102 protein-coding genes and 3 pseudogenes (2 of these 105 running past the window's edge) are annotated in these 115,343 nt (G+C 66.5%); 38 read left to right on the forward strand and 67 right to left on the reverse strand.

The window, feature by feature from the left end:
* Window positions 1-548, reverse strand: partial view of a sigma-70 family RNA polymerase sigma factor gene (locus tag ACX9NE_RS04640; RefSeq protein WP_459360627.1) — the 5' portion only. Its footprint begins 97 nt before the window's first position; only the first 548 of its 645 coding nucleotides appear in the window; its start codon is at window positions 546-548; the stop codon falls past the left edge of the window.
* A gap of 255 nt (window positions 549-803) precedes the next feature.
* On the opposite strand from ACX9NE_RS04640, the gene ACX9NE_RS04645 reads away from it, so the two are divergent.
* Window positions 804-1,652 carry an SDR family oxidoreductase gene (locus ACX9NE_RS04645; RefSeq protein ID WP_459360517.1) on the forward strand — a complete coding sequence of 283 codons (849 nt, stop codon included), beginning with the start codon at window positions 804-806 and terminating at the stop codon, window positions 1,650-1,652.
* A gap of 1 nt (window position 1,653) precedes the next feature.
* Complete coding sequence (locus ACX9NE_RS04650) at window positions 1,654-2,115, forward strand: YbaK/EbsC family protein (protein WP_459360518.1); 462 nt, start codon at window positions 1,654-1,656, stop codon at window positions 2,113-2,115.
* Between the two features lie 112 nt (window positions 2,116-2,227).
* Here the strand turns inward: ACX9NE_RS04650 and ACX9NE_RS04655 are convergent, their stop codons facing one another.
* On the reverse strand, window positions 2,228-3,052 hold the full coding sequence (locus ACX9NE_RS04655; protein ID WP_459360519.1) for a PE domain-containing protein: 825 nt from the start codon (window positions 3,050-3,052) through the stop codon (window positions 2,228-2,230).
* Between the two features lie 1,229 nt (window positions 3,053-4,281).
* Between ACX9NE_RS04655 and ACX9NE_RS04660 the strand changes: the two genes are divergently transcribed.
* Window positions 4,282-5,484 carry a cytochrome P450 gene (locus tag ACX9NE_RS04660; protein WP_459360520.1) on the forward strand — a complete coding sequence of 401 codons (1,203 nt, stop codon included), beginning with the start codon at window positions 4,282-4,284 and terminating at the stop codon, window positions 5,482-5,484.
* Window positions 5,485-5,533: 49 nt separating this feature from the next.
* Here ACX9NE_RS04660 and ACX9NE_RS04665 read toward each other — a convergent pair whose 3' ends face one another.
* From ACX9NE_RS04665 to fdxA, 4 genes are all read right to left on the reverse strand, one after another.
* Window positions 5,534-6,733 (reverse strand): PPE family protein, encoded by a 1,200-nt coding sequence (locus tag ACX9NE_RS04665; RefSeq protein ID WP_459360521.1) that lies wholly within the window; start codon window positions 6,731-6,733, stop codon window positions 5,534-5,536.
* 71 nt (window positions 6,734-6,804) lie between these two features.
* Window positions 6,805-7,989, reverse strand: coding sequence for a PPE family protein (locus ACX9NE_RS04670; protein WP_459360522.1), 1,185 nt, complete (start codon window positions 7,987-7,989; stop codon window positions 6,805-6,807).
* 39 nt (window positions 7,990-8,028) lie between these two features.
* Window positions 8,029-9,057: a PPE family protein gene (locus tag ACX9NE_RS04675; protein WP_459360523.1), complete on the reverse strand. Its 1,029-nt coding sequence runs from the start codon at window positions 9,055-9,057 to the stop codon at window positions 8,029-8,031.
* A gap of 2 nt (window positions 9,058-9,059) precedes the next feature.
* Entirely contained in the window at window positions 9,060-9,389 is a 330-nt protein-coding gene (fdxA, locus tag ACX9NE_RS04680) for a ferredoxin (RefSeq protein ID WP_459360524.1), read from the reverse strand.
* 369 nt (window positions 9,390-9,758) lie between these two features.
* On the opposite strand from fdxA, the gene ACX9NE_RS04685 reads away from it, so the two are divergent.
* Window positions 9,759-10,736 carry a LysR family transcriptional regulator gene (locus ACX9NE_RS04685; protein WP_459360628.1) on the forward strand — a complete coding sequence of 326 codons (978 nt, stop codon included), beginning with the start codon at window positions 9,759-9,761 and terminating at the stop codon, window positions 10,734-10,736.
* Between the two features lie 135 nt (window positions 10,737-10,871).
* Here the strand turns inward: ACX9NE_RS04685 and ACX9NE_RS04690 are convergent.
* Together ACX9NE_RS04690 and ACX9NE_RS04695 are read right to left on the reverse strand one after the other, a co-directional pair.
* Window positions 10,872-11,791: pseudogene (locus ACX9NE_RS04690) on the reverse strand (transposase); the annotation flags it as partial.
* A gap of 119 nt (window positions 11,792-11,910) precedes the next feature.
* Window positions 11,911-12,705, reverse strand: a complete 795-nt coding sequence (locus tag ACX9NE_RS04695) for a phosphoadenylyl-sulfate reductase (protein WP_459360629.1) — start codon at window positions 12,703-12,705, stop codon at window positions 11,911-11,913.
* Between the two features lie 455 nt (window positions 12,706-13,160).
* Between ACX9NE_RS04695 and ACX9NE_RS04700 the strand changes: the two genes are divergently transcribed.
* Entirely contained in the window at window positions 13,161-14,645 is a 1,485-nt protein-coding gene (locus ACX9NE_RS04700) for a nitrate/nitrite transporter (RefSeq protein ID WP_459360525.1), read from the forward strand.
* A 199-nt stretch (window positions 14,646-14,844) separates the two neighbouring features.
* Window positions 14,845-15,108, forward strand: a complete 264-nt coding sequence (locus ACX9NE_RS04705) for a hypothetical protein (protein ID WP_459360526.1) — start codon at window positions 14,845-14,847, stop codon at window positions 15,106-15,108.
* Window positions 15,109-15,115: 7 nt separating this feature from the next.
* Here the strand turns inward: ACX9NE_RS04705 and ACX9NE_RS04710 are convergent, their stop codons facing one another.
* A complete protein-coding gene (locus ACX9NE_RS04710; protein ID WP_459360527.1) occupies window positions 15,116-15,880 on the reverse strand; it encodes an SOS response-associated peptidase in 765 nt (254 codons plus the stop codon).
* A 54-nt stretch (window positions 15,881-15,934) separates the two neighbouring features.
* Here ACX9NE_RS04710 and aroA point away from each other — a divergent pair, with 54 nt between their 5' ends.
* From aroA to ACX9NE_RS04725, 3 genes are all read left to right on the forward strand, one after another.
* The gene (gene aroA / locus ACX9NE_RS04715) at window positions 15,935-17,221 is read left to right on the forward strand and encodes a 3-phosphoshikimate 1-carboxyvinyltransferase (protein ID WP_459360528.1); all 1,287 of its coding nucleotides are present in this window, start codon (window positions 15,935-15,937) and stop codon (window positions 17,219-17,221) included.
* Window positions 17,218-18,192: a ribosome small subunit-dependent GTPase A gene (rsgA, locus tag ACX9NE_RS04720; RefSeq protein ID WP_459360529.1), complete on the forward strand. Its 975-nt coding sequence runs from the start codon at window positions 17,218-17,220 to the stop codon at window positions 18,190-18,192. The genes aroA and rsgA overlap by 4 nt, the downstream gene beginning before the upstream one ends.
* Before the next feature lie 162 nt (window positions 18,193-18,354).
* On the forward strand, window positions 18,355-18,750 hold the full coding sequence (locus ACX9NE_RS04725) for a nuclear transport factor 2 family protein (RefSeq protein WP_459360530.1): 396 nt from the start codon (window positions 18,355-18,357) through the stop codon (window positions 18,748-18,750).
* Window positions 18,751-18,808: 58 nt separating this feature from the next.
* On the opposite strand, the gene ACX9NE_RS04730 is transcribed toward ACX9NE_RS04725, so the two are convergent.
* Entirely contained in the window at window positions 18,809-19,279 is a 471-nt protein-coding gene (locus tag ACX9NE_RS04730; protein WP_459360531.1) for a winged helix-turn-helix transcriptional regulator, read from the reverse strand.
* A gap of 97 nt (window positions 19,280-19,376) precedes the next feature.
* Here ACX9NE_RS04730 and ACX9NE_RS04735 point away from each other — a divergent pair, with 97 nt between their 5' ends.
* A complete protein-coding gene (locus tag ACX9NE_RS04735) occupies window positions 19,377-20,552 on the forward strand; it encodes a thiolase family protein (protein ID WP_459360532.1) in 1,176 nt (391 codons plus the stop codon).
* A gap of 14 nt (window positions 20,553-20,566) precedes the next feature.
* On the opposite strand, the gene ACX9NE_RS04740 is transcribed toward ACX9NE_RS04735, so the two are convergent.
* Window positions 20,567-21,448 carry an alpha/beta fold hydrolase gene (locus tag ACX9NE_RS04740; protein ID WP_459360533.1) on the reverse strand — a complete coding sequence of 294 codons (882 nt, stop codon included), beginning with the start codon at window positions 21,446-21,448 and terminating at the stop codon, window positions 20,567-20,569.
* A gap of 172 nt (window positions 21,449-21,620) precedes the next feature.
* Between ACX9NE_RS04740 and ACX9NE_RS04745 the strand changes: the two genes are divergently transcribed.
* Together ACX9NE_RS04745 and ACX9NE_RS04750 are read left to right on the forward strand one after the other, a co-directional pair.
* A complete protein-coding gene (locus ACX9NE_RS04745) occupies window positions 21,621-21,791 on the forward strand; it encodes a hypothetical protein (protein ID WP_459360534.1) in 171 nt (56 codons plus the stop codon).
* Complete coding sequence (locus ACX9NE_RS04750) at window positions 21,778-22,284, forward strand: DUF302 domain-containing protein (RefSeq protein WP_459360535.1); 507 nt, start codon at window positions 21,778-21,780, stop codon at window positions 22,282-22,284. Before ACX9NE_RS04745 ends, ACX9NE_RS04750 begins: the two co-directional genes overlap by 14 nt.
* Before the next feature lie 64 nt (window positions 22,285-22,348).
* On the opposite strand, the pseudogene ACX9NE_RS04755 reads toward ACX9NE_RS04750, so the two are convergent.
* The 11 genes and pseudogenes from ACX9NE_RS04755 to ACX9NE_RS04805 form a co-directional block, all read right to left on the reverse strand.
* Window positions 22,349-22,529 (reverse strand): annotated as a pseudogene (locus ACX9NE_RS04755) ((2Fe-2S)-binding protein); the annotation flags it as partial.
* Between the two features lie 23 nt (window positions 22,530-22,552).
* Window positions 22,553-23,437: a beta-keto acid cleavage family enzyme gene (locus ACX9NE_RS04760; protein WP_459360536.1), complete on the reverse strand. Its 885-nt coding sequence runs from the start codon at window positions 23,435-23,437 to the stop codon at window positions 22,553-22,555.
* Window positions 23,438-23,441: 4 nt separating this feature from the next.
* Entirely contained in the window at window positions 23,442-23,978 is a 537-nt protein-coding gene (locus tag ACX9NE_RS04765; protein ID WP_459360537.1) for a hypothetical protein, read from the reverse strand.
* A pseudogene (locus ACX9NE_RS04770) lies at window positions 23,979-25,711 on the reverse strand (GMC oxidoreductase).
* Window positions 25,708-27,189, reverse strand: a complete 1,482-nt coding sequence (locus tag ACX9NE_RS04775) for a flavin-containing monooxygenase (protein WP_459360538.1) — start codon at window positions 27,187-27,189, stop codon at window positions 25,708-25,710. The pseudogene ACX9NE_RS04770 and the gene ACX9NE_RS04775 overlap by 4 nt, the downstream one beginning before the upstream one ends.
* Window positions 27,190-27,223: 34 nt before the next feature.
* Entirely contained in the window at window positions 27,224-28,306 is a 1,083-nt protein-coding gene (locus ACX9NE_RS04780; protein ID WP_459360539.1) for an AraC family transcriptional regulator, read from the reverse strand.
* 114 nt (window positions 28,307-28,420) lie between these two features.
* Window positions 28,421-29,701, reverse strand: a complete 1,281-nt coding sequence (locus tag ACX9NE_RS04785) for a fatty acid desaturase family protein (protein WP_459360540.1) — start codon at window positions 29,699-29,701, stop codon at window positions 28,421-28,423.
* A gap of 56 nt (window positions 29,702-29,757) precedes the next feature.
* Window positions 29,758-30,891 carry a ferredoxin reductase gene (locus ACX9NE_RS04790; protein WP_459360541.1) on the reverse strand — a complete coding sequence of 378 codons (1,134 nt, stop codon included), beginning with the start codon at window positions 30,889-30,891 and terminating at the stop codon, window positions 29,758-29,760.
* Between the two features lie 43 nt (window positions 30,892-30,934).
* A complete protein-coding gene (locus ACX9NE_RS04795) occupies window positions 30,935-31,447 on the reverse strand; it encodes a DUF6912 family protein (protein ID WP_459360542.1) in 513 nt (170 codons plus the stop codon).
* The gene (ppk2, locus tag ACX9NE_RS04800) at window positions 31,444-32,310 is read right to left on the reverse strand and encodes a polyphosphate kinase 2 (RefSeq protein WP_459360543.1); all 867 of its coding nucleotides are present in this window, start codon (window positions 32,308-32,310) and stop codon (window positions 31,444-31,446) included. The genes ACX9NE_RS04795 and ppk2 overlap by 4 nt, the downstream gene beginning before the upstream one ends.
* A gap of 31 nt (window positions 32,311-32,341) precedes the next feature.
* Window positions 32,342-33,751, reverse strand: coding sequence for a WS/DGAT/MGAT family O-acyltransferase (locus ACX9NE_RS04805; RefSeq protein WP_459360544.1), 1,410 nt, complete (start codon window positions 33,749-33,751; stop codon window positions 32,342-32,344).
* A gap of 190 nt (window positions 33,752-33,941) precedes the next feature.
* On the opposite strand from ACX9NE_RS04805, the gene ACX9NE_RS04810 reads away from it, so the two are divergent.
* Window positions 33,942-34,397, forward strand: a complete 456-nt coding sequence (locus ACX9NE_RS04810) for an Rv3235 family protein (RefSeq protein ID WP_459360630.1) — start codon at window positions 33,942-33,944, stop codon at window positions 34,395-34,397.
* On the opposite strand, the gene ACX9NE_RS04815 is transcribed toward ACX9NE_RS04810, so the two are convergent.
* The 3 genes from ACX9NE_RS04815 to mddA form a co-directional block, all read right to left on the reverse strand.
* Window positions 34,394-35,551, reverse strand: a complete 1,158-nt coding sequence (locus ACX9NE_RS04815) for a cation:proton antiporter (protein ID WP_459360545.1) — start codon at window positions 35,549-35,551, stop codon at window positions 34,394-34,396. The genes ACX9NE_RS04810 and ACX9NE_RS04815 overlap by 4 nt on opposite strands.
* 4 nt (window positions 35,552-35,555) lie before the next feature.
* Entirely contained in the window at window positions 35,556-36,050 is a 495-nt protein-coding gene (locus ACX9NE_RS04820; RefSeq protein WP_459360546.1) for a cation:proton antiporter regulatory subunit, read from the reverse strand.
* Between the two features lie 123 nt (window positions 36,051-36,173).
* The gene (gene mddA, locus ACX9NE_RS04825; RefSeq protein ID WP_459360547.1) at window positions 36,174-36,929 is read right to left on the reverse strand and encodes a methanethiol S-methyltransferase; all 756 of its coding nucleotides are present in this window, start codon (window positions 36,927-36,929) and stop codon (window positions 36,174-36,176) included.
* A gap of 82 nt (window positions 36,930-37,011) precedes the next feature.
* Here mddA and ACX9NE_RS04830 point away from each other — a divergent pair, with 82 nt between their 5' ends.
* On the forward strand, window positions 37,012-38,652 hold the full coding sequence (locus ACX9NE_RS04830) for an alkaline phosphatase D family protein (protein WP_459360548.1): 1,641 nt from the start codon (window positions 37,012-37,014) through the stop codon (window positions 38,650-38,652).
* Here the strand turns inward: ACX9NE_RS04830 and ACX9NE_RS04835 are convergent.
* Both ACX9NE_RS04835 and ACX9NE_RS04840 read right to left on the reverse strand, forming a co-directional pair.
* Window positions 38,636-40,252 carry an ABC transporter ATP-binding protein/permease gene (locus ACX9NE_RS04835; protein ID WP_459360549.1) on the reverse strand — a complete coding sequence of 539 codons (1,617 nt, stop codon included), beginning with the start codon at window positions 40,250-40,252 and terminating at the stop codon, window positions 38,636-38,638. The genes ACX9NE_RS04830 and ACX9NE_RS04835 overlap by 17 nt on opposite strands.
* A 49-nt stretch (window positions 40,253-40,301) precedes the next feature.
* Window positions 40,302-41,762 carry an HD domain-containing phosphohydrolase gene (locus ACX9NE_RS04840; protein ID WP_459360631.1) on the reverse strand — a complete coding sequence of 487 codons (1,461 nt, stop codon included), beginning with the start codon at window positions 41,760-41,762 and terminating at the stop codon, window positions 40,302-40,304.
* A 133-nt stretch (window positions 41,763-41,895) separates the two neighbouring features.
* Between ACX9NE_RS04840 and ACX9NE_RS04845 the strand changes: the two genes are divergently transcribed.
* Window positions 41,896-42,657: an adenylate/guanylate cyclase domain-containing protein gene (locus tag ACX9NE_RS04845; RefSeq protein WP_459360550.1), complete on the forward strand. Its 762-nt coding sequence runs from the start codon at window positions 41,896-41,898 to the stop codon at window positions 42,655-42,657.
* 87 nt (window positions 42,658-42,744) lie between these two features.
* Here ACX9NE_RS04845 and secA read toward each other — a convergent pair whose 3' ends face one another.
* From secA to ACX9NE_RS04860, 3 genes are all read right to left on the reverse strand, one after another.
* Complete coding sequence (gene secA, locus ACX9NE_RS04850; RefSeq protein ID WP_459360632.1) at window positions 42,745-45,588, reverse strand: preprotein translocase subunit SecA; 2,844 nt, start codon at window positions 45,586-45,588, stop codon at window positions 42,745-42,747.
* A gap of 105 nt (window positions 45,589-45,693) precedes the next feature.
* Window positions 45,694-46,377 carry a ribosome hibernation-promoting factor, HPF/YfiA family gene (hpf, locus tag ACX9NE_RS04855; RefSeq protein ID WP_459360551.1) on the reverse strand — a complete coding sequence of 228 codons (684 nt, stop codon included), beginning with the start codon at window positions 46,375-46,377 and terminating at the stop codon, window positions 45,694-45,696.
* Between the two features lie 260 nt (window positions 46,378-46,637).
* The gene (locus tag ACX9NE_RS04860; RefSeq protein WP_459360552.1) at window positions 46,638-47,270 is read right to left on the reverse strand and encodes a ComF family protein; all 633 of its coding nucleotides are present in this window, start codon (window positions 47,268-47,270) and stop codon (window positions 46,638-46,640) included.
* Window positions 47,271-47,437: 167 nt separating this feature from the next.
* Between ACX9NE_RS04860 and ACX9NE_RS04865 the strand changes: the two genes are divergently transcribed.
* The gene (locus tag ACX9NE_RS04865; protein ID WP_459360633.1) at window positions 47,438-48,334 is read left to right on the forward strand and encodes a L,D-transpeptidase; all 897 of its coding nucleotides are present in this window, start codon (window positions 47,438-47,440) and stop codon (window positions 48,332-48,334) included.
* Here the strand turns inward: ACX9NE_RS04865 and ACX9NE_RS04870 are convergent.
* The 14 genes from ACX9NE_RS04870 to ACX9NE_RS04935 all read right to left on the reverse strand — a co-directional run bounded on the left by ACX9NE_RS04870 (window position 48,309) and on the right by ACX9NE_RS04935 (window position 61,474).
* Window positions 48,309-48,698, reverse strand: a complete 390-nt coding sequence (locus tag ACX9NE_RS04870; protein ID WP_459360553.1) for a hypothetical protein — start codon at window positions 48,696-48,698, stop codon at window positions 48,309-48,311. The two genes, ACX9NE_RS04865 and ACX9NE_RS04870, sit on opposite strands and share 26 nt — an antisense overlap.
* A 204-nt stretch (window positions 48,699-48,902) precedes the next feature.
* A complete protein-coding gene (locus ACX9NE_RS04875; protein WP_459360554.1) occupies window positions 48,903-49,325 on the reverse strand; it encodes an ester cyclase in 423 nt (140 codons plus the stop codon).
* 11 nt (window positions 49,326-49,336) lie between these two features.
* The gene (locus ACX9NE_RS04880) at window positions 49,337-49,906 is read right to left on the reverse strand and encodes a hypothetical protein (RefSeq protein ID WP_459370688.1); all 570 of its coding nucleotides are present in this window, start codon (window positions 49,904-49,906) and stop codon (window positions 49,337-49,339) included.
* Between the two features lie 330 nt (window positions 49,907-50,236).
* On the reverse strand, window positions 50,237-51,058 hold the full coding sequence (locus ACX9NE_RS04885) for an LmeA family phospholipid-binding protein (RefSeq protein ID WP_459360556.1): 822 nt from the start codon (window positions 51,056-51,058) through the stop codon (window positions 50,237-50,239).
* Between the two features lie 55 nt (window positions 51,059-51,113).
* Window positions 51,114-52,874, reverse strand: coding sequence for an MtrAB system accessory lipoprotein LpqB (gene lpqB / locus ACX9NE_RS04890; protein ID WP_459360557.1), 1,761 nt, complete (start codon window positions 52,872-52,874; stop codon window positions 51,114-51,116).
* Window positions 52,871-54,538 carry an MtrAB system histidine kinase MtrB gene (gene mtrB / locus ACX9NE_RS04895; RefSeq protein WP_459360558.1) on the reverse strand — a complete coding sequence of 556 codons (1,668 nt, stop codon included), beginning with the start codon at window positions 54,536-54,538 and terminating at the stop codon, window positions 52,871-52,873. The genes lpqB and mtrB overlap by 4 nt, the downstream gene beginning before the upstream one ends.
* Window positions 54,539-54,562: 24 nt before the next feature.
* Window positions 54,563-55,249 (reverse strand): two-component system response regulator MtrA, encoded by a 687-nt coding sequence (mtrA, locus tag ACX9NE_RS04900; RefSeq protein WP_015354856.1) that lies wholly within the window; start codon window positions 55,247-55,249, stop codon window positions 54,563-54,565.
* Between the two features lie 80 nt (window positions 55,250-55,329).
* Window positions 55,330-55,962: a dTMP kinase gene (locus ACX9NE_RS04905; protein ID WP_459360559.1), complete on the reverse strand. Its 633-nt coding sequence runs from the start codon at window positions 55,960-55,962 to the stop codon at window positions 55,330-55,332.
* An 81-nt stretch (window positions 55,963-56,043) separates the two neighbouring features.
* Entirely contained in the window at window positions 56,044-57,522 is a 1,479-nt protein-coding gene (ahcY, locus tag ACX9NE_RS04910) for an adenosylhomocysteinase (protein ID WP_459360560.1), read from the reverse strand.
* Between the two features lie 102 nt (window positions 57,523-57,624).
* The gene (gene alkX, locus ACX9NE_RS04915) at window positions 57,625-58,242 is read right to left on the reverse strand and encodes a TetR family transcriptional regulator AlkX (protein WP_459360561.1); all 618 of its coding nucleotides are present in this window, start codon (window positions 58,240-58,242) and stop codon (window positions 57,625-57,627) included.
* A gap of 29 nt (window positions 58,243-58,271) precedes the next feature.
* Window positions 58,272-58,454 (reverse strand): rubredoxin, encoded by a 183-nt coding sequence (locus tag ACX9NE_RS04920; protein WP_459360562.1) that lies wholly within the window; start codon window positions 58,452-58,454, stop codon window positions 58,272-58,274.
* Between the two features lie 5 nt (window positions 58,455-58,459).
* Complete coding sequence (locus tag ACX9NE_RS04925) at window positions 58,460-58,633, reverse strand: rubredoxin (RefSeq protein ID WP_459360563.1); 174 nt, start codon at window positions 58,631-58,633, stop codon at window positions 58,460-58,462.
* Complete coding sequence (locus ACX9NE_RS04930) at window positions 58,630-59,877, reverse strand: alkane 1-monooxygenase (protein ID WP_459360564.1); 1,248 nt, start codon at window positions 59,875-59,877, stop codon at window positions 58,630-58,632. The genes ACX9NE_RS04925 and ACX9NE_RS04930 overlap by 4 nt, the downstream gene beginning before the upstream one ends.
* A 112-nt stretch (window positions 59,878-59,989) precedes the next feature.
* Entirely contained in the window at window positions 59,990-61,474 is a 1,485-nt protein-coding gene (locus ACX9NE_RS04935; protein WP_459360565.1) for an APC family permease, read from the reverse strand.
* Between the two features lie 92 nt (window positions 61,475-61,566).
* Here ACX9NE_RS04935 and ACX9NE_RS04940 point away from each other — a divergent pair, with 92 nt between their 5' ends.
* Entirely contained in the window at window positions 61,567-62,958 is a 1,392-nt protein-coding gene (locus ACX9NE_RS04940; RefSeq protein WP_459360634.1) for an FAD-dependent oxidoreductase, read from the forward strand.
* Between the two features lie 90 nt (window positions 62,959-63,048).
* Here ACX9NE_RS04940 and ACX9NE_RS04945 read toward each other — a convergent pair whose 3' ends face one another.
* Complete coding sequence (locus ACX9NE_RS04945) at window positions 63,049-63,648, reverse strand: TetR/AcrR family transcriptional regulator (protein WP_459360566.1); 600 nt, start codon at window positions 63,646-63,648, stop codon at window positions 63,049-63,051.
* 563 nt (window positions 63,649-64,211) lie between these two features.
* Here ACX9NE_RS04945 and ACX9NE_RS04950 point away from each other — a divergent pair.
* From ACX9NE_RS04950 to ACX9NE_RS04965, 4 genes are all read left to right on the forward strand, one after another.
* On the forward strand, window positions 64,212-64,655 hold the full coding sequence (locus tag ACX9NE_RS04950; protein ID WP_459360567.1) for a hypothetical protein: 444 nt from the start codon (window positions 64,212-64,214) through the stop codon (window positions 64,653-64,655).
* Window positions 64,656-65,191: 536 nt separating this feature from the next.
* Entirely contained in the window at window positions 65,192-65,806 is a 615-nt protein-coding gene (locus ACX9NE_RS04955) for a carbonic anhydrase (RefSeq protein WP_459360568.1), read from the forward strand.
* A gap of 715 nt (window positions 65,807-66,521) precedes the next feature.
* Window positions 66,522-68,666 (forward strand): SpoIIE family protein phosphatase, encoded by a 2,145-nt coding sequence (locus ACX9NE_RS04960; protein ID WP_459360569.1) that lies wholly within the window; start codon window positions 66,522-66,524, stop codon window positions 68,664-68,666.
* A 254-nt stretch (window positions 68,667-68,920) separates the two neighbouring features.
* Window positions 68,921-69,703, forward strand: a complete 783-nt coding sequence (locus tag ACX9NE_RS04965; protein ID WP_459360570.1) for a SigB/SigF/SigG family RNA polymerase sigma factor — start codon at window positions 68,921-68,923, stop codon at window positions 69,701-69,703.
* A 272-nt stretch (window positions 69,704-69,975) separates the two neighbouring features.
* On the opposite strand, the gene ACX9NE_RS04970 is transcribed toward ACX9NE_RS04965, so the two are convergent.
* Window positions 69,976-70,443: a hypothetical protein gene (locus tag ACX9NE_RS04970; RefSeq protein ID WP_459360571.1), complete on the reverse strand. Its 468-nt coding sequence runs from the start codon at window positions 70,441-70,443 to the stop codon at window positions 69,976-69,978.
* A 458-nt stretch (window positions 70,444-70,901) separates the two neighbouring features.
* Between ACX9NE_RS04970 and ACX9NE_RS04975 the strand changes: the two genes are divergently transcribed.
* Window positions 70,902-71,357 carry an RICIN domain-containing protein gene (locus ACX9NE_RS04975; protein WP_459360572.1) on the forward strand — a complete coding sequence of 152 codons (456 nt, stop codon included), beginning with the start codon at window positions 70,902-70,904 and terminating at the stop codon, window positions 71,355-71,357.
* A gap of 276 nt (window positions 71,358-71,633) precedes the next feature.
* Here the strand turns inward: ACX9NE_RS04975 and ACX9NE_RS04980 are convergent, their stop codons facing one another.
* The 3 genes from ACX9NE_RS04980 to ACX9NE_RS04990 all read right to left on the reverse strand — a co-directional run bounded on the left by ACX9NE_RS04980 (window position 71,634) and on the right by ACX9NE_RS04990 (window position 75,376).
* Window positions 71,634-73,259, reverse strand: a complete 1,626-nt coding sequence (locus ACX9NE_RS04980; RefSeq protein ID WP_459360573.1) for a PE family protein — start codon at window positions 73,257-73,259, stop codon at window positions 71,634-71,636.
* A 535-nt stretch (window positions 73,260-73,794) separates the two neighbouring features.
* Window positions 73,795-74,682, reverse strand: a complete 888-nt coding sequence (locus ACX9NE_RS04985; protein ID WP_459360574.1) for an NAD(P)H-binding protein — start codon at window positions 74,680-74,682, stop codon at window positions 73,795-73,797.
* Between the two features lie 100 nt (window positions 74,683-74,782).
* Window positions 74,783-75,376: a class I SAM-dependent methyltransferase gene (locus ACX9NE_RS04990; RefSeq protein ID WP_459360575.1), complete on the reverse strand. Its 594-nt coding sequence runs from the start codon at window positions 75,374-75,376 to the stop codon at window positions 74,783-74,785.
* A 415-nt stretch (window positions 75,377-75,791) separates the two neighbouring features.
* Between ACX9NE_RS04990 and ACX9NE_RS04995 the strand changes: the two genes are divergently transcribed.
* A complete protein-coding gene (locus ACX9NE_RS04995; protein WP_459360576.1) occupies window positions 75,792-76,232 on the forward strand; it encodes a YqhA family protein in 441 nt (146 codons plus the stop codon).
* Between the two features lie 269 nt (window positions 76,233-76,501).
* Complete coding sequence (locus tag ACX9NE_RS05000) at window positions 76,502-76,819, forward strand: helix-turn-helix transcriptional regulator (RefSeq protein WP_459360577.1); 318 nt, start codon at window positions 76,502-76,504, stop codon at window positions 76,817-76,819.
* A gap of 114 nt (window positions 76,820-76,933) precedes the next feature.
* Here the strand turns inward: ACX9NE_RS05000 and ACX9NE_RS05005 are convergent, their stop codons facing one another.
* Genes ACX9NE_RS05005 through ACX9NE_RS05020 form a run of 4 tightly spaced genes read right to left on the reverse strand, consistent with a single transcriptional unit; the run spans window position 76,934 to window position 82,061 of the window.
* Window positions 76,934-77,548, reverse strand: coding sequence for a carbonic anhydrase (locus ACX9NE_RS05005; RefSeq protein ID WP_459360578.1), 615 nt, complete (start codon window positions 77,546-77,548; stop codon window positions 76,934-76,936).
* 15 nt (window positions 77,549-77,563) lie between these two features.
* Window positions 77,564-77,899, reverse strand: coding sequence for a P-II family nitrogen regulator (locus tag ACX9NE_RS05010; RefSeq protein WP_459360579.1), 336 nt, complete (start codon window positions 77,897-77,899; stop codon window positions 77,564-77,566).
* A complete protein-coding gene (locus ACX9NE_RS05015; RefSeq protein WP_459360580.1) occupies window positions 77,890-80,481 on the reverse strand; it encodes a DUF2309 domain-containing protein in 2,592 nt (863 codons plus the stop codon). Before ACX9NE_RS05015 ends, ACX9NE_RS05010 begins: the two co-directional genes overlap by 10 nt.
* Window positions 80,478-82,061 (reverse strand): proton-conducting transporter transmembrane domain-containing protein, encoded by a 1,584-nt coding sequence (locus tag ACX9NE_RS05020; RefSeq protein WP_459360581.1) that lies wholly within the window; start codon window positions 82,059-82,061, stop codon window positions 80,478-80,480. Before ACX9NE_RS05020 ends, ACX9NE_RS05015 begins: the two co-directional genes overlap by 4 nt.
* A 420-nt stretch (window positions 82,062-82,481) precedes the next feature.
* Here ACX9NE_RS05020 and ACX9NE_RS05025 point away from each other — a divergent pair, with 420 nt between their 5' ends.
* The gene (locus ACX9NE_RS05025) at window positions 82,482-83,192 is read left to right on the forward strand and encodes a hypothetical protein (RefSeq protein ID WP_459360582.1); all 711 of its coding nucleotides are present in this window, start codon (window positions 82,482-82,484) and stop codon (window positions 83,190-83,192) included.
* Window positions 83,193-83,375: 183 nt separating this feature from the next.
* Here ACX9NE_RS05025 and manA read toward each other — a convergent pair whose 3' ends face one another.
* The 4 genes from manA to ACX9NE_RS05045 form a co-directional block, all read right to left on the reverse strand.
* Complete coding sequence (gene manA, locus ACX9NE_RS05030) at window positions 83,376-84,602, reverse strand: mannose-6-phosphate isomerase, class I (protein ID WP_459360583.1); 1,227 nt, start codon at window positions 84,600-84,602, stop codon at window positions 83,376-83,378.
* Window positions 84,603-84,609: 7 nt separating this feature from the next.
* Window positions 84,610-85,680 carry a TobH protein gene (locus ACX9NE_RS05035; protein WP_459360584.1) on the reverse strand — a complete coding sequence of 357 codons (1,071 nt, stop codon included), beginning with the start codon at window positions 85,678-85,680 and terminating at the stop codon, window positions 84,610-84,612.
* Window positions 85,677-87,068: a phosphomannomutase/phosphoglucomutase gene (locus ACX9NE_RS05040; RefSeq protein ID WP_459360585.1), complete on the reverse strand. Its 1,392-nt coding sequence runs from the start codon at window positions 87,066-87,068 to the stop codon at window positions 85,677-85,679. Before ACX9NE_RS05040 ends, ACX9NE_RS05035 begins: the two co-directional genes overlap by 4 nt.
* 101 nt (window positions 87,069-87,169) lie before the next feature.
* Complete coding sequence (locus ACX9NE_RS05045; RefSeq protein ID WP_459360586.1) at window positions 87,170-87,619, reverse strand: DUF3499 domain-containing protein; 450 nt, start codon at window positions 87,617-87,619, stop codon at window positions 87,170-87,172.
* 62 nt (window positions 87,620-87,681) lie between these two features.
* Here ACX9NE_RS05045 and ACX9NE_RS05050 point away from each other — a divergent pair, with 62 nt between their 5' ends.
* Window positions 87,682-88,194: a metallopeptidase family protein gene (locus ACX9NE_RS05050; protein WP_459360587.1), complete on the forward strand. Its 513-nt coding sequence runs from the start codon at window positions 87,682-87,684 to the stop codon at window positions 88,192-88,194.
* 16 nt (window positions 88,195-88,210) lie between these two features.
* Here ACX9NE_RS05050 and ACX9NE_RS05055 read toward each other — a convergent pair whose 3' ends face one another.
* On the reverse strand, window positions 88,211-88,555 hold the full coding sequence (locus tag ACX9NE_RS05055; RefSeq protein ID WP_084250636.1) for a WhiB family transcriptional regulator: 345 nt from the start codon (window positions 88,553-88,555) through the stop codon (window positions 88,211-88,213).
* Window positions 88,556-88,913: 358 nt separating this feature from the next.
* Between ACX9NE_RS05055 and cofD the strand changes: the two genes are divergently transcribed.
* From cofD to ACX9NE_RS05075, 4 genes are read left to right on the forward strand one after another with little or no spacing between them, the layout of a single operon-like run.
* Complete coding sequence (gene cofD, locus ACX9NE_RS05060) at window positions 88,914-89,900, forward strand: 2-phospho-L-lactate transferase (RefSeq protein WP_459360588.1); 987 nt, start codon at window positions 88,914-88,916, stop codon at window positions 89,898-89,900.
* Between the two features lie 5 nt (window positions 89,901-89,905).
* Window positions 89,906-91,255: a coenzyme F420-0:L-glutamate ligase gene (locus ACX9NE_RS05065; RefSeq protein WP_459360635.1), complete on the forward strand. Its 1,350-nt coding sequence runs from the start codon at window positions 89,906-89,908 to the stop codon at window positions 91,253-91,255.
* Window positions 91,252-92,838, forward strand: a complete 1,587-nt coding sequence (locus tag ACX9NE_RS05070; RefSeq protein WP_459360589.1) for an Eco57I restriction-modification methylase domain-containing protein — start codon at window positions 91,252-91,254, stop codon at window positions 92,836-92,838. The genes ACX9NE_RS05065 and ACX9NE_RS05070 overlap by 4 nt, the downstream gene beginning before the upstream one ends.
* On the forward strand, window positions 92,835-93,374 hold the full coding sequence (locus ACX9NE_RS05075) for an NUDIX hydrolase (RefSeq protein ID WP_459360590.1): 540 nt from the start codon (window positions 92,835-92,837) through the stop codon (window positions 93,372-93,374). The genes ACX9NE_RS05070 and ACX9NE_RS05075 overlap by 4 nt, the downstream gene beginning before the upstream one ends.
* Before the next feature lie 59 nt (window positions 93,375-93,433).
* Here the strand turns inward: ACX9NE_RS05075 and manB are convergent, their stop codons facing one another.
* The 3 genes from manB to rfbD are packed head-to-tail and all read right to left on the reverse strand — an operon-like array spanning window position 93,434 to window position 96,309.
* Window positions 93,434-94,513: a mannose-1-phosphate guanylyltransferase gene (gene manB, locus ACX9NE_RS05080; RefSeq protein WP_459360591.1), complete on the reverse strand. Its 1,080-nt coding sequence runs from the start codon at window positions 94,511-94,513 to the stop codon at window positions 93,434-93,436.
* 1 nt (window position 94,514) lies between these two features.
* Window positions 94,515-95,423 carry a glycosyltransferase family 2 protein gene (locus ACX9NE_RS05085; protein WP_459360592.1) on the reverse strand — a complete coding sequence of 303 codons (909 nt, stop codon included), beginning with the start codon at window positions 95,421-95,423 and terminating at the stop codon, window positions 94,515-94,517.
* On the reverse strand, window positions 95,416-96,309 hold the full coding sequence (gene rfbD / locus ACX9NE_RS05090; protein WP_459360593.1) for a dTDP-4-dehydrorhamnose reductase: 894 nt from the start codon (window positions 96,307-96,309) through the stop codon (window positions 95,416-95,418). Before rfbD ends, ACX9NE_RS05085 begins: the two co-directional genes overlap by 8 nt.
* Before the next feature lie 64 nt (window positions 96,310-96,373).
* Here rfbD and ACX9NE_RS05095 point away from each other — a divergent pair, with 64 nt between their 5' ends.
* The 4 genes from ACX9NE_RS05095 to ctpC all read left to right on the forward strand — a co-directional run bounded on the left by ACX9NE_RS05095 (window position 96,374) and on the right by ctpC (window position 101,216).
* Window positions 96,374-97,849: an LCP family protein gene (locus ACX9NE_RS05095; RefSeq protein WP_459360594.1), complete on the forward strand. Its 1,476-nt coding sequence runs from the start codon at window positions 96,374-96,376 to the stop codon at window positions 97,847-97,849.
* Entirely contained in the window at window positions 97,837-98,556 is a 720-nt protein-coding gene (locus tag ACX9NE_RS05100) for a TIGR03089 family protein (RefSeq protein WP_459360595.1), read from the forward strand. The genes ACX9NE_RS05095 and ACX9NE_RS05100 overlap by 13 nt, the downstream gene beginning before the upstream one ends.
* A gap of 148 nt (window positions 98,557-98,704) precedes the next feature.
* Entirely contained in the window at window positions 98,705-98,986 is a 282-nt protein-coding gene (locus ACX9NE_RS05105; RefSeq protein WP_459360596.1) for a DUF1490 family protein, read from the forward strand.
* 82 nt (window positions 98,987-99,068) lie between these two features.
* On the forward strand, window positions 99,069-101,216 hold the full coding sequence (gene ctpC / locus ACX9NE_RS05110; protein WP_459360636.1) for a manganese-exporting P-type ATPase CtpC: 2,148 nt from the start codon (window positions 99,069-99,071) through the stop codon (window positions 101,214-101,216).
* Here the strand turns inward: ctpC and ACX9NE_RS05115 are convergent.
* Window positions 101,213-101,890, reverse strand: coding sequence for a cation diffusion facilitator family transporter (locus tag ACX9NE_RS05115; protein ID WP_459360597.1), 678 nt, complete (start codon window positions 101,888-101,890; stop codon window positions 101,213-101,215). The genes ctpC and ACX9NE_RS05115 overlap by 4 nt on opposite strands.
* A gap of 355 nt (window positions 101,891-102,245) precedes the next feature.
* Between ACX9NE_RS05115 and ACX9NE_RS05120 the strand changes: the two genes are divergently transcribed.
* The 4 genes from ACX9NE_RS05120 (at window position 102,246) to ACX9NE_RS05135 (ending at window position 110,611) form a co-directional block, all read left to right on the forward strand.
* On the forward strand, window positions 102,246-104,801 hold the full coding sequence (locus ACX9NE_RS05120; protein WP_459360598.1) for a PE family protein: 2,556 nt from the start codon (window positions 102,246-102,248) through the stop codon (window positions 104,799-104,801).
* Between the two features lie 754 nt (window positions 104,802-105,555).
* Entirely contained in the window at window positions 105,556-106,485 is a 930-nt protein-coding gene (locus tag ACX9NE_RS05125; protein ID WP_459360599.1) for an SAM-dependent methyltransferase, read from the forward strand.
* On the forward strand, window positions 106,485-107,645 hold the full coding sequence (locus ACX9NE_RS05130) for a CoA transferase (protein WP_459360600.1): 1,161 nt from the start codon (window positions 106,485-106,487) through the stop codon (window positions 107,643-107,645). The genes ACX9NE_RS05125 and ACX9NE_RS05130 overlap by 1 nt, the downstream gene beginning before the upstream one ends.
* Window positions 107,646-108,337: 692 nt before the next feature.
* Window positions 108,338-110,611 (forward strand): SulP family inorganic anion transporter, encoded by a 2,274-nt coding sequence (locus tag ACX9NE_RS05135; RefSeq protein ID WP_459360601.1) that lies wholly within the window; start codon window positions 108,338-108,340, stop codon window positions 110,609-110,611.
* Here ACX9NE_RS05135 and ACX9NE_RS05140 read toward each other — a convergent pair.
* The 5 genes from ACX9NE_RS05140 to purE form a co-directional block, all read right to left on the reverse strand.
* Window positions 110,597-111,037, reverse strand: coding sequence for a response regulator (locus ACX9NE_RS05140; protein ID WP_459360602.1), 441 nt, complete (start codon window positions 111,035-111,037; stop codon window positions 110,597-110,599). The two genes, ACX9NE_RS05135 and ACX9NE_RS05140, sit on opposite strands and share 15 nt — an antisense overlap.
* Window positions 111,034-112,554: a sensor histidine kinase gene (locus ACX9NE_RS05145; protein ID WP_459360637.1), complete on the reverse strand. Its 1,521-nt coding sequence runs from the start codon at window positions 112,552-112,554 to the stop codon at window positions 111,034-111,036. Before ACX9NE_RS05145 ends, ACX9NE_RS05140 begins: the two co-directional genes overlap by 4 nt.
* A gap of 82 nt (window positions 112,555-112,636) precedes the next feature.
* A complete protein-coding gene (locus tag ACX9NE_RS05150) occupies window positions 112,637-113,821 on the reverse strand; it encodes a PP2C family protein-serine/threonine phosphatase (RefSeq protein WP_459360603.1) in 1,185 nt (394 codons plus the stop codon).
* 247 nt (window positions 113,822-114,068) lie between these two features.
* Entirely contained in the window at window positions 114,069-115,238 is a 1,170-nt protein-coding gene (locus tag ACX9NE_RS05155; RefSeq protein WP_459360604.1) for an acyl-CoA dehydrogenase, read from the reverse strand.
* A 15-nt stretch (window positions 115,239-115,253) separates the two neighbouring features.
* A protein-coding gene (gene purE / locus ACX9NE_RS05160; RefSeq protein ID WP_459360605.1) for a 5-(carboxyamino)imidazole ribonucleotide mutase crosses the window boundary here: on the reverse strand, window positions 115,254-115,343 show its end. The gene runs 426 nt beyond the window's last position; 90 of the gene's 516 nt are visible here — the last part of the coding sequence; its start codon lies beyond the right edge, outside the window; it ends in the stop codon at window positions 115,254-115,256.

Raw genomic sequence — 115,343 nt, forward strand, 5'->3', positions numbered from 1 at the left:
TGCAGCCGGGACATCACGGTGCCGATCGGCGTACCCATGATCTCGGCGATCTCTTTATACGGAAAACCTTCGACGTCCGCGTAGTAAACGGCCATCCGGAATTCTTCCGGCAGCGCTTGCAAAGCTTCCTTGATCTCGGTGTCCGGCAGCACTTCGAGAGCCTCCACCTCCGCCGAACGCAGTCCGGTCGAGGAGTGCTCGGCGTTGGCCGCCAACTGCCAGTCGGTGATTTCTTCGGTCGGATACTCCGACGGTTGCCGCTGCTTCTTGCGGTAACTGTTGATGTAGGTGTTGGTCAGGATGCGGTACAGCCACGCCTTGAGGTTGGTGCCCTCGCGGAATGAACGGAACCCCGCATAGGCCTTGACCATCGTCTCCTGCAGCAGGTCCTCGGCATCCGCCGGATTGCGCGTCATGCGCAGCGCACCGCCGTAAAGCTGGTCAAGCAGTGGAATCGCGTCGCGCTCGAAGCGCGCCGTCAGCTCGGCGTCGCTCTCCTCCGCCGGTACGGCGCCGTCAGGCCCGGTCGCGCCATCGATGTCGGCCATCTTGATTAACACGGTCCCTTCGGTTGCGGCGTCACCGGAGCGCGCAAACCACGCCGCCGGACTCGCAAGGAAGCGTGCCAACCGCTCCGGACCCAAGAGGCTCGTCGCAGTTGTCACCGAACTCCCTCCTTCAATCTAAAGGCCGCCACCGACTCGTGCCGTCACCGCCTCAGACAACGGCATTTTCCGGCCCGCTATTTCCGCGCCGTGATCCCGCGGTCCAGCTACGCCGAACGTGGCGTTAATGTGACGGCCATGTCCCTTAACGGCAAGACCATGTTCATCTCTGGCGCCAGCCGCGGAATCGGCCTGGCGATCGCCAAACGCGCCGCTCGAGACGGCGCCAACATCGCTCTGATCGCCAAGACCGCCGAGCCGCACCCCAAACTCCCGGGCACGGTCTACACGGCCGCCAAGGAGCTGGAGGAAGCGGGCGGACAGGCCCTGCCGATCGTCGGGGACGTCCGGGACCCGGAGTCGGTGGAGTCCGCCGTGGCCAAGACCGTCGAGCAGTTCGGCGGCATCGACATCTGCGTCAACAACGCCTCGGCCATCAACCTGGGATCGATCCTCGAGGTCCCGATGAAGCGCTTCGACCTGATGAACGGCATCCAGGTGCGCGGCACCTACGCCGTGTCGCAGGCGTGTATCCCGCACCTCAAGGGCCGGGAGAACCCGCACATTCTGACGCTCTCGCCCCCGGTGCTGCTGGGCAAGGAGTGGCTCAAGCCGACCGCGTACATGATGGCCAAGTTCGGTATGACGTTGTGCGCGTTGGGAATCGCCGAGGAGATGCGCGAAGAGGGCATCGCCTCCAATACCCTGTGGCCGCGCACCCTGGTGGCCACCGCCGCCGTGCAGAACCTGCTCGGCGGTGATGAGGCGATGGCGCGCGCCCGCAAGCCCGAGGTGTACTCCGACGCCGCCTACGTCATCCTCAACAAGCCGTCGCGGGAGTACACCGGCAACATGGCGCTGTGCGAGGACGTGTTGCTGGAATCCGGTGTCACCGACCTCTCGGTCTATGACTGCGTGCCCGGCGGCCAGCTCGGCGTCGACTTCTGGGTGGACGGCGTCAACCCGCCGGGCTACTCCGGGCCCTGACGTGGCCGGCGCCGCGACGCCGGCTTTGGCGGAATTGGTCAAAGCCGTTGTGCCGCACGAGCTTCAGAACTTCGAGGCGGTCACTGCCCTGTCCGACGGCACCGGCATCGCAGCAGTGCAGGTCTTCAAGACGCTGATCATCGCGCTACCCCGGGAGTTGGCGGTGGCGGTCGTTCCGGTGCCCGCGAAGCTGTCCCTGAAAGCGGCCGCGGCCGCTTTCGGTGTGCCGAAAGCCGGCATGGCCGAACCCGCGGCGGCCGAGCGCTCCACCGGCTATGTGGTGGGCGGGATTTCCCCTTTCGGCCAGCGAAAGCGGTTGCGGACGGTGGTGGACAGTTCCGCTCTGATCTGGGACCGGGTGCTGTGCAGCGTGGGCAAGCGGCACTGGGACGTGGAGCTGGCCCCCCAGGATCTGATCCGGTTAACGGATGCGATCACGTGGGACCTGGTGGCGCGGACGTAGGCACGCGCCGATGACCGGCGCCAACTCGGGCGCGTTGTGCACCGGGTCGATGTGCCCGCCGTCGAGTAAATGCAGACACGAAGGGCATCGCCGCCGCCTTACGCGGAACGGGTCAGGAGGCGTACTGGCGGGTCGGCGTGATCGGTCCCCAAACCCCGAGGGAGACCAGATCTCCCGCGAGTTGCTGGTACTGCTGGGGCGGAATGAACTGGTCGCGCGTCAGGACGTAGCCGCTGAACCCCGTCGGATCGCTGACCAGCACCCAACTGTAGTCGGGCGCGCGCGCGACGATGATGTAGTTGCCCGTCGGTGCGCCGAGGCTGAACGGCAGTTTGAACGGCAGGAAGCTGACGTCCAGCGCCGTGTTGGTGGCGTTGAGCGGCACCGCGGACCCGGTGATCGACGACAGCGGGCCGCGGTCGAAGAAATAGTTCCCCGAATTCTGGACGCGGATCGTGCCGTCAGGGTTGAGGCTGTAGGTCGCCTTGGTGTTCACCAGGCCGAGCGAGAAGAACTGTTTGACGCTGCCCTGCTCGTAGTAGGTGCCGGCGAACTGGGCAGGATCGACGGGCACCGATGAGGGCACCGGCCGCGGGCCGAAGATCGGCGGGAGGTGCAGCGCGGCGGTGCCCGCCTGTAGCTGGCGGACGATCGCGGTCTCGGCGGCCGCGTACTGCCGGCCGGCGTTGTTCAGCGCCTGCACGAACAGGTTCTGGAACGACGCAGCCTTCGCGCCGAACGCCGCGAAGTCCTGCCCGTGACCGGAGAAGAACTCGGCGATCGCGGTGGACACTTCGTCCCCGGCCGCGGCCAGCACCGATGTGGTCGCCGGTGCCACTGTCGCGTACGCCCGGTCGAGCGCAGCGCCCACACCCGCTACGTCCTGCGCCGCGGCCGCCACCACCTCGGGCGACACAATCACGGACGGATTCACCACAGACAATGACCTTCTCCCATACCCTCGATGAGCCCCGTGTGCCCGCCACAGGATAGCGGAGGCCGCCGGGGACTGTCCGCGGTTTCAGGAGGCGCAGCGCACGACGCGGGCGGCACCAGGGTCTCGAACTAGCGCGGGACGCACCCCGGGATAACGCGCATTCCGAATCACATTGAGCCACAACCAAAGTTGAGTTCTACGACCGATACCTTCAGTCCCTGTGTCCACCGAGCGGGGTCAAGCCCAAGTTTGACCCTGAAGGTCAGCAGCGAACAGACCCGGCAGCTTGGCATAGCCTTCGGATTGCGCGGGCAGGCTGGACTGACCGATCAATAGACCCACCAATGTGTTATCGCCGCCGGTAATTGCTTGATGCCAAGACGCGCTCGGTTTCGCCGACCGAGCCAGGACTTAGCAACATCGCCTTGTAGGGCCCGCTGCGGTTGCCTTGCTGTTGCGCGCTGGATGATCACGACGCGTTGCATAGACACACCGACTGTTGCATCGTGGGGCAAGTGGTCTGTTCGACAGCGAACATGTCGGCGGCAACCTCAACTGACACTCAACCACGCAGGCGGCGACATCATGACCGGGCCAAGGACAACCCGCAGCTGAGTTTCGGTCCACGAATCACGTTGTCGCCCTGCACCCGGAATGCACATCGACGGCGCCGACCCCCAGGGGGACCCCGGTGCGCGCGGGATGTGCGGCGCCAATGCACTGGCGCTCGACCCGTCGGTTGCCCGTAGCTGCAAGCCCTCGCCCGTCTTCTGGCCGAGCTTGGCGGGGTCGACTAGGACTGCAGCAGATCCCGGACATTCTGGGCAGGTGCGGAAATTCCGTGGGCAACCGTCGTGGCGGTGACGTCTTGGACCCGGACGATTTTCACAGCTCGCTGGGAGCTGTGTCCCAGTCTCGCCTCATACCATCGTGGGTCGATGGATCCTCGGAGCGTTCGTCCGACTCGACGATGGCGGTTGACCATCGCTCAGTTCGTATGCAGTCGCTTTGCTGAGCTGCCGCAGCCCGCACTGATCAGAGCCGGTGCTCTGAGCAGGCCGATGACGCGGTTGATAACGGCTTGTCGCGCCCGCCGACCTGACACTGTGAGCAGACGTAGCAGCGATTCGAGGCTCTCTCCCGATCGTGCCAACGGCCCGCAGCCGTGTCGGCTCAAGCCGTCCAACGGGATAAACGCCGCTACCGATCGTAAGCCAGGTGAGCTGACAATGGATTTCACAGCGCAACCGCCGGAAGTCGCACCGGGTCAAAGCGACTCGGCTCGCACTCGTGGAGAGAGCGAGCAAGGCGCGTTCCATCTACCCCGGCTGCAGCATTCGGCTTTACCGATGACCGCGGATCGAGGTGTCGGGTGGAAGACGTTGCGAGACGCCGGGCCGGTCGTCTTCATGAACGGCGCCTACTACCTGACCCGGCGCGAAGACGTGTTGGCAGCGTTAAGTGATGCCGAGCTCTTTTCAGCACAATTGGCGCTTCAGCCCCCCGGTTGCCCGGTGCCGGTGCTGCCTTCGGCATTCGACCCTCCCCAGCACACCCGCTACCGCAAAATCCTGCAACCGTATTTCAGCCCCCACGCCTTGGCGAAGTACCGCCCCGTGATGAAGCGCCACGCCGTCGAAATGATCACTGCACTTGCAGACCGGGGTGAGTGCGAAGCGATGGCTGATTTCGGGCGCCGCTACCCGTTCCAGGTTTTTCTGGACCTCTATGGGCTGCCGCTGAAGGACCGCGACCGCGTAATCGGCTGGAAAGACGCCGCCGTGGCCGGCAAGCCCGAAGGGCACGAGTTGCTGGCGTACTTCGCCGACGCCATCCAACAACGCAGGACGACTACGGGCCGTGACATGTTGTCGCAAATAATGGCCGGTCCGGGCGAACTCAGCGACCTTGAGCTACTGGGCATGAGCCACCTGTTGATCCTGTCCGGACTGGACACGGTGGCCGCGGCAATCGGCTTCTCGCTTTTCGAATTGGCCCGCAGACCACAGCTGCGCGCACAGCTCCGCGACAGGCCAGAGCAGACCGGGGTATTCGTTGAGGAGATCGTCCGACTCGAGCCGGCGGCGCCGCTGGCGGCTCGAGTGACCACCGACTTCGTCAACGTGGGCGGCATGACGCTTCCACCCGGCACACCGGTACGGCTGTGCACTGCCGCGATCAACCGCGACGGCAGCGACGCGATCTCCACCGATAACCTGATCATGGACGGTAAAGTGCACCGCCACTGGGGATTCGGCGGCGGACCGCATCGCTGCCTGGGTTCCCACCTGGCACGGATCGAGTTGACCGTGGTCATTGATGAATGGCTCCGCCAGATCCCCGACTTACAACTGCCGGAGGGCTACACTCCCCAGATCGAATACCCTTCGAATTCGTTTGCGCTCAAGGCGCTGCCGCTGGCTTGGAGCTGACAAGGGTCATCTCGACGGCGCGGGGCGACATGCGTCCCGAGACGGGTCGCTAGCCGGCGAACGGTGGGCGGGTCATGACCGTGGGACGTATGCCGTATTTGGGGCTTGCGCCGCCCTGGCCCAAACCCGGGCCAGCCAGCGGCATGCCGCCGAGCAGGTTGCCGGACCCCCCGGCGTCGGATGAGGCGGGAGCCAGGTCCTCCACCACGAGCGGCCCCGAATGCCCAGGTAACGGGCTGGCCTGCGCCCAGGCCGGCGGGACCGACAATCTGCCGATCGAGGCCGCGTTGCCCAGTCCGGCGGAGGTCGACCCGCCGCCGCCGCTGAGCATTCCGGCCAAACCCCCCAAACCCTTGGGAACAACGGCAGCCGCGGCATCCGGCGCCGCGCCGCCGATCGCCCCCGTGGTCTTGGCTATCTGCACCCCGAAGTTGGCCATACCGACGCTGAAGTACGGCAGGCCTTCGGTGTTGTACCAGAGGGCCGAGTAGCTGTTATAGCCGGTCACCAGGGTTCCGAGGTTGTTGGGCAACGTATTTTGCCCACTTAACAGAAACCAAATCTCGGTGAGCACCGAATTGGACGAGACCGACGAAAGGGGCGACGCGAGACTCTGCAGCTGATTCGGCAATCCGGTGATCAGCTGGGACAGCGTGGACTGCGTGCTACCTGCCGAGCCGGTTCCACTGGGGACGGCAGTGGCCTGTACAGCCTGTGCGGTCGGGTTGGCTATCTGAGGCGCCGTGGTGAACGGCGTCAGCCTGGTCGCTGCTGCAGACTGACCCGCATACCCATACATGGCGGTGGCGTCCTGCGCCCACATCTGGCCATATTGGGCCTCGTTGGCGGCAATCGCGGCAGCGTTCTGGCCCAATACGTTGGTGTTGAGCAACTGCGCCAGCTCAACGCGGTTGGCCGCCACGAGCGGCGACGGCACCGTCGCAGCTATCGCGTTCTCATAAGCCGCCGCAGCCAAGCGGGCTTGCGTGGCCGCTTGTTCAGCCTGCTCGGCGGTCGTACTGAGCCACGCCAAGTAGGGTATGGCGGCCCGCGCCATCAGCGCCGACGCCGGCCCCAGCCACTCTTCCCCGCTCAACGTTGCTAGCACCTTGTCGTAACCGGAGGCGGCCGAATTCAGATCTGCAGCAACCGCACTCCACGCTGCCGCGGCAGCCATCAGCGGTCCTGACCCCGGACCCGAGTACATCAGCGCGGAGTTGATCTCCGGCGGTATTGCTCCAAAATCCAACACGTTGACCCCTTACCTGGTCCCGGCCACCTTGGCCACTTCATTCACGGCTCGAACATCCGGTCGCCACGTCATCCGGCCGACGGCGGGCGGGTGACCACCTTGTAGCGCAGCCCGTACTTGTGGACGTAGCCCCCGGTTCGCCGTCCTGCCGCTCCGGAGGGCATCCCGCCCAGCACGGTGTTGCCCGTTCCGGTTGTCGAAGCGGTATGGAGAGAAGCATCTTTCGCGACGACGGCCGGATTGCCTGGCTGCGGTGGAGAGGCCCAACTCGGCGGAACCGACAGCGTCCCGATCCTTCCTGCCTGGCCCGCACTACCCGACGCCGCTCCGCCGGACCCCAGATGGGCGAACTGCGGCGTCGGGTACCAGGCACCGCCACCCCCGGCCGTTGTTCCACCGGGCCCGAACGTCAAAGTCTGATCGAGGTTGTAGCTGTGGTAGCCCGTACCGTACGCGTTGTATATCTGCAGCAGGTTGTGGAACCACGTGTAGTAGGTGGCTTGCGTAATGCCGGAGGTATTCCAGGCGTTGGGTATCTCGTTCAGCGGCCACGGCAACGCCGATGGGTTCGTCATGAATTCCGCGAGAATCTGCTGCAGCGCCTCGGGCGCGGTGGTCGCCGATCCCGACTGCGGCACGGTGACCGCGGCAATCTGTGCAGATTTCCCGGGCGATGTGGCGAGGGCTTGCGCAACGGCCACGTTTTGGCCGGCAATTGCATTGGGAGCCGTAGTATTCGGCGGTGACGTGAACGGAGTCAGGTTTCGGGCGGTCGCCGACGCGGATGCGTACCCGTACATGGCGTCGGCATCTTGGGCCCACATCTCCATGTACTGGGCCTCGGTGGCCGCGATCGCCGGGGTGTTCTGCCCGAAGAAGTTCGTCACGATCAGCGTCATCAGCAGAATTCTGTTGGCCGCCAACACAGATGGGGGCACCGTCATCGCGAACGCTGCCTCGAAGGCGCCGGCGGCCAACCGCGCCTGAGTGGCGGTCTGTTCGGCCAGCGTCGCCGCCGCGCCGAGCCAGCTGATGTATGGAGCGACCGAGGACATCATCGCGGCGGAGGCAGGTCCGACCCATAGGGCGCTGTTCAGCTCTGAGAGCTTGGAGCTGTAACCAGCGGCGGCGCTGTCCAATTCGGCAGCCAGTTCATCCCAAGCCGCAGCGGCAAGCACCATCGGCTCTGCTCCCGGGCCCGCATACATCCGACCGGAGTTGATTTCGGGCGGTAACGCACCGAAGTCGAACAACAGATCCCCCTCTTAGCACTATTCTTCGCGAAACCGTTCCTAGTCGGCATGTTCCGTAGTTATCGTGTGCCACCTGCCGGCTTGACGGGCAGGCTGCGGATCCGCAGCCTGGACCAGATGGATCGGCTCGCAGACCCAACCCCGCTGCAGCGGCTCGGCGGCCGGACTGGCGGTTTCCGTTATCCAGCGAAGAGGTACCGTCAAGCTCCCGAGCGGCTTTCCCCGACCGAGAGCGGCGGTGAAGTCCACCGCGCTGACCCGGGCCTTACCCGGTGACAGACACGCCAATGCCGCTGCCCTGTTGAGTCCACTCAAATAGAAGATCGCGAAGTCGGACGGAGCGCTCAGTGACGCCAGCCTGGAGAGAGACGGTGTGATCGACGAAAGGGAAACGTCGAACGAAGCCAGTGGCGATCGGGAAAGCGCATGCAGGGCATCGGGAATCGTTGAGATCACCTGATAACCAGTGGATATGATCTCCGGTCCCACTCGCAGGGTCCATCCGCGGGACGGCGGGCAGGTAGCGCCGGCTTGCGCCGTGGGTCCAGACGTCCCAGCCGGTGGCGAGGTGAACGGTGTCAAGGCCGCGGCATCGGCCGAGGCGCGCGCGTAGGCGTACATGGCGGCGGCGTTCCTGGTCCACATCTGTTCGTACTCGGTCTCGACATCGGCGATCGCCGGGCTCGATTGGCCCAAGCAGTTGTTGGTGGACAGAGACAGCCGGTGCGTACGGTTCGCACTGATGTCCTCGGGGGGCACCATCGCCGCGACGGCCGACTCATGGGCACCCGCCGCTGCGGCCGCTTGGGTACCTGCCTGCTCAGCGAGGGTAACCGTGCCGCTGAGCCACGCGAGGTACGGTTTGACGGCCTGGCGCATAGCGATCGCCGCTGTGCCGTTCCATTGCTCTGCCAGCTGTGCGGTTGCCTCACGGCAACGTGCCGCGGTCTCGGAAAGGTTCGCAGCCAGCCGGATCCAGGCATCGGCAGCCTGCAAGAGTGAATCCGGTCCGGGACCGGAATACATTCGGCCGGAATTAATTTCCGGCGGTAGCCGCCCGAAGTCCATCCCTAGGCCTCGTGGGCCGATCGAGGTTGCAAGCTTTTGATTGGGTCTGGGTCGTTCTCGGTCATTCCCACTTTCGACGCCCCACCGGGCGAACCGAGGTCTGCGAAAAACGCGGCATTGATCTGGCGGTACTGACTGAACTCAGCGGGCAGATCGTCTTCGTAACTGATCGACTCGACTGGGCATACCGGTTCGCAGGCACCGCAGTCGACACACTCGTCGGGGTGAATGTAGAGCATTCGAAGGCCCTCGTATATGCAGTCGACGGGGCATTCCTCTATGCAAGCCTTGTCTTTGATATCGACGCAGGGCTCAGCGATCACGTATGTCACTGACGTTCCTCCCCATCGGTTGTCAGGTGGCGGGATGTGCAGGTCGGCAGCGGTTCAACCCGTTTCATGGCCGCCGATGGCAGGTCGAAGAGAAATAACGCCACACCGCAACACAATTCGGCCTCCTGTATCCCACCGATGACGCCCGGTCCCACGGATCGCGACAGCTGATCACGACTCCAATTCTCGCGCTCGTAATGAAGCGGCAGTAGAGGGTGTGATGTTGTGAAGTCACACGGTTTAGTTGTGTCAGTTGGACTGTGCCGCATAACGAGTGGCCACCCAAGAGCACAGTTCATGGGATTGCGCTGCGATAAAGCGCAGCTTCTTGCCAGCTCATCACAAGCTAACTGTGATTTCTTTGGAAGCATGGCGTTAAGTTCTAATATGCCCGAACTCGCCTCGTTCGAAATTCTGTTAGCGATCGCGGAGACAGGCAGTCTTGGTGGCGCGGCGCGTGAACTCGGAATGACCCAGCAGGGGGTATCCAGACGGCTTGCCTCGATGGAAGCCCAAACCGGGGTGGCTTTAGCCGTTCGGACGACGCGTGGCTCGGACCTCACACCCGCAGGAATCATGGTCGCCGATTGGGCCGCCCGCCTGCTTGAAGTCGCCCGCGATATCGACGCCGGTCTTGGCTCCCTGCGGGAAGGGGCTCGCCAGCGGATCAGGGTGGTGGCCAGCCAGACGATAGCCGAGCACCTGATGCCGCATTGGCTGCTCTCCCTGCGGGCCCCGAACAGAAATGGCGACACCGCTCCGCAGGTGATTCCGACCGCCACCACCAGCGAGCAGGCCATTGCGTCGGTTCGGAACGGCACCGCCGATCTTGGGTTCGTTGAAAAGCCGGGTCCGCTAGAGGGATTGGGTAGCTGCGTGGTCGGACACGACGAACTGGTTGTTGTTGTGGCACCCAGCCACAAGTGGGCTCTACGGTCGCCGGTCATCAGCGCCCTCGAGCTGGCCCAGACACCCCTGGTTTGCCGTGAACCCCATTCCGGTATCCGCGATTCACTTACTGTGGCGCTGCTTCAGGTGCTCGGCGACAACGTGCAGCAGCCGCCGCCGGTGCTCGAATTGTCATCGGCGGCTGCGGTGCGCGCCGCGGTCCTCGCCGGCGCGGGACCGGCAGCCATGAGCCGGCTGGCAGTGGGCGATGACCTGGCCGTGGGCCGGTTGCGTGCCATCGCCGTCCCCGAGCTCGATTTGGGACGGCAACTTCGTGCTATCTGGGTGGGGGGACGGACTCCGCCCGCCGGCGCGATACGGACGCTACTGCGCCACATCAGCAGCCTCCGTTGGGCAGAACCGGCATCGGCTGTTGAGCTGACCCGGGGGAGGGCTTAGCCTGATTCCACCGATGTGCTGGGTTGAGTGGCGCTGAGGTCAATTGATCTTGTTGATTTGGCTGCGGGTATGACAGGTCCGCTGGTCTGCCCAGCTTTTCCTCTTGCGCTGCAGTCTTGCCTTTTGACGGGGTGGTCAGGATGCGGCGGGTAGCGGCGCTGAGTATCCGATTGTGTTGTGCCACAGCACTAGCCAATGTTTGAGCAGTGCCAGCGAGTGGGCAGATGCAGGATCGGTCGGCGTTGCGGGCGGGCTACGCGGGCCGGGATGGTGACCACCCTCGTTGAGCCGGCACACCACCGGTCGGGCGGTGATCGTATCGGGGGTGGAAGCGCAGGCGGTGTAGGGGATTTCGGCCACCTCGGCATCAGAAATCCACCCACCGGTGTCCAGGCGTCGGCGTCGATGGACGCGATCGCCCGCTCGATCGCCGCGTTGCGAGTCATCACCAACGAGAAGTGCGCCATGACGGACACACACGCGCACCACCGCGCGGTTGCCGTAGGCCGAATCACCACGGGCCAGAAATCTGGCCGCTGGCTCCGGCGGCGCGCGCGGTGCCGATCGCTTGGACGACCATGCGTCCAGCACCCTTACCCGGATTGGCACGCCCGGCCCGCAGCCGCACCCCGGCGATCACCGGAGCCGAACCCGCAGCGCTGATCGTGGTGGCCAGCGGGACAGTCCCTTGCGCAGGATCTGCTCGTCCGCGATCTTGGTGTGCCCGTAGGAGGCACCCTGTTGGGCGTCCCTGATAAACCGGGCGCAGCAGCGCATCGATGTCGATGAACACGCCCTGATCGGCTCACGGGAGCAGATCGGCTCGCCCGCACAACGCCAGCAGATGCTCGCGCAGCACCGATTCGAGTGGTCGGCCGTGACCGAAAGTGAACTCCCGCAACAACGTTCCCACCGTGGAGAGGGCATACACGCCATCGAACAGCGTCGTCATTCCGCCCCTACTGCACCACATCGACGTCATCAATAAAGTCCGCGCCCACGCACATGCCGGCCACCACAGTGGCCGGCTTCGGGGGCGGGTTGGCCGCCCCGGCTCAGGCAGCGGCCGGGTCGGCCAGTGCCCGCCCATACACAATCGACCGAGGTCTCCGCCGCCACCTGATGTGCCCAAAGCGACGCTCCCATAGGAATCCCGCCGGTGCGCGGAGGATGCTCATGAGAAATGTAAACCGCATTCGGTCTTGCTGCGTCCCTGCCACCGCCCACTGCGGGGATCGGCGCCCACTACCGGCTTGGCAGTGCACGGCTCGCAGCCGATGGACAAATAGCCCTTGTCCACCAAAGGGTTCACCCACACATTGTTCTCGGCAATGTAATCTCGAACATCCTGATCGGTCCATGCAGCCAACGGATTGACCTTCACCAGCTGAAACGTCTCGTCAAAGCAGATCAACGGGGCGTTGGCGCGGGATTGCGCCTCAACTCGGCGTAGCCCGCTCACCCACGCGGAGAATCCGCGCAGCGCCTTGGCCAAAGGGACAACCTTGCGCAGCCGACAGCATTCGTTAGGGTCGCGGGCGAACAGGTCGCTGCCCAACAACTCGTCTTGCTCGGCAGGGGTGTGCTCGGGGGTGATGTTCAGCAGCCCGATGTCGTAGCGGGAACTGATAGCATCACGACTCTCTATGGTTTCTGCGAAGTGATAACCGGTGTCGAGGAATATGACCGGAACGCCGGGACGAACTTTGGCGGCTTGATCGATCAGCACCGCGTCCTGCATGTTGGACGCGACCACATAGTCACAAGACGACGGCTTGCCGGGTCCGGTGATGCCGCCGAAGTTCTCGTCGGTCCAGCGCAACAGGTCGACAGCGTTGGCGCCGTCCAGCTCGGCCGCTCCACGATCGGCCAGCTCACGCAACCGGACCACATTGAGGTCGTTCACCGCTGACTCATTCCGTCGCCCCCATTGCTGAGTCCCTGCGATCGCACACCACGAAGTGTCCAGTCTTGTTTGCGACGAACCCATCTCTGCCGCAGACGTTTTAGACCAACCGCATACCGACACGGGTCGGTTATGGGACCAGCCACCGGACCATGACTTCCATCCTGCCCCGCCGGTCACGATTTGAGTAGAGATTCCCGGTTGTGGACCCACACGATTGTGTTGTGCCCGATTGCATTACCGGGAAGGGGAAATCGCCGCACCACCAAACGACTTCCTCGGTCCGGCCATGGGCAGACAGATACCCTGCCCGTACGAGCGCCGCATCAATCTATCTACTGCACAACGTATCTCAAGCCTTCGCCACGGACGCGCGATCTTCCCCGCGTGCTCTTCCTTCAGCAATTCTTCAGCTATTACCCAGCAGTTTGCAGCCTCGAAATCTGCGTCATGACGCTACAAGCCTGGCAACCTGTCTTCTCGATACCATTAGGCCAGCGAGGAATTCGAGGAGTGCGATGCAACGGCAGGTCCTCAGCCAAGGCGGCGAGTCACCATCGAACCTGGGCTGCCCGACGGCGAGCGCCGTCGGCTCGCAACCGCCCCCAGGAAGGGTCCGAACGCCGATGCGCCGCTCGCGTCACATTGCACATTGGGATCCCGAGGATCTGACCGCCTGGGAGGCGGGCAACAACGTCATTGCGCGGCGCAATCTGATCTGTTCAGTGATGACCGTTCACCTCGGCTACTCGATATGGTCCCTGTGGTCGGTAATGGCACTGTTCATGCCCGAGGACGTGTACGGCTTCTCCGCGGCCGACAAGCTCCTACTCAGTTCCACCGCCACCCTTGTCGGAGCGTGCTTGCGCATTCCCTATGCGCTGGGCACTCCGATCTTCGGAGCCCGCCTGTGGACGGTTTTCTCAGCATGGGTGTTGATCATTCCCACGATCGGCGCGATGGTCCTGTTGGCCCATCCAGGGCTGCCGTTATGGATCTACCTATTGTGCGCGGGGCTCAGCGGGTTGGGTGGCGGGAATTTCGCAGCCTCGATGTCCAATGCGAACGCGTTCTACCCGCATCGGCTCAAGGGGCGCGCGCTGGGGTTGACCGGCGGGCTCGGCAACCTCGGTGTCGCCGGGATCCAGATAGTCGGACTGCTGGTCATCGCCATTGCCGGCGACAGACAACCATACTGGGTCTGTGCGGTCTACCTCGTGCTACTTGGGATTACCGGAATCGCGGGGACCCTGTTCATGAATGACCTCGAGCAGCACCGAATTCAGGCGCCTCACCTTGCAAAAATCCTGCCGTCGATCCTATCCAACCGGAATACCTGGTTTCTCGCCCTGCTTTATCTCGGCACCTTCGGGTCGTTCATCGGCTTCGCATTTGCATTCGGTCAGATCATGCACATGGAGTTCCGGGCCGAAGGAGAAAGCGCCGGGCAAGCCTCGTTGCACGCCGCCGCGCTGAGCTTCATCGGACCGTTGGTGGCGGCGGCAGCCAGAATTTACGGGGGCCGGCTTGCGGACCGATGCGGCGGGAGCCGCGTCACCCTTGTGGTGTTCACCGCCATGGTGCCAGCCACCGGTTTGGTGCTTGCCATGACAATTCTCGACGACGGGCACCGCGGGGAGTCCGGATCCACGATGGTCGGCTACATCGGCGGCTTCATCGCCTTGTTTATTCTCTCCGGGCTGGGCAACGGGTCGGTTTATAAGATGATTCCGACGCTTTTCGAGGCCTGCAGCCACCCGGCCGACGTCGGTGATGCCGGAAATCCCTCTCAACGCGTTATCTCGGGGGTGGTGATCGGGTTTGTTGCAGGGCTCGGCTCACTAGGTGGAGTCGGTATCAACCTCGCTTTGCGACAGTCCTACTTGAGCACCGGCTCAGAAACCTGCGCGTTCTGGATCTTCATGTGCTACTACGCCGCTGCGGGGCTGCTGACCTGGAAAGTATACGTGCGCCGACCAGTCCTGACGCCAGTTGGACAGTGAATCAACGCTTCTGGGCCGCGTGCGACAACGCGGCGCAACGGCATTGCGGCACAGGAGATGAGACGACAGGACCAGTAGGCGTCTGCGCCGGCGAAGTGCTCAACCCAGAACGCGCTCATCGCGTTGTTCCGATGGATTCACCGTCATGGCGCAGTGAAAACACGATCGCCCGGCCCAGACGACGCCTACGATGCCGACCATGCCCACGCAAGAAGAGCTCAACAGCGTCATAGCAAACCTGAGTGCGCGCGTTGCGGCGGTGGAGAGGTCCCAGGCCGACTATCGCTCGATGATCGATGCGATCAAAGCATTCGGGGACACTCAGCAGTTGCTGGCCGATGTGCTCCGGTCGAATATCAGCGAGATGAGGTCGACAGCCGACGACTCCAATCAGCGCATCCGCACCCTGGAAGCGTCGGTCACCACAATCGTCGGGCTGCTCGGGCAGTCGCTGCAGCGGTAACCGGCCGCTACAACAGCGTCATCTGCCCCGGTTCCGGGTCTGCCGGTTCCAACAACTCCGGTCCGTTGTTACGCACGTTGTTGACCAGCGTCGTAATCTGGCGCCTCTCGATGCCCCGCACATCCGGCGGACGCGCCAGCAACTCCTCGTCCAACGGAGCGTCGGGATTCAGCCAGGTGTCCCAATCGGATTCGTTCAGCATCAGCGGCATCCGGTCATGAATGTTGGCGAGCTCACCCACGGCGTCGGTGGTGATGATTGTGCAACTCAGCAGCGGGTCGGCGTTCTTCTGCGCCTTCCACACCGACCACAGACCTGCCATGCACACCAGACCACCGTCCGCGCGATGCAGGAAAAACGGAGTCTTCGCGCTCTTGGCGCCCTTCGGGCCTTCCAGGCTGCCTCGCCACTCGTACCAGCCGTCCATCGGCACCAGACAGCGCTTGCTCTTGGCTGAGGCCCGGAAGGCCGGCGAGGTGGCGACCTTGTCAGCGCGCGCATTGATCAACAACGGGCCTTTGGTCTCCGGTGCGCCGTCAGGACCGGCCTTGACCCATGGCGGCAACAGACCCCACCGCATCAGCCGCACCCGGCGGGTGGGCTGGTCGTCGGGCTCGTCGTGGCGCATCACCACCGTCGCGATGGTGGTGGTGGGGGCGACGTTGTAGTTAGGTCCCGCCGTACGGTCCTCGGTGCCCGTGGCCTCGTCAATCGCCTTGATCTTCTCGGCCAGCAGGGCCGGATCGTTGGTGACTGCGAAACGTCCGCACATATCTCCATGGTGGCAGATGCCCGGGATGAGGCCGCGACACGCGATGATGGACCGGTGAGCGCATGGCAGGCCCCGTCCACACCGGCACCGGTGCACGCGACCGTGACCGTTCCAGGCTCGAAATCCCAGACCAACCGCACCCTGGTGTTGGCCGCGCTGGCGGCCGCGCAGGGCCTGGGCGCATCCACCATTACCGGCGCCTTGCGCAGCCGCGACACCGACCTGATGATCGGGGCGCTGCGGACACTGGGCCTGCGCGTCGAGGGCGCGGGGTCCGACCTGACGGTCAGCGGCCGCATCGCACCCGGACCCGACGCGCGGGTCGACTGTGGGCTGGCCGGTACCGTCCTGCGCTTCGTGCCGCCGCTGGCGGCGCTGAGTGCCGCCCCGGTCATCTTCGACGGCGACGAGCAGGCGCGCGCCCGGCCAATCGCTCTGCTGCTCGATGCGCTGCGCGGACTGGGCGTCCCGGTGGACGGGTCGGGTTTGCCGTTCCGGGTGCTGGGCAGCGGCATAGTTTCCGGCGGCACCGTGGCCATCGACGCGTCAGCGTCCTCGCAGTTCGTCTCGGGCCTGCTGCTCTCCGGCGCGTCGTTCACCGAGGGCCTGACGGTGCAACACACCGGGGCCTCGCTGCCGTCGGCGCCGCACATCGCGATGACGGTGCGGATGCTGCGGCAAGCCGGCGTTGTCGTCGACGACTCGGTCGCCAACCGCTGGCAGGTAAAGCCCGGCGCGGTCCAGGCCCGGCACTGGGAGGTCGAACCCGACCTGACGAACGCGGTCGCGTTCCTGGCGGCCGCGGTGGTGACCGGCGGGACGGTCCGGATCACCGGCTGGCCGCAGCACAGCGTGCAGCCGGCCGGACACATCCTGGACGTGCTGGGAAAGACGGGTGCCGTTGTCACACAGTCTGATTCGGCTCTCGAAGTGCGCGGTCCGGCGCAGTACTACGGGTTTGAGGTCGACCTGCGAGACGTGGGCGAGCTGACCCCGACGGTGGCGGCGTTGGCCGCGCTCGCCCGCACCGGGTCGGTGTCGCAGCTGACCGGCATCGCGCACCTGCGTGGACACGAGACCGACCGGCTGGCCGCGCTGAGCACCGAGATCAACCGCCTCGGCGGTGACTGCCGGGAGACCGATGACGGCCTGGTGATCACGGCGACTGAGCTGCATCCCGGGCTCTGGCACGCTTACGCCGACCACCGGATGGCCATGGCGGGCGCCATCGTCGGGTTGCGGGTTCCCGGCGTGGAGGTCGACGACATCGCCGCCACCACCAAGACACTGCCGGAGTTTCCGCAGCTGTGGTCCCAGATGGTCGAGGGGACCGCCGGTTGAGGGAATACGACGAGTCCGACGTCAAGGTCCGCTCCGGCGAGAGGACGCGGCCCCGGACGAAGACCCGTCCGCAACACGCCGACGCCGAGTCCGCCATGGTGGTGAGCGTCGACCGCGGCCGCTGGGGATGCGTGCTGGGCGGGGACCCCGGACGCCGAGTCGTCGCCATGCGCGCCCGTGAACTCGGCCGCACCCCGATCGTCGTCGGCGACGACGTCGACATCGTCGGTGACCTGTCCGGGCGAACCGACACCCTGGCCCGCATCGTCCGGCGAGCGCCCCGGCGAACGGTGTTGCGGCGCACCGCCGATGACACCGACCCGACCGAACGGGTGGTGGTCGCCAACGCCGACCAGCTGCTGATGGTGGTGGCCCTGGCCGACCCGCCGCCTCGCACCGGTCTGGTGGACCGTGCGCTGATCGCCGCGTACACCGGAGGCTTGCACCCGATCCTGTGCCTGACCAAGACCGACCTTGCCCCGCCCGAACCGTTCGCCGAGCAGTTCGTCGACCTGGACCTTACGGTGGTCGTCGCCGGTGTCGACGATCCGCTGCTGGCAGTGGCCGACCTGCTCGACCACAAGATCACCGTGCTGCTGGGACATTCCGGGGTGGGCAAGTCGACATTGGTGAATCGCCTTGTGCCACTGGCGGATCGGGCGGTCGGCGAAGTCACCGACATCGGCCGTGGCCGGCATACCTCCACACAGTCGGTGGCCCTGCCACTAGCCAATGGCGGCTGGGTGGTCGATACGCCCGGCATCCGCTCGTTCGGGCTCGCCCACATCAGACCCGACGACGTGCTGATGTCGTTCTCCGATCTTGCCGAGGCCATCGAGGACTGTCCGCGCGGCTGCGGGCACATGGGACCGCCGGCCGATCCCGAGTGCGCGCTGGATGCGCTCGCCGGGACGGCCCCGCGCCGCATCGCCGCCGCGCGACGGCTGCTGGCTGTGCTGCGCGAGAGTTGAACTCGCCAAGTATTTTTCCCTGACACTGGCATTAGGCCGGATAGAGGCGGATAATTTGCACGGCGGCAATGGGCTGACTGATCCGAGAGCCGACCATGGCTACTCCCTAGACCGGCCAAGACCTCGCGGCCGAAACATCCGGTACGCAAAACGGGAGTCAAAATGTCTGAGCAAGAACAGAACATCGAGGTCGTCAAGAGGGGCTACGACGCATTCAGCAGCGGTGACCTGGAAACGATGATGAGCCTGTTCGACGACAACATCGAGTGGGTCCAACCCGGCGATAGCGTGGTCAGCGGCACCTATCACGGCAAAGGTGAACTCGGCGAATACTTCAGGAAGCTGGGCGAGAAGACGACGACAATCAAGGCCCTTCGTTTCATCGCCGACGGCGACACGGTGGTTGTGCTCAGTGACGTCACCGTGGGCACCGAAGCAGGCCAAGGGGCAGAGGTATTCACCCTCCGTGACGGCAAGACGGTACGGGCACAGCTATTCGAAGACACCGCGTTGATGGAGCGGGTGTACGGCAAGAAGCAGACCGCGGCAGCAGGGTAGCGGGTCTGCACCGTCCCCTTTTCGTCCCCATTCCAGCGAGCACGCTGGTGCCAGGTGCTCAACGGACCTGACGCATGCCGAGTTCGTCGGACGTCACCAGATGCCCCTCCGCGCAACGCATTTCGACCTTGACATCGGCCCGGCAGCCCAGATGGGTGAGCCGCAGCTGCCGGTGCCGGCCCGGTAGGTGACGCTGACCCCACTGGAACATCGACCACACCACCGGCATGAACTCGATTCCGGATTCGGTGAGCACATACTCGTCGCGGCTGCGCTGCCCGGGTTCCCGGTAAGGCCGGCGCTCCAGCAGTCCGAGTTCGACGAGCTCGGCCAGCCGGGCCGACGTCGCGGCCTTGGTGATGCCCACCCGCCGGGCGAAGTCGTCGAACCGCGTGGTGCCGTAGTAGGCCTCGCGCATGATCAGCATTGCGGACTTGGTGCCGACCACGGCCATGGTCTTTTCGATGGCGCACTCCCCCACCGCCGACCAGGAATCCCGATCGGCCAGCCGCCCTTGCAGCATTGTCATGCACATCACCTCCGGTCTGGGTTGATTTCAGTATACCCAGCTGTTATAGCTGGGTATAGACAGCAATACTTAGCTGTCAAGGACTCGAGGAGGAGCCATGACCCGTGACGCCGTAATCGTCGGCGCTGTTCGCACCCCCGTCGGCAAAGGCAAGGCCAACGGCGCGCTGCACGACGTACTGCCGGCCGACCTGTTGGCGCACAGCCTGCGCGAGGTGGTGGCCCGCACCGGCGTCGATCCCGGACAGGTCGACGACGTCATTGCCGGCGCCGTTACCCAGGTGGGCGACCAGGCTGTGAACATTGCCCGTAATGCGTTGCTGGGTGCGGGCTTTCCGGAGTCGGTGCCCGGAACCACCGTCGACCGGCAGTGCGGCAGCAGCCAGCAGGCGATCAGTTTCGCGGCCCAGGGTGTCATCGCGGGTGCGTACGACATCGTCATCGCCGGTGGTGTGGAGTCGATGAGCCGGGTACCGATGGGCACCTCGGTGTTGCCGGGCAGCAACCCGTTCGGGCAGGACATGGCGCGGCGCTACCCCGACGGGCTGGTACCGCAGGGCATCAGCGCGGAGCTGATCGCGGCGAAGTGGGGCTTTTCCCGCGCCCAGCTCGACGAGTTCTCCGCGGCCAGCCATGAGAAAGCGGCCCGCGCCACCAAGGAGGGGCTGTTCGACAACGAGCTGATCCCGATCGCCGGGTTGTCCACCGACGAGATCATCCGGCCCGGGACCACGGTCGACTCGTTGGCCGGGCTCACGCCGGCGTTCTACAGTGAGGCCACGGCGGCGCGCTTCCCGCAGATCACCTGGCAGATCACTCCGGGCAACTCCTCGCCGCTGTCCGACGGCAGCGCGGCGGTGCTGATCACCAGCAGCGAGGTGGCTCGACAACGGGGTCTGCGGCCGCTGGCCCGCCTGCACACCGCGACGGCGGTCGGCTCCGACCCGCTCTACATGCTGACCGGGGTGATCCCGGCCACTGAAAAAGTCTTACGGCGGGCCGGATTGACGCTGGCCGACATCGACCTGTTCGAGGTGAACGAGGCGTTCGCGCCTGTCGTGCTGGCGTGGGCGCACGACACGAGGGCCGATCTGGCCAAGACGAACGTCAACGGCGGCGCCATCGCGATCGGACACCCCTTGGGCGCCAGCGGCGACCGCATCATGACAACTCTGGTCAACACGCTCGAGCAGCGCGGCGGGCGGTACGGGCTGCAGACGATGTGCGAGGGCGGCGGCATGGCCAACGCCACCATCATCGAACGGCTAGGGTAGCCGCGCGGCGGCGCCTACTTCTGCCGATGCTGGTCGTCAATGGTTCTCCGAGATGTATCCAAGATATCGAACCAACGATCTATGGTGTGCAAATGCCCTACGCCCGCAAGCAGATCCAGCTTGGCATGAGGAAGCAAGCCTGCGACGTATTCCGCGTGGTGAGCCGGAACGTTGCCGTCAACCTCGCCATGCCACAGGTGGATCGGACACTGAACTGCGGTGTAGTCGAGTCCCGACGGCGTACCGATGAGCCGGAAGTCCTCGACCCAACCGTGTGCTCCGCTCCTGGTGGTTTCGGCCAACGCGGCAAGGACCGCCTGACGAACGCCGGGATCGAGGTACAGGGTGCGATCCACCTGACACAGATCTCTTTCGAACTGACGCGAAAAGCGTTCCGCCGAGGTGCGTTTGAAGATCAAGCGAGCGACGGACGGAATCGTGCGGGAAAGTTTGATAGCGCTCACCGTCGTTCTCGGCACGCCCTCATGACGGCGGGGAGTCTCCCCCGGACCGATGCCGCTCACAATGCCGACGAAGGTCAGCCGTTCAGGAAACGCCAAAGCACAGGCGACTGCATAAGGACCGCCGGTGGAGTATGTAACGATGCCGAACTGGCCGATTCCCAGCGCGTCGGCAACAGCAAGAACATCGGCAGGCCAGTCCCGGTATCGGCGACCGGGCTGGTGCGTAGAGCCGCCATAGCCCGGGCGATCGATGCCGATGAGTTGTATGCCAGATTCGTCGAGTGCGGCGCGATAAGCCGGCTGATCGAAATCCAGCCTCGATCCGGGAACGCCGTGAAAGCAGAAGATCGGCGTTCCGTCCGGGCTGCCCATTTGCGCATATGCGACACGGCGACCAGCCTCATTCAGAACAGATCCCTCTAGAATGGGCATCTCTTGCCCCTTCACCGCTCGGATCAAATCCCGCGTTTCGGACTTTAATCCGCAATTGGCCGTCAGCTCAACGGTGAGAAGAGGCGAGGATGTGCCTGATGATCCCCCACGCGTCACGGCGCATCGTCAGCCCGCCTGGCGGCCCGAGAAAGGTGAACCAACAATGGCCGTAATGGGTTCTGCCGCAGACCAGCTCAGCCGGGTGCCGTGCGGGCGGGAAGGAGCGGTCGAGAAAGCGGCGAGATCAAACAGCGGCGTGCATTTCGCGACCCTTTCCGGCACGCCCACCGCGCATGTGCACGAGAGCGTCGACGTCGAGGGGGCCGAACATGCCAGCGTCTGAAAGGGGTTTCAGTGGTGTGCGGGTGCGCTACGACAGCGCGAAGGGTTACGACGATCTGGTGACAGCGTTGCTGGCAGACATCGGCCGACACCCGGTGCCCGTCGACGAGGTCGTACGCACGTCAGGTGACTGGGAGTCGTTTCAGCGCACGGTCGAATCCTACGAGGGCCCAAGCGGATTCATGCTGTTCGGGATGATCGACCATGGCGCCTGGATCGCCAACGCCGGCATCCAACGCCGGGCGCTGCGCGTCATCCTCGGTAATCCGTTGATCGCGATCACCATGTTGCGCCACGATGTGACCGCGGGTCTGTTCGCGCCGGTCGAGCTTCTGCTCCTCGATGAGCCGGGCGGCAGCAGCCTCACCTACGTCAAGCCGTCGTCGTTGGTGGTCGTCGAGCCGAATCCCGAATTACTGAGCGCCGCCGAGCAACTCGACGCCAAGCTGGCTGCGCTGGCGAGCAAGGTGACCAGCGAGGGCGTCAGCTTCTGAGCGGGAACTGCCCCGTGCAGCGCCTTGACGGGAATCGCTGCCACCGGGTCACCGCACCGGCCGGCTACGCCACTGCTACGCCGAGTTCCGCGGCGAAGACTTTGATCATGTGCTGAACGCCAATCTCGTTGCGCCCGATGATCATGTGGTCGTGCTGTCCGTGTCTGACACCCTCCCCCGCACTGCGGCAGCATCGCGAAGTCCTCGTCGCGGACGGCGGCGTGCACACTTTCGAAGACCGCGTCGTCCCCGCCGCCCTAGCCCAGCCCTAGCCCGCTGTCGACGCAGGCGGCAATCCCAGAATGTGCGCGGCGTCCTCGGGCGCGGCGACGGCACGGCCGGACTGTTCGCAGAGCCGGACGGCCTCGGCCACCAACTCGACATTGGTCGGGGTGCGCTCGCCGCGATAGAATTCGAGTCCCAGGTGCAGGTGTCCGCCGCGTTCGAGCGCGAGCTTGGCCACCGGGCTGGCGCAGAGGTCACCGCCGACAACCGAGACCGCCCACGGAATATCGCACCCCGCAAGCATTTCCAGATAAGCGTCCAGCGCGCGCTCGGTCGGGGGCAGCCCGAACGGCGCTCCCAGGTAGCCGAGTTCGGTGGAGAAGTAGAGCTTGATCATCGCCCCCTTCGGCAACCGCCCCGCTCGCCACCAGGCGAGGGTGGTCCGCAGGAAGCCGGGTTCATAGATGGCCAGACTGGGGCCCAGTCCGGCTTGGTGGCAGATCTCGAAAGCCCGGCTGATGCTGTCAAAGGAGTTGCTGTAAACCAGATTTCCGGTGGGTATTCCCGCGGCGTCGGTGCCGCCGAGGTTGACCGATCCGGGGTCGGCGAGCCCGACGCGCAGCCCGGCCGCGGCAAGTGGGATGAGGTGTTCATAGGAGATGGCGAAGCCCTCGCCGAAGTGGATGGTCGGGTAGAGCAGGGCGTCGGGCCGGGCCGCGAGGATCGGTCGCCATGCTTGCAGGTAGCGCTCGGCGGCCTGCTCCACGCTGAGGCCGTAGCGGTCGATGTGATTGTGGATTATCGCCGCGCCCGCCTCGATGCAGGCGAGCGCGTCGGCGGTGATCTCCGAGGGTTCCACCGGCACATGGGGATTGGCCGCCTTCGACGTTCCGCCGTTGATGGCGCATTCGATGATGACGGGGCCCACGAACTCAGAGCCAGCCGGTGCGGGCGGCGGCGACCGGTACGGGAGGTGACGGAGCCAACCGGCCGTCGCGCACGCCGTCGAGCATCCGTTTGACGGTGGCGACGATCTCCGGCGCCGACGCGGCCAGGCCGGTGAGGTCGGCCTCGGTGATGTCGGAGAGGTCGACGCCGGCCCGCCCCAGCACCGCGGCCGGGTCGGCCAGCTGACCTGCCAGCCACGACACCGGGTCGGCGGACAGCTCGGGGACGAAGTGCCGGCGACCGGGCTCCCACCCGTCGAACCGGGGGTGGTGGTGGGCGCGGTCCAGCGTCCCAGGTGGGCTCTCGGTGGATCCGAAGAGATCCACCCGCCATACCGGCCGGGTGAAGGTGATGGGTATGCCGGCGTAGATCGACCCTTGGGGATCGGCCCGGTCGACCAGGCGGAGTTCCAGCCGAACTCCCCGTTCCGGGGTTTCCTGACCGGTCATCGGGGACGGGTCGACGAAGTACATGTCACCGACGACCACACCCAAAGTTTCGAATCCAAACGCTGCGAGCATCTATCGAGCGTAGTCCCGGTCCAACCGCAGGGCGCCGGGCGCACTCGCCGGAACGGCCGGACTCACCGGGGGCACCGGATCGACGCGGACGTAGGACGACCCCAGGGGCGGGCGCGGGTCCGGCTCGCCCTTGTTCGGCCACAGCGACGCGGCACGCTCGGCCAGCGCGGTGATGGTCAGCGAAGGGTTCACGCCCAGATTCGCGGTGATCGTGGAGCCGTCGATGCGTGCAACCCGGGGTACCCGTGCATGCGGTGGTAGGGGTCCACGACGCCGTCGGCCGCGGTCTCGCCGATGACGCAGCCGCCGATGAAGTGCCCCGTCATCGGAATGTCGGCAAGATCAGCCCAGGCGCCGCCGGCGATCCCGTCGGTGTGCTCGGCCGCGCGCCGCGCGACCTCGTGGCCGACCGGGATCCATGTCGGGTTCGGCTCGCCCACACCCTGCCGCGTCACCATGCGTCGCCCGAACAGCCCGCCGCGGGTGAAGGTGGTGAGCGAGTTGTCGTGGGTCTGCATCACCAATAGTGGGATGGTCTGCTGCGACCAGCGTCTCGGGTTGAGCAGGCGGCGCAGGTCCCGCCGTTGGCGCACAAGCTCTTTCATGCCGGTGCGCCACCTACCCCTTTTTCCCCCTTTTTCGAGGCCCCCGTCGAGCCCGTCGACGAGGACCGTGCCCATCAACCCCATCAGGTTGGAGTCGTGGCCGTACCGGCACGGCTCCACGTGGGTGTGCTCGTCCGGGTGAATGGACGACGTGATCGCGACTCCCTCGGAGTAGTCCACGTCGTCGCGGCGCGCGCGCACCGCCAGGATCGCCTCGGAGTTGGTCCGCGACAACTCCCCCAATTTCGGCGAGATGTCCGGCAGGCTGCCACCGTCGCGCAGCCGGTGCAGCAGGCGCTGGGTGCCCAGCGCGGCCGCCGAGAACACCACCTGCTCGGCGGTGAACGTCCGGCGCCGGCGGCGGATCTTGCTCCCGGTACGGCGCGTGATCACGTCGTAGCCGCCGTCGCGGCGTGGGCGGACATCGACGACCGTGGTCAGCGGATGGATTGTCGCGCCAAGCTTTTCGGCCAGGTACAGGTAGTTCTTGACGAGCGTGTTCTTGGCATTATGCCGGCAGCCCGTCATGCATTCACCACAGTGCCGGCAGGCGTTGCGGTTGGGGCCGGCACCACCGAAATAGGGGTCGCCGACCGGGGCTCCCGGGGCGGCCTGCTTGCCGTCGGCGCCGGTGAAACACACCCCGACGCGGGTGGCGTGGAACGAGTCGGCGACGCCGAGGTCGGTGGCTATCTGCAGCATCACCTTGTCCGAAGGTGTTGTGCGCGGATAGGTTTCGACGCCGAGCATCCGGCTGGCCTGGTCATACCACGGGGCGAGCTCGTCCTTCCAGTCGGTGACGGCACTCCAGCGCGGATCGGCATAGAAACCGTCGCCGGGCTCATACAACGTGTTCGCGTAGACCAGCGAGCCGCCACCCACCCCCGCGCCACTGAGCACCACGGCGTCGGACAGCACGTCGATCCGCTGGATGCCGTAACAGCCGACCGACGGCTTGAACAGGTAATCCCGGACATGCCAGCTGTTCTTGGCGAAATCCTCGTCGCGGAAGCGGCGTCCCGCCTCGAGAACGCCGACACGGTAACCCTTTTCGCTCAGCCGCAGCGCGGTGACGCTGCCGCCGAAGCCGGACCCGATGACGAGCACGTCGTAGTCGAAGCCGGTCACGCGTTGAGCTCCACCGGTACCGGAAGAACTTCGTGATAGTCGTCGAGAGCCGCGAATCGGGTGCGGCGCTGATATTCGTGGACCAGCCCCGGCCAGTTGGTGGTGACCCGGCCCGATTCGGTGCGGTACCACGAATCGCAGGTCGTCCATACCCCGCGCTCCAGGCGGGACTGCACGCCCGCGTCGTAGGACTGCTCCACATCACGGCGCACCTCGAACGCGCGGGCCACCCCGCCGCGGGCCACCTCCTGCACGATCTGCCGGATATAGCGGGCCTGCTGTTCCATCATCAGGATGATCGAGCTACTGCCGAGATTGGTGTTGGGGCCATAGATCAGGAACATGTTCGGAAAGCCCGGAACGGCCATGCCGAGATGGGCCCGGGCGCCCTGCGCCCACTCGGTGTGCAGGTCGCGACCTTCGCGGCCGGTGATCGTCATCGGGGCGAGGAATTCGGTGGCCTTGAAGCCGGTGCCGTAGATGATCACGTCCACGTCGTGCACCCTGCCGTCAGCGGTCCGCACACCGCTCGCCGTCACCTCGGTGATGGTGTCGGTCTGGACGTCGACGTTGTCGCACGCCAGCGCCTGATACCACTCACTGCTGAACAGCACGCGCTTGCAGCCGATCGGGTAGTCGGGGGTGAGCTTGGCCCGCAGTGCCGGATCCTTGATGTGGCGCTTGAGGTTTGACGAAGCCAAGGCATGTAGCACCCGCGCCAGTGGGGCCGCCTTGGTCAGCGCGAAGCCCAGCAGTTCGGTGGTCTCCCAGATGGTCCCGCGCATGGCGGCGGCGAATCCCGGGACCTTCGCGAAGGCGGCGTGGTGCTTGTCGGTGTAGGCGCGATCCAGCTTGGGCACTACGTAGGGCGCGGAGCGCTGAAAGACGGTGACATGCGCCGCATGTCGGCGGATACGCGGGACGAACTGGATCGCCGATGCGCCGGTACCCAGGACTGCCACCCGCTTACCGGTCAAGTCGACGTCATGGCGCCACTGTGCGGAGTGGAACGAGGGGCCCGCGAACCTGTCGAGCCCCGGGATGTTCGGCAGCGCCGGCCGCGACAGCTGCCCGACCGCGGGCACCAGCACGTCGGCTTCGAAGATGTCGCCGGACGAGGTCGTCACCCGCCAGGTGGCGGTGCCGTCGTCGTAGTCGGCGGACGTGACCTCGACGCCGGTGCGCACCAGGCCGCGCAGGCCGAACCGGTCAGCGGTGTCGTGGATGTAGCCCAGGATGTCGGGCTGCTCGGCGTACCGGCGGCCCCAGTCGGTTTTCCGGGCGAAGGAGTACGAGTACAGATTCGACGGGACGTCACAGGCGGCGCCGGGGTAGGTGTTCTCCCGCCACACGCCACCGATGTCATCGGCCTTCTCCAGCACGGTCACGTCGGCCAGACCGTCTTTGGACAGCTCGTAGGCGGCGGCCAGGCCTCCGAAGCCGGCGCCGATCACCAGCACGCGGGGTGTTGAAGTCATACCTTCGACGTTAGGTGCCAGCGGTTCGTCGGCGTCAGCCGATTGCGGTCGACAAATCCATGATTCCGGCCAAACGCGGCGACGCTGAGCGCTGATACCGGGCGGGAGTGGTGCCCGTCCACCGCTTGAACGCGGCGATGAAGCTGGTGGCCTCGGCGTAGCCCAGCCGCAGCGCCACGTCGTCGACCGAGAGGGCACCCGTGGCCAGCAGCTCCTCCGCCAGCACCCGGTGAACCTCGTCGAGCAACTCGCGGAACGTCGTGTTCTCTTCGGCAAGCCGCCGCCGTAGCGTCCGTTCGCTCATCGCCAGATGCCGGGCAACGGCCGCGATGGTGTGTGGCTCGCCGTCGATCGACGCGAGACGGTCACGGACTCGGCGCGCGACACCTGTGCGTTGCCGCCGGCGTTCCAGCAGCGCGTGGCACTGTTGCTCGCACATGGCCTTGCTCATCTCGCTGGCCTGCGGTAGCCGGTTGTCCAGCAGCGCGGCCGGCCAGCGCGCCACTGTGACGGGGCAGTCATAGGCCGGCGTCACGCCGAACGCCTCCCGGGCCGCGGCGTCTCCCGACGAGGGCGCCGGTCCGGCAAAGTCGATCGCGGTGAACGGGATGGGGCTGCCCAGCAACTCGGACATCACCCGGGCTATCGCTGCCAGGTCACGCCGCGTCAGGAATTCGGCTACCGGACCGGTCAGGTCGGGCAGGTCTAGCCGCAACGCCGCCACCGGTCCCTCCACCGTGACGGTCGGCAGACAGAAGCCGTAGCTGAGTTCGTAATACCGGGCTGCGAACCGGACGGCGTCGCCCAGGGTGGAACTGGTCAGGCACGCGAAGCCGAAGATGCCGAAAGAACCCACGTGATAGCTGAGGCCCACCCGCACCCCCAAATCAGCCGGGTTCCCCAGCAGGTTCACCAGGTTGGTGACGACGGCCAGTTCCTGGCGCCCCACGATCATCCGGTCGTGATCGCGCAGGTCGGCTTCCGACAACCCCGAGCCATTGAGCACGTCTGTGACGGAAAGCCCGTTGGCGCAACCGAATTCGGCCATCAATGCGACGCTGGCCGGGGTCCGCGGAAAATCCCAGTGCGACACCTGGGACCCCACGAACACCTGCACTGTCCCAGTATGGCTGTCCGGGCCAACCAGCCTGGCGCCGAACGTGCGCTCAGGGTGGAAAAAGTAGCGAAATCCCGCCCTCAGTACACGCTCGGCGAAGGTGGCCGGGGAACGCTAAGCCGCCAGGTCGTTGTCGGTCACCGCGGCAGCCGTCCGCCGGTTGCGCCGCCAGCCGCGCACGGTGGCGATCGCGGTCTTGAGACCGCGCCGGCGTCCGGTCGTCGGGTCGGTGCCCGCGAAATCCGGTTCCAGGCCCGCGAACATCCGCTCGCTGCGGGTCTCGGGCGCGTCGTCGGCGCCGTCGCGCAGGTACCTGTCCGGCAATGACAGCTTGGCCAGCGTGCGCCACGTCTTGCCGTACTGCACCAGGAACGAACCGGTGGTGTAGGGCAGGTCGTACTTGTCGCAGATTTCCCGAACGCGCACCGAGATCTCATGCAGCCGGTTACTCGGCAGATCCGGGTAGAGGTGATGCTCGATCTGGTGGCAGAGGTTGCCGCTCATGAACCGCAGCAACCAACCGCCCTCGAAGTTGGCACTACCCAGCATCTGCCGCAGGTACCACTGCCCCTGCGTCTCACCGATCATGTCCGTCTTGGTGAATTTCTCTGCGCCGTCCGGGAAGTGGCCGCAGAAGATGACGGCGTTGGCCCAGACGTTACGAATCACGTTGGCCAGCGCGTTGGCCTTCAGCGTTGAGGAGTACGTCGCACCGGGCGACAACGAGGTGAGCGCGGGAAACGCAACGTAGTCCTTGACTACCTGGCGCCCGGCCTTAAGCAGGAAATCGTCGATCCGCTCCCGGGCCTCAGCGTGATCCATCCGCTTCTTGGCGATCTTGCCGATCTCGACGTGCTGCAAGCCAACGCCCCATTCGAACAGGAGCAACAGCAGCGTGTTCCACAGCAGATTGAAGATGTTGAAACGCTTCCACGGCTGGTCCCGGGTGACGCGCAGCAGGCCGTAGCCGACGTCGTCGTCGATGCCCAGGATGTTGGTGTACTTGTGATGCACGAAATTGTGGGTGTATCGCCAGTGCTTGGACGACCCGCTCATATCCCACTCCCACGTGGAGGAGTGGATCTCGGGGTCGTTCATCCAGTCCCACTGGCCGTGCATGACGTTGTGGCCGATCTCCATGTTCTCGATGATCTTGGCCACGCCCAGCGTCGCGGTGCCGGCCCACCACGCCGAGCGCCGCGAGCTGGCGGCCAGAATCACGCGGCCGGACAACTCCAGGGCACGCTGTACGGCGATGGTGCGGTGGATGTAGCGAGCGTCCCGCTCACCGCGCGAGTCTTCGATGTCGCGGCGAATCGCGTCCAGTTCGACAGCCAGATTCTCGATATCGGCGTCCGTGAGGTGCGCGAATACGTCTACGTCCGTGATCGCCATGTTCTCCTCGGGGATCGTGATAAACCTACGTACCCGTAGGTTACCTGTCAGTAACCCTAGATGTCGACCACGCAGTCGCCGGATGCGGCCGACACGCACGTCTGCACGCGAGTCCCTGGGTCGTGCTGCTCACCGGTGCGCAGGTCACGAACATGACCATCCACCAGGTCGACGACGCACGACTGACAGATACCCATCCGGCAACCGAACGGCATCTGCACACCAGCCCCCTCGCCGGCATCCATCACCGAGGTCGCGGCATCAGCTGCCACGCTCTTGCCGCTGCGCGCGAACGTCACCGTTCCGCCCGCTCCCACCGGCGCCGCTCTGGCCACCGCGAACCGCTCGAGGTGCAACCGCTCGCCGATGCCCGCAGCGCTCCACTGTTTGGCGGCCCGGTCGAGCATGCCCGAAGGCCCACACGCCCACGTCTCGCGTTCGCGCCAGTCCGGAACTTCCTGATCGAGCCGGGACAGATCGAGGCGGCCCCGAACCCGCGTCTCGCGTATTGACAGGCGGTAGCCAGGGTTGTTGTCAGCCAGAGCGGCCAGCTCGGCGGCAAACATCACGTCGGCTTCGGTCGGCGCCGAATGCAGATGGGCGATGTCCCCAATCTGGTTGCGCCGCAACAGTGTTCGTAACATGGACATCACCGGCGTGATCCCGGAACCGGCGGTGAGGAACAGGATCGCCGGCGGTGCCGGGTCCGGAAGCACGAAATTGCCCTGGGGGGCCGCCAGCCGGACGATGGTCCCCGGTTCGACACCGGCCACGAGGTGGGTGGACAGGAAGCCTTCGGGCATCGCCTTGACGGTGATGGTGATGGTGCCGGTGCTCACGGGGGTCGACGTGAGCGAGTAGGACCGCCATCGCCAGCGCCCGTCAATGAACAGGCCGATTCCGACGTACTGCCCCGCCTGGTAGTCGAAGCTGAATCCCCAGCCGGGTTTGATGACCAGCGTCGCGGAGTCCTCGGTTTCGCGACGGACGTCCACGATGCGCCCGCGCAACTCCCGGGCCGACCACAGCGGGTTGGCCAGGCGCAGATAATCGTCGGGTAGCAGAGGTGTGGTGATCCGCGCCGCGAGCTTGCGTAGCGCGTGCCAGGCGGGATGGCGGTCGGCGCCGGCCACGGTCGGACGCCGGGTGTTGACGACGTTGGCGGACAGTACCGCGTGCTTGATGCCCATAACTAAAGGCTACGGTACCGTAACTTACGGTTACGTAGCCAGCTCAGAGCAGCTCGAGCAGGAAAGGCAGTTCCTGGGTCGCGTACCACGCCAGGTCGTGATCCAACGCGTCGCCCACGATCAGGTCGGCATCCTCGTCACCCAGGTCCGCGGCGTCGATCGCATCGACGGCCGCCAACACCGCCTGCTCTGCGCCGGCGTTGTCCACATACGCGGCGATCACCCGATCCATGGGTACCGGACCGGCCACCCTGACCACCGCGTCGTCGAGATCCGGGCGGAAAACGAGCCCGTCCTTTTCCGGGTCGACCTCGGCGGCCAGCACCGCCCGTCGCGGCGGCAACCCGTCGCCCGGCTCCACCGCGAGCAACCGTAGCGACGCCAACGCGGCTTCTCGCAGCGCGACCTCGGCGAGTTCGTCGTCGTCGCCGTCGGCGTAGGACTCGCGCAGTTTCGGCGTCACCGCGAAGGCGGTGCCGTTGACCGGACGCAGCGATCCGTCGGCGACGAGTTGCCGCAGCATGGCCAGGGTGGCCGGGATGTAGACGGGGGTCATGCCGGGGTGATCAGGGTGGCCGCGTAGTCGTCGACATAGGTGGACAACTCACGCGGCGGCCTCTTGTAGTCGCCGCTCACAATCGGCCGTTTCGGGATCTTGACCTTCGGCCTTTTCACTTTCTGGTAGTCGATCGTGGACAGCAGATGATGCATCATGTTCAGCCGCGCGTGCTTCTTGATGTCCGATTCCACCACATACCAGGGGCTGACCGGGGTATCGGTGTGCACCATCATCTCGTCCTTGGCGCGCGAGTAGTCCTCCCACCGGTAAATGGCTTCCATGTCCATCGGGCTGAGTTTCCATTGCCGGACAGGGTCTTTGCGTCGCGCCCTGAATCGCCGCAGCTGTTCGGTCTCGGAGACCGAGAACCAGTATTTGCGCAGCAGGATCCCGTCGTCGATGAGCATCTGCTCGAAAATCGGGGTCTGCCGCAAAAACAGCACATACTCCTGCGGCGTACAGAATCCCATGACTTTCTCGACACCGGCGCGGTTGTACCAGGACCGGTCGAAAAGGACGATTTCTCCCCTGGCGGGCAGATGGGCGATATAGCGCTGGTAGTACCACTGGCTGCGTTCCCGATCGGTCGGCGCGGGCAAAGCCGCGATGGTGGCGACCCGTGGGTTGAGGTATTCGGTGATCCGCTTGATGGCGCCACCTTTGCCTGCACCGTCGCGCCCCTCGAAGATGACCACGATACGCGCATCGGCATACCGCGCCCACTCCTGCAGTTTCACGAATTCTGTTTGCAGCTTCAATAATTCGGCGTTATAGACATCCTCGGAGATCTTGCGTGCGACCGAACCAGTCGATTTCGGCTTCTTCACTTTCGGCGGGGCATCGTCGGTGGGGGTGCTCACGTCAATGGATGTTATCGGTACCCGCGCCGAACTACCTCGAAGATTCCAACAGCTCGTCCAGTGCCTGGCCCAGCAGTCCGGGCAGTAGCTCGACATCGCTCATCGCGTCGCGGTCGGCGTTGATGCCGAAGTACAGCGTCCCGTTGTAGGAGGTGACGCTGATCGCCAGTGCCTGATTGTGCAGCAGCGGCGGCACCGCATAGGTTTCCAGCAGCTTGGTACCGGCGATGTACATCTGTGATTGCGCGCCCGGCGCGTTGGTGATCAGCAGGTTGTAGGAGCGGGCCGAGAAACTGGTCGCCACTCGGATTCCCATCGCGTGCAACGTCGGTGGCGCAAAACCGGACAACGTGACAATCGTCCTGGCGTCGACGCGGCTGGACGCAGCCGGATTCGACTCGGTGGCGTGCGCGATCTGCGACAGGCGTACCACCGCGTTGCCCTCCCCCACCGGCAGGTCGACCAGAAACGGTGTCACCTCGCTCATCGCCTGGCCCGGGCCGGTGGAGTCGAGTTGTTCGTCGGCGTAGACCGACAGCGGGGCGAGCGCACGCACCGTCGCCGTCGACGAGACGGCCTCCCCGCGCGACATCAACCAGTTGCCCAGCGCCCCGGTCACCACGGCGAGCACCACGTCGTTGATGTCGCAGTCGTAGCGCGCACGCACCGCCCGATAATCGTCGAGTTTCCCGCGGGCCACGGTGAACCGCCGATTGCGCGAGACCGTGGCATTGAGCGGACTGCTGGGTGCGGTACCGCGGGCCACCGTGCGCGCCACGTCGAAGATCCGGCGACCGGCCTCGACGAGCTGAGTCGAGCTGGTCACCAACCCGGCCACGGCGGAACCCACGGCGCGCAGTTGGGCCCCGGGACCCACGATCCAGTCACCGACAGCGCCGATCACCAGCCGAGCGCTACCTGGATCGCGTTCGGGAATCCAGATGTCCTCGGGAAACGGCGGCGGGCGGCGCGTGCGATCGGCGATGACGTGGTTGATCTCCAGCGCACCCATGCCGTTGATCAGCGCCTGGTGTGACTTGGTGTACAGGGCGATGCGGTTCTTGGCCAGACCTTCGACGAGGTACATCTCCCACAGCGGTCGCGACTTGTCCAGCGGCCGGGCGGCCAGCCGGGCGATCAGCTCGTGCAGTTGCTCGTCGCTGCCCGGGGACGGCAGTGCCGAGCGGCGGACGTGATAGGTGACGTCGAAGTCGCGGTCGTCGATCCAGACCGGCCGGGCCAGGCCGAATTTGACCTCGCGTACCTTCTGGCGATATCGCGGGATCTGCGGTAGCCGCTGCTCGACGGTAGCCAGTAGCGTGTCGTAGCTCAGCCCCGACCGCGGGCGTCGCAGGATCGACAGGGAACCCACATACATCGGCGTAGCCGTGTTCTCCAGCCGGTAGAAGGACGCGTCCGCGGTCGACAACCGAGTCACCATTGCGGCCCTGTCCTCCTGGTCAAGTCGTCTTCTTTCGTCCGCGGGAGCTGTCGCCCACGGTAATCGCAAGCGCGGTTCCATAACGGCTCGGGTACGCGACGGCAGTTGTGGATGGAGGCGGATAACTGAATACCGCAGAGCGGGGTTCGTCTGACACTCTGCACCCGTGTCCGTCCCCCACGCCGCCGTCATTCCGGTGATCGACTACGAACCGCCGGCCCTGGCCCCGTCGCGCTGCCGGCCGTCATCGTTGCTGCAGACGGCGCGGCCGGCCCGTGTCCACAGCCAGCCTGCCAGTGCCGCGGCGGCGCCGCTCACCCCGCAGATGCGCGACGCCGCCGTCTTCGCCGACGCCGCGCTGCGCCGAGTGCTGGAGGTGATCGACCGGCGCCGCCCGGCCGCACAACTTCGGTCGGTGCTGGCGCCGGCTCTGGTGGACTCGGTGCTTGCGGTCAGCCGGGCGGCGGCCGGGGCGCCCGGCGCGGCGGTGCTACGCCGGATGCGGGTGCAGCCTGCCGGGGGCGGTAGGGCCGCCGAGGTTTTCGGAACGTACAGCCGCGGCGAGAGGGTCCATGCGGTCGCCTGCCGGGTAGAACAGCTGCCCACGCCGGACCGATGGCTGGTGGTAGCTCTGCATATCGGTTAGAGGGGCAGCTGAACGTTGGCCGGCGGGCGGCCCGCAATATAGCGCGACACCACGGGACCCATGATCGCCATGATGAAGACGTACGACGTCGCCAGCGCCGCCACCACGGGGATCGACGTGCCGACCAATCCAATGATGATCAGCGAGAACTCGCCCCTGGCGATGAGCGCCGTACCCGCACGCAGCTGCCCTCGCCGCGCCACTCCGTCGCGGCGGGCGGCCACCATCCCGGTGATCACCTTGGTCGCCGCGGTGACCAGGGCCAGGCCGACGGCGACCGGCAGCATCGGTAAGAGATCTTTCGGGTCAACCGAGAGCCCGATCGCCAGGAAGAAGACGGCGCCGAACAAATCACGAAGGGGACCCAGCACCTTTCGTGCCCGGTCGGCCGTCTGACCGGTCAAGGTGAGCCCGACCAGGAAGGCGCCCACCGCGGCCGATGCTTTCAATGTTTCCGCCGCCGCGGCAACGATGAGGGTGATTCCCAGGACCCTGAGCAACAACTGCTCGGAATCGGGATGTGCCACCAACCGGCCGACATGATGGCCCCAGCGGAAGGAGACGCCGAATGCGACGAGGAGCACCCCGATCGCGAGCAGCATGCCGCCGACCGCGTCTACCCAGCTGCCGCGTGAAGCCAGCACCGCGACGAGCGGCAGATAACCCGCCATCGCGAAGTCTTCGAGTACCAGCACCGACAGCACCGCCGGCGTTTCGCGGTTGCCCAGCCGACCCAGGTCTTCGAGGAGTCGCGCGATGACGCCCGAGGACGAGATGTAGGTGATACCGGCCAGCGCCAGGATGCCCACACCGTCCAACCCCAGTAACCACCCGGCAACGGCACCCGGCGTGGCGTTCAGGACGGCATCGACGGCCGCCGACGGCAGGTGGTGGCGCAGGCTGCTGGCGAATTCTGTCGCAGAGAACTCCAGGCCCAGCGTGAGCAGCAACAACACCACGCCGACGGGCGCACCCGTGATGATGAAATCGTCGGCGGCGGTTACCGGCAGCAACCCGCCCTTGCCCAGCGAGAGTCCAGCGATCAGATACACCGGGATCGGCGATAACCCGAATCGGCGTGCGAGCCCGCCCAAGACAGCGAGGGTGGTGAACAGGGCGCCCAACTGAAAAAGTAGCGCGCCCGAAACTTCCACCGGCTCAGCCCTTCTCGACGATCTGCTCGACGATCTGCTCGACCCCGGCGATGCCTTCCTGGGTACCGATCACGATCAGTACGTCTCGCGCCCGCAGGATTTCGGCGGGTCCTGGCGAGACGAGCACATCCTCGTCGCGCACGATCGCGACGATAGAAGCCCCGGTGCGCGTTCGGGCCCGGGTGTCGCCCAACGGCCGGTTGACGAACGGGCTGTTGAGCGTGATGTGGACCTGACCGGCTTCGAGTCCGGGAACCTCACGGGTCAGCTCGGCGAATCGCTGGGCAATCCTTGGCGCACCGAAGATCTGCGCGACGGCCTCCGCTTCGTCGCTGGTGAGGCGGACAACCGGCCGCGCCTCGTCCGGATCACCCGCGCTATACACCACGACGTCGAAATCGCCGGTGCGCCGTGCGACGATGGCGATCCGCTCACCCAGGTGGCTGGTGAACTCGTACCGCAGACCGACACCGGGCAGCAGCACCTCCTTGACATCCATGGGCACCCATCCTCGACCAAGTGCCCGCCGAACAGAAGTCCCACCGGCCAATCTCATGGTCGTCTCGCGTAGCTCGGGTTGAGCGGGGCACGCCCCCTAGACGCCGTTGATCACCATCGCAAGTCAGCGCCGGCTCAGACTTTCGGGCGCGCGCCGGGAGTGCACCGGATTCAGCATCGGAACGCGGCGGCGGTAGTCGCGATAGCGGTCGCCCAGGTGTGCGGTGAGGTCGCGCTCTTCCAACTGCAAGGCGATCATGATGTAGGCCGTGGTGCCGACGGAGAACAGCAGGTGCCCGGCAGTCATCGTGGGTGCGGCCCAGAACGCCACCAGGAAGCCGAGCATGAGGGGATGGCGCACCAGCCGGTAGAGCAGATGCGTGCGAAAACCTAACTCGCTGTATGGCTTTCCACGCCAGGCCAGATACGCCTGTCGCAACCCGAACAGGTCGAAGTGGTTGATCATGAAGGTTGAGGACAACACCATCGCCCACCCGAGCCAGAACAGCACCCACAGCGCCGCGCGCCCGACGGGTTGGCGCGCCTCCCAGACGTGGCCCGGCATGCTGCGCCATTGCCAGTAGAGCAGGAGCAGCGCCGAACTGGCCAGCAGCACATAGGTGCTGCGCTCGATCGTGGTCGGCACCCATCGAGTCCACCAGCGTTTGAAGGCCGGCCGGGCCATCACGCTGTGCTGCGCGCCGAACAGGCCGAGCAGGCCGAGGTTTATCGCCAGTGCCTGCCACAACGGTGCAGCGATCCCGTTGTCCACAGTGCGCGGCACCAGGATTGCACCGACGAAGCCGATGGCATAGACGAAGGCGACCAGGAAGATCAGGTAGCACAGCAGGCCGTAACCGATTGTCAGATAGCGTTTCATGGGCTGATTGTCTGCCGGAGAAGCGAATCGGATCATGGGGCGGATGCCTCAATCCCGGAGGGTCTGCCCGTAGGGTGGTTCAATGGCGCTCTTGCTTGGTCCAGCGTTGCGGCACGTATCCGACACGACCGCGTTGGTGTGGGTCCAAACCGACAGCGCGGCAACAGTGGAAGTGCTCGGTGGGTCCGCCCGGACGTTCGCCGTGCAGGGTCATCACTACGCTCTGGTGACGGTAACCGGGCTGACCCCGGACACCGTCACCGAATATGACGTCAAGTGCGACGGCGAGGTGGTCTGGCCGCTGCCGGACTCTCCCTTCCCGCCGAGCGTCATCCGCACCCGGGGGCCGGAATCCACCCGTCGGCTACAGGCCATCTTCGGATCGTGCCGATATCCCAAGACCGACGACCGCAGCGTCGAGTCGAAACTCGGGCTGGACGCGCTGGACGTATACGCCACCCGGATGGCAACCCGGCCGATCGACGACTGGCCCGAGGCACTCATCCTGCTCGGCGACCAGTTGTACGCCGACGAACTGACCCCGGAGGCCAGGCGCCGCCTGGCCGGCCGCCGCACCCGGACCACGCGTGCCAAGCGCCCGCCGGACGAAGTGGTCAGTTTTGCCGAATACGAACGGCTGTACCGTCATTCGTGGAGTGATCCAGAGATCAGATGGCTGATGTCCACAGTTCCCACCGCGATGATCTTCGACGACCACGACATCAGGGATGACTGGAACACATCCGCGTCGTGGCGGGCTGAGATGAAAGAGAAACCGTGGTGGCGCGACCGGATCAGAGCCGGGCTGGCCTCTTACTGGGTGTATCAGCACCTGGGGAATCTGACCCCGGCCGAGTTGGGCGAGGACGAGGACTACCAGCGCCTGCTGGCGGCCGACGTTGACTGCTGGCCGCATCTGGCCGAGCTGGCCGACCGCGCCGATGAAGAGGTCGACGGCAACAAGGGCGTCAGGTTCAGCTACCGCTGGGATCTGGGCCGGAGCCGGCTCATCATGATCGACTCACGCAACGGCCGGATCCTCGACTCCGGTCAACGCATGATGGTGGGCGAACACGAGTTCGGTTGGGTGCAAACACAGGTCGCCGACGGCCTCGGCGAATTGGACCACCTGATGCTGGCCTCGTCGGTGCCCTGGCTGATGCCGCCCGCTCTGGGAGATTTGGAGGCGGTCAATGAGCGCAACGCCGGCCGGTCCGGGCTGCGCGGCCGACTTGCCGAAAAGACACGCCAGGCTTTGGATTTCGAGCACTGGCCGGCGTTCTACTCATCGTTCTCCCGGCTAGCCGAGCTGATTCACTCGGTGGCCGGTCATCCCCGCGGGCCCGCCACCGTCAACGTGCTGTCGGGCGACGTGCACCACAGTTACGCGGCGCGCGTCGAGTGGGCCGGTGAGTCCGCACCGCCGGTGACGGTGCACCAGCTGGTGTGCTCGCCGGTGAACAACTATGTGCCGCTGTTCGTCAAACCGGTGTTCACGCTGGCGTGGACGCGTCCCGCCGCGAACCTGGCCCGATGGTGGGCCCGCCTGCACGGCGTCCCACCGGTTCCGTTGTCCTGGTCGAACACCTGCGGTCCGCTCTTCGGAAACACCATCGCCACCCTGCTGCTAGACGGCCGCAGCGCCGAGGTGCTGTTCGAACAGCCCCGCGGCACTGCTGCGCTGGTGGAGGTGGGCCGGGTGCGGCTCAGCCGGCCGACCTGAGCGTGGACCGCCGGTCCAGCACCCAGATCGTGGCCATGGTGAGAACCACGGCGAACGCACCCAGCGCAAGCAGACTCCCGCCGGTGCCCCCACTGAACGTCGCCCGGTAGGCGGACATGGCCGGCAACGTGGCGGTGAACCGGTCCAGATCCAGGTCGCGCCCCAACGCCTCGAATGCGTGACGGTTGGACAGGCCGAAGCTCACCCACCGTCCCGGGAAGGCCATCTTGTCGACGGGGACGATGGCGCCGCCGAACAGCACCTGCGGGAAACACAGCATCGGCAGCGCGAGTGCGGCCTGAGCGGCGTTGTGCACCGCGGCCGACGCGAGCAGACCCAGGGCCAGCGCGGAGGTCGCTTCGACGAGCATCGTCACGAACAGCAGGGCGTACACGTGCCATCCGACGGCCGGTAGCCGGCCGAGACCCCGCAGCACGACCAGCAGCACCGCACTCACCGCGGCGAGCACCGGAAGCAGGGCGGTGACCTTGGATGCCACGTAGGCGCCCACGCTGAGCCCGGCGAGGCGTTCCCGCCGGAACACGGCGATCTCCCCGACGATCTGCAGCAGTCCGTAGGTGAGGCCGAAGAAGAAGCCGTCGAACGCGATCCAGAAAACGATCTGGGCCGGGCCGACATCGGCCGCGCCACCTGCGTCGAACGCCCCGCGCCGGAACAGCGTCGCCATCATCGCCGTCACCAGCACCGGTGAACCGAGCAGCACCGCGAGGGTCAGCCGATTGCGGACAAGCACATCGACATTGCGCCGCGTCAGCAGCGACCACTGCCGAAAGACGTTCGGGCGCTTGATCTCCGGGGCGAGCGGCGGAACCGGGTCGGGTCGGCCGCAGATGGGCTGCGCCGCATTCGTCGCGGGGTACCGATCGACTAGGTCGTAAACATCGGCGAGGTTGTTCACCCCGAAATGCCGCCGCGCCTCCACCGGGCTGCCGCTGAACGCGAGGCGGCCGTCGCGGGCCAGGAAGATCACCCGGTCGCATCGATCGATGCTCGCCGGCTCGTGCGTCGTGAGCACGACCGTCACCCCGCGCTCACTCATGCCGCGCAGCAGCCGCATCACGTCGGCAGAAGTCGCGGGATCGAGCCCGGACGTGGGTTCGTCGAGGAAGAAAAGGCTTGGGCGGGTCAGCAGTTCGACGGCGATGCTGGCGCGCTTGCGCTGGCCGCCGGACAGCGAACGCACCGGCACCTCGGCTCGATCAGTGAGGTCGAGATCCTTCATGGTCTCCTCGACCGCGCGGTCCGCCTCGGCGGCCGCGGTGCCCGCCGGCAGCCGTAGCCGCGCCGCGTAACGCAGCGTACGGCGCAGCGGCATCTCGAGGTGGATGATGTCGTCCTGGGGTACGTAGCCGACACCGGCACCCCGAGCGGCGCTCGGCCCGGCCAGCTTGTGCACCACCTCCCCGCCGGACGGCGGCTGCAGTCCCGCAAGGGTTTTCAGCAGCGGGGCCTTCCCCGCTCCGCTGCCACCGGCGATGGCAACCAGCTCGCCCGGCTCGATGGACAGCGACAGCGTTTGCAGGATTTGTCGTGCGCCGACCCGTCGGCTCACATCGATGGCATCTACTCGTGTGGTCATGGCGCCGATCATCGGCCGGCGGCGGGATCGGTTGCATGGGGCGCTTGCCTCAAATCATTCCGCGATCGATCGCCGCGAGGCTGGCCTGCGTGCGGTTGTTGACGCCCAGCTTCGCGTAAATCCGCTCGACGTGATTGCGTGCGGTCTTCTCGGCGATGAACAGCGCGGTGGCGATTTCACGGTTCGACCGGCCCTGCGCGACGAGCCGCAGGACTTCCACCTCGCGGGCGGTGAGCCCCGCCGACCACGAGGCGCGCCGGGTGCTCCGATGCCCGGCCGCGGCCAGGACAGCTTCCACCGACTCGGCGTCGAGGCGACCGGCGCGCGCCTCCTGGCGCAGTTGAGCGGCGGCGGCGCCCGGATCGAGGGCCGACCGTTGCGGGCGTGGTTCGAGAAGTTGGTGATAGGCCGCCACCGCGGCCAGCAGCCGGTCGTGTGGCGTCAACTCGTTACCGGAAAGTCCTCGGGGAAAGCCGGACCCGTCGATGCGCTCCTCGTGTTTGGTGGCGACGGACACCACCGACTCCAAGCCGCCGATCCGGCTCAGTATTCGTCCCGTCAGGTAGGGGTACATGCGGACCCGATCCCATTCGGCGGTGCTCAGCGGCGCCTTCTTCTCCCAGATCTGGTTGGAGACCCCCAATCTGCCGAGACCCTGGACCAGGCCCGCGCGATACAGGCGGGTGACATCGGCCGGCGGCATCCGGCAGTGCCGGGCCGCGGCGGCCGCGAGGTCGGCGACACCGCGCGAGTAGCCCGGCGAACAGGGGCACTTCAGGTCGACGAAATCCGCCATCGCCCTGAGCAATTCGTCGATCTCCTCATCGCCGATGATGCCGTCCCGATCCGGTGCCTGCGCCAGAGCCGCAGTCCACACGTCTATTTCGAGCAGCCCGTCGACGATCGCGGCGGCATCGCCGATGAAGACATCGGCCACGGCCGGGCTGAACTGCGTGCCACGCCGGGACCGGGCGGTCTCTACCGCTTGTTCCAGACCGCCCGCCCGCAGGTGGACCTCGATGACATCGGACAGGTGCACGATGTGGATTTCGAGCGGAATCTCCTCTCCCCGAGCACCGTTCGGCATCCCCCGGCCGTCCCAGCGCTCGAAGATATAGGCCAGCGCCGCTCCGACCTGGCTGTCCAGCCCGATCCGGTCGGACAGCACCCCGGCCGAACTGCAGTGCGAACTGATCAGGTTGGCCACCTGGTTGCGTGCCGTCAGCAGGAAGGCCGCCGAGCGGACGCCGCGTTCCCACGCCGGCAATCCGCGCCCGACGTGACTGACCATGAGACGCAGGAACGGCAACCCGGCCATATCCACCCCGTAGGTGTCGGCCCGGAAGACGATGTCGTCACCGAACAGCGCCGAAAGTTCATGGGAATCGGCGTGACAACCGATCCATCCCACCAGGTTGGCGTAGTACACCGTCGCGCGCTGCCCCGCGTCCAGGCCCATCCGCTCGGCGATGCGAGTTGCGATCAGGGTGGACCGAAGCATGTGTTCCATCGGCTGACCCAGACCGAGGTCGATGGCCAGCGATATGGCCGCCAGCAACTCGGCTTTGCGCACGCCCTCATTCTGCACTTAGTGGGGCAGTTGCCCCATGTGACGCCCCGTTCGGCCGCCCTACCCTGTGTCCATGGTGACGGTGATCGAGCACAACCCCTGGGACAGCGTCCTGACCGACGGTCACGCTTCCTTGGTCAGGGCACGGCGCGTGTTTCGCTACCTTCCCTCAGCGCCGCGATGCAAGCTGTGCAACAACCCGTTCGGTGGCCCGGCCGGTCGAATTCTGGCCGTCGCCGGCTTCAGCCCGTCGCGCAAGAACCCGAACCTGTGCAGTCGGTGCTGCGATGCGCTTCCCGCCGGCGGTGCCGAGGTGGACGTCGCGGTCCTGTTCGCCGACGTCCGTGGCTCCACCGCGCTGGGTCAGCGCGGTGCGGCGACACACTTCGCCGCGCTGCTCAACCGCTTCTACGACGCTGCGACGCAGACGCTCCTGCGTCATGACGCGGTGATCGACAAGCTGATCGGGGACGAAGTGATGGCGTTCTTCGTTCGCGGCATCAGCGGTCCCCGGTACCGCAGCCATGCCGTCGCAGCCGGTTTAGGCCTGCTCAAAGCCGTCGGCTACGGCAGCGATGAGGGGCCCTGGCTGGAACTGGGCGTGGCGGTCAACGCAGGCGTCGCGTACGTGGGCAACGTCGGCGGCGCGATCGTCGACTTCACTGCGCTGGGTGATCCGGTCAACGTCGCGGCGCGTATGCAGCAACACGCCGCCGGCGGGGAGTTGCTCGTCGCGTCCGGAGTGGCCGACGATCTCATGGTCTCGTCGCGCCGACGTCAGCTCGAACTGCGTGGCTGTCGGCGGCCGGTGGAGGCCTTCGTCCTGGGCGTGTAGTTCTAGCGCTGGGCTCGAACGTGAAGCTGGCGGGACGTTCGGTGTCGAGCGTGCAGCCAGCTTCACGCTCGGCGCCGATCCCGCCGGCTAGCGCTTCTTTACCGACTTCGGCGGTTTGGCGCCGCGGCCTTGTTGGCGCGCCGCGGCACGACGCTCCCGACGGCTGCCGCCGGCGGCCGCCCCGGCCGCGGTCCTGGCCGCGCCGCCGCCGTTGCGCTGCACCTGCGCCGAGCCGTCCTCGGACGGGCCCGAGTAAGTCAACGCGGGCGCGTCGCTGTCGTCGATTCCCTTGGCGCGCAACGTACTTACCGGCTCTTTGGGAGCCGGCTCGCGGGCCGGCTTCTCCTGAGCGGCCGCGGCAAATTCCGCCAGGCCTTCGGGTTGTTCGACCGGGGCGACATCGACCTGGGGTGCCGGGACCGCCTCCACGCTGACGTTGAACAGGAAGCCGACCGACTCTTCCTTCATGCCGTCGAGCATGGCCGTGAACATGTCGTAGCCCTCGCGCTGGTACTCCACCAACGGATCGCGTTGGGCCATCGCCCGCAGCCCGATGCCCTCCTTGAGGTAGTCCATCTCGTAGAGGTGCTCACGCCACTTCCGGTCGATCACGTTGAGCAGCACGTTGCGCTCCAGCTGGCGCATCGCGCCCTCGCCGGCGATCTCTTCGAGCTCGGCTTCCCTTGCGGCATAAGCCTTGTCGGCGTCCTCGAGGAGCGCCTCGAGCAGTTCCTCGCGGGTCAGGTCGTCGCGGTCGGAGTCCGCGTCGGGGTGGGTCAGCGACTCGTGGCTGATCCCCACCGGGTACAGCGTCTTGAGCGCGGTCCACAACGCGTCCAGATCCCAGTCCTCGGCGTAGCCTTCGCTGGTCGCGCCGTTGACGTAGGCGGTGATCACATCGCGGAGCATGTCCAGGGCCTGCTCCTTGAGGTTCTCCCCCTCGAGGATGCGGCGGCGCTCGGCGTAGATGACCTTGCGCTGCTGGTTCATCACCTCGTCGTACTTCAGGACGTTCTTGCGCATCTCGAAGTTCTGCTGCTCGACCTGGGTCTGGGCGCTCTTGATGGCGCGGGTGACCATCTTGGCCTCGATCGGCACGTCGTCGGGCAGGTTCAGCCGGGTCAGCAGGCTCTCCAGCGCGGCCCCGTTGAACCTGCGCATGAGCTCGTCACCCAGCGACAGGTAGAACCGCGACTCCCCCGGGTCGCCCTGGCGGCCGGACCGCCCCCGCAGCTGGTTGTCGATACGGCGCGACTCGTGGCGCTCGGTGCCCAACACGTACAGGCCGCCGGCCTCGATGACCTCGGTGGCCTCCGCGGTCGCCTCTTTCTTGACCTTGGGCAGCTCCTGGTGCCAGGCCTCTTCGTATTCCTCGGGCGTCTCCACCGGATCCAGGCCGCGCTCGCGCAGCCGCTTGTCGGTGAGGAAGTCGACGTTGCCGCCCAGCACGATGTCGGTACCGCGGCCGGCCATGTTGGTGGCCACGGTGATGCCGCCACGCCGGCCCGCCTCGGCGATGATGCCCGCCTCCTGCTCGTGGTACTTGGCGTTGAGGACGTTGTGCGGGATACGCCTTTTCTGGAACTGCCGCGACAGGTACTCCGAGCGCTCCACGCTGGTGGTGCCGATCAGGACCGGCTGGCCCTTCTCGTAGCGCTCGGCGACGTCGTCGACCACCGCGATGTACTTGGCCTCTTCGGTCTTGTAGATGAGGTCGGACTGATCGGTGCGAACCATCGGCTTGTTGGTGGGGATGGGGACGACACCCAGTTTGTAGATCTCGTGCAGCTCTGCCGCCTCGGTCTGGGCGGTACCGGTCATGCCGGCCAGCTTGTCGTAAAGCCGGAAGTAGTTCTGCAGGGTGATGGTGGCCAGCGTCTGGTTCTCGGCCTTGATCTCGACGTGTTCTTTGGCCTCGATGGCCTGGTGCATGCCCTCGTTGTAGCGGCGTCCGATCAGCACGCGGCCGGTGAACTCGTCGACGATGAGCACCTCGCCGTTGCGGACGATGTAGTCCTTGTCGCGGTTGAACAGCTCTTTGGCCTTCAGCGCGTTGTTGAGGTAGCTGACCAGCGGGGAGTTGGCGGCCTCGTAGAGGTTGTCGATTCCCAGCTGGTCCTCGACGAACTCCACGCCCTTCTCGTGCACGCCAACGGTGCGCTTGCGCAGGTCCACCTCGTAATGGACGTCCTTCTGCATGAGCGGCGCGATCCGGGCGAACTCGGTGTACCAGTTGGACGCGCCGTCGGCGGGGCCGGAGATGATCAGCGGGGTACGGGCCTCGTCGATCAGGATGGAGTCGACCTCGTCGACGATGGCAAAGTTGTGCCCACGTTGCACCAGGTCGTCCAGCGAGTGGGCCATGTTGTCGCGCAGGTAGTCGAAGCCGAACTCGTTGTTGGTGCCGTAGGTGATGTCGGCGTTGTAGGCGACGCGGCGCTCATCGGGCGTCATCTGGGCCAGGATGACCCCGACGTCCAGGCCGAGGAAACGGTGCACACGCCCCATCCACTCGCTGTCGCGTTTGGCCAGATAGTCGTTAACGGTGACGACGTGCACGCCTTTGCCGGCCAGCGCGTTGAGGTAGGCCGGCAAGACGCAGGTCAGGGTCTTGCCTTCACCGGTCTTCATCTCGGCGACGTTGCCCAGGTGCAGGGCCGCCGCGCCCATCACCTGGACGTCGAAGGGGCGCTGGTCCAGCACCCGCCAGGCGGCTTCGCGAGCCACCGCGAAGGCCTCGGGCAGCAGGTCGTCGAGGTCCTCAGGGTTTTTCTCGTCGGCGAGACGCCTTCTGAACTCGTCGGTCTTGGCTCTCAGTTCGGCGTCGCTGAGCTTTTCGACATCGTCGGACAACGTGTTGACATAGTCGGCCACCTTCTTGAGCCGTTTGACCATGCGTCCTTCACCAAGGCGCAACAACTTCGACAGCACAGTGTTGTCCCCTTTTGGGATGTTCCCCTGCGGGTAGGAGTCTCGGGCGACCCCCATCCTAGGTGACGGCCGGGTAAAGGCCGCCGTTCCGCAGCTCAGCCGGGACTAGGCGAGGCGAATCAGGCCGTAGTCGTAGGCGTGCCGGCGGTAGACCACCGAAGGCCGTTCGGTCTCCTTGTCGAAGAAGAGGAAGAAGTCGTGCCCGACGAGCTCCATCTCGTAGAGCGCGTCGTCGACCGACATGGGCTTGGCCGGATGCTCCTTGACCCGGACCACCTGACCCGGCTCGTGGTCGACTTCGACGCCGTCGTGGTCGTGGGGTTCGGCCGGCTCGGCAGCGAACGCCTTCTCCGGCGGCGGCAGCACCGCGGTGGCCTCGGCCAGCGACACCGGAGTCTTGTCTCCGTAGTGCACCTTGCGGCGATCCTTGCCGCGGCGCAGCCGGTTCTCCAGCTTGCTGACGGCGCCCTCGAGCGCGGCATAGAAACTGTCGGCGCAGGCCTCGCCTCGCACAACAGGGCCGCGACCGCGGGCGGTGATCTCTATCCGTTGACAGGACTTGCGCTGGCGGCGGTTGCGTTCATGGTCGAGTTCTACGTCGAAGAGGTAGATGGTCTTGTCGAATCGCTCGCAGCGGGCGAGCTTCTGTGAAACGTAGATGCGGAAATGATCGGGGATCTCGACGTTGCGACCCTTGAACACGATCTCGGCGTGGGCCATCGGTTCGGCCTGGTCTTCGGCTCCGGCCGGTGCTGCGACCTGCTCGGAATCCGCGGTAATCCTTGACATTCGTGACAACTCGTTTCTCTTTTCACGTCACACGCGCCCTGCGTGCCCGGCATTCACGGATACGCGCCGACGGGGTTAGAGCGGTCTGGGAAAGCCACCGCCGCAGGCTGCCCGCCGGAGCAAGAAGTCGAATCTCACCTCCTACCGCGGGTGCTGCTCAACCTGGCAATTTCAGCGACCGTAAGTCGAGAATCTGGTGTCGACGTTAGACCCTGTTCGCCTCAACTTGCCACCCAATTCTCGGACCTGTTGCGAGTTCTTCACGTTGCGGCGATAGCCACAACCGCCGCCACCCGCATGCCGGCGGCCCGGAGCACCCGGACCGATTCGCGCGCCGTGGCCCCCGTGGTAACGATGTCGTCGACGAGCAGCACCTCGGTGCTCGCCGGCCGTCCGCGAAGCCGCACCCGGCCGGCGATGTTGCGCTCACGAGCCCCGGTGTCCAGTCCCACCGAGTCGCGGGCCAGGGCCCGCATACGCAGCGCGGCAGTGACAGCGATGTCCGGATGAGCGGCCACGGCCACCTGCGCTATCCGGGTGACGGGGTCCCCGCCGCGCCGGCGGGCGGCGGATTGCCGCGTCGGCGCGGGCACGATCGTCAGCGGGGTGTCCACCATGCCCCAGCACAGCAACCGGTGAATGCCGACCGCCAGCGCGTGCGCGAGCGGTGTGACGAGGTCGCCGCGACCGCGCTCCTTGAGCGACAGGATGGCCTGGCGCCTGGCCCCGGCGTAACGGCCGAGGGCGAACACGGCGACGCCGGGGTCGATGCGCGGAGTCATCACCAGCGGTTCGCCGGCTTCGACGGTGAGTTCATCGCGGCATGCCGGACACCACCGGGTGCCCGCGGCCCCGCAGCCGCCGCACTGCAGCGGCAGGATCAGATCGAGCATGCGACGAGTGTCACAGGCGGGGGCGACAAGTCCGGACGGAGACCGAGTTGTAACCAAACGCTGACCGACTTGCGCACGCGCGCTTTCATTTTCGCGCTGGTCGCGGTCCTACCATTCCAGCACGACGAGTTATTACCCATCCGACAAATTACTCTGGAGTGAAAGCAATGCGGGCGGCGTTCCGGTCTCTGTTGGTGTTGCTGGGCATCACTTCGACGGTGATCGCCGGGCACTCGGGTGTCACCCTGCTGGCGGCGAGCAAGTCCAGTGGTTACTCCGGCATCGCCGCGATCCGGCCCGTGCGCGGCTCCGTCGTGGGTGTTGCGCACCCCGTTGTAGTGACCTTCGGCCGTCCGGTCACCGATCGGGCGGCCGCGGAACGGGCCATCGAAGTGACGTCGGCACCGGCTATGAGCGGCAAGTTCGATTGGCTGGACAGCAACGTCGTGCAGTGGACTCCGGACCGGTTCTGGCCCGCGCACAGCACGGTGGCGCTCTCGGTGGGCGGGCTGCGTACCGATTTCAAGACGGGTCCCGCCGTCGTCGGTGTCGCCGATATCGCTAACCACACCTTCACCGTCAGCGTCGACGGCGTCGACGCTGACACACCGCCGCCGGCCCTGCCGGCGCCACATCACCGGTCGCACTTCGGCGAGGCGGGTGTGCTCCCGGCGTCGATGGGCAGACCTGAATACGCGACCCCGGTGGGCACGTACAGCGTGCTCGCGAAGGACCGCTCGGTGATGATGGATTCGAGCAGCGTCGGCATTCCCGTTGACAATCCGGACGGTTACCGGCTCCAGGTCGAATACGCCGTGCGGATCACCAATCACGGCCTGTACGTGCATTCGGCGCCATGGGCGATCAACGCCATGGGGGCGGAGAACGTCAGCCATGGCTGCATCAGCCTGAGCCCCACGGACGCGGAGTGGTATTACAACACCGTCCATGTCGGTGACCCGGTGATCGTCAAGGAAGGCGTCCCGGCCATCGACAGCGACAAGGAAGCCGACGCCAAACCCGTGCAACCGTCGACCCTCAACCCCGACCGGCCGGCCAGCTGAAGAGGGCCCCGGCTGGAAGGGTGGGGGTTCGTCGTGCGGGTTTGGCGGCGGCACGGGCGAAGTAGTCGTTGATGTTGGCGGGGTGGGTGATGCGGGCCCGGTGGTTGTGGCGCTCGGTGGCCACCCGGCAGGCGCGGTCCTGGGCGCGGGTGCGGCGGCGTTGCGGCATCATCGCGGTGCGCTCGGCGCAGTAATCGGGCGGTGGGTGGACTTCGGGGGTGGGCATGCCGCCCACCGCATGACACAGGCTGGGAAAGAGTAGGGCACTGCAAGGGTTGGTGACGTGGGTGTCCCCGGCCGGGGAAGTCAGAATCAGGGTGCCGTCGGCGAGTTGCTTTTCGGTCCAGCCCCAGAACGTCTTCAACAGATGATGGGTACGGCAGTAGCACCTCCCGGCAAAACACCACCTCCCGCAGATGGGCATCAAACCGCGCCCACTGCTCGGCAGACGCAGGCCTGCCTAACGAATCGGCTCCTGAAGCCTCATGCGATTGATCGAACATACATTCGATAGTAATGCCATCCACTGACACGGGCTTGCGGCCGGCAGCTGTCGACAGACGAGGACTTACTGCTGCGCGTCCGCCGGACCGAACAGCTGTGTCTGAAATGCCAGGTCATCCTCTTGAATCCAGGCCTCGGCCAATCGCCCGCCGGCGATCCGGTACATGGCGAACCCGTGCTTGGCATAGGTCCTGCCACTGGGCGGGAGTCCCATGAACTCACCAAGATGGGTGCCGCGGTCCACGTACCGCGCCACGACTCTGTCGTCCTCCGCCACCAGATCCAGGATTTCGATGGATACGTCGGGGAACGCCCGCCAGAGAACGTCGATGGCTCTTGCGTAGCCGACGCGTCCGGCTTCGACGAGCGGATGGTGGATGTCGAAGTCCTCGCTCATGATTTCGGCCCACAATCCGGGCTGCTTACGATTGATCGCCTCGAGCAAATGCCTGCGAACAAGCGCTTTGTTCGCACCACGGTCAGCCATCTTGACGACCCCTACTGCGCCGGAGCGCCCACCGCCCCGCACGCCGGCAGTGCCGTCGTCGTCCCCGCCAGTACGGCGGGGATCGGCGCCGACGGCACCTCGGCGGCAACGGACTGAGGCGTCGGTGTCGGTGGCCCGGGCAGCACGACCGGATCGGCGGCCTTCCCGGACGACGAAGTCATGGGCGCTCCCTTGCCCGTCCCCGCCTGCGTCGCTACCGGAGCGGCCACCGGCGCTGCCTCGGCCGCGCCGGCTCCGGCACCCGCGACCGGAACAACCGGTGCCACCGGAGGCACCACAGGGACTGGGGGCACGGGAGGTACGACAGGCCCCGGCGGCACCACGGGCACGACGGGCACGGCCGGCGCGATCGGCACCGGGCCTGGCAGCACCACCGGTGCCGCGGCAACCGGTCCCGCGGCGGCTACCGGCCCGGCAGCCAATCCCATCTGCTGCTCGATGCAACTCGCTCCGCCGGTCCGTAGTGGAGTGGCCAGCGCACCCGGACCCGATGCCAGCGCAGCTCCGCACAACCCCGCGCCGGCGGCAACCGCCACGCAGAATCGATGGACAATCCGCAACGCCAACTCCGTTCGCTCTCGCCAATTACCTCTGCGTTCAATAACAACGTCAATAACAATGGGAAACCGTATCCACGCGCCGAATTCTTGCCTAGAGCCCAGAATTGATGGTTGCCGAACCGATGCCGAGCGCCCGCCGCGCCGTGACTGTGTCGTCGCCAAATAGTTACGTGCGGAACAGTTTTCGACTCCGAGGCCGTGCTACGGACCCGCTGGCCACCCGCACCGCACTCGATCGGCAATCACACGAGAAATTGATTCACGGTCCGGCCAGCAAATTCTTCACCACAATTACAGCCATGTAGTTTATGCGAGTGTAATTCCCGCGGGTCAATCCGACCCCCACCACAGCGACGGCCAGCTGAAGCTCAGCGCCCCCTGACTCAACTGGGTGATCAGGTCTTCCAGCGCCCGCAGCGGCAACTCCATCCGCCACTCCGGCAACAGGCCGGACAGGTGCAGGGAGTCCGGCGTCAGCTCGACGCCGGTGATCATCAGTCCGTGCGGCAATTCCGGCAGCGGCACCTGGTAAGCCGGCGTCCGCAACGGCAGCTTCCACCGCCGCTGGCCGGCTACCACAGCGCGGGGCCGCAGCCACAGCGTCGAGCCCACCACGTCGGCGTCGACTTCCAGACCGCCCAGACCCGGTCGTCGTACCCAGCTCAGCCGTGCCGTCCCATCCTCGCCCGAGTCGCTGCGCAGGTGAGGTGCGGCCTGCTCGAGCACGTGGTCGAAGATGTCTTTGGGCAACTCGGTGGTCAACTCGGTGGGCGCCGCGATCACGATCGGCGGCACCCCCGGGCGAATATGCACATTGCGCAGCACCGCCACCGCACTCTGTAGCCGGTTGTCGGCCCAGCTGATGTCGCGGGCGGCCACCCGGACTTCGCCGAGCTGACCGACCGGCAATCCCTGCGGATCAAGCTCCGATTCCAGCTCGACGACGGTCAGCCTCACGTCGTGGTCGCCGATGCGAACGGTGACTTTTTTGCCGACCAGCAACTGTTGCAACGTGGCGAACAAGGTCCGATAGGGCATCGCCACCGCGTGGGCGCCGACCGACGGTATACCGGTCGACGACCACAGCGAAGCCAGCATCTCCAGGGCGCGGAACGGGTCCTCCCAACGCAGGAAAGGAACCTTGGGCGACATCGACTAGCGCCTCCTCACCAGCAGGGTAGCCGGTTGGGTCCAGCGTGAGACACCGTTACCCGGGCAGCACGGGCGCAGCTCCGCCGATCATCAGCCCAGCGACCTCTGACCAGCCCTGTTGCGTCTCGGCGGCCGATGCCGAGTACATCAGCACGCCCTGCGGACCGGCGACGTACACCGTGGACGGGCTGGCCGCGATCGCGAACAACGGGATCTGCAGGCCGCGTGCGGGCGCATCGGAATTCACCCCGTCCAGGTTGACGTAGGACACCGGGTGGGTGGCGTCGTTGCGGGTCACCACGATGTCGTCCCCGGTTCGCCAGTACAGCGACACCACCGACGTTCCGAGACCGAAGCCGAGCCGCCGCGGGTAGGTCAGCGCGAACTGACCGGCCTGGGTCTGCTCGACGCCGGCGAGGATCACCTGCCCCCCGATCACCATCGCCGCGCGGGTCCCGTCGCGGGACAGCTGCAGGTCGGTGATCGGTCCGGGGAAGCGGCTGGACACCGCGGTCGAATCGACCGGAATCCGGGCCGGTTGCCCGGTCGCGGGCTCCTGGATGGCACGCAACACGTTGTTGGCGTCGACCACCACCCACACCGCGTCGTCCAGCGACCAGCTGGGCCGCGACAAATTGTGCCCGTCGGCGGACTGGACCGCCTCGCCGCCGAGATCTCCGATCCACAGCGATGCCGCCATGTCCGGGGCGCCGCGGCGCAACGTCACCACCGAGGCCACCTGCCGCCCGCTGCGCGACAGCGCGGCTCCGGTCTGGTCGCCCATGTGACCGAAAGCCCCCGCCACGGTGCTGATGCGCTGCCCGTCCAGCTCGACCAGTGAGCCACCGACCAGCGCATGCAGTCCCGCGCCGGCGCCGTCGGCTACTCCGGGGTCGGTGGCGGCGACATCGGAGGTGTTCCAGCCCTGCGCGAACCGGTCGTCCAGAGGCGCCCCGTCGGCGTTGATCACGTATGGTCCCCGGATGTCGGCGCGCGCCAGGGTCCAGATGATCTGCGCGGCGAGCAGAGCCCTGCTGTGCGGGTCCGTGGTGGACAACTTCTCCAGCTCGACGCGGGCGCCGCCGTAGCCCTTGCCGACCCCACTCTTGCCGCCGTCGGCGCGGGTGACCGGCCCGCGTAGCCGCAGCGGCGGAGACAGCAGATTGCGCACCGTGTGCGCCATCTCCGGACGGGGCCCGGCCAGCAACTTGGACAGCAGCTCGGTGGCCAACTGGTCGTGGTCGGACACCGCGACGTAGCGCGGGTCAGGCACCACGGTCTTGCCGGTGGGGTCGGCGAAGTACAGCGTGTTGCGTTTGTAGGTCGCCTGGAATTGCTGCCAGTCCAGGAACACGCCGTTGGGCAGGCGGTCGATGCGCCACCCGCCCGAGGTCTTCACCAGCTCGATCGGTCCCGGGTCCGGCAGCTGACCATCGGCGGTCTCGAAGACCCCGACATCGGACAGCGAACCCAGGATGTCGGCCCGCATGGTCGCCGACACCCGTTCGGCACCACGGGTTTCGACGAACACCACGTGGTCGATCAACAGCGCGCTACCGGCGTCGTCCCAGGAATTGGACGCCGACTGGGTGAGGAATTGCCGAGCGGCCAGGTGCCGGTTGGCCGGGTCGGCGGTGGCCTTCAGGAATTCCCGCAGCAGTACGTCCGGATCCATGCCGGGGGTGGGTTTCGGCAGGTTCGACGGGGCCGGCCGCTCGACGGTTCCGATGGCCTGCGGCGCCGACGAACTCGGGACGCTCGCACAGCCGGCCAGCACGCCGACCGCCATCAGCAGGGCACCTATCGCGCGCATCATCCGGCATGCTCCCGAGGCCGCTGGTCGATGACGGACGCCGGGTTGGCTGCCGGTGGCGGCGCCGGAATCGGCTTCATGGGGAGCGGGCTGGTGGTGACCTTGTGTCCGCGAACCAGCGGCAGCGTCAGCCGGAAACACGCCCCTTGTCCGGGTTCGCCCCAGGCTTCCAGACGGCCCTGGTGCAGCCGGGCGTCCTCGATGCTGATCGCCAGACCCAGCCCGGTGCCCCCGGAGCGTCGCACCCGCGACGGGTCCGAGCGCCAGAACCGGCTGAACACCAGCTTCTCCTCGCCGGGTCGCAGGCCGACGCCGTAGTCGCGAACGGTAACGGCGACGGTATCCTCGTCGGCGGCCATCCGGATCCGTACCGGCTTGTGTTCGGCATGGTCGATGGCGTTGGCGATGAGGTTGCGCAGAATGCGTTCGACCCGCCGCGCGTCGACCTCGGCGATGACCTCGTCGGTCGGCAGGTCCACCAGCAACTCGATGCCGGCCTCCTCGGCCAGGTGGCCGACGTTGACGAGCGCGTTGTTCACGGTGGTACGCAGATCCACCGCCTCGACGGACAGTTCTGCGACACCGGCGTCGTGGCGGGAGATCTCCAGCAGGTCGTTGAGCAGCGTCTCGAAGCGGTCAAGCTCGTTGACCATCAGCTCGGTGGAGCGCCGCAGCGCGGGATCCAGGTCCGAGCTGTGGTCATAGATCAGGTCGGCGGCCATCCGCACGGTCGTCAGCGGGGTGCGCAGTTCGTGGCTGACGTCGGAGGTGAAGCGGCGTTGCAGGTTGCCGAACTCTTCGAGCTGGGTGATCTGACGGGACAGGCTTTCGGCCATGTCGTTGAACGACATCGCCAGCCGGGCCATGTCGTCCTCGCCGCGGACCGGCATGCGCTCGGACAGGTGCCCCTCGGCGAACCGCTCGGCTATCCGCGAAGCCGACCGCACCGGTACCACCACCTGCCGCGAAACCAGCAGAGCAATGCCGGCCAGCAGAACCAGCAGCACCAGGCCGCCGGTCGCCATCGTGCTGCGCACCAGGGTGATGGTGGCCTGCTCGTTGGCCAGCGGGAAGATCAGATACAGCTCCAGGTTGGCCACCCGCGAGGACGTCGGCGTGCCGACGATCAGGGCCGGTCCGGAGAAGCCCTCGGTATGCACGGTCGCGTACTGGTAGGCGGCCTGCCCAGCCTTGACGAAACCACGCAGCGCGGTCGGCACCTGGTCGACGGGTCCTGCCGTCGAGGCGGCCCGCGGCCCGTCGCCCGGCACCATCAGCACCGCATCGAAGGCACCGGCCAGGCCGGCGCCGGAGGCGGGATCGGTCTTGGAGGTCAGCGTGTTGCGCGCCAGTTGCAGGCTGCTGTCCAGCGAACGGGTTTCCTCACCGTTGACGATTCCGCTGACGGTGCCGCGAGCCCGCTCGATCTGATCGGTCGCAGCCTTGACCTTCACCTCGAGCACTCGGTTGGTGACCTGACTGGTCAACACGAAGCCCAGCGCCAGAATCACCGCCAGCGACAGACCGAGCGTCAATGCCACGACACGAAGCTGCAGCGATCGACGCCATACCACGGCGACAGCTCGGCTCAATGCGCTCAAGCCGCGCGGCAAGGGGCCAGAACGCCCCCAGCGACCTCGACTACGTCGTGGCGAGCGCCAGATCACCTACACCGCGCTTCCCCGGCCGGATCACGGGGGGCCGGCCTTGTATCCCACTCCTCGAACGGTCAGAACCACGGTGGGGTTCTCAGGGTCTTTCTCGACCTTCGCGCGCAGGCGCTGGACGTGCACGTTCACCAGGCGGGTGTCCGCCGGGTGCCGGTATCCCCAGACCTGTTCGAGCAGCACATCACGAGTAAACACCTGACGGGGTTTACGCGCCAATGCGACCAGCAGGTCGAATTCCAGCGGGGTCAGGGAGATCTGCTCGCCGTTGCGGGTGACCTTGTGCGCCGGGACGTCGATGTCGACGTCGGCGATCGACAGCATCTCGGCCGGCTCGTCGTCGTTACGGCGCAGCCGCGCGCGCACCCGCGCGACCAACTCCTTGGGCTTGAACGGCTTCATGATGTAGTCGTCGGCGCCGGACTCCAGGCCCAGCACCACGTCCACGGTGTCGGTCTTGGCCGTCAGCATGACGATCGGCACACCCGAATCCGCACGCAGCACCCGACACACGTCGATGCCGTTCATGCCGGGCAGCATCAAGTCCAGCAGCACCAGATCCGGGCGCAACTCGCGCACCGCGGTAAGGGCCTGAGTGCCGTCGCCGATAACCGCGGTGTCGAAACCCTCCCCACGTAACACGATGGTGAGCATCTCGGCCAGCGAAGCGTCGTCATCGACGACGAGAATCCTTTGCCTCATGGTGTCCATGGTGTCACCAGATCAGGACAAAACTCGGCTACCACACGCGTGTTTCTTGATTGATCGGCCCAAATGGCACCGAATTTGTGCTAACCGGCCGTCAACTGGGCCGCCAAAGCCCCCGGATCGACGTCTGCGTCCACCACGAGCCATCGCCCCGACCAGTCCGCGGCGGCCAGTTCGGCGTAGACCGCGCCGGTGCGGCGCTGCAATCCGTCGTCGCGTTCGTAGCTGTCCCGCGCCCGGCCCGGGTCGCTCTCGGCCCGGTCGCGGGCACGCTGCCCGGCGAGTTCGGCCGGCACCGCGAGCAGGATCTGCCAGTCCGGCACGGGCAGCGCGAGTCGCCCGTATTCCAGCGCGTGCACCCACGCCACCGCGTCGCCGGTCGCATCCTGGTGCAGCCGGGCCGCACTGTAGGCCGCGTTGGAGGCGACGTAACGGTCCAGGATGACCACGTCGTGCCCGCGTGTCAGCCGATCGATCTCCGCGACGGCCGCGGACCGGTCCAGCGCGAACAGGGTCGCCATCGCATACACCGAGTCGGCGAGGTCGCCGTGCTGACCGTGCAGCGCCTCGGCCGCGAGGTCGGCGGTGATCGACCGCCCGTACCGCGGGAAAGCCAGCGTCGCCACCGACTTGCCCGCAGCGCCGAGTGCCGCGCGCAGGCCGTCGGTCAACGTGCGCTTGCCCGAGCCGTCGACGCCTTCGATCGCGATCAGCACGGCGCGAGCCTAATAGCCGCCGACTGTGAAGCCAGCTTCACGCTGGGCGTCGAACGTGAAGCCAGCGTCACGCTCGGCGCGTCAGTAGCGGTAGTGGTCCGGCTTGTACGGGCCCTCGACGTCGACGCCGAGGTATTCGGCCTGGTCCTTGGTCAGCTTGGTGAGCTTGCCACCGAGCGCCTCGACGTGGATGCGGGCCACCTTCTCGTCGAGGTGCTTGGGCAGGCGGTACACCTCGTTGTCGTACTCGTCGTTCTTGGTCCACAGCTCGATCTGGGCGATCGTCTGGTTGGCGAAGCTGTTGCTCATCACGAACGACGGGTGGCCGGTGGCGTTACCCAGGTTCAGCAGCCGCCCCTCGGACAGCACGATGACCGAGCGGCCGGTGTCGCCGAAGGTCCACAGGTCGACCTGCGGCTTGATGTTGGTCCTCGTCGCGCCGGAGCGCTCGAGGCCGGCCATGTCGATTTCGTTGTCGAAGTGGCCGATGTTGCCCAGGATCGAGTGATCCTTCATCTGCTTGATGTGGTCGAGCATGATGATGTCTTTGTTGCCGGTCGAGGTCACGACGATGTCCGCGTCGCCGATGGCGTCCTCGACGGTGACGACGTCGAAGCCCTCCATCATCGCCTGTAGCGCGTTGATCGGGTCGATCTCGGTGACCTGGACCCGGGCGCCCTGGCCCTTCATGGCCTCCGCGCAGCCCTTGCCGACGTCGCCGTAGCCACAGATCAGCACCTTCTTGCCGCCGATCAGGGCATCGGTACCGCGGTTGATGCCGTCGATCAGCGAGTGCCGGGTGCCGTACTTGTTGTCGAACTTGGACTTGGTGACCGAGTCGTTGACGTTGATCGCCGGGAAGGCGAGGTCACCGGCCGCGGCGAACTGATAGAGGCGCAGCACACCGGTGGTGGTCTCCTCGGTGACGCCCTTGACCGACTCGGCGATCTTGGTCCACTTGCCCTTGTCGGTCTCGAAGCGGTTGCGCAGCACGCTCAGGAAGATTTTCCATTCCGCTGAGTCGTCTTCCTCCGCGGGCGGTACGACGCCGGCCTTCTCGTACTGCATGCCGCGCAGCACCATCATGGTGGCGTCGCCACCGTCATCCAGGATCATGTTGGCCGGCTTGTCCTCGTCCGGCCAGGTGAGCATCTGCTCGGCGGCCCACCAGTACTCCTCCAGCGTCTCGCCCTTCCAGGCGAAAACCGGGACACCTTTGGGCTCCTCGGGAGTGCCATGCGGGCCGACGACGACGGCGGCCGCCGCATGGTCCTGCGTCGAGAAGATGTTGCACGACGCCCACCGGACTTCGGCACCCAGCGCGGTGAGTGTTTCGATCAACACCGCGGTCTGGACGGTCATGTGGAGCGAACCCGAGATGCGGGCTCCCTTCAGCGGCTGCACCTCGGCGTATTCGCGGCGCAGGGACATCAGACCGGGCATCTCGTGCTCGGCGATCCGGAGTTCTTTGCGGCCGAAATCCGCCAGCGACAGATCGGCAACTTTGAAGTCGATGCCGTTCAGAACGTCGGGGGTAAGCGAAGTTTCGAGCGTCGTCATAGGGGGTTACATCCTTCTTTGGGGGGCTCAGGCGAATCGGGCAGGTGCGTCAGCCTCGTTGCTCTCGACTCACTGTAACCTCCGTTCCTGTGCCTTCCCTGGTCAGGGCACGTTGATGACGCCGTGACGCTCAGCGAACGGAGTCATCATCCTGGCCAGGTCCGCCGCCACGTCGTGGTCGGCCTCCGGCGGCATGGACACGTAGCTCAAGCACAACCGGACGATGGCCCGTGACAGCACATGGGCATCGTCGTCGCTGGTGGCCAGCCAGGTCTGGGTGAACGCGGTGGCCAGCCGCTCGGACGCCCGGGTGATGATGGGCGCGCTGTCGGTGGTGATGAGCTGCAACAGGTCCGGCTTGGCGACACCGCTCAACAGCGAGATCACCAGCGGGTCGGCCGCCGTCTCGGCGAAGAATGCTCGGAAACCCTGCAGGAACGACACGTAGATGTTGCCGATGTTGGCGTCCAGGGCAGCCTTGACGATGTCCACCAGCCGGTCGGCCAGGCGCAGGGCGTAACCCTGCGCCAGGCCCTGACGGGACCCGAACTCGTTGTAGATGGTCTGCCTGCTGATGCCGGCGGCCCGGGCGACGTCGGACAGGGTGATGGCCGACCAGTCGCGAGTCAGCAGCAGATCGCGCATCGCGTCGAGCACGGAGTCACGGAGTAAGGCCCTCGACGCCTCGGCGTAGGGAATCCGCTTCACAGGCGCGACCATATCTGTTTTCGCAGCGAGGTTGGCACCGATCACGACCGCGCCACCTCGACCATGACGAAGTCGGACTTGGCCGCACCGCAGTCCGGGCAGCTCCAGTCGTCGGGAATGTCGTCCCACCGGGTGCCGGGCGCGATGCCGTCTTCCGGCCAGCCCAGCTCCTCGTCGTACTCGAAACCGCACTGAACGCACTGGTAGAGCTTGTAGTCACCCATCGTGGTCATCCTTCCTGAACTAATTCGAAATCGGGCTTCTCGCGGACGGCGCAGTCCGGACAACACCAGTCATCGGGGATCAGGTCCCAGCCGGTGCCGGCCGGAAAACCTTCTCGGGCATCTCCTTTGGCCTCGTCGTAGCGGTAGTCGCAGACGGGACACTTGTAGGCCGCGCTCACGCCTGGGCCTCTTCGGCAGCTCCGTACTTCGCCAGGAGCTTCTCCCGCACGCGGGGCTGCAGGTTGACCTTGGTGATGTCGCCGTCGTAATGCTCGAGCACCCGGTGGTCCATTACCTTGCGCCACAACGGCGGAAAGTAGGTCAGCGAGATCATCGACGCGTAGCCACTGGGCAGGTTGGGTGCACCCTCCATGCTGCGCAGCGTCTGGTAGCGCCGCGTGGGGTTGGCGTGGTGGTCGCTGTGGCGCTGCAGGTGGTACAGGAACAAGTTGGTGACGATGTGGTCGGAGTTCCAGCTGTGCACCGGGGCGCAGCGCTCGTAGCGACCATTAGCGTTCTGCTGCCGTAGCAGGCCGTAGTGTTCGAGATAGTTGACGGCCTCGAGCAGGCTGAAGCCGAAGACGGCCTGGATGACCAGGAACGGGATCACGCTCACACCGAAGGCCGCGATCAACGCGCCGAACAGCACCACCGTCATAGCCCAGGCGTTCAGCACGTCGTTGCCCAGGTAGGTGCGGGGGTCCCAGGGGCTCTTGCCGAGCCGGCGGATACGTTGCGCCTCGAGGTGGACCGACGAGCGGGCGCTGCCGATCACGCTGCGGGGCAGGAATTCCCAGAAGGTCTCGCCGAAGCGGGCCGAGGCGGGGTCCTCGGGGGTGGAGACGCGGACGTGGTGGCCGCGGTTGTGCTCGATGTAGAAGTGCCCGTAGGCGGTCTGCGCCAGGGTGATCTTGGACAGCCAGCGCTCCAGCGAGTCCTTCTTATGCCCCATCTCGTGCGCGGTGTTGATGCCGACGCCGCCGAGCACGCCGACAGTGAGCGCTACGCCGATCTTGCCGAGCCAGCCCAATCCGCTCTCATATCCCAGCCACTGCAGGTTGGACGCGGTGAACAGATAGGCGCCCAGGATCACGCTGGCGTACTGGAACGGGATGTAGATGTAGGTGCAATAGCGGTAGTACTTGTCGTTTTCCAGCCGCTCCATCATTTCGTCGGGCGGGTTCTGCCCGTCGGGACCGAAGCGCAGGTCCAGCAGCGGCAACAGGATGTAGACCAGGAAGGGACCGATCCACAGCGGCACCTGGGCCGCGGTATGCCAGCCGAGCTTGTTGATGCCCCAGATCACCGGGAGCATCGCGAACAACGCCGTCGGTGCGATCAGTCCCATCAGCCACAGATAGCGCTTCTTGTCGCGCCACTCGGCTACCGGCGCCTCCGGAGCGCCGTCGATTTGTGTGGTCATACGCCATACCTCCTTGTGTGAGTCTCACCACCTGAAGTTGGACATTACAACCAGTTGCGTCTCGTGTCTAGACACCAGATATCATTTTGTAAAGGAAGTATCCATATGCTGCCTAAATGTCCAGGTCGGTGTCGTCTCTCTCCCGCCGGGCCTGCACCGAATGCCGGCGGCCGTAGCCCACGTAGATGGCGATCCCCGCCAGCAACCAGACGGCGAACCGAAGCCAGGTCAGCGCGGTCAGGTTGAGCATCAGCCACAGGCAGGCGCACACCGACGCGACCGGTAGTAGCGGCACCCAGGGCGCACGGAACCCACGGGGCAGGTCCGGACGGGTCTTGCGCAGCACGATGACGCCGGCGGAGACCAAGACGAAGGCGAACAACGTGCCGACATTGACCATCTCTTCGAGCTTGTTGATGGGAAACACCGACGCCGTCGCCGCGATCACCACCGCGACCAGCGCGGTGATCCGCACCGGGGTGCCCCGCGACCCGGTCTTGGCAAGGCCCCGGGGTAGCAGGCCGTCGCGCGCCATCGCGAACAGCACCCGGCACTGGCCGAGCATCAGCACCATCACCACAGTGGTCAGGCCGGCCAACGCGCCCACCGAGATGATCCCGCTGGCCCAGTAGATGCCGTTCGCCTTGAAGGCGGTGGCCAGATTGGCCTGACCGTGTCCGGGGACGGTGCGCAGCTGGGTGTAGGACACCATCCCGGACAACACGATCGCCACCGCCACGTAAAGCAGCGTCACCACCCCGAGTGAGGCCAGGATGCCGCGCGGGACGTCGCGCTGCGGGTTCTTGGTTTCCTCGGCCATGGTCGCCACGATGTCGAACCCGATGAACGCGAAGAACACGATCGAGGCGCCGGCCAGCACGCCGTACCAGCCGTAATGGCTGCCGCCGGCGCCGGTCAGCAACGACAGCACGGACTGGTCCACGCCCCGGCCTTGGTGTTCGGCCTCGGGTTTGGGGATGAACGGGCTGTAATTTGCGGCCTTGATATAGAAAGAGCCGACGATCACCACCAGGATGACGACCGCCACCTTGACGGCGGTGACCACCGCGGAGAACCGGGACGACAACTTGGTGCCCAACACCAGCAGAACGGCTACCAGCCCGACGATCAGCAACGCGCCCCAGTCGAAGTCGATCGGACCCACCGCGACGGTGCCACCGGCGAAACCGAATACCGTCCCCAGATAGCTGGACCAGCCCTTGGCGACCACCGCCGCGCCGATCGCCAACTCCAGCACCAGGTTCCAGCCGATGATCCAGGCCATGAACTCCCCGAAGGTGGCATAGGAGAAGGTGTAGGCGCTGCCGGCCACCGGCAGGGTGGAAGCGAACTCGGCGTAGCACAGCGCCGCCAGCGCGCAGGTGCCCGCGGCGATCAGGAACGAAATCCAGATGGCCGGGCCGGTGATATCGCCGGCGGTGGATGCGGTGACGGTGAAGATGCCGGCGCCGATGACCACCGAGACGCCGAAGACCACCAGGTCAAGCCAGGTCAGATCCTTGCGGAGCCGGGTGGTCGGCTCGTCGGTATCGGCTATCGACTGCTCGACCGATTTCGTGCGCCAGCGACCGGACATCTGCCCGCCCCTTCCGTCACCTTCAGTTGTGACCGCACAGTACTGGGTACTCTTCGGGAATGGTGGGGAGCGTAGAGAACAGAAATCATGCGGTGGTGGTCGGTGCGAGCATCGCCGGACTGTCTGCGGCGCGAGTGCTTTCCGACTTTTATGGGCGGGTGACGCTCTTCGAGCGGGACGACCTGCCGAGCACACCGGCCAACCGCGCCACCGTTCCCCAGGATCGTCACCTGCACATGCTGATGGCACGCGGGGCCAACGAGTTCGAGGGCCTCTTCCCCGGCCTGCTGGACGACATGGTGGCAGCGGGCGTGCCGATGTTGGAAAACCGCCCCGACTGCATCCACCTCGGTGCGGCAGGCCATGTCCTGGGCACCGGCCACACCCTGCGTGACGAGTTCACCGCTTACGTGCCCAGCCGCCCCCACCTGGAGTGGCAGATCCGGCGCCGTGTCCTGCAGCTCGACAACGTCGCGATCGTGCAGCGCCCGGTCGCCGAACCGCGCTTCGAGCCCGCGCTTCAGCGAGTAACCGGAGTGTTGCTGGACCCAGCGGTGCCTGGTACCGAACCCGATTTCGTAGCCGCGGATCTGGTGGTCGACGCAGCCGGCCGCGGCACTCGGCTGCCGGTGTGGTTGGAACAGTGGGGCTATCAGCGCGCCCCGGAGGCAACCGTCGACATCGGGATCAATTACGCCACACACCAGTTCCGCATGCCCGAAGGGTTGATCGCCGAGAAGGTGGTGGTGGCGGGCGCCTCGCACGACAAGTCGCTGGGGCTGGGCATGCTGCATTACGAGGACGGCACCTGGGTGCTGACCACATTCGGTGTGGCGCACGAGAAACCGCCGCGGACCTTTCCCGAAATGCTGGCGTTGGCAGAAGATCTGCTGCCGGAGCATTTCAACAAAGCGCTGGCGCACGCCCAGCCGCTCGGTGAGCCGGCGTATCACGCCTTCCCGGTGAGCAGATGGCGTCGCTATCACAAGTTGGAGCGCTTCCCGGCCGGGATCATCCCGTTCGGTGATGCGGTAGCCAGCTTCAACCCCACGTTCGGGCAGGGCATGACGATGACGTCGATTCAGGCCGGCAACCTGCGCCGGGCCCTGGAGTCACCGGACGGTGACCTGGCGGCAGCGCTCGCGCGACTGACCGCCAAGACGACCTTTCCGGTGTGGATGATGAACGCCATCGGCGATGTGGCTCTACACCATGCGACGGGCCACCCCGAGCCACGGTGGTGGCGTCCGGTCGGCGGGCTCTTCGATCAGTTCCTCGGCGCCGCCGAGACGGATCCCGTTCTGGCGGAATGGTTTTTGCGTCGGTTCTCGCTGCTGGACAGTCTCTACATGGTTCCGCCCGCTCGGTTGATCGGTAGGACGATGGCGCACAATATGCGGCTGTGGCTGAAGGAGCGTAGGGAGTTGCGCGCCCAGGGCCGGGTCGGCCGCCGGGCGAAGGTCTCAACGTCTTCGCCGTCATGAACCGTAGTTCGATCGCCGGCGATGACCGGAGGCCAACCCGTATCCCTGACGCCCGCGGGTCGACCGTCAATCTTGATCAACGATCGGTGATTACCGATCACCCCGAGCGCGATGCTGAGTAATCAGTGCGCCTGCCATTTTTCTGCTCCGCCGGGCTGCTTGTTCGTCGCCCTCGGCGGCGCTAGCGATACACCCCATAAATAATATGTCCCAGCACGCGACGAATTCGCCAATTTCGCTTAAGCCAGCCGACTCCGCACGCTCGCGAACAGCCTCGCGGAGGACATCCAAGGGATACGCCGCTGCTCCGGCCGCATGCAGGCCCGACATTCTTGATGGTCCGCTGATTCGCCTGGGGTCTTTGTCGTCCTTGAGTTGCTGAATCCCGTCGTGAAGAACGTCAAAGATCGCCAACAGCTGGTCCTCCGGCGATGTTGCGCGGAGTCGGGATTTCATTTCCAAAGCCGCGGATTCCCACAGCCGGTCGCGTCTTTGCAGGACAGCCGAAACGAGCGCGTCGGACGTTGGAAAGTGTTGGCGAACCGTCGCTTCATCAACATGAGCTCCGGCCGCGACCGCGTCGATCTCCACAGCGCGAGTCCCATGCGTAGCGAAGACAGCGAACGCAATGTCCACGATGTGCTCGCGACACACCGCGACCCGTGCCCGTTCACCGTTATTGAGGTGCATTACTTGGCCCTCCCGCACAGCCTGTGCTCAAGCTCCGCGTAGGCATCACCCGCACACCGATCACTTAGAAGCTGACCGCGGCTGAGACTGCCACGAAACTCCGTGTGGATCTGGTCATTCATCGTCGCCCCTCGCACTGGCCCACTTGATCCGCCCTTCCGGCACGACTCAGCTTACACGAATTATGACTCATGTAATCCACAACGCGTAATTGATTTCCTAAGTGGGCGTTGCGGAGGTCGAAGTCGTTTGGTGAAGGGCGCGAGTCCCGCTACCGCGGCCGACAATCGCGCTACGGACGGCCCGCAGGGTCGTCGGGGTGTTCCCAAACCCCGCAGTGCTCCGGCGCGCCGGCTCATTGACGCGCCACGAGGCGACCACTGGCCCCGGCGGCGTGCCAGGTTTATTGACGAACTTGACTTCGTGAGTTATAGTTCGTGCATTGGCGCACTGGGCGGCAGTCCGCGTCGCCTCGACTGGGCCTCGCAGTAGGCATGGCGAAGTGCCGGTGAAATGCACCCACTGTGCCCCACTCGAATCCAGTCACAAACGAAAGCGAACCAATGAAGATTCCCGCGTTAGCCGCCGCGATTGCGGTGTTTGGGTTAGGAATTTGCGCGGTAGCACCATCCGCCTGGGCTGAAGACGATCATGTGATGAACGGCGTGTACTCCTACCGAGACGACGACGGCGGCCTGGGCACGTGGACTGTCCGAACTTCGTGCAACCCGAATTGCGTCGCGCATGTCACGACGGCATCCGGCAGGACTTTCGAGGCCTCGCTGGTCAACGGACGATACGTCAACGTCCGGACCATTCCTGACGGCATCGATTGTCCGTTGATCCAGATCGGTGACACGTTGGCCGATCCTGGAAATCAGGCGGTTGAAGTACGTCAGTGGTGGGACCCGGTGACGCTAATTGGCGAGGTGGAATTCAATTACGACTCATCGCCATGTCACGTGGGAGACTACCACGACAGATTCACACTTACTGAGATCGGCTAATAAACCAAGCACGATACAGACTCGTGTGAACAACGTTGTTACCGAGTCTTCCGCACAGCCACGAGAGCGATCGCTGCTGAACACGTTGCCGTGTTCGAACGTTGCGCGCCAGTAGCCCCGAGGTGTCGGTGGCCGGCACGGCAGCCTCGGTGGCGATGTGACTGCGCGGGCCACCCCGGGGCAGAAGAACTTCCGCGAACGCGACCCGGTCACACGAGGCGTTCCGATCTCGGATGGGACTACGAGGTGGGCCGGGATGGGGCCGGGATGGGGCCGAGATGGGGCCGAGATGAGGCATTGCCAAGACGGACCCACGCTACTGATGCCTGCCGGTCCTGGTTCGCTGGCCGTCGCGGGAGCGCGACCACGTGCTGCACCAACGACTCAAGCAACGAAGATAACTTCGTGTGATTTGACATGCGTAATGTAAAGCATGTAATCTTCTTCGTATATTGATCCGGCGCCAGCTGCTCGAGGTTAGTTCCATGATGGCCAGCGACGGAACATCACCTCGAATGTCCACGAAAGGAAGCATTATGTTCGCTCCATCGACGGCCTGGCAGCTCCTGAAGTCGGGCAACCACGGGTACGCGACGGGCCTGCGCTCGCAGGCGACCAACCTCAACGCACACGGCGCGCCGGCGGCAGTGGTGTTCCGCTGCGCTGATGACACCATCCCCAGCGAGCAGTTATTCGACCAGCAACCGGGGTCACTGGTCACTGTGAGCACCTGGGGTCATGTCATCGACACCGGCGTCCTTGCGACCATGGAATACGCCGTCGGCACGCTGCACACGCCGCTGATCATCGTGCTGGGACACCACCGGTGCGCGGCGATGCACACCGCCCTGCAGTCCGCAAGCACCAACGCACTCCCAACCGGCGCAACACGACTCGTCATCGAACAGGCGATGTCAACGCTGCTGCAATCCGGTGCGGAGACGCCGACCGCCGACCAGCTGGCTGCCGCTCACGTCGCGCACGTCGGTGCCGCACTACTGGGCAAATCCCCGATGATCGCCCACGCCGTCGACACCCAGCAGTGCGCAATCGTCAGCCTGACCGTCGATCTCACCACCGGGCGACTGCACAACTGCGGCACGCTGGGAGCCCTTGACACCCGCGCTACCCCACTTCAAGAAGCCGTCTAGCCCTAGCGGTAGAACGTGGTGGGCAATGGGGTGTGTCTGCGCCTTTTCGCAGAGAAGCGTCGAGGTCGGCCGCGCCGAGACTCATCATGATCGCGAGGCCGCGTGAAAGCTTCGCGGCACCGTAGCCTGAAGCGTTGGTCGCTTCGTCCGGTCATTGTTGCTCCAGCTAATGCCCCAGGCTGAGCCCACTCGCCGGCTCAGCCACGGTGAACTCCTTACCCGAACGGGCATGACACACAGGCGAGCACCGCCATGCGTGTCACCCCTTGGCACCTACCCGCCAATACAAGGAGTTGCCGCACCACAACATCAAGGATTGACTACTACGACTTCGGCAGCGGGATCGACGAATGAGTTCGCGCGTCGATGCCAATCCAGTCTGGCGATGGCAAACTTTCGGAATCGCGTATGGCTCGTTGATCTCGACGCGCATGAACTGCGTCCGGAAGTCCATCGCTCCCCGGCACACTGCGAATGTGCGCACCGCCAGGATGTTCTCATTGCGCGATGCACTAGTAGGATCAAGATGTTTCGGGAAACGACTGTCCATAAAGCACAGCAATCCTTTCGCCGGTGTTGCCGAAGGAGCTGAGACCCAGTGAAACGGGGCACGAGCCGCTTGCGCGGTTCCCCCACAAGTCCTGCGGCCGACAACTTGCCATCGGCTGCGACTGGGTCCGCACGCCCCCGGATTCTGCGCGATGGTTGGTGGCCGTTGGCGGTTTTGTTTGGCGTCGTCGCAGCGCTCTACGGAGTCGGTGCGGAGCTGTCGTGGCATTCATCGGGTGTGGCCGCCGCGGCGTTTTCGACCAGCGCGGAGTTGTCGTGGCAAGCGTTCGCTCCCGCGGTGGGGTTCGCGTTCTTCGCGCCCGCGGGCGTGAGTGTGACCGCGATGGTGTTGACGCATCGGGCGCGCTGGCCGGTGATTGTTGCCGCAATCGTGGTAGCGCAACTAACGGTCGATGCGCGCCACGGAGTGGACCCGCTGGTCGCGCTCGGCCTGGCTGCGGCCAACGTGGTCGAGCCGTTGGTGGGGGCGTCACTGGTGCTGACATGGTGTAGGGGTGTGCCGGACCTGCTGCAACGCGCGCATCTGACCCGCTTTGTGGCTGGGGCATGTGTCCTCGCACCGCTGGTGGGCGGACTGCTCGGGGCGACGGTCGGTGTGGAGTATGCCGGGATCGGGTGGCCGGCCGGGGTGGCGCGCTGGTGGGCCGGCGACGGGCTGGGCGTGCTGGTGGTCGGCGCACCCGCCCTGGTATGGCCGCGTCAGCGCCAGCTCCTGGATTCTCGGCGGGTGGAAGCAGCGGCGGTGGTGGTCCTGGCCGCCGTGCTGTCGGTGGCGGCGTTTTGGATCAAGTCCCCGCCGGGGCTGTTGTTGTTGCCGGTGCTGGCATGGGCGGCCTTTCGGCTGGAAGTGATCGGCGCGGCGCTGACCAGCGCGGCATTAGCGATGGCGGCTAACTACATGACCGCCTCAGGCCGCGGCGTGTTTGCTGCGATGTCGGTGCCAGTCCCGGTCCGGCTCGGGGCGGCACAACTTTATATCGCCGTACTCATGCTGGTCGCGCTGATGATCGGCCAAGTGGCGGCCGGGCGCAGCGCGGCGGTCACGCAGCGGCAGGTGGAACAGCGTGAACGGATCCGCCAGGGATCTTTGGCGCGGCTGGGCGAGTCGCTGGCGGCGGCGCTGAGCCCCGAGGAGGTCGGTCAGGCAACTTACGCTCTAGTCCGTGACGATGCCGGCGCTCACGCGATGACGCTCGGCCTCGTCAGCGAGGACGGCGCCACCCTGCAATGGGTGCATATGGCCGGTTACCCGGAAGCGGTCACAACTCGTTTCGGCGTCGGGCTGGTGCTGACCGAACCCAGCGCGGCCGGTGAAGCGGTGCGTACCGGCGTTCCGGTCTTGATCCACACGCCAGCCGAATTTGAGCAGCGTTACCCGGCGACGGCTGGGTGGATGAACGAGTCAGGGGCCGCCTCGCTGGGTCTGTGGCCGCTGATGGCGGGTGAGCGCCGCATCGGGGTCCTGGGCTTGATGTGGACGAAGCCCCAGCCGCTGGACGACTACCAGTGCGCGTATGCCTCCGCGGTAGCCTCCATGGTCACCCAGGCACTGATCCGGGCCCGCGCTTACGCCGACGAACACGAACGTGCAGCGGTGTTGCAAGCGGCGGTGTTGCCGGTGCGTCCCGTGCAGATTTCAGGCCTGGATTGTGCGGTGTGTTACTACCCCGCCGACCGGGCCCATCAGCTGGGCGGGGACTGGTGGGATGCGATGTCGCTGCCGAAAAGTCGCACGTACCTGGCGGTGGGTGATGTGGTGGGCCACGGCCTGTCCGCGGTCGAAGACATGGCGCAGCTGCGTGCTGCCGGGCGTGCGCTAGCGGTACAGGGGCTCGCACCTGCCCAGCTGCTCGCCGAGCTCAACATTTTCACCGCCCACGCCACCCACGGGAAGTTCGCCACCATGATGGTGGCGATTTTCGACCCCAGCACTGGCGCACTGTCTTACGGTTCGGCTGGGCACCCGCCGGCGCTGCTACGCCGCTGTGGCAGCGGCGAGGTGCACCGTCTTGACGGCGGCCGTGGGCCGGTGCTGGCGCGTTTGCGCGAGGCCGCCTACGCCCAGGATGAGGTGCTCGTCGACCCTGGCGACATCCTGGTGATGTACACCGACGGCCTCATCGACCACCGCGGCCATGACCTCGAAAACGCCATCGCCGAAGCCCGACAACTCATCACCGGCTGGAAGACCGGCACATGTCTGCCGGAAGCGTGTCAACAGCTCACCACCGCCCTGGCCCCGCCGCCCCGCGACGACGACGTTTGCGTACTGGCCGTCACTTTCAGGTGAGAACTCCCCTGCCGCGATCGGAATGCGGTTGAGCCGCATCGCAATTAGCAATGCGCAGGACAAGTCACGACGACCACATCACGCCGCACGACGTGACTCGAATGCGGCACTTACCGCCCCCGCGCGCGCATCCATGAATTGACGCGCAAGTTGCGTAGCCCACTTCGCGTTTGCCTCGAGCGCAAGCGGGGTAAACGGGCGCGTCGAGTTCAGACCAGAGCCCGCTCGCACGTAAACAGCGACCGGAGGGTGCAGTGAGATCGACTAACGAGTATGCCGATGTACGTGAAATGTTTCAGGTCCTCAACGCCCTCGACCCGCACTCGCGCGCCCGCCAGCAGCAGCGTGACAAAATCGTTCAGCGCTGCCTCCCGCTCGCCGATCACCTTGCGCGTCGCTACCGAGGACGAGGCGAGTGCCTCGACGATCTCGTCCAGGTAGCCAGGATGGGATTAATTAATGCCGTTAACCGCTTCGAACTCAACGAAAATTCGGAATTCTTGTCATTCGCCGTCCCCACCATAGTAGGTGAAATTCGCCGCTATTTCCGCGATCACGGATGGGCGGTCAAGGTGCCGCGACGAATCAAAGATCTCTACCCGCAAATTTCTGCGGCTACCCAGGAACTTGCGCTGCATCTTCACCGATCTCCCAACGCTACAGAGATCGCCGAGCATCTAGGCATTGACCGAGAAATCGTTGTTGACGCAATGATAGCCGGAAGCAATTATTCGGTGTTATCGATCGACGTCCCTTGCGGAGACGGTGACAAGCACCAGTCGATACTGGACACCGTCGGTGCACCTGATCCGCGTCTGGAGAAAGTCCTCAACGTACAGACCGTGCGCCCCTTGATTGCTGCATTACCCGAGCGGGAGCGAACAGTGATCAGGCTACGATTCTTCGACGAAATGACACAAACCGAGATTGCTGACCGCATCGGATGCTCACAAATGCACGTCTCGCGTCTGCTCGCCCAAGCACTGCAGAAAATTCGCAGCGGCGCACACCAGTCAGACCTTGCCGCCGCGATCTGAAAGGCGGTCTCAGGCGGCGACGGGACGAGCTCAAGCAAGGGATGCCCGGGGTTTGCGTGGCGAGATCGCTTCGCGCGGACAGTGGCCCTGCAGACACGGTCCCGGTTTGTCTCCGGCCCCGGTCACGGCGTCGGAAAACATGTTGACACTTGAACCCCAGCAACTTCGCGACGCCTTGACAACGTCATGAGATTTCTCCACGTAACAGGCCTGCGCATGATCGAAAAGGCGTGGCGGCGAGGGTTGTCAGCCCATTTCTACTACCTGACTTCCTAAGGAGCCGTTTGGTTCGCCTGCCCGGCCCCGGGGCGCGCCTCATGGTGCGGCCGACCGTGGGTGCGACGGGATTCCTTCATCTCGCTTTCGAACAGGTGCCGCAGCCCGCTCTGCAGAACATCGCGGACCTTCCGCTCGTGGTCACGCAATACCGACCAATACGTGTCGTCGAATTCCTCGACGATCTGAAAGGTCCATCGTCCCGGTAGGACGTTACGTCCCACCATGTCGTCTTCCAGCCGTTGGGCAATGTCCTGGTGCCCGGCAGCCCGCAATTTCTCGCACGCCTCACCGAGGATGAGGTCCGCTCGTCCCATCAATTGGTGAAACGCGTACAACTGTCCGCGGGCACGTTCGACCCATTCCAGTGCTTCAGAGACACTCCCGACCGCTTCGACGGTGGCATCGCTCACCCCGTCCGGCCGGCGGCGCGGGTTCTCGGCATCATCGTGTCTGTCGCTCATGGGTCGCCCTTCGTCGTCCTGGTTCAAGGCCATTTGACGACGCCCGCCCGAAGACGTCGCTTGCCGCCGTCATCGACCCAAAGGGTCTGGACACCACGCTATATGGCGGCTGTTGTGTCCGGCACGTTCAACACCGCCGCGCCCGGACGAGGAGTTGTCGCTCGGTCTCGCGAAGACGCACCTGCAGGGTCACCGGGTTTGCGATACCGTGAGTTGGCTACGACGACGAAGTGACTGCCGGTCGTTTGCCGGGCGATGGAAACGGAGGTGCGCCATGTCTTTTCCGGTCTCCGCACCGCCGAAGGCACTGGTGATCGTGATATTTGCGTACGTGCCCGATTTTCGGGCAGCATTGTGAACCGGCAGCGGCTTTCGACAGGACGCGGTGCCGGGCTGACGATCACATGTCAACACTCTTCGGTCGACGCCTTGTGAAGATGTCGAGATCGGCGGTCGGCGTGCAACTGCCGCTCGCCCTGGTCGCCGCGGTGGTCGCCGGCACGATGCTGGGTGCTGCGGTGGCGACTGCCGACGGCCCGGTCCAGTTGAAGAATCGACTCGCGGACTTGTGTCTCGACGGCCCGAGCGGAGAGTTCAACGCTCCGACGGTTATCAACCCCTGCACGGAGTCTGACTCCCAGCGCTGGAACTTGAACTCGGACGGGGCCGTCGAGAGCGTGGCTTTTCCGGGCAACTGCCTGGCGCTTGGGGTCGTCAACCAGTGGCTGATCACCCTTGTCCCCTGCACCGGTTGGATTAGCCAGCGATGGAGTCTGCGACCGAACGGCCAGATCGCGAACGCCATTGGTCCATGCCTTAGCGCCGGCTTCGGGGAGCCTAGCCCGGGGACGCTGGTGAATCGCCTCAATTGCGCGCTCGACGGACCCGGCCAAGAGTGGGATGTCATCGCGTGAGCGCTCTCGTCAGCGACGGCGTGCCCAATACATCTTGCCCGTTGTTGGGTTGGCCCTGAGTTGGTTGTGAATCCTGGATTGGTCGTGCCGGTCCGGCGACGTCGAGTGCAGGCCGGGGGTCCCGCAGTCGGCGAACGCGCCCTGCACACGACGCGTGCTCAACTCGACGACAAGCGGTGCCGCACAGCTCATCTCACGAAGACGCCAACGTCAACGTCAAGCGCCACGACGAGTGCAAGAGAACTGGGCCTTTTCCGACGTTGAGGCGACGTCGCGTCACGGCGATCCGTTAGCCCCGCCACCTCCGCCGAACAGACCGCCGCTCCCACCAATACCGCCCTTCCCGCCATTCACGCCGTTGCCGCCATTGCCGCCGAAGCCGAACAGCGAGGGGGCAAAGGAGCCGTTGGCAATTATCCCGGCGTTACCTCCGTTGCCGCCCTTGGCGGGCCCGACGCCGTTTCCGGCATCGCCGCCGTCGCCGCCGACGCCGACGCTCAACAGCCCGCCGCCGTCGCCGCCGGCTCCGCCGTTGCCGCCGGGGCCGGCGAGACTGGCGCCCCCGCTGCCCCCGGTGCCGCCGGCGCCCACGCCTGCCAGCGCAGCGCCCTGACCACCCTGGCCGCCCACGCCGCCACCGCCGCTGCCGAACCCGCCGAGGCCACCGACACCGCCGGCACCGAGGCCGATCAGCGCAGCGCCCTGACCGCCCAGCCCACCCGCGCCGCCACCCGTGAAGGCGATGCCACCCAGGCCACCGAATCCACCGACGCCCGCGCCGAGCAGCGCAGCTCCCGTGCCGCCCTGCCCGCCGGTCCCGCCGGTTAAGCCGAAGCCACCCACACCGCCGGCACCCCCTTGGGCGTAGCCGATCGTGGCGCCACTCACGCCGCCTGCACCGCCTGCACCTCCGATGCTGGCAAGGCCGCCACCCGAGGTACCACCGGCGCCACCATCACCGCCCAGCCCGAACAGCAAACCCTGCGCAGCACCACCGGCGCCGCCGGCGCCACCGGTGTTGGTGCCCAGGCCTCCGGCGCCGCCGTCGCCGCCCAGGCCCGCAATCAGGCCCGCTCCGGCACCGCCAGCGCCGCCGGCGCCACCGGTGTTAGCGCCGAAACCACCGGGCCCACCGTCGGCTCCCAGCCCGAACAGGCGACCGCCGGCCCCACCGGCGCCGCCGGCCCCGCCTGTTCCGGACGCGGAGAAACCACCGGCCCCGCCGTGGCCACCCTGACCCACCAATAGGGCGTTCCCACCGGCCCCGCCCGCGCCGCCAAGAGCACCGGCCGTCGCACCCCCAGCGCCGCCGGCGCCCCCGTTACCGATCAGCCAACCGCCGGTGCCGCCCGCGCCGCCGGCAGCACCACCCCCGCCGGCACCACCATTGCCGCCATTGCCAATCAAGCCCGCAGCTCCGCCGGCACCGCCGGCCACCCCGGCCGCTGATGGCGAGAAGCCGTTTCCGCCATTGCCATACACGATGCCGCCGGCACCGCCATTGGGATTTGTCGCGGTCCCGTTGGCGCCGTTACCGATCAATGGGCGCCCTAACAGGGTCTGGGTGGGCGCGTTGATCACGCCCAGAAGATTCTGCTCCAATGCCTGCAACGGCGATGCACTAGCCGCCTCCGCACCCGCGTATGCCCCACCGGACGCTATCAACGTCTGCACGAAGCCGTGGTGAAACTCGGCAACCTGCGCGCTCAACGCTTGATACTGCCGGCCGTAGCCGCTGAACAGCGACGCAATCGCCTCCGACACCTCATCGGCACCGGCCACCAGCACGCCGGTGGTCGACGCCGCAACTGCGGAGTTTGCCGCACTCAACGACGTCCCGATGCTCGCCACATCCTGCGCAGCGGTGACCATTATCTGCGGAGCCGCGATCATAAACGACATCAAACCCTGCCTTCCGATTTAGTCATCCGGCACGAAGTGTGTCATACGCGGACTGGTCGTGAAGGATTTCCTGACGATAGCAACACTGAATTCACCCTTGATTCAGTACAACGCTTACGTAGGCGTAGGTAGATACGGCGGAGAAGGCAACGGTTACGTAAGTGGAAGCGGTCAATTCCACAGTTTGATCTGCGTACGCGCCCCTCGGAGATCCAGATAGCCGGTGCACGACTTGATACTGCCTTGGCGCGTAAATCTGGAAAGAAAATGAAAACGCGCGTTTTCTTTATACATCACATGAACACGCCTCATTGAATTGACATTGGCAGGAAGGGCCAAAGCGTGGCATCGCGGTGCCGATCGCGGCCTGCGGCTGCCGGTTGGAGACGCCGCGATCTGGGCATCGAGAGCTTTGATGCGCCTTGCGACAGCCAGGTTGCTGCCGGCTGTTTCCGGGTCAGACCCCGCTATGCCGACACCCCGCGCCTGCGGGGTGTGGACTGGGTGAGCGGGCCGGCACGGCCTGCAATCTCTCCTACGTCCACGCGCGCTCGCGCCACCGCCACGCGTTGTCATGCAGGAATTCGGCGAGGGTGCGAGGCGGCCGACCGAGCAGACGCTCCACCTCGTCCGTGAGGGGCTGGTTATGCCCGAGTCTGGTCAAGGTGTACACCGCCGACATGAACGCAATGCTGTCCCAACCGACCTTTCGACCCCGCAGACGGCGGGCGAAGGAGAGCAGGCCTGGATGGGTGTAGGTCACCGGGTAGCCCAGTTGTACGGTCAGCGCCGCGGCCACCTCGTTCATGCTCATCGCGGCGGGGCCGGTCAGGTGATGCACCACATTGCGATGGGCCTCGGGATGCAGCAGCGCCAACGCTGCCACCGCGGCGGCATCGCGGGCGTCGAGGAACGTGGTCAAACCGCGTCCGGCGGGAATGAACAGCTCACCGCGTTCGGCGATGTCATCGCCATGGGTGGAGATGGAGCGGTGCAGGTTCTGCATGAAGAAGCTGCACCGCAGGATCGTCCACGTCATCGAACACGATCGCAGCGCGGCCTCGACCTTGAAGTGCGGAATGAGCCGAACCCGATCGGCCCCGAATACCGAGATATACACGACGTGGCGGCACCCCTCGCCGTCAGCTGCTCGCAGGAAAGGAATGATCGCTTCGCGCGCAGCCCGGTTGCCGGGCAGCGGAAAAAGTAGGAACAGGGCGTTTACACCTGCAAGGGCGGCGCCCCAGGTCGAACGGTCGAAGAAGTCCAGCCGAACCTGACTCGGCGAGCCGCTGCCTGGACGGCGGTCCCGAGTGTCGGAATGGCGGCTGGCCACCCGCCACGACAGTTCACCCGGCTGCGCCTCGAGTAGGTCGACCAGTTCGGCACCCACGTTCCCGGTGGGGCCGGTGATCAACAGCATCGTGCACTCTCTTGCATACTCGCCCGCCGCTGTACGACGACGCGACTGCGCCGAGCGGCCAATCGGCGACCCGGTACCCATAGCGCGGCCCTGGCGGCGCTCATCGGCGGTGTTGCAAGAGGTAGTGCCGCGCCGGTTGGCTGTCCCCTGGCTCGTCTGCAGCCGACAACAGTTTCCAATCGGCAGCTAGGAGTTGTTCGATCTCGTCCTGATCGATACCGCGGACACCGAACGAACTGCCCCGTGGCATCGCGATTATCAGTAGCCGCGCATCCGGTGCCGCGACGGCCGTGAGTTCGCAGACGTAGGCGTCGCGCTCACTGTCGCTCATTCCATGCATGCAGCCGCTGTCCACGATCAACGTGAAGCCGCCGCCCACACCCGCACCCCTGAGCCGAGTCACGTCGGCTTGCACGAAGCGGACCGACACGTGCGCTGCGGCCGCCTTTGTCCGGGCCTTTCGCAACGCGGCCGAGACGAAGTCCACTCCGGTAACCTCCCAGCCATGACGGGCCAGATAGATGGCCGAATCCCCGGTACCGCAGCCGATGTCGAGCGCGGTTCCGGTTACCAGGCGTGACGATGTGTCATCGCCTTCGACGAGCTCCCGCAGACTTATCGCCAAGGGGTGGCCGTCCCACGGAGCCACACCCACCTGGTACATGAACCAGAACAGCTTGTAGCGCCAGCTCACGGTTGTCACGCTACCCGCGTGGGCCGGCAGCGATGAGACTGGCCGTTGAGCACTTCAATCCGACCAGCTGCCTGCCTTATCGAGCATGTCAGCACGTCGCGGCGCTCGTGCCGGCGAGCACCGACACGTGGGTCTTTGGCGATTTCTCCGGCGCACAATTGTCCCGGGCGGCCCGCAGTGCGGCACCCAGACCGGCCGGACCATTGGCAATATCGAAGTTTATATCACGTAATATGTATCATGAATTGGCATGCATTTCCGCGTCTGTCGGCGTTGCAGTCGACTACGGCACCAGCAGCGTCGATAGCCCGTTACAACACAGATCTCGCGGAGGGAGGTCTAGCCGCGTGCAGATGGGGACTTGTCCTGGTAGTCGTCCGGAAGATTTGGGAGTGTAACGATTTTGCGAGCAGTCTTGGAGCGCTTACGCCTGTTGATCGTCGTCGCAGTGGCCGGCTTGGCAGCTACCACGGTGGTGACCATGTTGTGGGCCTCGGCACGTGTGGTGCAGCTGGTTGGGGTGTTGATTTCAGGCGGGTGGCGCCTTGACGCCACGGTGATCACGTTATTGGAAGTGGTGGACCTGTTCCTGGTAGCGACCGTGCAACTGATCGTGGCCCTTGGCTTGTTTGAGCTCTTTGTGGCCGACCTGCGCCTGCCCGAATGGCTGACCGTACATAACCTCGGCGACCTCAAACGGCCGATTGTGCAAGTGCTGGTGGTCATCGTCGTCATCAAATTTTTCGAACGGATGCTCATTGCCAGCGCCCTCGAGACGCTGTATTACGGTGCGTCGGTCAGTGCGGTCACCTTGGCCATGGTGGCGTTCATCCGCTTTGGCGAGGGGCGCGCCTGATGCCGATTCGGCCGTATGACGTCGAACGGACCATGTCAAACACGGCGATGGACGTCGCCGCCGCTGCGCCGATCAAAGACCGCGACGTGGGACTTCGGCGTCGAGAACTACTTCGAGCCCGCCGGCGTCGAACAAGGTGACGACTGACGTTCGGTAGCGTTTCGCCCAGCTGCGGTCAATACCCGGCTTAGCAACGTTCCGCGAAAACTCGCACCGCGATCTTTACCGAATTCGTTTACGTGAATGATGCGCCACGTATGATGCCTCGTGTGAGTGCCCACGCCCCGCGGATTCTGGTACAGCCCGGGCACGAAGGCGACCGTACGTGGACGTTCTTGACCAACCATGCGCATGTGTTGTTATGCGTCGCCAGCGGGGAATCGTTGACCGCGCGAGAATTGGCAGTGCGCATTGGCATTACCGAGCGTTCGGTGCAAGCGATTTTGACCGATCTGACCGAGGAAGGTTACCTGGCCAAGTCCAAGGTGGGACGTCGTAACGTGTACACGCTGAATTTGGACGGAAAGCTGCGCCACCCGCTGGAGGCCAGCCATACCGTGGGTGAATTGATTACCGCTTTGTCTTGACACCTGCCGCGGCCTGCGCCGCGCACTGGTGAATACTTCGCGGGCAACATCGGGGCTCTGCTACTCGCGGTTACGGGGCTGGGTTTGTGGCCAGCGGGGCATCGGGAGTGGGGTCTAGACGCACTCCAGCAACGGCGCATCACCGAGTTCGTCGACGTCGCCGAACGTCGCACAGGGCCGCAGCCGGCCCGTGTTGTCCTTGCTGGTGAGGCAGATGATGGCGGTCTTTCTTTGGTCGACGGCCGTGGCGATCAACGACGATTTGTCCAGGAGCGATGCGGCCGTGTGCACGACATGGGCCGCAGATAGCTCGTCGGCATCGGTGATGGTGGCGTCGTGCCGTGCCAGCGAGGAAATCGCTTGCTCGATGACAGCCCGTGAGGCTCCTTCGGGAAAGACGGCGCTGTTCCAGGCTTGCAATGCCCTGTGCATCGCGGCGCAGTGTGCGTGTCCGAGGATCACGATCAAGGGCGTCTGCAGTGTGCCGACGGCGTACTCGACAGTGGCCAGTACACCGGTGTCGACAACGTGCCCCCAGTTACTGAGGTCCATCACCGAGCCCCCGGCTTGGCCGAAGACCACGTCGCTGCGGATCGGGGCGTCGGCGCAGCGGAATACCACCGCGACCGGGCTGCCATCTTTGGCAACGGCCACGTCCCGCGACCGCGGGGAGAAGAAGCGTTGATTCCCGGCTTGCAGACGCTGCCAGGCAAGTGAGGGGTTGGACACGATACGTTTCCTTTCTCAGGGGGTGTTCAAGCCGAAGTATTCGGGTCGGCTGACGTAGGTTTCGGTGACGAACATGACTCCGGGAGAGTCGTCGAGTAAGCGGCGCAATCCGGCGATCAGCGCCGCGGTTTTGGTTTCCGGGACCACCGTGATGAGGAGCTCCAACGCCGCTTGCTGATTGAAGAGCAGCCGACCTTGGTGATAGCCGTGGTGGCCCAGCCCGGAGACGCCCGAGACGCTGGTGAATCCCGTTACTCCGGCGCCCCGAAATTGCTCGCGCACCGCCGAGACGTGTTCTCCGGAAACAACGACTTCGATCTTGGTCATTTTCGTCAAGCCGTTCAGTGACATGGGTTTACCTCCTGGTCGTTTACGAATTCGGGACCGGTTTGTGCAGGGATGGCCCAGCTACGCCACCCGCCGCGGGTCCAACGTTGCCATTCTTGGCGGGGGTGCTCGCGGGCGGCCAGCGCGACCCAGTCATTTCCGAAGAGGTGTTGCAGAACGGGGTTGCGATCGATGACCATGTCAATGCGCTCCAGGGGGGCCTGGACGACGGTGAGCAACCGCAGCGGTTCATGCCCGAAAGCCTGGCCGTCGGTGATCGATTGGCGGGGCAGGCCCAGCTGCAAATCGCCGCCGTGTCCCGCCAGCACTCCCACGCCGCCGACCACATTGTGGATGGTCTTCGTTCCCGCTCCGAACAATTCGGGTGCCACGGTGGAGAAGTAATACTGGCAACTGATCCATTGGGCCACCACCATCGGCGCGGTGAGAATCGTTTCCAGTGCACTGCCGTCCGCGTCGACGGCGGCTTCGTAGGAGTGCAGAAAGGTCCGCCGCCGCAAGTCGATGCCGCGTGTGATTGCGCGCGGCGCGACGATGAAGGCCGCATTGGCGGCCAGTCCCCACTCGGGAAACACCTGCGCCCAGTCGACGGATCGGTTGGCGACATGGCGTGCAGCTCGCGCCGGGCGAGGTTGCGCGGGCCCGCCGGGGAGACCGGGGCAACGTTCAGCGGCGAGCTCCGCTCCGGCGAGAGCCAGGGCGGCGCTGAGTTGGTCCACATCGGGGTGATGGCTGGTCGGAATCAAATGGCGGTCGAGCACGGTGATCTGATCGGTGGCGGTGTCGTGCTGAGCTGCAACGAAGAGGGTGTCCTCGGGAATGAGGATGCCCCTGTCGACCAGATCGGCGCGGACATCGGCGTTGTTGAGGATGGCAGCGGCGGTGCGTGCGTTGGGGCCTCCGGCCTGCCCCCCGCACGCCCCGCAGTCCAGTGCTGCCTGGTAGGGGTTGTTTTCGGTGACGCTGCCGTGCCCGCACAACAGGACGAGGCGGGCGAAATTCTCGGTAAGGCCCATGGTGGTCAGTGCCACCTGCGCGTAGAGGGCGCGGTGGTCCAGGTCCATGGTGTCGTTGATGGACAACTCACTTGGGGCGGGCGGCGCCAGGCGGTCGCGCAGCCGCCTGCGCACGGTACCCGCGCCGAGCGGGCTCAGCGTCTTGGCCGCGGCCCAGGGCCCGGCGGCCCAGCCCGCAGCTTCCGCTAATGCAAACGGAGCGATCAACGCCTGCTTGGCGGCCTGGAAGGCCGCTTCAGCGCCGCCCATGATCGTGCTGCCCTGACGCAGACGTCGTGCCGCGTCCTCGGCGGACGGCACGGGCCGCTCGATGACGTCGTGGTCCGGACGAATAAGCACCGGACACAGGTCGTTGGGCGTCCCGCCCAGCAGGCTGTTGAACCGGATCGCGACAGCGAAAAAGCCGGCGAATCCCAACGTTTCGTACGCGCCTTTCGATTCGATGTGGCGACGCAAACCCTCAGATCGGGTGTCGATGCAGCACACCACCTGGGCATCCGGGCGCTGACCGCTGTGCTGCGGCGGCTCGCCGGCCAGACTGCGCAGCAGCGCGTCGCGGTAGTGCGCCTCATAGGCTTGCTGCCAGACCACTGGGCGGGCGGTAAGCGGCAACGCCGAGAGCACCCGGGCCGCGGCGGCGAGGTCGTCGTCGTTGACGTCGGTGAGCTCCCAGCGCTCAGCCAGGGCTGCGGCGCGCTCCCGTGCGGAAGGGATCGGCGGGCGAGCCGGTATCGGCCCCGGTTGGTTGGCACCGCCGTGCGAGAGCAATGCCGCTTCGTAACTCAGCCGCATGGCGAGGTAATCGAGCATGTCGGCGCCGCTGGCCCGGTCGGCGTACCAGCGAAGATGGGCTGCCCACCCCGGTAGTCTGGTCAGGTGCGCTTGCAGGTAGGTGATGCGTTGTTCATCGGTCACCTTCAGCTGGTCCAGGGCCTGCAACGCGGCGTCATCGGCCCGAACCGGCACCGCGCGCAACGCGGCACGTACCTTGCGGCTCAGCGTATGGTCCTCGGGGGCCAGTGACCGCCACGCATGATAAAGGCCCCTGTCGTGGTCGGGCATCGGCCACCCCGCGGCGGGTGCTCCGAAGTAGGCCGCGCACCATTTGGCGGCCTGGGCGTCGATTTGTTCGGCCACCTCGGGTGCTTCCTGCTCGCTGCGAGTGTGGTTGCGCCGCAGCGGGTCCGGAGCCGGAGTGCCATAAAGCAGATCAGCGCGCAACACTTCGGCCGGTGTCATCACCAATCTGCCGACCCGAACCGGTTCCCCGTCCAGTAGCGTCGGGTAGCGCAGCCGCAATGTCGACTCAAGGTCAGCATCGGTGATCCGTCCGGCGCGGTAGAGCTCGCGGAATGCCGTCTCGCTCAGCAAACCGGGAATGCCGTAAAGGTCTCCGGCGCGCCGGACCGCCTGCTCGAAGGGCATCGATTCCAATCCCGACAGCGGATTGACCGCGATGAAGGTCTCGAGCGGATAGTGGGTGGGCAGCACCCGGGAGGCCAGGTTGACCTCGCTGCGCAGTTGCGCGCGACGGGTGTCGACGTCGAGGTGGTCGGCCACGATGGTCACTGCATTGCTCCTGTCACGTGGTGAATTACCGGCCTGGTATCCAAGACGGGTTGAGGGCGGGCCGCCGGAACGTGGCCGGCGCTGAGAGCTCTGGCGTAAATGGTGCGCTGCAGGCGACCTAGCCAGCCGCTGGGCGGAGCTTGCCGCATCAGGGCCAGCGCGCCCAGAACGACGGCCACCGCAACGATGCCGAGGAACGAGGCGGAGGGCACCGTTACCGGGGGCAGGTCAGGAGTCAGGAATGCGGTCACCGCGCCGACCAGCGCCACATAGCCGATGGCGGCGACCATCAGTGCGACGACCCCGACGAATGCCGCGGGCGCACCCGGGCTGCGCGCCAGCCAGCCGCTCAACGCTGCGGCGGCCGTCGCCCAGGTGAAGACGATCAACGCCTGGGCGGAGCCGTGTTCGGCGTGTGGTAGGTGGACCACACTGCTGGCGGCCCACAGGGCGGCTGCAGGAATCAGCATGGCGGCCACCTGTACCCACGCCCACCGGACCGGGGTCAGGGTTGGCGCCGGTGGCCGAGCGGCCTTCTGGCGGCGCTTGGCGATCGCCGAGCCGGACGCCAGAAACAGGGTGGCCTTGTAAAACCCGTGGCCGACCAGGTGGAAGATGGCCGCCGCAGATAACCCCAGCCCGCAGGTCAGGATCATGAAGCCCATCTGGGCCATCGTGGAGTACACCAACGAGCCTTTGATGTCGGACTTGGTGAGCATCACGACGCCGCCGTACAGCACGCTCAGCGTGCCGGCGGTGAACGCGAGTGCCATCGCAACCGCCGATCCGCTCACTATCGGGCTGAGCCGAACCAGCAGGACACCACCGGCATTGACCACACCCGCGTGGAGTAACGCCGAGACCGGAGTCGGGGCAGCTAGGGTTGCCGGCAACCACCGGTGGAATGGGATCTGTGCCGAGCGCGACAAAGCGGCCACCACAATCAAGCCGGTCGCCACCACCACCACTGATGACCCGTGTGCGAAGCGCTCGGGACCCAGGTCGAACAGATTGATGTTGCCCCACCGCATCGTCACCGCGCCGACCGCCAACCACAGGGCGACATCGCCCACCGCGAAGGCGATCGCTGTGCGACGTACGCCATCGCGGGCAGCCGGCAACTCCCAATAGGTGGCCAGTAGCAGGCACAGCGCGACGCCGGCCAATGTCCAGCAAACGGCCAGCCCGATCAGGGTCCCCGAGGTCATCAGGCCGGCCGAGGCGGAAGTCAATAGGCCGGTACCGGCGGTGAACCACCCGCTACGCCGGTCGCAGGCCAGATAACGCAGGGCGAAAATCTGCACCACCATGCTGACCCCGTACACCAACACCAGCAGCAGCGCGCTGAGACGGTTGACTCCCACCGCTGCGATGAGCTGACCATCGGCTGCGCGGACAGTGGCCGACACCGAACGGTGTGCGACGACGTGCACGGTCACGACAGCCGCGAATAATAGACCCGCCCCGGCGGCCGCGGCACCCAGGTAGCCGACGAGACGAGGGTGACGCGATCCGATCGCGAGCGCGCTGAGCGACGCGAGCAGGGGCAGTACCAAGATGCCGACTAGTGCCGCACTCACAGGACACCGCCGACGGTGTTCGCTAGTCTCCGGGAAGTCATGCGAGCTAGATTACGCGATACCGATTACGTCCGTCAAATAACGTGAAATATTTTTCATAAATTACAGGTCCCGTGACGTGTTGTGAGCGACCGGCGCCCTGAGCCGCGACCGAGGGCCATCCCCGGGGGGTGCCCAGGCCCGGCGGGACGAGCCATAGCCGGCGTGGTCGCGGACCAGCGCATGCAACGCCCTGTAGATCCTTCTCGGAAAGCTTCCTCAGGATTCGGCCGGGACGGAGGAGTGTTAGCCGATGGGCTGCACCTGCGGACCCCTATCTGCTGATGCGGCTTCGTGCCCTTGGCCTCAGCGGCAGAATCAAGGACCCCGGACGCGGGATTGCCGGGCAGCTGAACTGCTCGCCTATCGAGGAGGACGAACGTGACAGAGCTCAAGATCCGGCGCATCGCGGGCTGGGGTGCCGTGGCGATGGTCCTGCTGTGGATGGCCCAGTTCCCGCTGTACAGGAAAGGCGATCCCTCGGTTTCGTTCTACGATGGCCCCGCGATGGCTCAGGAGGCGTCTCGGCTGCACAACGTAATTTTGACCAGGGTGCTACTGGATCTGGGGCTGTACGTGGCCGCTATGGTCTTCGCGGCCGCTCTGAGCCATCTGATCCGCCGGGCCGATCCGGCCTACGAGTGGGCCGCCACGTTGGTGTTCGGGTCCATGGCGGTCTGGGTGGGGGTGACGCTGGTGGCCAACGGTCTGGAAGGAGCCTCCGCGCTCGATGCTCTCGGCGGGAATCCAGATCCGTCCGCGGCGCGGACCCTGACCATGGGCACCATCTTGATCTACAACAGCTCCATCGCCTTCGCTATCACGGGGTTGTTCTTGGGTGCGGCCGGTTACGCCACCGCGTCCACCGGGGTTCTGCCACGCTGGAGTAGGTGGGTCGCCTACACCGGCGCGGTACTTTGCGCGGCGGGGGTGCCCTCTATGTACGGCGGAGCGGTGGATGTCACCAGTTTCTATAACCCAGGTGGGTGGGGCCCGGTGGTGATCGCCAACTTTCCTCCGGCGATATGGATCGTCCTTGCGGCGGTGGTGCTGCTGCGGGCACCGCAGCCGGCGCCCGGCCGCCGGCAGTGACCGAAGCAATAGTCCTGCACGGGCCCGGCTATGCCCGGATCAATCAGGCCGACGTTCGTGCGGCGTCGGAACGGCAGTTGCCTGAGCGGCCTCAACGATGATGGATGCGACCGCGAGTAAGCCCGAAGCGGCACTTTCGGATTCGGTAGTTCATCTGTCGGGCGATGGGACCTGCGCGAACGATTACAAGCCCACCGTAGCCCGGAACAGCTTAGCCGGACGTTCCGCGGAAAGCCGGATCGGGCCATCGTCGGCACCGACCCAGGCGGCCACTCCGCGCTCCAGAGTCAGCGATCCGGATTTGCCATACACCGTCAGAGATCCCTCCGCGCACAACAGGATCTGCGGGCCGTCGTGGCTGCACGCCGCGTCGACCTCGTGACCGAGGTGGTCGCCGTCGAGCACCAGCAGAGCTAGCGCGAATTCGTCGGTCGGAGTGTCATAGATGCGTTCCAGGCCGTCGCGGTGCACGGACGGGCGCAGTTGCGCTTCTGCGGTCGGTGCGAAGTCCAGCACCCGTAGCAGTTCGGGCACGTCGACGTGCTTGGGCGTGAGTCCGCCGCGTAACACGTTGTCGGAGTTGGCCATCACCTCCACCGCGAAACCGCGCAGGTAGGTGTGCAGGTTGCCGGCCGGCAGGAAGATCGCCTCGCACGGGCCCAGGGTGATGCGGTTGAGCAGCAACGCCGCCAGCACCCCGGCATCACCGGGGTAACGCTCCCCCAATTCCAGCAGGGTCTTGACCTCGGCCGCGAATTCCGTTGCCCCGGAACTGATGTACACGATCGCACCGTCGAGCACGGCAGGCACCAGCACGTCGAGATCGGGCTGGGGTGCGGTGATCCACGTGGTGAACAGCGCACGCAGGCCGTCCGCGTCGGACTGGTCGTCGAGCAGATCGATGAATGGGTCGAGATCAGATACGTTCAGCGCCCGCAACAGATCGATGGTTCGCGACGCCTGCCGGAAGCCGGCCAGCGCCTCGAAGGGCTGCAACGCCACCAGCAACTCCGGCTTGTGGCTGGTGTCGCGGTAGTTGCGGACCGGCGAGTTGATCGGAATACCCAGTCGCTCTTCGCGGGCGAAACCCTCGAGCGCCTGCGCAGCACTCGGGTGCGCCTGCAGGGACAGCGGCTCGTCGGCGGCCAGCACCTTGACCAGGAACGGCAGCACGTCACCGAACCGCGCGCGCGACGCAGGCCCGAGCTGACCCTCGGGGTCGGCGGTGAGTGCCGCCAACAACGAGGTTTCGCCGTGAGGCGTCTCCAGCCACGCCGGGTCACCGGGATGGGCCCCGAACCATAGTTCGGCTTCGGGATGGATGGCCGGCACCGGCCGCCCGGTGAATTCGGCGATTGCGGTGCGTGATCCCCAGGCGTACGTGCGCAACGCTCCGCGTAGAAGTTCCACCGTCTCTCTATCCCCGTGCCAGTCGCAGGTAAACCGCGGCCATCTCCAGCCGAACGGCCAATACTGCCAGTTGCTGCTCGGCACGCCCCGCCCCGGTCGGCACGGACGGCTGGTCCGGCACATCCTCCGCCCCGACCAGGAAGACGTCGTCGTACCCGGCCACCCGCGCGGCCACCACCGTCCGCTCCGCGGACAGCGTCAGTGCCAGCACGCGCAGTCGCTGGGGCAGCGGTCCGTCGATCTGGTCGTCGTGGAAGAGCGCGTCGGTGGGTTCGCCGAATCCGCGCGGCGCGTTGCGCAACGCGGCCACCGCATCGCCGAGACCGACGGCCGCGGCGGCCTGCTGCGCGACCCGCAATAACACCGCACTGCCGTGCCGGGCCAGCGCCAGGGTCGCGGCACTGTCGCCGGCCAGCGCGATCTGAGCGTCCGTCATCCGGCTGGCCAGCGTTTTCGCGGGGTTGGTGAACAGATCACGGCCCGCACTGTTGCGCAGTGTCTCGGCATCCAATTCGTCGGCGAGTGCGGCGAGATCGATGCTCAGCCTGGGATCCACGGTCTGCAACACGGCCAGGCCGGCGGCCAGGTACCGGTACAACCCGAACTCCTCGGACGTCCACAGCCGCGGCGCGAGCACCGCGACCCGGCCCGCCGTGGAATCGCGCAACGGGCCCTCGTACGGGGCCACCACCACCACCCGCGCTCCCCGGCGTACACCGGTCGCCGCGGCGCCGACCAGCGCGGGATCGCCGGGATCGTCACCGGCGACGATCAGCACGTCCAGCGGGCCGACCCACGGCGGCGCCTCGGTGACCAGCGCGATCGGCTCGGCGGCCGCGGCTGCCAACGTCGCCGCCAGCAGAGCGCCGGCTGTCTCGGCGGTCCCGCGGCCGGCCACCCAGATCACGCTGCGCACCCGGTCCTCACCGCGCAACGAGTCCAGCTCGCCTTCACCGAGCGCCGCGGCCACCGCACGCACCTGGGACCCGGCCATCGACGCCGCCCGCAGCAGGCCGTCCCGGTCGGCGGCGATCAGGCCGTCAGCGTCCTCGAGATCGACGGACCCGACGGCACTCACGGGACGGCTCCGGTTGCCTGCGCGGCGATTTCGTCGCTGACCTGAGCGACCACGGCGTCCACATCCTCGATGCTGCGCCCCTCCACATTGAGCCGCAAGAGCGGCTCGGTGTTCGAGCTGCGCAGGTTGAACCAGCTGCCGTCGCCCAGGTCCACGGTGACGCCGTCGAGGTGGTCAATCGACTGGACGCGGCCCGCGAAAGTTTTCAAGACGGCGTCCACGCAAGCCGGCGCGTCGGCCACGGTGAAGTTGATCTCGCCCGACGATTCGTAGCGTTGGTAGTCGGCGGTGAGTTCGGACAGCGGGCGCTGCTGCTCGCCGAGTGCTGCGAGCACGTACAGCGCGGCCAGCATGCCGGAGTCGGCGCCCCAGAAGTCGCGGAAGTAGTAATGCGCCGAATGTTCGCCGCCGAAGATCGCGCCGGTCTCGGCCATCAGCGCCTTGATGTAGGAGTGTCCGACCCGCGAGCGCAGCGGAGTGCCGCCGCGCTCGACCACCAACTCCGGCACGGCGCGCGACGTGATGACGTTGTGGATCACCGTCGCGCCGATCTCGCGGCCCAGCTCCCGGGCGGCCACCAGGCTGGTCACCGTCGACGGCGAGACCGTGTTGCCACGCTCGTCGACGACGAAGCAGCGGTCGGCGTCGCCGTCGAATGCCAGGCCGATATCGGCGCCGGTTTCGCGGACATAGTTCTGCAAGTCCACCAGGTTCGCCGGGTCCAGCGGGTTGGCCTCGTGATTTGGAAAAGTTCCGTCCAACTCAAAATACAAGGGCAGCAACGTGATCGAGGCGATCGCGCCGAGCACCGCCGGCGCGGTATGACCGGCCATGCCGTTGCCGGCGTCCACGGCAACCCGCAACGGACGTAACCCGGAGGTGTTGACCAGCGAGCGCAGGAACACCCCGTATTCGTCCAGCACATCTTTGTCGGTGACCGAACCGGGCTTCCCGTCGCAACCGGGGACGCCGGCGATCAGGTCCTCGCTGATTGTCGTCAGCCCCGTGTCGGCGCCGACTGGCTTCGCACCGGAGCGACACAGTTTGATGCCGTTGTAGGCCGCCGGGTTGTGGCTCGCGGTGAACATGGCGCCAGGACAGTCCAGCAGCCCGGAGGCGAAGTACAACTGGTCGGTGGAGGCCAACCCGATGCGCACCACGTCCAGACCCTGACCGGTGACCCCGGCGGCGAATGCCGCCGACAGCGACGGGGAACTGTCGCGCATGTCGTGGCCGATCACCACCCGGCTCGCGCCTTCGCTGCGCATCAACCGCGCGAACGCCGCCCCGACATCGGTGACCAGCGCCTCGTTGATCTGTTCGCCGACCAGCCCGCGAACGTCATAAGCCTTGATGACACGGTGGACATCCTCGGCGGGCCACGACATTCTCCGGTGCTCCTGACGACCTGGGTGAGTACGACTCTTGGTCGCCAGCCTATCGGCCCGGCGGGGCTCCGGACCCATACGGTCGCCACCAGCTCGGAAAGCTAGGCAGGCGGATCCGGCAGCACCCGCAGATGGCCACGTCGGCGTCCGGAGCGATGTTCAGGCGGAGCGAGCACGCCACCGCCCGGGGCGGCGACATGGACACCCGCGGTCCGCGGCCCGTCATCGAATCCGTCGCCGGCGACGAAGCCGTTGACTAGTGCGGCGGTACGCGCGACCACCGCTCCGCCCTCGCGCACGGCGTCGGCGAGTGCCACCAGTTCGTCGTCCTCATCGGGGTGGGTGGGCAGCGGCCCGGCGTGGCGCACCAGTTCCCAGCCGCGTGGCGCCGTGATGCGGCCGGCGTGGTTGACACAAAGATCCCACGAGTGCGGTTCCCGCGCGGTGGCGAGCGGGCCGACCACCGCCGTCGAGTCCGAATAGACGAACGTCAACGTTGCCACTGCATAGTGCGGACACCCGGGCCGGCAGCAGCGTCGGGGTACGTTCACGCTCGAAAGGCTATCGCGGGGAAACGCCGGTGCAGCGGCGGACACGCGCATCGGCGGGGGCGATGTGTAACCGTTACCATCGGCGCGTGAGCGGGGACAGATCGGCTCTGCCCTTCGGGCGCCGAGGCCGGGTGGGACGCCGGCGGGGCCGCGATCTACGCGGTCCTCTGCTACCGCCGACGGTGCCCGGGTGGCGAAGCCGGGCCGAACGTTTCGACATGGCCGTGCTGGAAGCCTATGAGCCTATCGAGCGCCGCTGGCGGGAGCGGGTCTCCGAGCTAGACGTCGCGGTGGACGAGATCCCGCGCATCTCGGCCAAGGATCCCGACAGTGTGCAGTGGCCGCCGGAGGTGATCGCCGACGGACCGATCGCGCTGGCCCGGCTGATCCCGGCCGGTGTCGACGTCCGCGGTAACGCGACGCGAGCGCGAATTGTGTTGTTCCGCAAGCCGATCGAGCGACGGGCCAAAGACACCGTCGAACTCGGTGACCTGCTGCATGAAATCCTGGTGGCCCAGGTGGCCATCTATCTGGACGTGGAACCCTCGGTCATCGACCCCACGATCGACGACTGATCCGGCGACGCCCGGATCAGATGATGCCGCGTTTGAGGCGGCGACGCTCGCGTTCGGACAGACCACCCCAGATACCGAACCGCTCGTCATGAGCCAGGGCGTACTCCAGGCACTCGTGCCGGACCTCGCAACCCAGGCAGATCTTCTTGGCCTCGCGGGTGGAGCCGCCCTTCTCCGGGAAGAAGGCTTCGGGGTCGGTCTGGGCGCACAGCGCCTTGTCCTGCCATTGATCGGCAGGGATCTCCTCGATCGGCTCCGGTTCGAATGCGGCGGGCGCATCGGGAACCACGCTCAAATGAGGACGGACATGCGGCATGAAGGTCTCAGCCGGCTCGGGAGTGGTGTGCGGTGTGCCTCCCATTACGCCCCGAAGGTACTCATAGGACATGCTCCGCCTCCTCACTGATAGAGAGTGAAATGGTTTCCCACTGTTTTGATGTACAGATGCCCAATTCGAACAAGTGATCGAATCTCGGTCTGCGACACCGGAACCGGCCGGCCAACCGGGAAATGACACTGATGTGATTAGACACGGGCCAGGGACCCTGGTCAAGCACTTCGGCGCATTTCCATACCATCTCGTGATCGAATTTCGGCGATTCTGTTGTGCACCGAGCACGGCGTGTCGAGTACGAATTGATCACAAGTCCCTTGCGCCACATTGGTTACCAAGATTCACCCCACCCTAACGCGTCCCGCCGGGCAGGTACTGTCCTGGTGTGAAAGTCACCGTTCTGGCCGGGGGAGTCGGCGGCGCCCGTTTCCTGCTCGGCGTGCAGCGGCTGCTCGGTATCGGCCAGTTTGCTCAGGGCGGGGGCGCCGGCCATGAACTGAACGCCGTCGTCAACGTCGGCGACGACGCCTGGATTCACGGCGTCCGCGTGTGCCCGGACCTCGACACCTGCATGTACACCCTGGGCGGCGGCGTCGACCCGGACCGCGGCTGGGGCCATCGTGACGAAACCTGGCATGCGAAAGAAGAACTCGCACGCTATGGCGTGCAGCCCGACTGGTTCATGCTCGGCGACCGCGACCTGGCCACCCATCTGGTGCGCACCCAGATGCTGGGTGCCGGCTATCCACTGTCGCAGATCACCGCGGCGCTGTGCGACCGGTGGCAACCGGGCGCACAGTTGCTGCCGGTCACCGACGACCGTTGCGAAACGCATGTGGTGATCACCGATCCCACCGACGGAAACAGGCGAGCGATCCACTTTCAGGAATGGTGGGTGCGGCACCGTGCCCGGGTGCCGACCCACAGCTTCGCGTTCGTCGGAGCCGAAAAGGCCACTGCGACAACCGAAGCGGTGGCGGCTATCGCCGGGGCCGATGTCGTCATGCTGGCGCCGTCGAACCCGGTGGTCAGCGTCGGCGCCATCCTGGCCGTACCGGGAATCCGAGGCGCGCTGCGGGCAACCAGCGCCCCGGTGGTCGGCTACTCCCCCATCGTCGGGGGAAAGCCGTTGCGCGGCATGGCCGATGCCTGCCTGTCGGTGATCGGGGTGTCTTCCACCGCCGAAGCGGTGGGCCGGCACTACGGCGCCCGTAGCGGCACGGGAATTCTGGACTGCTGGCTGGTCCACGACGGCGACACCGCTGACGTCGAGGGTGTTGCGGTGCGCGCCGTCCCGCTGTTGATGAGTCAACCGGAGGCGACCGCCGACATGGTGCGGGCCGGCCTGGACCTCGCGGGCGTGACGGTGTGACCGCGCTGCCGCCGGCAGGCGAGCACGGTTCGGCCGCCAAGATCGAGATCCTACCGGTCAGGGGGCTTCCGGAGTTCCGTCCCGGTGACGATCTGGGTGCGGCACTCAGCGCCGCCGCGCCCTGGCTGCACGACGGCGACGTGGTGGTAGTGACCAGCAAGGTGGTGTCCAAGTGCGAGGGCCGGCTGGTGCCTGCGCCACAGGACGACGAAGAACGAGACCGGTTGCGCCGCAAGCTGATCGACGACGAGGCCGTGCGGGTACTGGCGCGCAAGGAACGGACGTTGATCACCGAGAACCGGCTGGGGCTGATCCAGGCGGCGGCCGGGGTGGACGGATCCAATGTGGGGCGAAGGGAATTGGCGCTGCTGCCGCTGGATCCGGACGCCAGCGCCGCCGCTCTGCGCGCCGCGCTGCACCAGCGGCTCGGTGTCACCGTCGCCGTGGTGATCACCGACACCATGGGTCGCGCCTGGCGCAACGGCCAGATCGACGCGGCCGTGGGCTCCGCGGGCCTGGCGGTACTGCACAACTATTCCGGTGCCGTCGACCGGCACGGCAACGAACTGATGGTCACCGAGGTCGCGGTGGCCGATGAGATCGCGGCCGCGGCCGACCTGGTCAAGGGAAAGCTCACCGCGATGCCGGTGGCCGTGGTGCGTGGGCTGCGCCCGGTCGACGACGGCACGACGGCCCGCCACCTGGTGCGGGCCGGCACCGAGGACCTGTTCTGGCTCGGCACCGCCGAGGCCATCGAGTTGGGCCGCGGGCAGGCTCAGTTGTTGCGCCGCTCGGTCCGCCGGTTCAGCACTGAACCGGTGCCGCCGGAGCTCGTCGAATCCGCTGTCGCCGAAGCGCTTACCGCGCCGGCCCCACACCACACCCGCCCGGTGCGGTTCGCGTGGCTGCAGAACGAGGACACCCGGACGCGGTTGCTGGACCGGATGAAAGACAAGTGGCGCGCCGACCTCATCGGCGACGGACGTCCGGCCGACTCGGTCGAGCGTAGGGTGGCGCGCGGCCGAATTCTTTACGAGGCACCTGAAGTCGTCATCCCGTTCCTGGTGCCCGACGGCGCGCACAGCTATCCCGATGCCGCCCGCACCGCCGCCGAGCACACCATGTTCACCGTGGCGGTCGGCGCTGCGGTGCAGGCGTTGCTGGTAGCGCTGGCGGTCCGCGGAGTGGGGAGTTGCTGGATCGGGTCGACGATCTTCGCCGCCGACCTGGTGCGCGAAGAGCTAGCGCTTCCGGAGGATTGGGAGCCGTTGGGCGCCATCGCGATCGGCTACGCCGCCGAGCCAGCCAGGCCGCGGGACCCGCTTCCCGTCGCAGAGCTGTTGATCCGCAAGTGATCACCTTCGCGGGCAAGGCAGCCGTGACCGCCGACAAAATTCGCGGCGGGTACTACACGCCGGCGCCGATCGCCCGCTTCCTGGCCGGGTGGGTTGCCCAGGCCGGACCGCGGCTGCTGGAGCCGTCGTGCGGGGACGGGAGGATCCTGCGTGAGCTGGCCGGCCGCAGCGACCAGGCGCGCGGCGTGGAACTCGTTGCCGCCGAAGCGGCGAAAGCGCGCACCTTCGCGCCGGTGGACACCGCGGACCTGTTCTGCTGGTCGGGCGGGCGCGACTTCGACGGCGTCGCGGGCAACCCGCCCTACATCCGCTTCGGGCACTGGGCTGCCGAGCAGCGTGAGCCCGCAATGGCGCTGCTGCACCGGGAGGGGTTGCGCCCCAACCGATTGACCAACGCCTGGGTGCCGTTCGTGGTGGCGAGCACCACGCTGGTGCGCGAAGGCGGCCGGGTGGGATTGGTGCTGCCCGCCGAGCTACTGCAGGTCGGATACGCCGCGCAGCTGCGCGACTTCCTGGTGAGCCGTTACCGGGACATCACCCTGGTGAGCTTCCGGCGGCTGGTGTTCGACGGCGTGCTGCAGGAGGTGGTGTTGTTCTGCGGTGTCACCGGATCAGGTCCGGCGCGTATCCGCACGGTACAGCTCGACGATGCCGACGGATTGGGCTCAATAGCGCGGGCCGGCCTGCAGGCTCCGTCGGCCCCGGCGCTGGTGCACGAGCGGGAGAAGTGGACCGCGTATTTCCTGGCCCCCTCCCAGATCCGCACACTGCGGGGCCTGAAGGGATCCGCCGTGCTGATGCCGCTGGGCCGGGTGGCCGAGGTCGACGTCGGCATCGTGACCGGGCGCAACAGCTTCTTCACCTTCACCGACGCGCAGGCACAGCGACACGGGCTCACCCCGCACTGCGTTCCGCTGGTCTCCCGCAGCGCCCAGCTGACCGGACTGTTCTATGACATTGACTGCCGCACAATCGATCTCGACGCGGGGCAGCGCACCTGGCTGCTGCACGCCCCGGCCCAACCGCGCGACGCCGCACTCTTGGCGCACATCGACGCGGGCGAGACGGCCGGCGTGCAACGAGGTTACAAATGTTCGCTGCGCAAGCCGTGGTGGATCACGCCGTCGATGTGGATCCCGGATCTGTTCATGCTGCGTCAGATTCACCTGGCCCCGCGGCTGACGGTCAACGCCGCGGGGGCGACGAGCACTGACACCGTGCACCGGGTGCGCACCGCGCCCGGCACCGACGCCGGCGCGCTGGCCGCGGTGTTTCACAACAGCGCGACCTTCGCCTTCGCCGAGGTCATGGGACGCAGTTATGGCGGCGGCATCCTGGAGCTCGAGCCCGCCGAGGCCGAGCAGTTGCCCATTCCCCCGCCCGAATGTGCCGACCCGGGCCTGGTGACCGATGTCGACCTGCTGTTGCGGGCCAACGAGATCGACAAGGCCCTCGACCTGGTGGACCGCCGGGTGCTCATCGAGCAGCTGGGGGTGCCGCCCGAGATGGTCGCGCAGTGCCGCGCGGCGCGGGCGGCGCTACGGGATCGCCGCACCCGACGGACCCGCCGGCGGTTGCCGTGAGCGTGCGGGACTCGGTGATCGCGCTGCTCAGCGACTGGCAGGCACCCAACCCGGCTCAGGACTCGTTGGCCGAGGCGGTGCTGGCGTTCGTGCTCGCCCGCGCCGATGCCTGCCTGCGCGAGTGCGAACCCGGTCATGTCACCGCGTCGACGCTGCTGCTCGACCACAGCAGCGCGCGGGTGCTGCTGACGCTGCATCCCCGGCTGGGCCGCTGGGTGCAATTGGGCGGGCACTGCGAGGACGACGACTTCAATATCCTCACCGCCGCTTCGCGGGAGGCCGTCGAGGAATCCGGGATCGCCGAGCTCCGGCTGGAGCCCGAACTCGTTGCGGTGCACGTGCATCCGGTGACCTGCTCGCTGGGAGTGCCGACGCGGCACCTGGATCTGCAGTTCGTCGCGCATGCCCCGGCCGGTGCGCAGATCGTGCTCAGCGACGAGTCCGACGACCTGAAGTGGTGGCCCGCCGATGAGTTGCCGCCGGGCACCGATGATGCGCTGGAATATCTGGTGGCTCAAGCACTGCGCCGAGCGTGAAGCTGGCCGCACGTTCGCACCCGAGCGTGAAGCTGGCCGCACGTTCGACGCGACAAAGCTCAGACGTCTGACGAGTAGCGGATGCCGCCGTCGGGAATCGAGACGCCCGGCCACACCCGGGCACCACGCAGCAGTTCACAGCGGGCACCGATGTCGCAGCCGTCGCCGATCACGCCGTCGCGGATCAGCGCCCGCGGGCCGATGCGGGCGCCGAAGCCGATGATCGAGCGCTCGATCACACAGCCGGCCTCCACCTTGACGCCGTCGAAGATGACCGCGCCGTCCAGGCGGACGCCGGGACCGATCTCAGCGCCGCGCCCCACCACCGTGCCGCCGATCAGCAGCGCTCCGGGCGCCACCGCCGCGCCGTCGTGCACCAGACTCTCACCGCGCTGACCGTGCAGCGCCGGCGACGGCGCAATGCCACGCACCAGGTCCGCCGAGCCGCGCACGAAGTCCTCCGGGGTGCCCATGTCACGCCAGTAGGTGGCGTCGACGTAGCCGCACACCTTGACATCCGGGTCCGACAGCAGCGCCGGGAAGACCTCGCGCTCCACCGAGACCTCGCGGCCACGCGGGATCCGGTCGATGATCCGGCGCTGGAAGACGTAGCAACCCGCGTTGATCTGATCGGTCGGCGGGTCCTGGGTCTTCTCCAGAAACGCGGTCACCCGGCCGTCGGTGTCGGTCGGTACGCAACCGAACGCCCGGGGATCGCCCACCCGCACCAGGTGCAGCGTCACGTCGGCCCGATGGTCGCGGTGGAAGGCCAGCAACTGGCCCAGGTCGGTACCGGACAACACGTCGCCGTTGAACACCATCACGGTGTCGTGGCGCAGCTTCTCGGCGACATTGGCGATGCCGCCGCCGGTTCCCAGCGGCTTCTCCTCGGTCACGTAGTCGATCTGCAACCCGAGCTTGGACCCGTCGCCGAACTCGGCCTCGAACACCTCGGCCCGATACGACGTGCCCAGCACCACATGGTCGATGCCGGCCGCGGCGATCCGCGACAACAGATGGGTGAGGAAGGGCAGCCCGGCCGTCGGCAGCATCGGCTTGGGCGCCGACAACGTCAGCGGCCGCAGCCTGGTGCCCTTGCCGCCGACCAGGATCACCGCATCCACGTCATGGGTTGCCACCTCAGCGCCGCCCTTCTGCGAGTTCTTGCCGCGCCGCCCGGCGCGACCGACGGGCCGCGTTGCGCACCATCACGCGCGAACGCACCGCCAATGACCCCCGCAACGTCCAGCGCAGCGGGGCCCGCGACCACCCGGGGTGGCGGTCCGCCAGAAAGATATAGGTACTGCGGTGGTGCGCGGCCAGATGGCGGCCGGGGTCACTTCCAGTCGAGTGGCCCTTGTGGTGCAACACCTCGGCCGAGGGCACATAGATCGACAGCCAACCGGCCTTGCCCAGCCGGTCGCCGAGGTCCACGTCCTCCATGTACATGAAGTAGCGCTCGTCGAAGCCGCCGATCTGGTCGAACGCCGAGCGGCGCACCAGCAGGCACGACCCGGACAGCCAGCCCACCGGCCGCTCGCTGGGATCGAGGTGTTCCTGACGGTACGCCCGGGTCCACCTGTTGCGTGGCCAGACCGGTCCGAGCACGGCGTGCATGCCGCCGCGGATCAGGCTGGGCAGGTGGCGCGCCGACGGATACACCGACCCGTCCGGATCGCGGATCAGCGGGCCCAGCGCGCCGGCGCGGGGCCAGCGGGTAGCGGCCTCCAGCAGAGCATCGATGCTGCCCGGGCCCCACTGCACGTCCGGGTTGGCGACGATCACCCACTGGTCGTCCCATTCACCGTCTGTCAACGTGGCTACCGCGCGGTTGACCGCCGTCCCGTATCCGAGGTTGGCGCCGGTGGGCATCAGGCGGACGTTCGGATAGCGTTCGACGGCCGCCTCCGGGGCGCCGTCAGTGGAGCCGTTGTCGGCCAGCACCACGCCCACCGGCCGGTCGGTGGCCAGCGACAACGACGCCAGGAACCGCTCCAGGTGCGGGCCCGGCGAGTAGGTTACCGCGACGACCGGCAGCACGTCAGTCACGCGTAGAGGGTAACGGTCGATCGAAAGCCGCCGTCAGGGCCGCTTTCAGGGCAGGACGCCAGGGCCGCAGCGGGGTGAGGCCGGCCGCAGCCCAGGACCGGCCGGACAACGCCGAGTACGACGGGCGCGCCGCGGGCCGCGGAAACTCGTCGGTGCCGCATGGCCGCACCCGTTGCGGGTCTGCACCGCTCTCCTCGAACACGGCGCGGGCCTGCTCGAAACGGGACACCGCGCCCCCGTTGGCCGCGTGCAGTACCCGTCCTCGCACCGGGCTGTCAGCCAACTCCAGCAGCGCGGTGGCCAGGTCGGCGGCGTAGGTGGGCGAGCCGATCTGGTCGTCGACCACCTTGATCGGCTCGTCCCCGGCCGCAAGCCGCTGCATGACGGCGACGAAATCGCTTCTGCCGATACCGCCGGTGTACACCCAGGCGGCACGCACCACGACCGCCTCCGGCAGCGCCGTCACGACGGCCTGCTCGCCGGCCAGCTTGCTCTGGGCGTAGACACTCTGTGGAGCGGTGGGGTCGTCCGGTTCGTAGGGCCGCGGCGGGCGACCACCGAAATCGCCGTTGAACACATAGTCGGTGGAGATGTGGATAAGCCGGGCGCCGGCGCCTGCGCAGGCACGGGCCAGAATTCGCGGGCCGGTGGCGTTGACGGCGTGGGCGCGGTCCCGGTCGGTTTCGGCGCCGTCGACGTCGGTGTAGGCCGCGCAGTTGATGACGATGTCGCCGGCCCGGAGGATGTGCCCGGCCGCGGCGGAGTCGGTGATGTCCCATTCCAATGACGTTCTGGCCAGCACGTCGCGGCCCTGGTGGCCGGCCTGTTCGGTCACCAGCGCGCCCAGTTGCCCGCCCGCTCCGGTGATCACCAGCCTGCTCGACATGTCTTCGAGTCTGGCACGCCGGGCAGCGCTACCCGGAAACCGACTGTTGCACAAGTAACCTACAGTGATGCCTGCGCAAAGTGTGGCTCGTGTGACTCGTGTGGTATGTACCGCTCTCACGCTGGTAATCGTGATCGGCACCGGAGTGGCGTGGAGCAACGTCCGCTCCTTCGAGGACGGCATTTTTCACATGTCGGCCGCCTCGCTGGGCCACGGTGGCGACGACGGCGCGATCGACATTCTGCTGGTCGGACTCGACAGCCGCACCGACGCGCACGGGAACCCGCTGACCGCCGAAGAACTGGCCACACTGCGGGCCGGCGACGAGGAAGCCACCAACACCGACACCATCATCCTGGTCCGCATCCCCAACAACGGGAAGTCGGCGACCGCCATCTCGATTCCCCGCGACTCCTACGTGTCGGCGCCCGGACTGGGCAAGACCAAGATCAACGGCGTCTACGGACAAACCCGCGAGATCAAGCGGACCAGCCTGGTGCAGGCCGGCGCCTCGGCCGCCGAGGCTGCGACGGCGGGCACCCAGGCCGGGCGCGAGGCGCTGATCAGGACGGTGGCCGATTTGACCGGCGTCACCGTCGACCACTACGCCGAAATCGGCCTACTCGGCTTCGCGTTGATCGCCGATGCCCTGGGCGGTGTGGAGGTCTGCCTCAAAGATGCGGTCTTCGAACCGCTTTCGGGTGCCGACTTTCCGGCCGGCCGGCAACGCCTGAACGGGCCGCAAGCCCTGAGCTTTGTCCGCCAGCGCCACGAGTTAGCGCGCGGCGACCTCGACCGGGTGGTGCGCCAGCAGGCCGTGATGGCATCGCTGGCTCACCGGGTGATCTCCGGCAAGACCCTGTCCAGTCCCACCACGCTCAAGCGCCTCGAGCAGGCGGTGCAACGGTCGGTGGTGCTGTCGGAGGGCTGGAACATCATGGATTTCGTCCAGCAAGTGTCCAAGTTGACCGGCGGCAACGTCGCCTTCGCCACCATCCCGGTGCTCGACGGGGCCGGCTGGAGCGACGACGGCATGCAAAGTGTGGTGCGGGTGGACCCGCACGCGGTGCAGGAATGGGTGGGCGGCCTGCTGCACGAGCAGGACCAGGGCAAGACCGAAGAACTCGCGTACACCCCCGGCAAAACCACCGTCAGCGTGATGAACGACACCGACATCAACGGTCTGGCGTCCGCGGTGCTGGACGTGCTCAGCGCCAAGGGCTTCACCGCCGGTTCGGCGGGGAACAACGATGGTAGCCACGTCAAGAACAGCCAGGTGCGCGCCGCGAAGACCGACGACCTGGGTGCCCAGGAGATCGGCCGGCAACTGGGCGGACTGCCCGTCGTCGCCGACTCCTCGGTTCCAGCCGGGCAGGTGCGGGTGGTGCTCGCCAGCGACTACACGGGTCCGGGCTCCGGCCTCGACGGTGGGGCTCCGACCTCCGCGCGTGCCTCGACCGTCGGTTCGGTCAACAGCACTGTCCCGGCACCGTCGCCGATCCTCACCGCGGGCTCGGAGAACCCGGAGTGCATCAACTGAACCCGACCGTTTCCGGAGCGATCCTGGACCCGCTGCTGCGCGCCGATCCGGTCGGCCCGCGCATCACCTACTACGACGATGCCACCGGCGAGCGCATCGAATTGTCCGCCGTGACGCTGGCCAACTGGGCCGCCAAGACCGCCAACCTGTTGCGCGATGAGCTGGGCGCCGGACCCGACAGCCGGGTGGCGGTGTTGCTGCCGGCGCACTGGCAGACTGCGGCGGTGTTGTTCGGGGTGTGGTGGGTCGGTGCCGAGGTGGTGCTGCACGGACCGGCCGAGGTCGCGATGTGCACGGTGGATCGGCTGGACGAGGCGGATGCGGCGGTGGCCGGCGGCGAAGTGGCGGTGCTGTCGTTGGATCCGTTCGGCCGGGCCGTGGCCGAATTGCCGATCGGTATCACGGACTACGCCACCGCAGTTCGGGTGCACGGCGATCAGACCGTTCCCGAGGCGCACCCTGGTCGGGCGCTGGCCGGCCAATCGGTCGGCCAGCTGGTGGCCGCGTGCGCACAGTCAGCGGCCAGGCAGCAGCTGACGCCGGGGGATCGGGTGCTGTCCACCGCATCGTGGGAGCGACCGGAGGATCTGGTGGACGGACTGCTGGCGGTTCTGTCGGTGGGCGGGTCGCTGGTCCAGGTGGCCAACCCCGATCCGGCGGCGCTGCAGCGCCGGGTCGAGACGGAGAAGGTGAGCAAGGTCCTCTGACCCGCAAGCAGACGCGAAGTCGCATGCTTGGGCCGCTACCAGTGCAATTCTGTGTCTGCTCAGCCTATTTCGGCGATACATGTTGATATCGCAATATTTCGATGTTAGCGTGGCCGAAAAGACAACGGACCATGGAAAGGGTCAGACAATGGCGGTGCAGGTGTTCTTGGCGAAGGCGGCAACGACGGTGGTCACGGGGCTGGCCGGGGTTACCGCTTACGAGGTACTGAAGAAAGCCGCCAAGAAGGCTCCGCTGCACCAAACCGCAGTTGCGACAGCGGAACTGGGTCTGCGTGGTACTCGCCGTGCAGAGGAGGCGGCCGAGTCGGCCAGGCTCAAGATCGCCGACGTGGTGGCTGAGGCCCGCGAACGCATCGGCGAGGAGGCGCCCACGCCTGCGGTCGGTGACGTCCACAACCACGACCACTGATCCCGTGGCCCTCGCGCTGGTTCCAGAGCTCGCTCCCGCCGAAACCACTGCGCTGCAGGTGATTTCCGATGCTGCCGGGCGCATGCGGGTGCGGGTGGACTGGGTCCGCTGCAATTCGCGGCGGGCCGTCGCGGTAGAGGACGCCGTCGCCAAGTGCAACGGGGTACGCGTCGTGCACGCCTACCCGCGCACCGGTTCGGTCGTCGTCTGGTACTCCCCCAGGCGCTGCGACCGCGCGGCGGTGCTGACGGCGATCGACGGCGCCGCACACGTAGCGGCCGAACTCATTCCCGCACGCCCACCCCACTCCGAGGAGATCCGCAACGCCGACGTACTGCGCATGGTGATCGGCGGCGCGGCGCTGGCCCTGCTCGGCGTACGCCGCTATGTGTTCGCCCGGCCGCCGCTACTGGGGCCGAGCGGCCGGATGGTGGCCACCGGCGTAACCATCTTCACCGGCTACCCGTTCCTGCGCGGAGCACTGCGCTCGGTGGGTTCGGGCAGGCTCGGCACCGATGCGCTGGTCTCCGCGGCGACGGTAGCGAGCCTGATCCTGCGCGAGAACGTCGTCGCGCTCACCGTGCTGTGGTTGCTCAACATCGGCGAATATTTACAGGATCTGACGCTGCGCCGGACCAGGCGCGCCATCTCGGAGCTGTTGCGCGGCAACCAGGACACCGCCTGGGTGCGGCTGGCCGAGGGCCAGGAGGTTCAGGTGCCGATCGACAGCCTCGAGATCGGTGACGAGGTGGTGGTGCACGACCATGTCGCCATCCCGGTCGACGGTGAGGTGGTCGAGGGCGAAGCTGTGGTCAACCAGTCGGCGATCACCGGGGAGAACCTGCCGGTCAGCATCATCCCCGGGGCACACGTACACGCCGGTTCGGTGGTGGTGCGCGGACGGCTGGTGGTGCGCGCCAGCGCCGTCGGCAACCAGACCACCATCGGGCGCATCATCACCAGAGTCGAAGAGGCGCAACACGACCGGGCTCCGATCCAGACCGTCGGAGAGAACTTCTCCCGGCGCTTCGTGCCGACCTCGTTCGTCGTCTCGGCGCTGACCCTGCTGGTCACCGGCGATGTCCGGCGCGCCATGACCATGCTGTTGATCGCTTGCCCGTGCGCGGTGGGCCTGTCCACGCCGACGGCCATCAGCGCCGCGATCGGCAACGGCGCCCGCCGCGGCATCCTGATCAAGGGCGGCTCGCACCTCGAACAGGCCGGCCGGGTCGACGCGATCGTCTTCGACAAGACCGGAACGCTCACCGTCGGGCGCCCGGTGGTCACGAATATCGTGTCGCTGCACAAGGATTGGGAGCCCGAGCAGGTGCTGGCCTATGCCGCCAGCTCGGAGATCCACTCCCGGCACCCGCTCGCCGAGGCGGTCATCCGCTCCACCGAGGAGCGCCACATCAGCATCCCGCCGCACGAGGAATGCGAGGTGCTGGTCGGCCTGGGCATGCGGACCTGGGCCGACGGGCGCACCCTGCTGCTCGGCAGTCCCGGGCTGCTGCGCGCCGAGAAAGTCAAAGTATCCAAGAAGGCGCAGGAGTGGGTGGACAGGCTGCGCCGCCAGGCCGAGACGCCGCTGTTGCTCGCCGTGGACGGCACGCTGGTCGGTGTGATCAGCCTGCGCGACGAGGTGCGGCCGGATGCGGCCGGGGTGCTGAACGAGCTGCGAGACAGTGGCGTTCGTCGGATCGTGATGCTCACCGGCGACCACCCCGACATCGCCGCGGTGGTCGCCGAGGAGTTGGGCATCGACGAATGGCGCGCCGAGGTGATGCCTGAGGACAAGCTAGAGGTGGTGCGCCAACTGCAGGAGGACGGCTACGTCGTCGGGATGGTCGGTGACGGCATCAACGACGCCCCGGCGCTGGCCGCCGCCGACATCGGCATCGCGATGGGCCTGGCCGGCACCGACGTCGCCGTCGAAACGGCGGACGTGGCACTGGCTAACGACAACCTGCACCGCCTGCTTGATGTCAGGGACCTCGGCGGGCGGGCGGTAGACGTCATCCGGGAGAACTATGGCATGTCCATCGCCGTCAACGCCGCCGGGCTACTCATCGGCGCGGGCGGCGCGCTGTCGCCGGTGCTGGCCGCGATTTTGCACAACGCGTCGTCGGTAGCCGTGGTGGCCAACAGCTCTCGGCTGATCCGATACCGGCTGGACGGACCCGTGGCGACCGCAAGCGCGGCGCAGAGCGCCGCGGTCACGCGGGCCTAGCAGCAATCTTCGCCGCGCCACGCGAGCACGCCCTGCCAGACAGCGACGCCGGCCACCGCCAGCCCGATCGCGGGATCGATCCACCATCCGGCGGGCCAGGCCGCGGTGACCGCCAGCCCGCTCAGCACCCCGGCGGCCTGGATAGCGCACAGATAATTCTGTGTGCCCTCGCCCTCGGTCGCCCCGGACTGCAGCCGCGCGCCCACCCGATGGTTGGCCCAGCCCAGAATCGGCATCAGCACCACAGCCAGGGCCGTCAGCGCGATACCGAGCACCGAGGCCTCGGCGTGCTCGCCGATCAGCAGATGCCGCGCGGATTCGGCGGCGACATACGGTGCCACCAGCCAGAATGAGAGCGCGACGCCGCGTTGGGCGCGCCGCTCGGCGGTCTGGGACAAGGTGCGGTCGCCGGTGAACCGCCACAGCACCATCGCACTGGCCAGGCCCTCGGAGGCACCGCCCAGCGCCCATCCCGTCAGCGCGACCGATCGGACCGCCACACCCTCGCACAGCCCCACGCCGCCTTCGATGAGCAGCACGGCCAGGCTGATCCAGGCCAGCCGGCGCGCCCAGGCGGCGTTGCGCAGCCACTCGGCGCCGTGCGGCACTTGCTCCGGGTGACACGCGTGCTCGATCACACCGGCTGGTTCGCCAATGGCACCGGGACTGGTCATCTCCGCGATGTTAGCGGCATGGTCGGTGACGCGCCGGAATCGGCGCGCTCGCCGGTGCCTGGCAGACGTGTGAAAACGTTCCGCGACAACTAATCGTCACGCGGTGTAGGAGAGTTCGCGCGCGACGGAAGGGCATTCGGTTCGAAGTCCCCTCGGGCCGGACGAGCGGCCACCGGCTCTGCACAGCGTGTCTTGAGGCAATTGCCAGAGCCATCGCTTGCTGAACGGCGCAATGCTTTCATTGCACGCAAGATGTCCTTCCAAACCTTCTGATAGACGCGTCAATGCGTGCGGGCGCAGTCTGCTGGGAGCGCCCTGAAGCGGCGTGCTGCTCATCCCGGTGGAAGGAAAGACGATGTCGTTTGTCAACGTGGTGCCTGAGTTTGTGGCGGCAGCCGCTTCGGATCTGGCAGGCATTGGTTCTGCGATCAGTGACGCCACTTTCGCGGCCGCGGTACCGACCACCGCCATTGCCGCTGCGGGTGCCGACGAGGTGTCCGCGGCGATCGCGGCATTGTTCGGCAACCACGCGCAGCAATATCAGGCGATAAGCGTGCAGGTGTCGGCGTTTCACGACAAGTTCGTGCAGACCGTGAATGCGGCGGGGGCTGCCTATGGCGCTGCCGAGGCGGCTAATGCCTCGCCGCTGCAAATCTTGGAAAACGATCTGCTGGGTGCGATCAACGCGCCAACCAAAGCGCTGCTGGGCCGGCCATTGATCGGCAATGGCGCCAACGGGACCGCGCCAGGGCAAGCCGGCGGAGGTGGCGGCATCTTGTTCGGCAGTGGCGGTAACGGCGCGCCCGGCACCAACGCAGGCGTGGCCGGTGGCGCCGGCGGGGCTGCCGGCCTGTTCGGCAACGGCGGTACCGGTGGAGTCGGCGGAGCCGGAGCGGCCGGCGGTGTCGGCGGCAGTGCCGGCTGGCTGTTTGGCAGCGGCGGCACCGGCGGGGCCGGCGGCATCAATGGCGGCATTGGCGGGAGCGGGGGTAACGCCATATTGCTGGGCAACGGTGGAGCCGGCGGCGGAGGCGGGCTCTCCAGCGGTACCGGCGGTGCGGGCGGTAACGGCGGATGGTTGTGGGGCAACGCCGGTGCCGGCGGCGCCGGCGGGACTGCGACCAGTAGCGCAGTCGCGGGCGGTCTGGGTGGTCATGGCGGACATGCGGGGTTGACCGGCGCCGGCGGTGCCGGCGGCGCCGGCGGCATCGGAGCTGCCGGCGCCGCCGGCTCCACTATCACCGGCCAGGACGGTACCGCAGGCAGCGCGGGCGGCGCCGGCGGAAACGGCGGCGCCGCCGGGGCCGGAGGGCTGTTGTGGGGCGACGGCGGGGTCGGCGGGGTTGGAGGGGCCGGCGGCGCCGGCGGCACCGGCGGTACCGGTGACGGCGGCTTCAACGGCGGCGCTGGCGCCAACGGCGGGCTCGGCGGGCACGGCGGCGCCGGTGGCGCCGGTGGTGAAATCCGCATTGGTCCGTTCGGCAGTCAACCGGGTGCCGGTGGGGCCGGCGGGGCCGGCGGTGTCGCAGGTGACGGCGGTGCCGGCGGCGTCGGTGTGTGGGGTACCAACAACGGCGCCGGCGGCACCGGCGGCAACGGCGGTAACCCCGGAGCGGGCGGAGTGGGCGGCACCGGTTATGGCACGGGCGCCAACGGGGCGACCGGAGCCGCTGCGACCAGCGGTGGTAACGGCGGCGTCGGCGGAGCCGGCGCCGACGCCCCGACTACCGCTCCCGGCGCCACCGGCGGCAACGGCGGGGTAGGTGGCAACGGCGGAATGGTCGGCAACGGCGGCAACGGCGGGGCCGGCGGCGCCGGCGGCATCGGCACCGCAGGCGCCCCCGGTGTCAGCCCCGGGACCGGCGGCGCGGGAGGAGCTGGCGGTAACGCCGGACAGGTCGGCAACGGCGGCAACGGCGGCAACGGGGGCAACGGGGGGATCGGCGCCGCGGGTGGCAACGGCCAAGGCCAGGGCGCCAGTGGGGCATCCGGGTACACCGGGGGGACCGGCGGCGTCGGCGGCGTCGGCGGCAACGGCGGAACGCAATCCGGAAACGGCGGCCAGGGCGGCGCCGGCGGCATCGGCGGCACCGGCGGGGCGGGGGGCAATGGAGTCTACGGTGGCGATCAGAGCCGCTCTGGCTATCCCGGCGGCGCTGGCGGAAACGGCGGAGCCGGCGGGACGGGCGGCACCGGCGGGGACGGCGGGGCCGGCGGGATCGCGACTCCCGGCCACGGCAGCGACGGCAGCCAGGGCGCCGGCGGCAACGGCGGCACGGGCGGCTCCGGTGGCAGACCAGGTGACGGCGGAATCGGCGGGGGAGGCTCCGACGACGGCGGCTCGGGCGGTCCGGGCGGCAACGGGGGCAATGCCGGGGCGAGCGGTGCCGGTGGAATAGGTGGCTTCGGTTCGGTTGACGGATCGACCGGTTTGGCTGGTAATACCCCCTACGCCGGCGGTAACGGCGGCAAAGGCGGCAATGGGTTTAGCGAAGTTCCTTTCGGCGGTGGGCCTGGATATGGCGGAGCGGGCGGCAACGGCGGCACCGGCGGCAGCGGAGTTATCGGCGCTGCCGGCGGGGCCGGCGGGCAGGGCGGAACCGCCGGCAACGGATTTACTACCTTTGTCAGCGGCGGGCCGGGCGGGACCGGCGGCACTGGTGGCGCCGGTACCCAGACGGGCGGGTCGGGTGGGAACGGCGGCACGGGTGGCGCCGGCAGCAGCAACGCTGTTGGGGACCCAATCGCTGGCCCGGGCGGCGCCGGCGGCACGGGTGGACCCGGCGGACCTGGCGGCAGCAACCCGGGCGGTTCTGGCGGGGCCGGAACATCCGGCCAATTCGGCGTCGGTGCCAAGGGCGGAGTCGGCGGCACCGGTGGTGTCGGCGGCGCCGGCGGCCAGGCCTCGTAACGACGTGTGTAGGCGGAATTTCCGTGCTTCATTGAGGTTTTGAGCGGTCGCGGCACGGAGCTGGCGGTCGAAGTCCAGAGCGGATGCCGGCAGCGGATGAGGCGAGGTGGCGAGGTGGCGAGCCGCAGCATTACTAGGTAGCTCGGGAAGCCGGCGGACTTATGGCTCATGTGGAAATCCGATTAGCCCGATCTGCCGAGTGCGCGCGGCCGCGGGCCGTGATTGATCCGGTTCGTGAGCCTTTTGGGGGTCGCGCTGCAACCTTGTTCGGCCGAGCTGGAAGGCTCCATATTCTGTAGATTTCGATTTTGCAGAATGACCTGTCCGAAACGGCTTTATGTAACTTCACCAGCACACGACTATCCGCGCGAAGACCGGGAATCCACAGTTGAGCTCAAGAATTCAAACCTCAGCAGGAAGGATTAGCTGACAGGGCTGTGACCGCCGCCCTTACCCACACCAATTTATTCGGGCTCAACACCCCCGCGATCGCGCCACGGAAACCCGGTCGTCATCTCGGGAGACTGCCGCGATCACCAACGGTGCCCGGATGCCGAAGAAATGGCCTGCCTCGCGCGACTGATTCCGGTAATCAGCGGCGTGAGTCCAGCCGAGCTGGCCGAACAGCTGTAGCTTGGCGCCGCAGCACCGGTGCGGGTGCGACGCACGGACACGTCCCGGCCCGGCCGTTTTGGTCACCTGATACCCGTCGTTACAGTGGCTAACCACCACGTGCGAGGCGGGAGGTCCACAAATGGTGCGCACCGACGATGACACCTGGAACCTGGCGTTCAGCGTGGGTGCCACCGCCACCATGGTCGCCGCCGGGCGCGCCCGCGCCAGCAGGGCGGGTGTGATCGACGACCCGTTTGCCGAGCCGCTGGTGCGCGCGGTGGGCATCGACTTCTTCACCCGCTGGGCCTGCGGCCAGTTGGACACCACGACGGTCGACTTCCCCGACGCGCCGTGGGGCATGCAGCGCATGACCGACCAACAGGCGGCCCGTACCCGCCACATCGACGACTTCTTCGCCGTGAGCCAGGAAGCGGGTATCCGGCAGGCGGTGATACTGGCGTCCGGCCTGGACGCACGCGGGTATCGGCTGCCGTGGGCCACGAACACGACCGTCTTCGAGATCGACGTGCCGCAGGTGCTCGGGTTCAAGACGACAACGCTGGCGGCCTTGGGCGCTACGCCCACCGCGGACGTGCGGGCCGTTCCGATCGACCTGCGCCACGACTGGCCGACGGCGCTGCGAGCGGCCGGCTTCGACGTCACCCGGCCCACCGCCTGGGCCGCCGAGGGGCTTTTCGGGTATCTGCCCCCCGAAGGCCAGGACCTGTTGCTGGACAACGTCTCCGCGCTGAGCACCGCGGGCAGCCGCCTGGTCGCCGAGGTCTTCTTCAGCGCGCCGGCCAGCCGCGAGCTGTACGACGCCATCTTCGCCAGATGGTATGAACACGGACTCGACGTGGAAATGGATCGGCTGGGCTTTCCGGGTGAGCGCAGCGACGTCGCCACCTATCTGGCAAGACACGGCTGGTGCGTCTCCCGCACATTGCTCAATGAGTTGCTGGTGGCCAACGGTTTGCGGCCGCACGCCGTGGGCCGCTGCGCCGACGAGACCATGTTCACCGAAAACTATTACTGCACCGCGGTGCTGAGCTCAGGAAGGCCTGACTGATGCCGAACTCCGCCAAGCCGCTGGACGGCTTCCGGGTACTCGACTTCACCCAGAACGTAGCGGGGCCGCTGGCCGGTCAGATTCTGGCCGACCTGGGCGCCGAAGTCGTCAAGATCGAAGCCCCCGGCGGTGAGCAGTCCCGACGGCTCACCTCGGTGCTGCCCGGCCGCCCGCCACTGGCCACCTACTTCCTGCCGAACAACCGCGGCAAGAAATCCGTCGCCGTCGATTTGACCGACGAGGCGGCCAGACAACAGGTCCTGCGGCTGGCCGACACCGCAGACGTCGTCCTGGAAGGGTTTCGGCCCGGCGTCATGGAACGGCTGGGCCTGGGACCCGACGAGTTGCGGGCACGCAACCCCAGACTGGTCTACGCGCGGCTCAGTGCATTCGGCGGAAACGGTCCGAACGGCACCCGCCCGGGAGTCGATCTGATGGTGGCCGCCGAGGCGGGCATGTGCACCGGTATGGCCACGCCCAGCGGCAAACCGCAGATCATCCCGTTCCAGCTGGTCGACAACGCCAGCGGCCACGTGCTGGCCCAGGCGGTGCTGGCCGCGCTGCTCAACCGCGAGCGGCACGGGGTGGGTGATCTGGTGCGGGTCGCGATGTACGACGTCGCCGTCAGCCTGCAGGCCAATCAGCTGACCATCCATCTCAACAAGCCCGCGCAAACCGTCCCCGCACCGCCGGCCAAGAAGCGCAAGGGTGTCGGCTTCGCCACCCAACCGTCGGACGCCTTCAAAGCCTCAGACGGGTATCTGGTGATCAGCGCGTACGTGCCCAAACACTGGACCACGCTGTGCCACATCATTGGCCGGCCGGATCTCATCGACGATCAGCGCTTCGCCGATCAGCGCTCCCGGGCCATCAACTACGCCGAGCTGACCGACGAACTCGAATCGGCACTGGCCGCCAAGACGGTCGCAGAGTGGGTGCAGTTACTGCAGGAGGGCGGCCTGATGGCCTGCCTGGCCCACACCTGGAAGCAGGTGGTCGACACCGCATTGTTCGCCGAGAACGACCTGGCCCTGCAGGTCGGCAGCGGAGACGACGCGATCACCGTCATCCGCACGCCGGCCCGGTATTCCAGCTTTGACGCCACGGTCACCGAGCCGCCGCCGGCCGTCGGCGCGCACAATGACCAGTTTCTGAACTAGTCGGCATCTCCCCTGAACAGGGGCTTTTCGGCGCAATTCGAAAAGACCGGATTGCGAATCTTCCGAAGAAGGGTAAGTCCGCCGAACTGCGGTTTTTCCAAAGACGGACGGGCCGAAGCTCTGGCGGCCGCCGCGGCGAACTTCTGTGCAGCAGCCGGGGCGGTCAACGTCGCTGCAGTCGGTCAAGCAAGTGATGTCGCATCCGAGCATCGGCAACAGCGCCGCGACCTCTCCGCGGGGTCCTGATCGAGTCCGTCAGCGCGTCCAGCAGTGTCGCGAAACAGGTCTTCCTGGCCGTCGATGCGGTTGTAGAACGACCCGACGGCGACATCGGCGCCCGTGATGGCGTCCTGTGCCGGCACGTCGAGCCGCGGCGAACGTCCGCGCGGCCTCGAACAGCGCGGCACTGGTGCGCTGATTGCGCAGGTTCATCCGTCTTCTCATCAAACCCCCAGGCAACCACGCCGCACGGGTGCATGTTTCTTTGAATCGGCAATGAATCGGCGCGGGGTTTGCCGAATCAGCGACACCCACATGGAGTATTTGGTCAGATGTCGGTAGCGGGATTCAAAGAATTTGCTGATCGCAAGTATATGGCGAATCCGGCACGCGGACGCCCGGTGGACACCCGATCACCCCCGCCCGTTCACACCGCTCGGTTTACCTGAGCGAAACCGGCACCGAGGAGTCTTATGAGCAGCGCTGTCCACGGCGATCCGCAGACGCCCCAATCGGGGCATATCCTGCCGAACCTGCGTTACGACGTGCCAGCCTCACTGGTGGTCTTTCTGGTGGCGCTGCCGCTGTCACTGGGTATCGCGATCGCCTCCGGGGCGCCGCTAATGGCCGGTTTGATCGCCGCGGTCAGCGGCGGCATCATCGCCGGATCTGTCGGCGGATCGGTACTGCAGGTCAGCGGTCCGGCCGCGGGTCTGACCGTGGTCGTCGCGGGACTGATCGACCAGTTCGGCTGGGAGATGACCTGCGTGATCACCGTCTGTGCGGGCGCGGTGCAGATCCTGCTGGGTCTGGTGCGGGTGGCCCGCGCCGCGCTTGCCGTCGCGCCGGTGGTGGTGCACGCCATGCTGGCGGGGATCGGCGTCACCATCGTGTTGCAACAGATCCACGTGCTGCTGGGCGGATCGTCACGCAGTTCCGCATGGGCGAACATCGAAGCGCTGCCCAGCGGCATCCTCAACCACGAATTGCACGAAGTGATCGTCGGCAGCGTCGTCATCGCCATCCTGTTGCTGTGGCCCAAACTGCCGCCCAAGGTCAGGTTCATTCCCGGCGCCCTGGTGGCGATCGTGGCAGCCACCGCGCTGTCCCTGGTGGTGGACCTGCAGGTCGAGCGGATCAACCTGTCTGGCAACTTCTTCGAGGCCATCGGCCTGCCCCAGCTTCCGCCGCTGTCGCCGGGCGGGCGCCCCTGGACCCAGGAGATCGGCGCCGTTGCGCTGGGTGTACTGACGGTCGCGCTGATCGCCAGCGTCGAATCACTGCTGTCCGCCGTCGGCATCGACAAGCTGCACAACGGACCGCGCACCAACTTCAACCGGGAGATGGTCGGGCAGGGCAGCGCGAACGTGGTCTCCGGGCTGCTCGGCGGGTTGCCGGTCACCGGGGTTATCGTGCGCAGTTCCACCAACGTGGCCGCGGGTGCACGCACCCGCACCTCGGCGGTGCTGCACGGCGTCTGGATCCTGCTGTTCGCCTCGCTGCTCACCAGCCTGGTGGAGCTTATTCCCAAGGCTGCGCTGGCCGGCCTGCTGATCGTGATCGGCATTCAACTCCTCAAGCTGGCACACATCAGAGTCGCGGTACGAACCGGCAACTTCGCTATCTACGCCATCACCATCGCATGCGTGGTCTTCCTCAACCTGCTGGAAGGTGTGGCGATCGGTCTTGCCGTCGCGATCCTGTTCCTGCTGGTGCGCGTCGTCCGCGCACCGATCGAGGCCAGGCCGGTCGGCGGCACGTCGAAGCACTGGCATGTCGACATCGACGGCACCCTGAGTTTCCTGCTGCTGCCCCGACTGACCAACGTGCTCGCAAAGATGCCGCCGGGCAGCGACGTCACCCTCAACCTCAACGCCGACTACATCGACCACTCGATCTCCGAAGCGATCTCGGACTGGAAGGTCGCCCACGAGGCGACCGGCGGATCGGTACACATCGTCGAGACGTCGCCGGCGAATCTGTCCAGTGCACACAGCAGCCCGCCCAAACGCCACTACGCGGCGCGCTCGACGCGCCAAGCCCCGTGGCCGTCGCGCCGCGACGGCAACGGCGCAGGAAAGGATGCGTCCATCCTCGACGGCGTCAAGCATTACCACCGCGTCGGTGTGGGCGCCCTGCACCATCACGTCCAAGAGCTGGTCAGCTCACCGAACCCGGATACTTTATTCCTGACCTGTGCCGACTCGCGGATATTGCCGGACACCATCACCGCCAGCCGGCCCGGCGACCTCTACATCGTCCGCAACGTCGGCAACCTGGTGCCCACCGATCCGGCCGAACTCTCGGTGGACGCCGCGCTGGATTTCGCGGTCAACGGGCTTGGCGTGAGTTCGGTTGTGGTCTGCGGACATTCGTCATGTCGCGCGATGCAGGTCGTCCTGGACGACGACGTCGATGTCGCATACCGTCCCATCGGCCGCTGGCTCGAGCACGCGCACGACAGCTTGGCAGCGTATCGGGCTAATCACCCGGCGCGGGTGAGCAGCACGTCGAATGGCTTCACCTTCAGCGAACTGGACCAATTATCGATCGTGAACGTCGCCGTCCAGGTGGAGCGCCTCACCCGCCATCCGATCCTGGCGCCGTTGGTGGCGTCCGGGCGACTGCGCGTCGTGGGCATCTTCTTCGATTTCGCGACCGTGCACGTGCATGAGGTCGATGAGAACGGGATCGTGCACACCACCGACGCGACGGCGGCAAAAGACGCGGTGTCAGCCGTGCGGTAGCCGCACGACCTGCACGAAGAACTCGTCGATCTGGCGGACGGCGTTCATGAACTGGTCGAGATCCACCGGCTTGGTGACGTAGGCGTTGGCGTGCAGCTTGTAGCTGCGCAGAATGTCTTCCTCGGCCGAGGACGTGGTGAGAACGACGACCGGGATGCGACTCAGTTCGGGGTCGGACTTGATCTTCTCCAGCAGGTGCCGGCCGTCGTACTTCGGCAGGTTCAGGTCCAGCAGAATGAGATCGGGCCGCGGCGCGTGCTCGTAGGCCCCTCGCCGGTAGAGGTAGTTCAGGCCCTCCTCGCCGTCGTGCGCCACATGCAACCGGTTGTTGAGTTTGTTGTGCTCGAACGCTTCCCGGGTGATCAGCTCGTCGCCGGGGTCGTCCTCGACGAGCAGGATGTCGATTGCGCGGCCGGGTGATGTCATGCGTCTGCTCCTTCTAGAGTGGCCTCAGCGTCGGGTTCAGCGGTGGGAAGGGTGAATTCCAAACGCGTCCCATCGGTGTAGGAGGTGTCGATCCAGACGGTCCCGCCGTGGTGTTCAACGATCTTCTTGCACATGGCAAGCCCCAGCCCCGTTCCACCATAGGTGTCGCGGCCGTGCAAGCGCTGGAAGATGATGAAGACCTTGTCGACGAACTCCTCGGGAATGCCGATTCCGTTGTCGGACACACTGAACACCCAGTAGCCCCGGCGCCCGGCGACGCCCGGCCGGCAATCGACGACAACGCGGGGTGCCCGATCCTCCCGCCGGAATTTCACGGCGTTGCCGATCAGGTTCTGCCACAGCATCGTCAGCAACGTCGGGTCGCCGAAGACCTGCGGGAGCCGGAGCTTCGGGCGGACGATCGCGGCTCCGGACTCCTCGATCGCGGTCGCGAGGTTGGCGATGGCCGTATCCAGCGACGTGTCCAATTCCACCTTGGTGTACTTGGTGTTCAGGCGGCCGACCCGGGAGAAGCTGAGCAGGTCGTTGATCAGGACCTGCATGCGCTTGGCGCCGTCGACCGCGTACTCGATGTACTGGGTGCCCCGCTCATCGAGCTGGTTGCCGTACCGCTTCTCCAGCAGCTGGCAGAACGAGGCCACCTTGCGCAACGGCTCCTGCAGGTCGTGGGAGGCGACGTAGGCGAACTGCTCGAGTTCGGCATTGGAGCGGCGCAGCTCGGCAGCCTGCTCGTCCAACTGCGCTTGAGCCGACCGGGACGCCTCGAGTTCGGCCACGATCCGCTGGCGCATGTTCTCCACGTCGACGGCGATGCCCCGGATATCCGCGGGCCGGCGCGGCGGCTCGATGCTGTCGCTGAAGTGGCCGTCGGTGATCTGGCGGCACGCCGCGGCCAATCTGGCCAGGGGACGGGTGACGGCACGCTGCACCAGCAACCCCAGCAGCGCGGCGGTGGCGACGAAGATCAGCACCATGGCACCCAGTACCCGGTCCCGCCAGTCGTTCATGCGCGAGAGTTGGACAAAACCATGGTCGCGTGCTGCGGTCAGGTGGGCATTCTGCGTATCGAAAAGGGTTCGCAAATAGTCGAATTGGGCTTTGCCGAGCGCCGCCATCGCACCGGGTATGACCGTGGGAACGCTTGGGGCCACGCTCGCGATCAGGGGCTCGGCATAGTCTCTGCGCCAGCTGGCAGCGGTGGTCTCGATGGCGTCGAGGTCGGCGATCAGGTCGGCGCGCCCACGCAGCCGCATCCGCAATTCCTGCGAAGCCGCCCGCTCGGCTTCCAGTCCCTGGTAGTAGGGACTGAGAAACTGCCGGTCGGCCGAGATCAAGTAACCCCGTAGCCCCGTTTCCTGATCACGCAGCGCCGACTGCAACTGGAGCGCTGTTGCGCGCGACGGTTGAATCTCCTCTCTGAGTTCGCGCGATACCGCGTCGGTGCGATCGAGCAGCACCGCACCGACGACGGCGCCGGCAAGGACCAGCAGCCCCATCGTCGACAACACGAGGGCCAGCCATCCCCGCACGGTCAGCTGCGGCTTGGGCAGCGAACCTGACGCGTCGCTTCTCACGAGGTCACCGCCCGGTCCGCTGAACCCGCACCACGGCGATGTCGTCGGTGAGCCCGCCCTGATCCTGAGCCAGCCGCTGGGCCCCGTCGATGAGCGCGTCGACGAACTCCGCACCGGCCAGCCCCGCGTGCCCGCGCGCCAGCGCGAGCAAACCGTCTTCACCGAGCCGCCGGTTGCCGCGGCCGGCATATCCCTCGAAGAGTCCATCGGTCAGTAGCAGCAACCCGTGGCCGTCGGGCACGTCCAGTCGGTGTTGCGGCCAGTCGCTGCCGCGCAAGCCCAGCGCCGGACCGTACGGCGGCTCGATCCACTCCACCGAATTCGGACCGTGCAGCAACATCCCGGGATGGCCCGCGCGGATCGCGGTGATAGCGCCCTCGGCGGGGATCGCCAGGCTAAGCACGGTGGCGAAGACGCCCTTTTCGGTCCGCTCGGCGTTCAGCACCCGGTCCAGCTGGAGCATCTGATCGCCACCGTGGATGCCGGCGAATGTCAATGTGCGCCAAGCGATCCGCAGCGCGGCGCCCAGTGCCGCCTCGTCCGGTCCGTGCCCGGCGACGTCGCCGATCAGCACGTGGGTGACGCGGTCGGGGGTCTGCACCACGTCGTAGAAGTCGCCGCACAGCAACGCGTTCTCGCGACTGGGCCGGTACCGGGCAACAATGTCCACACCCGGGTTGTCCAGCAACAGCGGGGAAGGCAGCAATCCCCGCTCCAGCAAAGCGTTCTCCCGGGCGCGCAACTGGCTGGCGTGCAGGTCGGCGGCGATCAGTTCGGCACGTTTGCGTTCGATCGCATAGAACAGCGCGCGCCGCAGCATCTCGGGCTCGACGCGGCCCTTGACCAGATAATCCTGAGCGCCGGCCGCCACCGCGGACGCGCCGAAGTACTCGTCGTTGAGTCCGGTCAACACCACGATCGGTACCGTCGCATCGCTTTTCAGGATGCGGTCCAACGCGTCGATTCCGTTGGCATCCGGCAGATTGAGGTCCAGCAGGACGCAATCGGGGCGGGCAGAGGCCAGCTGACGTTCGGCGTGCTCCATCGACTGCGCCCACACCACCTCGATGTCAGCGACGGTGTCGGCGATCAGTTCTTCGACCAGCACCGCGTCGGCACGGTCGTCTTCGACCAACAGCAAAGACAGCGACTGCCAACTCGCCGGGGCCAACGAACCAGCCACCGCCATCAACGGCCCGTCACACGTGTGCGGGCACGCGAAACTGGGTTCCTCACCTCACACCCCCCTGGGCAGTGAATACGTTCGTGTGGCACGACAACACGAAGCACCGGTGCACCGGCCCTAGGCGTTCGTTGCCACCCCGACTGGCTGCTCAATCGCGGGGACTTGGTCGTCAGCTGGATACTAGGCGGTTGGACTGGGCTTTTCCCTCAGTACGCGAAACGAAACTCCTGATACGGGTATAGACGTGGCGTCAGCGCAGCAGCGCCCGCGACATCACGACCCGCTGGATCTGGTTGGTGCCCTCGTAGATCTGGGTGATCTTGGCGTCGCGCATCATCCGCTCCACCGGGAAGTCGATGGTGTAACCGGCGCCGCCGAACAGCTGCACGGCATCGGTGGTGACCTCCATGGCCACGTCCGAAGCCAGGCATTTCGACGCCGCCGAGATGAAGCCGAGGTCGCCTTCGCCGCGCTCGGCGCGGGCGGCCGCGGAGTAGACCATCAGCCGCGCGGCCTCCACCTTCATCGCCATGTCGGCGATCATGAACTGCACCGCCTGGAAGTCGCTGATCGACTGCCCGAACTGCTTGCGGTCCTTGGTGTAGGCGATGGCAGCGTCCAACGCGCCCTGAGCGATACCGACGGCCTGTGCCCCGATGGTGGGTCGGGTGTGATCCAGGGTCGCCAGCGCCGTCTTGAACCCGGTGCCGGGATCGCCGATCATCCGGTCGCCCGGAATCCGGCAGTTCTCGAAGTACAACTCCGTGGTGGGCGAGCCCTTGATGCCGAGCTTGCGCTCTTTGGGACCGACGGTGAAACCCTCGTCGTCGATGTGCACCATGAACGCCGAAATGCCGTTGGCGCCCTTGTCGGGGTCGGTCACCGCCATCACCGTGTACCAGGATGACTTGCCGCCGTTGGTGATCCACGCCTTCGCGCCGTTGAGGATCCAGTCGTCGCCGTCGGCCTTGGCCCGGGTGCGCATCGAGGCGGCATCCGATCCGGCCTCGCGCTCGCTCAGCGCGTAGGAGGCCATTGCGGTGCCGTCGGCGACCGACGGCAGGACCTGCTTCTTCAGCTCGTCGGATCCGCGCAGGATCAGGCCCATGGTGCCCAGTTTGTTGACCGCGGGGATCAGCGAGGCGGAGGCGTCGACACGGGCCACCTCCTCGATGACGATGCAGGCCGCCACCGAATCCGCGCCCTGCCCGCCGTATTCCTCGGGTACGTGCACGGCGTTGAACCCCGACGCGTTCAGCGCCTGCAGTGCTTCCTCGGGAAACCGGGAGTTCTCATCCACGTCGGCGGCGTGCGGCGCGATCTCCTTTTCGGCCAGCGCGCGAATCGCCGCCCGCAACTCCTGGTGTTCCTCCGGCAACTGGAACAAATCGAACGACGGGTCTCCGGCCCATCCAGCCATCTTTCGGCCTCCTTGCTATTCGCGAGTTAACTTACCCGCAAGTCTCTGCAGTTCCGCATCCTTGGCCCGCACGGTCTCGGCCAGCTGATCCTGAAACGCGACGAT

The organism is Mycobacterium sp. ML4, assembly GCF_054515735.1.

Excerpts from the sequence above, each read along its gene's own strand:
- ACX9NE_RS04645 (WP_459360517.1), top strand. The coding sequence starts at position 804 with ATGTCCCTTAACGGCAAGACCATGTTCATCTCTGGCGCCAGCCGCGGA.
- ACX9NE_RS04660 (WP_459360520.1), top strand. The coding sequence starts at position 4,282 with ATGGATTTCACAGCGCAACCGCCGGAAGTCGCACCGGGTCAAAGCGAC.
- ACX9NE_RS04675 (WP_459360523.1), bottom strand. The coding sequence starts at position 9,057 with ATGGACTTCGGGCGGCTACCGCCGGAAATTAATTCCGGCCGAATGTAT.
- ACX9NE_RS04685 (WP_459360628.1), top strand. The coding sequence starts at position 9,759 with ATGGCGTTAAGTTCTAATATGCCCGAACTCGCCTCGTTCGAAATTCTG.
- ACX9NE_RS04700 (WP_459360525.1), top strand. The coding sequence starts at position 13,161 with ATGCAACGGCAGGTCCTCAGCCAAGGCGGCGAGTCACCATCGAACCTG.
- ACX9NE_RS04705 (WP_459360526.1), top strand. The coding sequence starts at position 14,845 with ATGCCCACGCAAGAAGAGCTCAACAGCGTCATAGCAAACCTGAGTGCG.
- ACX9NE_RS04710 (WP_459360527.1), bottom strand. The coding sequence starts at position 15,880 with ATGTGCGGACGTTTCGCAGTCACCAACGATCCGGCCCTGCTGGCCGAG.
- ACX9NE_RS04725 (WP_459360530.1), top strand. The coding sequence starts at position 18,355 with ATGTCTGAGCAAGAACAGAACATCGAGGTCGTCAAGAGGGGCTACGAC.
- ACX9NE_RS04730 (WP_459360531.1), bottom strand. The coding sequence starts at position 19,279 with ATGACAATGCTGCAAGGGCGGCTGGCCGATCGGGATTCCTGGTCGGCG.
- ACX9NE_RS04735 (WP_459360532.1), top strand. The coding sequence starts at position 19,377 with ATGACCCGTGACGCCGTAATCGTCGGCGCTGTTCGCACCCCCGTCGGC.
- ACX9NE_RS04740 (WP_459360533.1), bottom strand. The coding sequence starts at position 21,448 with ATGCCCATTCTAGAGGGATCTGTTCTGAATGAGGCTGGTCGCCGTGTC.
- ACX9NE_RS04745 (WP_459360534.1), top strand. The coding sequence starts at position 21,621 with ATGGGTTCTGCCGCAGACCAGCTCAGCCGGGTGCCGTGCGGGCGGGAA.
- ACX9NE_RS04750 (WP_459360535.1), top strand. The coding sequence starts at position 21,778 with ATGCCAGCGTCTGAAAGGGGTTTCAGTGGTGTGCGGGTGCGCTACGAC.
- ACX9NE_RS04765 (WP_459360537.1), bottom strand. The coding sequence starts at position 23,978 with ATGCTCGCAGCGTTTGGATTCGAAACTTTGGGTGTGGTCGTCGGTGAC.
- ACX9NE_RS04775 (WP_459360538.1), bottom strand. The coding sequence starts at position 27,189 with ATGACTTCAACACCCCGCGTGCTGGTGATCGGCGCCGGCTTCGGAGGC.
- ACX9NE_RS04785 (WP_459360540.1), bottom strand. The coding sequence starts at position 29,701 with ATGGCGATCACGGACGTAGACGTATTCGCGCACCTCACGGACGCCGAT.
- ACX9NE_RS04790 (WP_459360541.1), bottom strand. The coding sequence starts at position 30,891 with ATGGGCATCAAGCACGCGGTACTGTCCGCCAACGTCGTCAACACCCGG.
- ACX9NE_RS04795 (WP_459360542.1), bottom strand. The coding sequence starts at position 31,447 with ATGACCCCCGTCTACATCCCGGCCACCCTGGCCATGCTGCGGCAACTC.
- ACX9NE_RS04805 (WP_459360544.1), bottom strand. The coding sequence starts at position 33,751 with ATGGTGACTCGGTTGTCGACCGCGGACGCGTCCTTCTACCGGCTGGAG.
- ACX9NE_RS04820 (WP_459360546.1), bottom strand. The coding sequence starts at position 36,050 with ATGGATGTCAAGGAGGTGCTGCTGCCCGGTGTCGGTCTGCGGTACGAG.
- mddA (WP_459360547.1), bottom strand. The coding sequence starts at position 36,929 with ATGAAACGCTATCTGACAATCGGTTACGGCCTGCTGTGCTACCTGATC.
- ACX9NE_RS04830 (WP_459360548.1), top strand. The coding sequence starts at position 37,012 with ATGGCGCTCTTGCTTGGTCCAGCGTTGCGGCACGTATCCGACACGACC.
- ACX9NE_RS04835 (WP_459360549.1), bottom strand. The coding sequence starts at position 40,252 with ATGACCACACGAGTAGATGCCATCGATGTGAGCCGACGGGTCGGCGCA.
- ACX9NE_RS04840 (WP_459360631.1), bottom strand. The coding sequence starts at position 41,762 with ATGGAACACATGCTTCGGTCCACCCTGATCGCAACTCGCATCGCCGAG.
- ACX9NE_RS04845 (WP_459360550.1), top strand. The coding sequence starts at position 41,896 with ATGGTGACGGTGATCGAGCACAACCCCTGGGACAGCGTCCTGACCGAC.
- hpf (WP_459360551.1), bottom strand. The coding sequence starts at position 46,377 with ATGTCAAGGATTACCGCGGATTCCGAGCAGGTCGCAGCACCGGCCGGA.
- ACX9NE_RS04860 (WP_459360552.1), bottom strand. The coding sequence starts at position 47,270 with ATGCTCGATCTGATCCTGCCGCTGCAGTGCGGCGGCTGCGGGGCCGCG.
- ACX9NE_RS04865 (WP_459360633.1), top strand. The coding sequence starts at position 47,438 with ATGCGGGCGGCGTTCCGGTCTCTGTTGGTGTTGCTGGGCATCACTTCG.
- ACX9NE_RS04875 (WP_459360554.1), bottom strand. The coding sequence starts at position 49,325 with ATGGCTGACCGTGGTGCGAACAAAGCGCTTGTTCGCAGGCATTTGCTC.
- ACX9NE_RS04885 (WP_459360556.1), bottom strand. The coding sequence starts at position 51,058 with ATGTCGCCCAAGGTTCCTTTCCTGCGTTGGGAGGACCCGTTCCGCGCC.
- lpqB (WP_459360557.1), bottom strand. The coding sequence starts at position 52,874 with ATGATGCGCGCGATAGGTGCCCTGCTGATGGCGGTCGGCGTGCTGGCC.
- mtrA (WP_015354856.1), bottom strand. The coding sequence starts at position 55,249 with ATGGACACCATGAGGCAAAGGATTCTCGTCGTCGATGACGACGCTTCG.
- ahcY (WP_459360560.1), bottom strand. The coding sequence starts at position 57,522 with ATGACGACGCTCGAAACTTCGCTTACCCCCGACGTTCTGAACGGCATC.
- alkX (WP_459360561.1), bottom strand. The coding sequence starts at position 58,242 with ATGGTCGCGCCTGTGAAGCGGATTCCCTACGCCGAGGCGTCGAGGGCC.
- ACX9NE_RS04920 (WP_459360562.1), bottom strand. The coding sequence starts at position 58,454 with ATGGGTGACTACAAGCTCTACCAGTGCGTTCAGTGCGGTTTCGAGTAC.
- ACX9NE_RS04930 (WP_459360564.1), bottom strand. The coding sequence starts at position 59,877 with ATGACCACACAAATCGACGGCGCTCCGGAGGCGCCGGTAGCCGAGTGG.
- ACX9NE_RS04935 (WP_459360565.1), bottom strand. The coding sequence starts at position 61,474 with ATGTCCGGTCGCTGGCGCACGAAATCGGTCGAGCAGTCGATAGCCGAT.
- ACX9NE_RS04945 (WP_459360566.1), bottom strand. The coding sequence starts at position 63,648 with ATGCACCTCAATAACGGTGAACGGGCACGGGTCGCGGTGTGTCGCGAG.
- ACX9NE_RS04950 (WP_459360567.1), top strand. The coding sequence starts at position 64,212 with ATGAAGATTCCCGCGTTAGCCGCCGCGATTGCGGTGTTTGGGTTAGGA.
- ACX9NE_RS04955 (WP_459360568.1), top strand. The coding sequence starts at position 65,192 with ATGTTCGCTCCATCGACGGCCTGGCAGCTCCTGAAGTCGGGCAACCAC.
- ACX9NE_RS04970 (WP_459360571.1), bottom strand. The coding sequence starts at position 70,443 with ATGAGCGACAGACACGATGATGCCGAGAACCCGCGCCGCCGGCCGGAC.
- ACX9NE_RS04980 (WP_459360573.1), bottom strand. The coding sequence starts at position 73,259 with ATGTCGTTTATGATCGCGGCTCCGCAGATAATGGTCACCGCTGCGCAG.
- ACX9NE_RS04985 (WP_459360574.1), bottom strand. The coding sequence starts at position 74,682 with ATGCTGTTGATCACCGGCCCCACCGGGAACGTGGGTGCCGAACTGGTC.
- ACX9NE_RS05010 (WP_459360579.1), bottom strand. The coding sequence starts at position 77,899 with ATGTCACTGAACGGCTTGACGAAAATGACCAAGATCGAAGTCGTTGTT.
- ACX9NE_RS05040 (WP_459360585.1), bottom strand. The coding sequence starts at position 87,068 with ATGTCGTGGCCCGCCGAGGATGTCCACCGTGTCATCAAGGCTTATGAC.
- ACX9NE_RS05050 (WP_459360587.1), top strand. The coding sequence starts at position 87,682 with ATGTGTAACCGTTACCATCGGCGCGTGAGCGGGGACAGATCGGCTCTG.
- ACX9NE_RS05055 (WP_084250636.1), bottom strand. The coding sequence starts at position 88,555 with ATGGGAGGCACACCGCACACCACTCCCGAGCCGGCTGAGACCTTCATG.
- rfbD (WP_459360593.1), bottom strand. The coding sequence starts at position 96,309 with ATGTCGAGCAGGCTGGTGATCACCGGAGCGGGCGGGCAACTGGGCGCG.
- ACX9NE_RS05105 (WP_459360596.1), top strand. The coding sequence starts at position 98,705 with ATGGCGGTGCAGGTGTTCTTGGCGAAGGCGGCAACGACGGTGGTCACG.
- ctpC (WP_459360636.1), top strand. The coding sequence starts at position 99,069 with ATGCGGGTGCGGGTGGACTGGGTCCGCTGCAATTCGCGGCGGGCCGTC.
- ACX9NE_RS05115 (WP_459360597.1), bottom strand. The coding sequence starts at position 101,890 with ATGACCAGTCCCGGTGCCATTGGCGAACCAGCCGGTGTGATCGAGCAC.
- ACX9NE_RS05120 (WP_459360598.1), top strand. The coding sequence starts at position 102,246 with ATGTCGTTTGTCAACGTGGTGCCTGAGTTTGTGGCGGCAGCCGCTTCG.
- ACX9NE_RS05125 (WP_459360599.1), top strand. The coding sequence starts at position 105,556 with ATGGTGCGCACCGACGATGACACCTGGAACCTGGCGTTCAGCGTGGGT.
- ACX9NE_RS05130 (WP_459360600.1), top strand. The coding sequence starts at position 106,485 with ATGCCGAACTCCGCCAAGCCGCTGGACGGCTTCCGGGTACTCGACTTC.
- ACX9NE_RS05135 (WP_459360601.1), top strand. The coding sequence starts at position 108,338 with ATGAGCAGCGCTGTCCACGGCGATCCGCAGACGCCCCAATCGGGGCAT.
- ACX9NE_RS05140 (WP_459360602.1), bottom strand. The coding sequence starts at position 111,037 with ATGACATCACCCGGCCGCGCAATCGACATCCTGCTCGTCGAGGACGAC.
- ACX9NE_RS05145 (WP_459360637.1), bottom strand. The coding sequence starts at position 112,554 with ATGGGGCTGCTGGTCCTTGCCGGCGCCGTCGTCGGTGCGGTGCTGCTC.
- ACX9NE_RS05150 (WP_459360603.1), bottom strand. The coding sequence starts at position 113,821 with ATGGCGGTGGCTGGTTCGTTGGCCCCGGCGAGTTGGCAGTCGCTGTCT.
- ACX9NE_RS05155 (WP_459360604.1), bottom strand. The coding sequence starts at position 115,238 with ATGGCTGGATGGGCCGGAGACCCGTCGTTCGATTTGTTCCAGTTGCCG.